Origin of the sequence: Natronorubrum amylolyticum, from assembly GCF_052040145.1 — an archaeon.
Taxonomy (GTDB): Archaea; Halobacteriota; Halobacteria; order Halobacteriales; family Natrialbaceae; genus Natronorubrum.
Genome location: NZ_JBPPFW010000002.1, coordinates 504,995 through 619,079, shown reverse-complemented (window position 1 = coordinate 619,079; position 114,085 = coordinate 504,995). Strand labels below are relative to the sequence as shown.

The following is a 114,085-nucleotide window of genomic DNA, read 5'->3' as shown; positions in this document are numbered from 1 at the left end:
AGCCGTCCAGCGACGCCCGGTCGAACCCGGGGACGTCGAGTTCGGCGTCGAGTCGTGCCACGAGCACCCGGCCGCGGGCGTCCTCGAGCGAGACGCGGTCGATACCGCCCTCGAGCGAGAGCGAGTCGATCGCCTCGCGGGCCGCCGCGGGCGAGGCGAGGTCGCGAAACTCCTTGCGTTCCATACGCGCCGTTGGCGGGCCGGGGCTAAAAACGTCGGTCGACCGTGGCCGCGGTGTGCGATCCTCACACACGGTATCGAACGGATGGGTATTCGATGAACGATAATGGTGTACTATTTCGAGAAAATGAGAGTGACTGCCGGTGTACCTTCCGATATCAAGCCCTTTACCGCCAGAACCCAAACCCGTGTTCGTGTCTTTTCGATGGAGTGTCCTCCCGAATCCGTTCCGGTGGCTGCTGCTCTCGGTCGGCTCGCTACTCGCGCGATTCGGGGTGATCGAGCCTCGACGCGTCGAGCGGACGACCGACCTCGCGTGGCCGCGGATCGTCACGGGACTCGCCCGGATGTCCAAATCCGCGGCGGACATCGCGATGGTCGGGATCGCCCTCGGGCCGGCAGCGATCGCTGGCATCGGACTCGCGGCCCCGTTCTGGGGACTGGCGTTCGGGATCGGCGGCGGTATCGCCGGCGCGACGATCGGGCTGGTCTCCCAGCGCTACACCGGTGGCACCGCCGAGCAGGTCTCGCTGGCGGTGACGACGAGCGGACTCGTCGTCGCGGCGATCATGCTCCCGCTCGCGGCCCTCTACTGGATCGCTCCTCACCAGCTGATCGCGCTCGTCGGCAACGACGCCGCGTCGATCGCCTACGGCGCGGAGTACCTCCAGGTCGTCGCGCTCGGCGTCCCGTTTGCGGCGCTGAACCTCATCGGGAGCCGAGCGCTCGTCGGCGCCGACGACGCGTGGACGCCCATGATGCTCCGAGCGGGCGGTGCCGTCGTCAACGTCGCGCTCAACGCGGTGTTCATCTTCGCGCTCGGACTGGGCGTCGCCGGCGCGGCGATGGGAACCGTCGTCGCGAACGTCGTCGTACTGGCCGCGTTCGTCGTCGGCTTCGCCGTCGGCCGACTGCCGCTGATCGGCGAGTTTCCGGTCACGCTCAGCTTCGGCCGGCCCCGCACGACGCTCGAGGACGTCCGCGACGTCCTCAGCATCGGCACGCCGCTGGTGTTCACGAACGTCGCCCGGCGGGGCGCACAGTTCCCGATGCTCGCTATCGTCGCGCTCTTCGGGCCGAACGTCCTCGCCGCCTACGTCGTCGCTCGACGGGTCCGGGATCTGATGGACACGCCCGGCTGGGGCTTCTCGCTGGCCTCGAGCAGCCTCGTCGGGCAGGAACTCGGCACCGGTGACGAACGAGCAGCGGACAGCTACGGCCGTCAAGTCCTCTGGTTCGGCGTCGGCGTCTACCTCGTCAGCGCGGCGGTCGTCTTCGTCTTCGCCGAACAGATCGGCCGCGTCTTCGTCGACGATCCGTCGATCCTCCCGCTCGTGACGACGTTCATCGCCGTTGCCTGCGTCAGCGTGATCTTCCGGGGCGTCAGCGGCGGCGCGACCGGGCCGCTGCGCGCCAGCGGCGACACTCGCTGGCCCTTCTACGGCCAACTGCTCGGGCTCTACGTCTTCGCGCTTCCCGTCGCCCTCCTCGGTGCCGTTGCGGTTCCGGTCCCGGGTCTCGAGGCCGTCACCCCGCTCGGGATCGAGGCGCTGTACGCTGCCTTGGTCCTCGAGACGCTCGTCCCCGCGGTCGTCACCTACTATCGGTTCGAGACGGGAACCTGGAAGGTCGTCAGTCGGTCCTACCGGCCCGACTCACAGCCGAGTGACTGAGTGCTCGAGCGAGGGTGAGTGTCGTCGCGTTTCGTCCGAATCCGTTTCGATCGTCCACGGAATCCCAGTTTAGTTATAAGTCGCGTCGGATGAGTGGCTTTTTCCGCTCGAATGTCGAGAGTCGTGGTATGGCCACACATGGCTTCCAACGGGATGCCGACGCGGGCGTCTCCCTTCCTGAGGCCGTCCCGTTCGATCAGTCACAGTCGTCGCGATTGAGCTGGGAACTCGGGTCGCAGGTGGTTGACGGCAACGACGTTTCCTTGTGCGGTGAATGGACACGACCGGGACGCACGTGGCGACTGTCGATCTTTCGGGTGCTGGCCAACACTGCCGTCGTCTGCGTCCGCACGCCCGTCGGCCGAGAGCGGTTCTACAGCCTTCCGAGACGGGACGTCGAATCCGCGATGGCGCGTCTCGAGTCGGCGAGTCAGTGGCACCGACTCGAGTGATCTCTCGCACGCCACCCGCGCGGTTCGACTGATCTGACTCGATTGTCCCTCACTGAGCCGCACGGACAGCAATGCCTACAAGTCTGCCGCTGGAGGATGATGGTATGTCACGACTTGCCGAATCCGATCGCGAGCGGATCGCCGCGTTGTTCGACCGTCACCTCGAGGTTGGCCTCCACCACGGCGCCCAGTTGAGCGTCTACGTCGACGGCGAGCAGGTGCTCGACCTCGCGGGCGGCGTGACGGGTCCGGACGGCGACGACGAGACGACGGACACGCGCCACGTTCTCTTTTCGTGCACGAAGCCGTACGCCGCGGTGACCCTCCATGCGCTCGTTGACGACGGCGAACTCGCCTACGACGACCGGGTCGTCGACCACTGGCCCGAGTTCGCCGACGACGAGAGCGAGAAGGCCGAAATCACCGTTCGGCAGGTGCTCAGCCACACGTCGGGGCTCAATCGCGGCGAAATCGACGACCGACCCGACCGCTGGGGAGACTGGGACGCCGTCGTCGAGCACCTCGAGTCGATGGAGCCGAACTTCCCGCCGGGCGAGCAACCGGCCTACCACGCGCTCACGTTCGGCTGGCTAGTCGGCGAACTCGTCCGCCGGGTGTCGGGGACGCCCATCGAAGATGCTGCCGCGGAGCGCGTGTTCGACCCGCTCGGCATGGCCGACACCGGTATCGGCCTTCGGGAGGACGAAGACGACGACGTCGCGACGCTGGTGGGGTTCGAGCCGTTCGACCGCTGTCGCGACCCGGGCGAGGGGCTCGGCGACCACACGGCAGTTGCCGCGCCGTTCAACACCGAGGCGATCCACCGCTCGGTGATTCCGGCGGCAAACGGAATCGGCACCGCGAGCGATATGGCCCGGTTCTACGCCTGCCTCGCCAACGACGGCGAACTCGAGGGCGCCCGGCTCCTCTCGGCCGAAACAGTCGAGAAAATGACCGCCCTCGAAGCCGAAACCGATGCGGACGGCACGCTCGGCCGCGAAGGCCGGTTCGCCCTCGGCTTCTGGAAGGGGGGGACGACGGTCGCGCCGTACGGAACACTCTCACCGAAGCGAGTGTTCGGTCACGCCGGACTGGGAAGCAGTGTCGGCTGGGCCGATCCCGAGGAGAATATCGGCTTCTCGTACGTCACGAACGGGGTTCGCGACGGCTCCTACGAGCACGTCGCTCGCGTAAACGCGCTCGCGGACGCGGTTCGACTTGCGCTCGAGTAGGCCGTCCGCTCGAGCGGACCGTCGCGACGCGAGGGGTGTCGGAACGATCCCGTGCCGCCGATCGGTTCGTCGTCACGCAATTTTTCGGAGGTCAGTTCGTCGTCGGTCTCACGAGCTCAGCGGATCCGGCGAGCTCAGACGAGCAGCCAGAAGACGTCGCTGAGCGCCACGAGCAGGATGCCCGCCGCGATAATCAACAACAGGAAGGCGAAGAAGATGATCGCCGCCTGTCGTCCGGTGAGCGATTCCCCGTCGAGGAATTCGTTCAGTTCCATACGTGCAGGGTAGCCAGACAGTGCTATTAATCATGGTGGTCGCGACTGTGCCGTTCATACGGTCTGCTGTAAGTCAGATTCCGGTGCAACCGCAGGATGATCGCGGTTGCACCGGCAAATCGGTACAGCAAACCGTATCAGCCGTTCGGCTCCCAGTCCTGGACGGCAACCGTCTCACCCGCCGGAATCCCCTCGCGCTCGTCGTCGACGACCACCCAGCCGTCGGCCAGCGCGACGCTCGAGAGCACGCCCGACCCGCTCGCTCTGGTCGGCGTCGCGGCGTATCGCGGCTCGTCGGCCTCGAGTTCGCTCGCGTCTCCCTCCAGCGATTCGAGTTGCACCCGCGCGAACGTTCGCGTCCCGGGTTCGCTCGGGATCTTGCGCTCGAGTCGGGCCAGCGTCGTGGGATGGGGGTCGGGCTCGGTGCCCTCGAGCCACCGCAGCACGGGGCGCAGGAACTGGACCGCGTTGACGATACAGGCGACGGGGTAGCCGGGTAAGGCGAGGACGGGCGTATCCTCGACGATCCCCAGACAGACGGGGTGGCCGGGTTTGAGGCCGACGCCGTGGACGAGCACCTCGCCCAGGTCGTCGATCACCTCGGGCAAGAGGTCGCGCTGACCGACGGAGGACCCACCGGTCGTGACGACGACGTCCTTCGTCAGATCCCGCTGGATCGCCACGCGCAGCGATTCGGGGTCGTCAGTGACGACGTTTCGGTAGGTCGCACGGCCGCCCCAGCGCTCGACCAGTCGGGAGACGGTGAGGCCGTTCGTCTCGACGACTTCGCCCGGCTCCGGATCGACCGCGACGAGTTCCTCCCCCGTCGGCACGACGCCGACCGTCGGCCGCTTCGCGACCGGAACCTTCGCGTAGCCCGCAGAGCGCAGGAGCCCGATATCCGACGGTCGGAGTCGATGACCCGCAGCGTAGAGCCGTTGGCCCTCCGCGACGTCCTCGCCGACCGGCGCGACGTTCTCCCCCTCCGCGACGGCGTCCTCGACCTCGAGTTCGCCCGCGGACTCGAGTGCCGTCACGCGCTCGATCATCACGACGGCGTCGGCGCCCTCGGGCAGGGCGCTGCCGGTGTGGACACGGGCGGCGGTGTCGGGTCCGACGGTGGCGTCGCCGCCGGTTCCCTCGGCGATCCGGAGCACTTCGGGCGAGCGATCGCTGGCACCGAAGGTGTCCGCGGCGCGGACGGCGTAACCGTCCATCGCGGCCCGCCGGTAGTGGGGAACGTTCCGAGCGGACGCGACTGGTGCGGCCAGCACGCGGCCGTCCGCGCGCTCGACGTCGATCCGTTCGGTGCCCGTCTGCGGCGGGCCGCCGTCGCTGGAACCGCCTCCGTCGGCCGGCCCGCCCGCCGCGACGGCATCCCTGAGTATCCGACGCGCCTCCGCCACCGGGGTCCGCACCTTGAATCCGGACTCCTTGCGCTCGCTGTCGGCTCCGTCCATACTCTGACTCGGGGTGCCGGGCGCCAAAAACGTAGGGGACCGTCCGCCGCTCCGCCGACTGGCGTTCCCCGCTCGTTCCTCTGCATAGTCCCCCCGCGTTTCACCACCTATATCGTCCGTCGCTGCCCAGGTCTCCGACAGAGATGACACCGGCCCAACTCGATCCGCTCTCGGTGGTCGTCCTCGCAATCGGCGGGGTGATCGCGCTCGGCTGTCTCTGGTACGGGATCGCGGAGCTTCGACTCGCGAACCGCGTCCTCCGATCTCGGCCGGATTCGGTCCTCGATACGCCCAACGGCGGGCGAGTCGAACTTCGCGGGACCGCCACCGCCGCCGGCCGACTCGTTCGGTCACCGTTTACCGACACGCCGTGTCTCGCCTACAGTTACGGCGTCGAGGAGCGACGCGATTCGAACAACGGCACGTCGTGGGCGACGATCGCCTCCGGCGACGACTCCGTTCCGTTTCGACTCGAGGACGAGACGGGCAGCGTCCTGATCGAGCCCCCGGGTGCGGACTTTCGTCTTCGGAACGCGACCCGGATCGACGTCGACGGCGGGACGGAGCCGCCGCCGCGAGTCGCCCGGTACATCGAAGATAGCGAGGACGTCGACTGTCAGAACAGCGTGGTCGATCTCCGGCTGTTCGAGCTCAAAACGGGCACGGACCGTCGATTTCGCGAGTGGATCCTCGAGCCCGGCGACGAGATTCACGTCCTCGGCGTCGCCCGATATGATACGACCGTCTCGCGGGACGCCGGCCAGGTCAACGCCGCGGTCGGAATCGACGAGGCGGCGCTCTCGGAGAGCCCCCTGCTCCGGTTACGCCACCACTTGTTCGGTGATCCGTTCGTCATCTCCGACAGCACCGAACGACGCCTCGGGCTGCGGGCCGGTGCGTACGGCCTCGGTGCCGTGATTCTCGCCGTCGTCTCCGTGACGGTCGCCGTTCTGCTGGCCGTCTGAACACGGCTCCCGGTCGCGCGATTTGCGGCTCATTGTTACACCCCACCATCTCCGATTTTGGTTCCGCTCGAATCGACCGCTACCGCGGGCTTTTTCGTATCGGCGTTCGAACCAGTAGCTATGTCAGCGCTTCGCGACGCACTGCGGGACCTCTCGGACGACGTCTTCTTCGATCTGCTCGAGAGCGAGGACGCCTACCTGCTCGTTCTCGACGTTCCGGGCGTCTCCGCCGACTCGCTCGAGCTGTCGGTCGAAGACGGCCGTATCTCGATCGACGCCCACCGCGAGAAAGAGCCCGAGGACGACTACCGCTACCTCGAGGAGAACCGTTCGCTGTTCCTGGACGTCGACCTCCCGATGCCCGCCGACGCCCTCGAGACGGAGGCCGAAGCGACGGTCGAACGCGGCGTCCTCGAGTTACACCTGCCCAAAACGTCCGGAGACGGAGAGACGACGATCGATGTCGTCGAGGATGCCGACTAACATGAGGTGACTGAGACTGGTCTCCCTCCGCGCCTACAAGCGGTTCGTGCTCGTCGCGTGGCAGTTCCTCCCGCTGCTCGTCGCCTTCGCCCGTGACCGCCGCCGATTCTTGCTTTTCGGCCGGTCGCGACGGGTCGATCCCGAGACCCACCGCCACCGCGCGGAGGTCCTCCTCGAGTCGCTGTTGACCCTTGGGCCGACGTTCATCAAACTCGGCCAACTGCTCTCGACGCGGCCGGACGTGTTGCCCCCGGCGTACATCGAGGTGCTCTCGGCGCTGCAGGACGACGTGCCGCCCGCGGAGTGGGACGAGGCGAAGGTCGTGCTGGAGGACGAACTCGGCGGGCCGCTCGAGGATCACTTTACGGAATTCGAGACGGACGCGATCAGCGGCGCGAGTCTGGGCCAGGTGTACCGAGCGCGCGTCGGTCGCGACGCTGTCGCGGACGACGACGCTGCCGTCGGGGGCAGCGAACGGGCGAGCGACGTCGATACCGCCGGCGACGCCGGCCGCGAGGTCGCCGTCAAGATCCGGCGACCGAACATCGAGGAACTGGTGAACGCCGATCTGCGCGTGATCAAGTGGTCGCTCCCGATCCTGCTCACCTTCGTCGACGAGTCGCGGTCGTTCTCGCTCGAGAACCTCGCCGACGAGTTCTCGAAGACGATCCGCGAGGAGATGGACTACGAGCGCGAGGCGGAGATGCTCCAGGAGATCCGCGGGAACTTCGCCGGCGACGATCGGTTCGTCATCCCCGACGTGATCGAGAGCCACTCGGGGCCGCGCGTGCTCACGATGGAGTACGTCGAGGGGACGAAGATCAACGACGTCGAGGAACTCGAGCGAAAGGGGATCGACCGAACGCGAGTCGCGGAGAACCTGGAGCGAGCGTACCTGCAGATGATCATCGAGGACGGCGTCTTTCACGCCGACCCGCACCCGGGGAACCTCGCGGTGACCGACGACGGCCAAATCGTCTTCTACGACTTCGGGATGTCCGGCCGGGTCGATTCGTTCATCCAGGAGAAGATCGTCGACTTCTACGTCGCCGTCGCCAACCAGGACATCGACGGCATCCTCGACGCCCTGATCGAGATCGGGACGCTCAGCCCCGACGCCGACCGCGGGGTGATGGCCGAGGTGATGGAGATCGCCATCCAGGACGCCCGCGGCGAGGACGTCGAGCAGTACCGGATCAACCAGATCGTCGGCCAGATCGAGGACTCGATCTACGTCTTCCCGTTCCGACTCCCGAAGAACCTCGCGCTGGTCCTCCGGGTCGCGACCGTCGTCGAGGGCGTCTGCGTCACCCTCGACTCTGACTTCGACTTCATCGACACCGCGACCGACTACCTCACCGAGCAGGGCTACCGCGAGGAGACCGCTCGCCAATACGTCCGCGAGACCGGCCAGCAACTCCGCCGCAGCGGCGAGTCGCTCACTCGGCTGGCACCCAAAACCGAGCGCACGCTCGACCGACTGGATCGCGACGACCTCTTCGTCCGCATCGGCGTCGAGGACGAGGAGAAGGTGTTCGCCACGCTCGCCAAACGACTGATTTACGGCCTGTTGCTGACCATGTCGCTGTTCTCGATGGGCGTCCTCTACGCCCTCGAGGCCCCCGAGGCCAGCGTCGTCGCCGCGGTCTTCTCGCTCGTGGTGGTGATCCAGCTCTACCGGTCGTTCCGCGAGCGCCGAACGACCCGCGTCAAGCCGCAGTTCACCCGCCAGAACCTGCGCCAGCGACGCGACGAGAAGTGAGTTGACCCCCGTTTGGGAGTCCCGTATCGTCTGTGAACCGAGACCCGATCGCCTGCAACCTTCATTTCCGTGGCCCTCGAGTGGTCCGTATGGACTACGACCGGATCGCCGATCTGTCGCTGTCGATCGACGCGGTATCGACCGAACGGCTGGAACGGGAGACCTCGAGCGGGTTCACCCGGGTCTCCACCGAGTTCGCACTGACCGGACCCGGATCGAACGCCGACGGCGGTCGCGATGATTCCATCGTCGGCCGCGGCGAGGACGTCACCTACGAGACCGACGAACACGACGCACTGGCCGAGTCGGGGCTGCCCGATCTCACCGGCGAGTACACCATCGACTCCTTTTCGGCCCGCCTTGAGTCGGTTGACCTGTTCCCGGCGGGCGCACCCGACCGCGAGGTCTTTCGGAACTACCGCCGCTGGGGTCTCGAGAGCGCCGCGCTGGACCTCGCCCTTCGACAGGCCGGCACCGACGTCGCCAGCGCGCTCGGCCGCTCGCTCGATCCCGTTCGGTTCGTCGCCAGCACGCGGCTGGGCGAACCGCCGACGACCGATCGGCTCGAGCAGTTGCGCGACCGGGTTCCCGACCTCGAGTTCAAACTCGATCCGATCCCTGAGTGGGACGACGACCTCGTGAGAGCGATCGACGACAGCGTTGGAACCGACAGCGTCCGAATTCTCGACCTCAAGGGCCAGTACGAAGGGACCGAGGTCGACGTCCCGACGGATCCGGCGCTGTACCGACGCGTTCTCGAGGCCTTCCCCCGCGCCGTGATCGAGGACCCGGCGCTGACCGACGAGACCGATCCCCTGTTCGAGGACGATTCGGCTCGAAGCCGCGTCTCCTGGGACGCGCCGATCGACGGACTCGAGGACGTCGAAGCGCTCCCGTGGGAGCCCGACTGGCTCAACATCAAACCCTCGCGGTTCGGCTCGCTCGAGTCGCTGCTCGAGACGATCGCCCACTGCGAGGAGCGCGATATTCGACTGTACGGCGGCGGCCAGTTCGAACTCGGCGTCGGTCGCGGCCACATCCAGACGCTCGCGTCGCTGTACTACCCGGACAGTCCGAACGACGTCGCGCCGCGGGCGTACAACGAGTCTATCGCCGGGACCGAACTGCCGTCGAGCCCGCTCGAGCCGCCTGCAGCGCCGGTCGGCTTTCGGTGGGATCGCGACGCGTAGCCGAGTGAGACGGTTCGGTGGGGGCAGACGACTGTCGACTCCTGTGTGCAGGCGACGCCGAACTAGTGTAACCCGTCTCGAGTGCGTATCGCCGTGTGACGAGCGGGAGTAGCACTATACCCGTCGGAGTCGAACGCCGAAGTCATGGCCGACACTGTCGCCGATCCGGTCTACTACGTGATCAGCGACCTCCACATGGGCGGCGACGAGCAACTGGGTGAGATCGATTTCCTCGAGGAGTTACTCGCGTTTCTCGAGCGCCTCGAGACGACTGACGAGGACGCGGAGCTGATCATCAACGGCGACGCGTTCGGACTGTGGGAGTACACCGAAACCGAGGGGGTGGCGAAGTTCGACCGGCTCACGGAACGCTATCCGGAGCTGTTCGAACAGTTGCGCGCGACCGGCGATTCGATACCGATAACGCTGCTGCCGGGCAATCACGACAGCGATCTCGCCGCCTACGACGAGTACGTGAGCCGGTTGGCCGACTACAACATTACCCTCGTCCAGGACCAGTCGGTCGTTCGACCGGTCGGCGACCGAACAATCCACTTCGAACACGGTCACCAGCAGGATCCAAACAACCGATTCCGGGACTTCGGCAACCCCTTCGAGACGCCGCTGGGCTACTTCTACAACGCGCTCGTCACGAGCCGAGCCGGTCAGCTCTCCGACCGGGGACGGTACAACTGGCTGAAGGACGTGCAAGCTGTCACGCCCACCGAGCGAGTCCCGAACTGGCTCCTCTCGAAGTACTTCTACCGCGAAATGAATCCCCTCCTGCGGTACGCCGTGATTCCGTTTCTGTTGCTGTTCTACGTTAGCGCCATCATCGCCGTACTGGCGGGGCTGGACGTCGCCGGCATCTGGACGATGCCGGTCGAGCGGGCGGACGCGGTTCTCGACCGGATGGGACTGGTCGGTGAGACCGTCCACTTCCTCCTCGTCGTCAATGCGGCGATCACCGGCATGATCCTTATCGTCGGCATTCCGGTCTACTTCGTCTTCCGCGACGTTGGGAAGACCGTCGATCGGTTCGGCGTGTTCGAGACGGACCTCACCGTCGACCCCGAAGCGCCGTACGTCGAGGCCGCCCGCGAGGTGTTCGCCGACCGACCGGAGACGGCGATCTTCTGTTACGGCCACACCCACCGACCGTCGGTGACCGAGATCGACGGTCGGCTGCTCGTCAACACCGGCACCTGGCTGAAACGTCTCCACCGTCGGGACGTCGTCGCCGGGCTGCTCCCGCCGGTGTTCTACCCGTCCTACCAGCTCTGTGCCGTCCGAATATCGGACGATCCCGACGGCGTGGCCGTCGAGTACGAGGAGATCGAGAAGGCAAACCCCAGCTCGGAGGAGATCACCCGCACCGAGCGCCTGCTCACGCTGGGGCGGGCACCGACGCCGAAACTGCCCGATCGAGCGGTCGTCACCGACGAGCGACCGGACTCGACGACCGACGCAGACCGAGAGGTGAACCCGCCGTGAAAACGCTGTACAGTCGAGTCGAAGTCGTAAACAGGCCGTCGTCACGCTCGTGACTCGCGACGAGAAATCGAACGAAAACGGTGGCGGGTCGGCTGCCATCGCTCGAGTCACTCGGAGTAGCCTTCCTGGAGGAACGTGCCTTCGGTCTCGTAGATCGAGACCAGTTCCTCGAGGAGTTCTTCGATGGTCTGGTCCTCCTCGCAGTGGCTGTCGAGTCGGTCCTTCAGGTCGTCGCTGATCTCGATAGTGTGAGTCATGGGTGGAACGAGGCGTCGTCGCTAGTCACGTCAGCCGTCGTCAAATACTCCGGGGGCGCGTGTGCAGCGGGTCGCGTCGGCCGGCGGAACGGTCCTCGTACCGACCGGCGGGACATCCTTCGATCCGACCGACGGGTCGGTGCTTCGCTCCGGGCCATGATGGATCTGCTCGGACTAGCACGCGAAGGTCGCCCGACCGGACTGGCATGAGACGGCCACGACGTTATCCCGGCCGTCGTGATAGCGTTCGGTGTGACAGCGACACTGACTGACGACGAAGTCGGCAAGACGGTGATCGACGCGGAAGGGAAAGAGCTCGGAATCGTCGCGCAGGTCGACGGTGGCCGCGCCGCCGTCGATCCGAACCCTTCCGTCGCGGAGCACGTACTCGCGAAGATCGGCGTGGAAGGGGAGGACGAGGAGGATTACATCGTCACGGAAGACATGCTCGAGACGGTCGGCGAGGACATCGTTCTCCGCGGCGAACTCTGAGAGGGCGTCGTCGACGATTGCGACCGTTGCTCGACGATCCGGCCGTTGACGGACCCGAGCCGTGAGACGGGTTCGCAATTCGCCGAACAGTCGTCACCAGCCGAGGCTGAGCCCCCTGCTCGTGTCAGTCGTCGAGCGACTGCTCGCGCCAGGTCGTCCAGTCGTAGAGGCGCTCGAGTTCGCCGCCTTGCTGTCGGATGGCGACGGCGGTGTTGAACAGGAAGGCGGCGACGAGCGTCGTACCGACGATCCAGGCGGCGTCAGCGAGCGCGCCGTAGCCGGCGAGATAGCCCGTCACTAGATCGACGAAGATGACGGCGACGACGACGACGATGGCCGGCAGCAGGTGGCGGGTCAGCGCAGCCAGTGTCGTCCCCTCGTGGACGCGGACTGCCTGTACGCCGTAGAGGATCGCCCAGCCGGAGGTGAGGATCCAGCCGGCCGCGACGACCGGGCGCGTCCAGTCGGTGTCGACGAGAACGGTCCCCCACCACGCGGCGACGAAGACCGCGATGACGGCGACGTCGACCCACGCGGGCAGCACTCGAGAACGCCCTTCTCCCGGCCGTTCGGCGTGGTACATCGCTCGAATACCCAGCGTGAGAAAGAGGATGAAGAACAGCACGGCACCCTCGACGAACGAGCCGGCCCAATCGGACTCGAGCAACAGCGTTCCGACACCGGCCGCGGCGTAGACGATCGCGGCACCGATACCGGCGAGTATGAACCACTGCGCCTCGCTCACGTCGGCCGCGAGAACGTCGCGGACGTAGACGGACGTGTAGTACAGCAAGACGACCGCGGCGACGGCGATCGCGAGGTAGGCGAACAGGTAGCCGATCGCGACCGTCGTTTCCGGATCGCTGGCGTCGAACGCGATCGACGGTACGGAGACGAACATCATCGGCTGCTAGGTGATCGTCAGACCGGTAAAAGTCCACCTCCGGTTACCGCCTTTCGGGAACCAACTGGTGGCGTACGGGAGGCGACATGAACGGAGCGACGCGAAAGCGAGTGGCTAACACGGCGGGCCGCGAACGAACCGTTCATGACGCCACTGGAGCTTCGCGAGACCGTTCCGGCTCTCGAGTCCGCCGCCTACCTGAACTGGGGGGCGGGCGGACCGAGTCCGTGCCGGGTCGTCGAGGCGGCCGAATCGGCCCTCGAGCACCACGAGTACGAGGCACCGACCGAGGAGGGACAGTACCCCGCCGCGTTCGACGTTTACGACGAGGCGAGAGCGTCCGTAGCCGACCTGCTCGGCGCCGACGCGGACGAAATCGCCCTCACCGAGAGCACGACGGACGGGATCAACCGGGTCGCGGGTGCCATCGACTGGGAGGCCGGCGACGTCGTCGTCCGGACCGACCTCGAGCACTCCGCGGGAATCCTCCCGTGGCAGCGACTCGAAGACGAACGCGGGATCGAGATTCGAACGCTCGAGACGGCAGGCGGCCGTCTCGACCTCGAGTCCGTGAAAGCGGTGGCGAGCGAGGCGACCTTGATCTGTGTGAGTTCGCTCACCTGGACGCACGGCACCCGGCTGCCGATTTCGGAGATCGTCGACGTCGCCCACGATGCGGGAGCGCTCGTGCTCGTCGATGCCGTTCAGGCCCCCGGACAGCTGCCGGTCGATGTCGGCCAGTGGGGTGCCGACTTCGTTGCCGCCGCGGGCCACAAGTGGCTCTGCGGGCCGTTCGGCTCCGGTTTCCTCTACATTCGGGAGGGACTCGTGCGCGAACAGGACCTCGTGCCGCCCGCGATCGGCTACCGCAGCGTCGTCGACGAGAACGCCGTCGACTACCGATACGAATCGGGGGCAAATCGGTTCGAGGTTGCAACCTCGAGTCCGGCCCCCTACGCCGGATTGACGGCGGCGATCGACTGCCTCGAGGAGATCGGCATCGAGACGATTGGCGACCGGATCGAGACGCTGACCGATCGACTCAAAGACGGCCTCTCGGACGAGCAGTTGCTGAGTCCGCGACGCTACGAGTCGGGGCTCGTGACCATCGCGGTCGACGAGCCGGAGCCGACCGTCGAGCGGCTCTCGGAACGCGGAATCGTAGTTCGGTCGCTCCCCGGCCCCGATGCGATTCGCGCGTCGGTCCACGCGTTCAACAGTCGGGAGGACGTGGACGCGTTGCTCGAGGAATTAGCATTCCCGACCGGTCGGAACGAGAGATAGCTGTAAGGCACACCGGGATGACGAGTACGTATGTTCGACCGGATCCTCGTTCCGACCGATGGCAGCGGCCCAGCGAACGCGGCGCTCGAGTACGCCGGCGAAATAGCCGCCGTCGAGCAGGTGACCGTCCACATCCTGTACGTGGTCGATCCTGACGAGACGGACGAAACGGACGACCCCCTCGCGGTGAGTCGCGACTGGGCGGGGGAGACCGGCTCGCCCATTATCGAAGAGATCGAGACCGGCGAGCCGCGGGACGCGATCCTCGAGGCAGCCGTCGAGCACGACGTCGACGCGATCGTCATGGGGACGCGTGGCAGACGCGGCGTCGGTCGACTCCTGCTCGGCAGCGTAACCGAGTCGGTCGTCCGCGATGCCGACGTTCCCGTCCTCGTGGTTCGGGGTGCACCCGAGGTCAGGCGCCCCTACCCGATCGAGACGATCGTGGTACCGACCGACGGCAGCGCGCACGCCGAGGTCGCACTCGAGCGCGCACTGACGGTCGCGGCCCACCACGACGCGACCGTTCACCTCCTCTCGATCGTCGACGTAACGCCGGCGGGAATCGAAGATCAGAACGATCTCAGACTCGATCGACTCGAGCGGTACGCCCGCCGAGTCGTCGAGGAGGGCGTCGAGCGGGCGGCAAACCTGGGCGTCGAGACGGAGGTGACGGTCACGTACGGCTCGACGCACCAAAAAATTCGGACGTACACGGACGCCGTCGATGCGGACCTCCTCGTGATGGGGACGCACGGACGCAGCGGCCTCGATCGGCTCCTCCTGGGGAGCGTCACGGAACGCGTTCTTCGGACGGCGACGACGCCGGTGTTAACGGTTCGTGCAGCGAGAGAGGAGTGAGCGGTTGGACGAGTAGGGTCGATGAGGGCGGCGAACCGTAGCGCTGGCGTCGGTCGCGGTCCGTCGGACTCGTCGTTGATCACAGTTCGTCGCCCCGGTCATTAGTCGCGGCCAGTCGCACTCGAGTTCGCCGCGGACTGGCGTCAGTCGGGGTCGGTCGCACTCGAGTTCGCCGCGGACTGGCGTCAGTCGGGGTCGGTCGCACTCGAGTCCGCCGCGGCTTCGACGAGCGTCTGTCGCTCCTCGAAGTACGCCGGGGCGTCGTGATCCGCTTCGAACTGGACGACGCGTTCCAGCGCGGCCGCCCCGTCGTCGTCGGACTCCAGATCCTCGGCGAGATCGGTGTACGCCGCCGCGAGATCCTGAAACGCCTGCATGCGCGTTTGCTTGGCCTCGACGAGGAGCTGTTTCTCCTTGACCTCGCTCTCTAACTCCTCTAAGGCGTCGATATCGACGTCACCGGGTCCGGCCGGCGTCGACGGGCCGCCGACGCCTTCGACGCCCGACGCGTGCTCCTCGAGTCGCGTCCGAAGTTCGGCCATCTCCTCGTCGATTTCGGAGAGCAGCTCGTCCGCTTCGTCGCGCATCGTCTCGACGCGGCCCGAGAGCAAGCCGGCCTGCGTGTGACAGTAGTCGACGAACTCCTCGACGACCAGTTCCGGGCCGCTGTCGTCGCTCATAGCGGTCCGTTCGTGCTTCTACCCGAAGTCAGTTTGGACTGAGCGGTTCGGCGGCTCGAGGAGTGTTGGCGACACTCGTTCGATACCGATGCAGCAACGACTTTATCGGTGGCTCCAGAACGCGGTGTTACGTGACTGCTGACGCCGTCGGTGCCGCCCCTACGTGATTGAAGGGTTTCATATCGGTAACGAGCAACTCGAGCGGGCGTTTCCAGGTGTTCGACGGTTCCGGGCAACCGGCGAGAACTCGACCGATTCCTCCGGTCCTCCCGAAAATCTATTTGCTAGCATAGCCCACGCTACGGCGTTTCCAGACCCGTTAAGTCCCTTCGGCCACTGACTCACTCACAGTGAATCGAGCAGCGAGTCGCGAATATCTGCAGTCACCAGTCACCACCCATACATGAGCAAAGACTACATCGAGGTGCGGGGGGCGGAGGAGCACAACCTCAAGGACCTCGACGTCACGATCCCCCGCGAGGAGTTCACCGTCGTCACCGGCCTCTCCGGATCGGGGAAGTCGTCGCTGGCGTTCGAGACGATCTACGCCGAAGGCCAGCGCCGGTACATCGAGAGCCTCTCGGCGTACGCCCGAAACTTCCTCGGCCAGATGGACAAACCGCAGGTCGAAACCGTCGAGGGGCTCTCCCCGGCGATTTCGATCGACCAGAAAAACGCCGCGAACAACCCACGATCGACGGTGGGAACGGTTACGGAGCTCCACGACTACCTCCGACTGCTCTACGCCCGCGTCGGCACCCCCCACTGTCCCGACTGCGGCCGCGAAGTCGGCGAGCAGTCGGCCCAGAACATGGTCGAACGCATCCTCGAGCTTCCCGAGGACACCAAGGTCAAACTCGCGGCCCCCGTCGTCCGCGACCAGAAGGGAGCCTTCGAGGACCTGTTCGAGGAACTCGTCTCGGAGGGGTACGCCCGCGTCGAGGTCGACGGCGAGGAACACGACCTCACGCTCGACAAACCCGAACTGGACGAGAACTTCGACCACACCATCGACGTGATCGTCGACCGCATCAAGGTCTCGACCGAGGCCCGTCCGCGGATCATCGACAGCGTCGAGACGGCGCTCGAGGAGGCCGAGGGCGTCCTGAAGGTCATCCTTCCCGACGCGCCGAAAGACGTCGCGAGCGACCTTGGCGACGCGGCCCGCCGGACGGGCGCGCTGGGCGACGAGACCGAGGAGGACGACCGCTTCGTCGTCGAGTTCTCGAAGGACCTCGCCTGCACCCACTGCGGGATCGACGTTCCCGAGATCGAGACCCGATCGTTCTCGTTCAACTCCCCCCACGGCGCCTGTCCCGAGTGTGAGGGGCTTGGCGAGACGAAGGAGATCGACGAGGGACTCGTCATCCAGGACGAGTCCACGTCGCTCAAGCACGTCTTCGAGCCCTGGAGCTACAACCGCTCGTACTACCAGACCCGGCTCGACGCCGTCGCCGAGCACTTCGACGTCTCGCTGTCGACGCCGTTCGAGGAGGTCGACGACGAGATTCAGCAGGCGTTCCTCTACGGCACCAGCGAGAAGGTGACGTTCGAACGGCACACGAAAAACGGCACTCGGCGCAAGCAAAAGCGCTTCGAGGGCGTTATCCCGAACCTCGAGCGGCGCTACCTCGAGACCGACTCGGACTCGACGCGCGATCACATCGAGGACTACATGTCGGCGACGGAGTGTCCGGCCTGTGACGGCACCCGGCTGAAGGCCGCGAGTCGGGCCGTGCTGGTCGACGGCACCGCGATCACGGAGATCAACGGACTGAGCATCGGCGACGCCCTCGAACACTTCGAGTCGCTCGAGGCGAGTTTCAACGAACGCGAGAAGGTGATCGCCGAGGAGATCTTAAAAGAGATCAGGGCTCGACTCGGCTTCATGTGCGAGGTCGGCCTCGAGTACCTCACGCTCGACCGCGAGGCCTCGACGCTCTCCGGCGGCGAGAGCCAGCGGATCCGACTGGCGACCCAGATCGGCTCCGGTCTCGTCGGCGTCCTCTACGTGCTGGACGAGCCCTCGATCGGGCTCCACCAGCGGGACAACGATCGACTGCTCGACACCTTAGAAGAGCTGCGCGACATCGGCAACACGTTGATCGTCGTCGAACACGACGAGGAGACGATGCGCCGGGCGGACCAGGTCATCGACATGGGTCCCGGCCCCGGCAAGCGCGGCGGCGAGGTCGTCGCGAACGGGCCCGTCGAGGAGGTCAAGGCGACCGAGGGCTCGATTACCGGCGAGTACCTCTCCGGCCAGCGACAGATTCCGGTTCCCGACGAGCGACGCGACCCTGACGGCGCGCTGACGATCCGCGGCGCTCGCCAGCACAACCTGGACGACATCGACGTCGACATTCCGCTCGGCAACTTCACCGCGATCACCGGCGTCTCCGGCTCCGGCAAGTCGACGCTGATGCACGAGGTGCTCTACAAGGGACTGGCTCGCCAGATGAACGACAACACGAGCGTGATTCCGGGCGACCACGACGCCCTCGAGGGGCTCGACGAGATCGAAACCGTGCGGCTGATCGACCAGTCGCCGATCGGTCGAACCCCCCGATCCAACCCGGCGACGTACACCAACGTCTTCGACTACATCCGCGAGCTGTTCGCCTTGACGAAGCTGGCGAAACAGCGCGGCTACGAGGTTGGACGCTTCTCGTTCAACGTCAAGGGCGGCCGCTGCGAGGAGTGTGGCGGACAGGGAACGGTCAAGATCGAGATGAACTTCCTCTCCGACGTGTACGTCCCCTGCGAAGAGTGCGACGGGGCCCGCTACAACGACGCCACGCTTGACGTCACCTACAAGGGCAAGACCATCGCCGACGTGCTCGAGATGGAAGTCGAGGAGGCATACGACTTCTTCGAGTCCTCGAGCCAGATCCGGCGTCGCCTCCAGCTCCTGAAGGACGTTGGACTGGGCTACATGACGCTCGGCCAGCCCTCGACGACGCTCTCCGGCGGGGAGGCCCAGCGCGTCAAGCTGGCGGAGGAACTCGGAAAGAAGGACTCCGGCGAGACGCTCTACCTGCTCGACGAGCCGACGACCGGGCTTCACAGCGAGGACGAGCGCAAACTCATCGACGTCCTCCACCGGCTGACCGACAACGGCAACACCATCGTCGTCATCGAACACGAACTCGACCTCGTGAAGAACGCTGACCACGTCATCGATCTCGGCCCCGAAGGCGGCGAGAACGGCGGCGAACTCGTCGCGACGGGGACACCGGAAGACGTCGCCCGACTCGAGGCTTCGCACACTGGCCGGTATCTGCGCGACCTGCTGCCGAAGATCGATCTCGAGGGACCGCGCGGCGAGCGCGTCGAACCGGTGTCGGCGCCGATGGACGACGACTGAGCCTCCAATCCGCTCTCGACCGGTTTCCCGTTGCTCTGTCGCTCCGTCCGGCGCAAATCTCGAGTCGAGACGCGAACGATCGATCGTTGCGCGGACATCTCGTGAGTCGGCCGCGATCTGGGGCGTCTATGGTCGGGTGGCCGTTTACACCGTACTCGTTCTAACCATCGGTCAATGCTCCCGCCAATCGCGAGCAACTTCGTCGCGGCGGAGGACCCTTCCGGGGCCCTTTCTCACGTCGAAACGCTCAACGGCGACGGTATCAGCGGCATTCTGAATCTACTCGGCGAACACTACGACGATCCGTCGGCGGCCGCCGCGGACGCCGACGCCTACGTTGATCTGATCGGCGCCATCGACGACGCCAACCTCGACTGCTGTGTCTCGGTCAAACCCTCCCAGATCGGACTCGATCTCGGCGAGGACGTCTTTCGGACCCACCTCGAGCGAATCGTCGACGCGGGCGTCGAGCACGACGTCTTCGTCTGGATCGACATGGAAGATTACACCACGACCGACGTGACGCTCGACGCGTTCGAACGGCACGCCCGTGAGACGGATGGGAACGTCGGCGTCTGCATACAGGCGAACCTGAAGCGAACCAGAGAGGACGTCGAACGACTGGCCGACGTCCCCGGCAAGGTGCGTTTCGTTAAGGGCGCGTACGACGAGCCGAGCAGCGTCGCGTACAAGCAAAAAGCGCGGGTGAACGAAGCGTACCGCGAGCTGCTGGCGGTCGCCTTCGAGACGTTCGACGACGGAATCGCGGTCGGCAGCCACGATCCGGAGATCATCGAGTACGTCGAGGAGCTCTCTGAGGCCCACGACACGCCGTTCGAGTTCCAGTTGCTCATGGGCGTTCGAGAGGCGGCACAACACGACCTCGCCGCGGAGTACGAGGTCTACCAGTACGTCCCCTACGGCGGGAAGTGGTTCTCGTACTTCTACCGTCGCGTCCGCGAGCGCAAGGAGAACGCCCTGTTCGCCCTTCGAGCGGTCGTCGGATCGTAAGGCGCGACTCGAGCGCAGTGTGTGGCCGGTCGCGCCATAGCAGCGATTCGCGTGGACGGCAGTTCCACGGGTGTACACCGAGCAAACGAGGCCGGAAACGGTTCTGTCAATCGATCCACAAACTATTTGATCGCCTTGTGAAAGATACTCGTATGGAACGGCGCGAGCTCTCTCGCAGGACGATCGCACTCTGTCTTGCTGGCGGGATCTTTCACGCCTTTTTCGCGCTCTGGCTGACCGGATTCGTCCGTGGGCGATCGTTCTGGGGAACGAACACGCCAGAATCGCCCGCGGGAGCGGCGCTCCTTTCGGTTACGGTCCTCGGGCTCGTTTTGCTCGGCAGTGTTCCACTCGTGCTGTTCTTCCGTTATCGACTCCTGTCACCCTTTGTCGCCCTCTTCATCCTCTTTACATGGGCGTTCTACGGCAGCTATCAATACTTCGAGGAAGTGCGCGCTACCGGTACAACGCCGATCGGTCTCTACGCCGATTCGCTGTTCGGCATCCTTTGGTTCGTTCCGCTGGCGATCGTTCTTCTCGTCGGGCTGGTCGAGTACCTCGTTCGCAGCCGTCTCGATAGCCGTCCGCTCGAGGCTCCCTCCGATTGAGACGACCGGTCGCTTCGTCGTCCGAACTTCGTCGGTCTTTGCCGCCGAGGTGTCGAACCGATCACTCACCGAGGTCTCGAGCGAGGACTCACTCGCCGCCGAGGTCGTCGGGATCCAGCAGTTTGGATTCGGCCTTTCGCAGGTGGTCGAGTAACGTGGTTTTCGAGATATCGAACTCGCTCGCAAGTTCGCGGGTCGAGACGCCGCGCGGCCACTGGTAGTAGCCCCGTTTGCGCGCGAGTTCGAACACCTCTCGCTGGGTACTGGTGAGCGCGTCCATTCGACGCTTGCGCTCGGATTCGCCCGTCGGCGTGCTCGTGACGGTTTCGACCGAGACGTCGGCGTTCCCGTCCTCGCAGATGCTCTCGATCGCGGTTTCGATCCGCTCTCGATCGCCGGCGAAACAGACCTGCCAGTGTTCCCGGCCGTTCTCGATTCGGACGGGTGCGCTGTGGACGAACCCGTGTTCTAACAGCGTCGGACAGATCATCTTCTGGGGGTCGTACTCGAGGAAGAACTCGCGGGCGACGTTTCCCGGGAGGGACGACGACTGCCGTCGGCCGAACCGCTCCTGCAGCTCGAGCACGTCGCCCGCCAGCGACGAGTCGTCGATCTCGGCCAGCAACGCCTCGACCTCCTCGGTCGTCTGGCCGAACGCGGTGAACAGCCCGTTGACCGATGCCGACTCCGTTTCCGCCGTCGGCGCGGTGTACACCGCGTGCGCCAGAATACCGCCGCCGACCCGGTCGGTCGCCTCGATCGCCCAGCAGTTCGGATGCCAGACCTCGAAGGACAGCCTCGTCCCCTGGACCGGCTGGTCCCAGTTCGTTGCCATGCTACGGTACTCCTTTGTAGTGATCACTAAGAAGGTCTCGTTTCTCGAGTCGACCCTCCCATGGACGGGTGACGTTATTCGAGACGCACGACCCAATCGGTATCCATGAGTCAGCAATCCTCAGATCAGCTGTACGGCCACCACATCGACGGTGAGTGGACCAGCGGTAACGGAACCGAGACGTTCGCGAGCGAGAACCCGGCGACGGGCGAGGAACTCGCGCGGTTCCACCGGGGGACCGACGCCGACGTCGACGCCGCCCTCGAGGCCGCCGAAGCGGCGACCGACGAGTGGCGCGAGCTGTCCTACATCGACCGCGCGGAGTACCTCTGGGACATCTACCACGAACTGCGCGAGCGAACCGACGAACTGGCCGAAATCGTCACGAAGGAGTGCGGTAAGGAGATCAGCGAGGGGCGCGCGGACGTCGTCGAGGCCTACCACATGGTCGAGTGGGCCGCGGGCAACGCTCGCCACCCACACGGTGACGTTATTCCGAGCGAAATCGGCAGCAAAGATGCCTCCATGCGCCGGAAGCCTCGCGGCGTCATCGGCTGTATCACGCCGTGGAACTTCCCCGTCGCGATTCCCTTCTGGCACATGGCGATCGCCCTCGTGGAGGGGAATACGGTCGTCTGGAAGCCTGCCGAACAGACGCCGTGGTGCGGCCAGATCATCGCCGAGATGATGGACGACGCCGGCATTCCGGACGGCGTCTTCAACATGGTCCAGGGCTACGGCGATGCCGGTGCTACCATCGTCGACGACGACCGCGTCGATACCGTCCTCTTCACCGGCTCCGCGGAGGTCGGCCACGAGATCGCCGGCAAGGTCGGCGGCCAGCCCGGCAAACTCGCCGCCTGCGAGATGGGCGGCAAGAACGGCATCGTCGTCACCGAGAAGGCAGACCTGGACATTGCCGTCCACTCCGCCGTGATGTCGAGTTTCAAGACGACGGGACAGCGCTGCGTCTCGAGCGAGCGCCTGATCGTCCACACGGACGTCTACGACGAGTTCAAGGAGCGATACGTCGAGATCGCGGAGGATATCAGCGTCGGCGATCCGCTCGAGGAGGACACCTTCATGGGGCCCGCTATCGAGCCCGAGCACGTCGAGAAGATCCACCGCGCCAACCAACTCGCTCGTGACGAGGGCGCCGAGGTGCTCGTCGACCGCGCGGACCTCGACGCGGACGAGATTCCCGAAGGCCACGACGAGGGCAACTGGGTCGGCCCGTTCGTCTACGAAATCGACTACGACACCGACCTGCGCTGTCTCAAAGAGGAGGTGTTCGGCCCGCACGTCGCCCTCCTCGAGTACGAGGGCGACATCGAAGACGCAGTCGAGATCCACAACGACACGCCGTACGGGCTCGCGGGGGCCGTCATCTCGGAGGACTACCGCCAGATCCACCACTTCCGAGATCACGCGGAACTCGGCCTCGCGTACGCGAACCTGCCGTGTATCGGCGCGGAGGTCCAGTTGCCCTTCGGCGGCGTCAAGAAGTCCGGGAACGGCTACCCGAGCGCCCGCGAGGCTATCGAAGCCGTCACGGAGCGGACCGCCTGGACGCTCAACAATTCGAAGGATATCGAGATGGCCCAGGGGTTGTCGGCGGATATTACGACGAGCGACGACTGATCGGCGAGGTCACGCGGAGTGACCGAGCTGCGGTCTCGCTCGGCTGACGGCGACGACTGACCGGCGAGGTCACGCGGAGTGACCGAGCTGCGGTCTCGCTCGGCTGACGGCGACGATTGGTCGAAGTCACATCAACGTGATCCAAACGGTTAACGCCGACGGGCTGCGAACGACGCGCGTATGAACTCGAAGAAGGCCGTCGTCCGGCACGGACTCGCCGGCGGCGGCTTCGTCACCCTGTTGCTGGCGGGGTCGCTCGTCGCCGCGCTCGGCGTTCCGACGACGGCGTCGATGCTCGGTGTGGTCTCGTGGCTCGTTTTCGTCGGCGCGACGATGCTCGTCGCCGGACGCTGGGAACGCGTCAAGATCGGCTCGAGAACGGTCGGATGGCCGCGCGTCGCCGCCGTTGCAATCGCGATGATCGCCGTCGGCTGGGGAGCGATCAGTCTCGGGAGCCTGCTCGTGGCCGACGGCATCACCGGACTCGGCCCGATCGAAGCCGTCCTCACGGTCGGGATGGTCGGCTACTTCGCGTGGTTCGCCCGCGAGTGCTGGGTCGGCGGGGCGCGAATCGACGCGGAGACGTTCGTCGTCGACTGAGCAACCGATGCCGGTTGGACGGTCCACCGAGGAAACCGTCTGCGAACGTTTCCGGCTAGCGGAGGAGCGGTGGGAGCCATCCGGGAGTACAGCCAAGGCGAATGCGGTTGAACCGACGAGTATGTCGGACGATACCACGACCGATCGGCTCGAGGAGCGGGAGCGCGAGCAGGAACGGATCGACGAGAAGCCGACGGATTCGATCGATCTCGAGCACGCAGACCGGGTGCAGGTTGGCGTCACGCGCGGCGAAACCGATCTCGAACTCGGCCCGCCGCGGGACTATCCGGACCGAGCAGACGTTTCGGTCCGGCCCGAGTCGGCCGACGGTCACCGGCTGGTTCTGAGTATCGATGCCATGGCCGGCGACCACGGAACGGGCCATGCGGACGTCGAACTGACGCCGTCGGAGGCGCGGGCGCTGTGTGAACAACTCGACGAGACGGTCCGCTGGATGACCGAAGACGACGATCCGGAAGCCGACCGCTGACCCGTTCCATCGGGTCGTCTCGATGGTCGCGAACCGACCTCGTCGGGTGGGACTCGGGACAGCTCCTCGAAGAGTGGTGCGAGTACACCGGTACCGAAACCGAACGTCGGCCGATCGGTGGCCGCTCCACCGTCGGCCCGTCCCGACGGACGAATCGACCGACTGCTCGAGGTGTGCATCGCTGGTCGGAAGCGGCAGTGACGACGGTGAAAATTGGCGGGCTGTGGACTCGTGGTCCCCAGACTCGCCAACGCCGGAATGTTTACTCCGGGCTCGGCGTCTCTTCGCGCGAGAGGTACGCTGCCAGATCGGACGTCGTGACGATGCCGATCACGCCTTCGTCCTCGTCGACGACGGGGAGGTGGTGAAAGCCGTGTTCGACCATCAGATCCGCGGCGTCGCGAATACTCTCCTGGGCCGTCGCCGTGGTGACGTTTCGACTCATGTACGTCGAGACCGGCGTCTGGTCCTTCGGCTTGCGTTCGGCGACGATCTTGACGAAGTCCGTATTCGTCAGGATCCCCTCGAGTTGGTTGTCCTCGTCGACGACGATGACCGAGCCGATCTCGTTTTCGAGCATCTGTTGTGCTGCCTCCTCGACGAGCGTGTCGGCGCGGACCGTCTCGAGCGGCGTGGACATGACCCGCGCGACGAAAATATCCTCCATACACCCGTGTACTCTTTATGCACTATAAGAATTGTCGAAGCGGATAGCGTCGTCCAGCGGGGAAGACAGCGTGGCCGGGTTCCGACTGTCCCGTACGGACGCCCTCTCGATCCCGTCCACTGCTGTGACCGACGACCACGTTCGCACTCCGCCGCACATTTAAATACCAATACGGCCATACTCCGTGACGTATCAACCGATGGCGTCTCCTCCACCAGGTCTCGACGGGACCTGCAAACTCCTCTCTGAACCCGCAGCCAGCGACGAGCTATTCGACCGCGTTGCGGCGGAGTACGCCATCCTCGCCGACGAATACGGTCCTCGAAACGTCCTGGTCCTGAAACGCCACCCTGCCGGCCTCGACTCACTCATCGATTCCCTCGCTGACATCGAGGTCACCAACGGCTCGCCCAGGTCACCACGCGTCGAGTCCCTCCCGGAACACGCCTCGAAGGTGCTCGAGGCGTCCGATCCGACGCTGGATCGACTCGAGTACGAGGAGCGTATCGAACTCATCTCGCTGGTGATCGACGGCGCCAGCCGCGACGTTCCGGACTACCTCGAGCGAGCCGCGGAACACGAAAGCTTCGCCCGCGACGTCGGGCAACTGCTGCTGGAGGCGACGCGCCAACAGCTGCGACTCGAGGACGTTGCAGACGACGACCCACACGACTCTTTAGCCTTCCTCTACGCGATGAACGATCGGTTCCACGCGGAACTCGAGTCGCGGGGGTACGTCGAGCGAGCCGACGTGATCCCGCGGACCGTCGAGTTGCTCGAGTCGGACACGGACGGCCTTCGCACGCACGTAACAGACTCGATCGACGCCGTTCTCGCCGTCGAGTTCGAGGAGTACCGCCGGCTCGACCGACGCTACCTCGCGGCGCTCACTCGAGACGCGGACCTCGTCTGTTTCGGGGAGCGCCACGCCAGCGTCGAACGCACGCGGGTCGAACCGGGCCGTATCGAGGATCTGGTCGGGGACGACCTCGACGTGGATATCGTCGACTCACGGCTCGAGCAATCCGACGAAGACCACCGCGAGACACCGCCGCACCACGCGATTACGCGGCTGTTAGCGACGGGAGAGTCGCCGGAGCTGGCAGAAACCGCGGGACGACAGTCCAGCAGCACCGACGACCGAGTCGAACCAGCGGAGCGCGGACGAGCCCGACGCATTCGGACCCGAACGGCTCGCGATCAGGTCGGTGCCGTCGCGAGCGAGATTCAGGCGCTTCGGGATCGACACGACTGGCGATTCGACGCGTTCGCCGTCGCCGTCCCGCGGATCGAGCGCGTTCCCGAAACCAGACGACAGCTCCGCGAGGCCGGGATTCCAACGGCGACGATCGGCACCCCGTCGCTCGCCGAAGACCCGGTCGTCCACGAACTCTACGCGTTCGTGACGCTCCAGTGCGAACGCGAGCGCGACCCCGGCAGAATCGATGCCGAACTCGTCGACGACGCCGTCACGGATCACGCCATTCGCGGCCGAGAGGGCCCGGAAGCGACGGAGCCGTGGGATGTCTCGCTCGAGCGCCTCTGTGCCCGTGTCGATGACGTGTCACCCGAGTTGCTCGCGTCGTGTACCGACTCGAGCGTCGCCCGATCGCTCGAGCGTTGGATCCGGCTGACGGACCTGAAGGGCCGAATCGCCCGCGAGGAGGCGTGGGTCGACGCCCGCGAGCAGTACGCGAGCGTCCGTCGAGTGCTCGAGATCGCCCGGTTCGTCGAGGAGACTGATCTCGTCGGTCCGGACTGGCAGGGGCTGCGACGGATGCTCCGCCGAACCATCCAGTACGACGCGCCGTACGTCCACGCGGTCGAGGCCCAGCCGCCGACCGGCGGCGTTACCGTCTGTGCCGTCGACGACTGCAAGTACGACTCCTGGGAGACCGTCTTCCTGCTCGATCTGCTCGACGAGAACTATCCCGGCGAGCAGTTTCTCACGCAATTGTTCCCGACGGCGTGGCTGCGCGGAATGGACAGCTACCCCGCGGTCACCGATCCGTCCGTGAGTGACATCGCGCGGACGTTCGCCACCGTCGATGTCGATTCCGGCGGCGACGATTCCGTCGGGGACCCGTTCAAAACCTACCACGCCCAGCGGTCGCGGCGACGACTCGCCCTCGGCACCCGCGCCGCGCGAACCCACCTCTACTGTTGCTCCTACGAGCGGGGATCGGGCGGTCTGCGACGGACGTACGACGAGTCGCGCTACCTGCAGCTGATCGACGCGACCGACGGACTCGACCTGCCGGACGTCGAAACCGACACCGCCGCGGCGATCCACGGCGAGACGAACGCCCTCGAGGCGCTGCTCGCCCAACCCCACGGTGAACTCGAGCGGATCCTCCGGGAGGCGAGCACCGGCGGCGAGGCCGACCTCGGCGCGACCGAGGAGCTGTTCGAGGAGATCGCGGTCGTCCTCGAGGACGGCGATATCGACCCGGAGCTGGCCGAGGCCGTCCGCTCGCAGTTCGAGTTCGCCGCGGGGGAGGTGGTCCGCGATGACTGAGAGAGACGCCGGAGCCGACTCGAGGATGCGGAGTCAGGGAACCGACAGCCTCGACGTCGACGGCCTCGCGACCTATCTGCACTGTCCCCGCCGGTACGAGTTCGCCCACGTCGACGGGCTCGAGGGGAGTGACGACGAGACGACGGTCGACGACCGGATCGCCCTCTTGCAAACGGCGATCTGTGACGCGTTGCGACGCGGCGAGACGGGCCGCGAGGCGCTCGCGGACGCCGCACGGGAGCGACTCGAGGCGCTCTGGACCGACCACGACGAGCGCTTTCACTCGCGGACCCAGCGACGACACGAACGACGGGTGCTCGAGGCGACGCTCGAGGCGTACGTCGAGACTGTCGGCGTCGACCACGCGGCGGGGGTCGAGCGGCTGGCGGCCGAGTCGACGGACGGCGAACTGGTCGGTCCGGATCTCCCGCTCTCGAGTACGGTTTCGCTGCCGGACCCCGAGACGGGAGCGAGAGCGGCCACGGAAACGAGATCGGACCCGGGAACCGAAACCGACGCCGAATCGGTCACGATCGACGCCAGCGTCGACTACGTCTACGCCGACGGCCGATCGATCGTCGGCGTCCGGTTCGTGCCGACGCTCAGGCCGCTCGGTCTCCTGCGATACCGATCCGACTGGGAGCGAGGGATCGCCGAACGCTTCACCGACCACTTCGATCCCGACGCGGACGTCTTCGACCCGCCGTTCGTCGCCTCGCTCTTCGAGACGGCCGTCGTCATCGACGGGCTTCGAACCCGCTGTCAGCAGTTGGGTCTCGAGGATCGAACCTGTCGGTACGTCCAGATCCCCCTCGCCGATCGCTCGGGGACCGCGATCAACTGGGTTCGCGAGACGGTCGAGACGACCCTCGAGACGAAGGACCTGACCGACGGCTACATCGACCACCACACCTACGGCATGACCCACGAACACCGAAATCAGACCGTCGACGACCGACTCGCGGACGTCGCGAGCGAGATTGCGGGTGGCGCGTTCGATCCGACCGATCGCTGGGACGATATCTCGAGCGACGCCTGTCCGGACTGTGGCTACACGGTCTGCTGTCAGGACTACATCGCCGAGGAGGTGCGATTCGATGGATAACCCGAACCGAGACCTGAATGTCGACACGGACGACGGGATTCGTGAGAGCGACTCGTTCGACGGGGATCGCGATAACGAGTCGCTCGAGCCCAAGGGGAACCAGCCTGCCGTCATCGACAGCGACGCGGCCTGTACCTCCGTCGACGCCGGCGCGGGCACCGGGAAGACGACGACGATGCTCATGCGGATCGAACGCGCGATCGAACGCGGCGACGCCGATCCCGAGGACGTACTCGTCCTGACGTTCGCGAACGAGGCCGCGGGGAGCATTCGGGACGCGGTCGCCGATCGACTCGACCCCGAAGCCGCCGCGGCGATCGACGTCTACACCTACCACTCGTTCTGTTACCGGCTGGTCCGGGAGTACGCCTACTACCTCGGCTACTCGCCGGAGTTCGACGTCGTCACCGAGCGCAAGCGCCGGCGGATCGTCGGCCGACTGCTCGCGACGAACGACTACGACTTCGCAACCGTCGGGCAGGGCTCGCCGGACGACCTCGCGGCCGGCGTCGATCGATTCATTCAGGCCATGAGCCAAGAGGACATCACGCCCGAGCAGCTGGAAGCGCAGCTTCCGGACGTTCGCACCCTCGAGCTCTGCAACGAGTTCGTCCTCTGGCTCGAGCGGACCGCCGGCGACGAGCTCTCCTTCGATAACGAGGCACTGCGCTACTTCAACGCGGACGACCACCTCGAGGCGTCGCGGCAGTCGCTGGTCGGCTACGGGAAGCTCATCACCTACTGTCGCGAGAAGATCGCTGAAGCCCCGGCGGAGTTCCGCGACAACGACGTCGTTCGCGACGTCGACCGCTACCTCAGGGTGCTCCAGCAGTGCGTGACGAACACGATCGAGGTGCTCTCGCTCGAGGAGCCGACGACGAAACAGCTGCCGCGAGCGCTGTTCGGCAACGAAATCTGGCGAACCGCGACGAGTCGAATCGAGCAGAGTCCGTTCGGTCGCCTCAAACACTACGTCGAGTTCATGCGCCTCGCGCGCCACTACACCGCGGTCTACGCGGACTACCACGCTGTTCTCGAGGACGAGCGGACGCTGGACTTCGACGAACTGGTTCGGACGGCGACCGAGCTACTGACGGACGACGATATCGCGACCGAGATCACGGACCAGTGGACGCAGGTCTACTGCGACGAGTTTCAGGACACCGACGAGACGCAGTTCGCGCTGATCACCGAACTCACCGACGGTCCCGACCGGCCCAACCTGCTCGCCATCGGCGACAAGGATCAGGCGATCTACGGCTGGCGAGGCACCGACCGGGAGGGACTCGACCGGCTCGCCGAGACGTACGACGATCACGAGGCGATCGAACTCGAACTTAACTTTCGCTCGCGTCAGGAGATTCTGGATCTCACCAACCACTGCGACTACGGGCCGCAGTCCTCGAAGACGCTCCGTGAAGTCGGACGGACGACGGATGCGTACGGAAGCGGAGACGAGACCGAGAACGAAGCCGCGGACAGCGAGAGAGAACGGCCGCCGGATCGCGTCGTCAAAGTCGAGAGCGACGAGATCGACCGATCGACGGCCGAGCAGGTCGCGACGACGGTCTCGCGGCTGTTGAACGACGAAGCCGAGAACGTCCCCAAACGATCGCTCGAGGATATCGCCGTCATCGTCCGGACGAACCGTCACGCGCAGGCGGTCGCCGACGAACTCCGAAACCGACAGATCCCCTACGAGATTTCGGGCTCGCCGCGAGGCAACATTTCGCCAGGAATGCAGACGCTGCTCTCCTATTTTCGGGTGCTCGTCGATCTGACTGCCGACGCCCACCTTCGGCGCGTGCTACTCTACCGGTACCGGCTTACGGAGAGCGATCTGGCGACGCTTCAACAGCGGGAGGGATCGCTGTACGATGCGGTTTTGGACTGCGAGCCGGCCGAACTCGACCATCCGGACCGCCTCGAGCGGGCGCGCGATCATCTCGCCGAACTGGAGACGCTGCAGGACGTCTATCCGCTCTCGGGCTTCGTCCGCCGGTTCCGCGAGGTGACGCGTCTCGAGTGGTTCCTCACGAGCGACGAACGCGAGGAGTTTCAGCGCATAGAGCGGTTCGTCGAGGCCTACACCGCCGATTCGGTCGTCCAGACGCTGACGCCGGCGTTCGTCGACGCGCTCGAGGGGACTCTCCGCGGGAGCGGGAGCGAACGGACCCGCGGCACCCAGTCGTCGGACTCGATCGACGTGATGACGGTCCACCAGGCGAAGGGCCTCGAGTTCGACACCGTGCTCGTCCCGTACCTCTCCGACGAGGAGTGGTGCGTCGATCGTGATTACGCCGAACGCGCGCGATACCGACTGCTCGCGGCGACGCTCGACGACGAGGTCGATTCGCCGTTGCTCGCAGACCTCGCAGCCGAGACGGTCGGCGAGGAGTGGCGCGTGCTCCACGTTGCGCTCACGCGCGCCGAGAACCACCTGTTCGTCTTCGGCTCCGAGTACGAGTACGACGGCGACGAGACCGAACTCGGCGTCTCGACCGCCGAAGCGTGTCTCTCGAGCGAGATCGAGTGGTCGGTCGCCGGTCAGCGAATGACCCTCTGGACGTCGCTGACCGAGAGCTTCCAACGGGTTCGAGAGACCTACCCCGAAACGGTCGTCGATCGGACCGAAGAAATCGGTCGTTCCGCTGGAGTCAGTCCGGGGACGATCACCTACTACGCGGGCTACGAGGACCGATTCGTCGAACCGCTCGAGACGCGAGAGGCCATCGAGACGGTGCACCGATTGGGTCGGCAGCTGCGCAGCGGGACGCTGTTGCCGGCGGCCGATGCGGTGAGTCACGGCGGATCCGTCGGTGTCGATTCCGGCCAAGGAACGAGGCGACAGGTGCCGACCGGCCGCCGACTGTCGGCGCTTTCGACCGACACCGTCCGGTTCCCCGTCGAGACGCTCTCGAACGCGACCGAGGTGCCGGCCGCGTTGCGCCACAGCTACACGGCGATGGAGACCCACGAGACCTGCGCGCGGAAGCACTACCTCGACCACGTCGTGCGGGCGGTCGACGACCCGACCGAGCCGTCCGGGGAATCCGCGGGCGAGGGTGGCGATGAAGACGGTAATTCGGGATCGCGAATCGTCGGAACGATCTTCCACGACGTCGCGGAGGAAGCGTTCTACCGCGACTATCGGACTCGCGAGGAGTGGCGTGAAGCGGCCGTTCGGCAGCTGACGGCCCGGGATCTGCTCGAGCATCGCGAGGCCGTCCTCGCCTGTGTCGATCGCTACTTCGAGGCCACCGCACCCGCGTTCGACGAACGAGTTGCCGACTGGGAACAGCTCGCCGCGGAGCTCCCGTTCGCACTCGAGGACGTCGCTGGGGTGAACGGCGAGGTCGTCGGCTTCGTCGACTCCGTTCGCCGGACGCCCGACGGCGACGTCGTGATCCTCGATTACAAGGCGACGACCGAGCGAATCGATCCCGACGAGGCGACGCAGTTGGCGCTGTACGCTCGTGCCTGCGAGCGGCGGTTCGACGAGTCGGTCGCTGCCGTCGGCTACGTCTACGTCGGGGCGGTCGACGGTCCCCGCGTCGACCTCGTGGCGCCCGGGGAACTCCCTTCCTGGTCGTCGGTGCGCGAGACGCTCGAGGCGGTCGACGATCCGTCCTTCGACGAGACGACGCCCGGCGACCACTGTCAGTACTGCCCGCATCGATCGCTGGGTTGTGGTCCCGCGGAGTACACGGCTGACGCGCCCGCCGCGTTAGGGACCGACATCGCCGACGACGATTGAGCGGCGCCGGCGAGCGCGTTACAGGGACATTAGGACCACCGCGAGCACGGCGAACACGATTCCCAACCCCTTTCTGAGCGTCAGCGACTCCTCGAGTGCGAGAATGCCGATCACCGAACTGACCGCGATGAACAGTCCGTAGATCGGGACGACGACGCTGACGGGACCGAGCGCGAGCGCTCGGTAGTACGCCAGTAAACCGACGGCGAGCAACACCCCCCAGCCGACGATATGTGGCAGTTTCGGATGCGAGAGATACTGATGGGGGGACCGTCCCTGATAGACCAGCAGACCGCCGAGGAGGACGAGCATGACCGTGTTCGACATGAAGACTGCCGTCGTGCTCGGAATCGTCTCCATCGCGACCTTCAACAGCGGTGCGACCAGGCTGTACGCGACGAACGCGACGAACGAGAGCAGCAGATACCCTCGGTTCATTGACCATCACCCGCGCTACAGACGATCGCGAGCACGGCACAGACGATTCCAGCCGCCCGGGTTGCCGACATCGTCTCGCCGAGAAAGAGAATGCCGAGTATCGAACTCCCCACGATGAACATGCCGAAGATCGGCACGACGACGCTCACGGGACCGGTCTCGAGGGCGGCCGTGTAGGCCAGAATGCCGACCGTCAGAAAGGCGCCGGCGACGTAGATGTAGCCAGCTTCGACCGATACCGCGTGATCAGGGTCGGCGGTTCCGGTCAGGACCATCACGCTGCTCGCGATCACGAGAAAGACGCACGTCGAGAGAAACAGCCCGGGCGTCGCCGGGACGTCCTGCATGATAACGCTCGTGAGGGGTGCGACGAATGAGTAGGCGAGAAGTGCTATCAGAACCCACAGCAGATACTCCATATTACGACAATACTTGCGGTGCGGCCTTAAACGCCACGAGAACGTCGCCAATCGATACTGCCACTTTATTTTCCGTCGGCCGAACGAATTCGTATGATCGAAGCGACACTGTGTTTTCCGAGACGTACTCGCGGTTCCGGCAGCGACGGAACGGAGGAAGTACTCCTCATCGAGAAACGCCGCGGGCTCGGCGAGGGCTGGTACAACGGTCCCGGCGGCAAACTCGAGGCCAACGAAACGCCCCGCGAGTGTGCCGTTCGCGAGACTCGCGAGGAAGTCGGCCTCGAGATCGATTCCGAGGCCCTCGAGAAGGCGGGCGAACTCACCTTTTTACTGGACGACGAGGAGCACACGTTCTGTCACGTCTATCGGACGCGCTCGTTTGCGGGTGAGCCGACTCCCACCGAGGAAGCCCGACCGGAGTGGGTGGCCGTCGACGACGTCCCCTACGATCAGATGTGGGAAGACGACCAGTTCTGGCTACCCGGCGTCCTCGAGGGGAAGACGGTCGTCGGCGAGTTCCGCTTCGAGGGCGGGCCGCCGCTGGACGAGGCGGCGTTCGTAGATTACGACCTCGAGTGGAACGAGCACCTCGAGTCGACGGACACGTGAGGTGACAGGCGATTTGTCACGGATATGTCGGCAGAGCGCGTATGACTCCAGTATCGGCTGATCCACTCTCCCGAGTACAGGACGAATACTCTTTTACCCCTTTCTGGTAGCCCGGGCCGAGAACATGACCGATACGACTCGTCGACGGACGCTCGTCGCTGTGGCCACCGGAACTGTCGGCGCACTCGCGGGTTGTCAGGACCTCTCGTCCGACGACAGCACCGGCGGCGAGACTGGCACTGAGGAAGAGATCTTTTCGAACGGGTCGGAAGCGGACGACGATGACGACGAGGACGGCGACGTCACAGTGTCGGAAGATACTGACGACGATATCTCGGTCGAGGGAATGGTCGAGGTCCTTGCCGACGTCACGGTTGACGGCTCGGTCGAAGCCGCCGGCGTGGTTCTCGAAGAGGACGCCGAGATCGATGGGACGATCGATACCGGCGGTACCGTCGATCTCGGTGAGGACAGCGAGGTCGGCGGCGACGTTACTGCAGGCGGTGACGTGACGACTGCCGAAGACGCCGAGATCGATGGGACGATCGATACCGACGGCGCCGTCGTTCTCGGCGACGACAGCGAGGTCGACGGTGACGTGACGGCGAGCGGATCGGTGACGACCCGCACAGATGTAGAGATCGACGGCTCGGTCGACGCCGACGGAGAGGTGTATCTCGGGAACGGCACCGAAGTCGACGGCGACGTGAGCGGCGAGTCGGTCGAGGAAGGCGACGACGTCGGAATCGGTGGCGACGAGGACGATGACGGATTGGGATGGTTCAGCTTCGGCAGCGATGACGACGAGTAAGTCGAGCGGTCTCTTCGACTAGCCGTCGGAAACGCCCCTCGAGAGAGGTTAGCGGACACACAGGATAGGGTGGATACGCCCGTAGCGGACCGTTGTTTCCACACAGTGGGAGAGTTCTTCGGCTGAGTACAGCACGAATACTCTTTTATCCCTTCGTGGTAGCCCGGCGTGAGAGTATGACCGAGACGACTCGTCGTCGGCCGGTCCTCGCAGCGATAGTCGCAACTGTCGGCGGACTCGCGGGGTGTTTAGACGAGACGTACGACGAGGACAGTGGCGACGAAGAAGGAGAGATGTTCGGGAACGACACGGAGGACGTCGGTGACGAGGCGGACAGCGACGACGATGCCGACGTGGGCGACGAAGAGAGTGACGACGACAGTGAAGAATCGGACAACGGTGATGAGGGCGGCGACGACGATAACGATGAGGACGAGGATAGCGATAACGACGACGGGGCCGACGAGGACAGCGATGGTGATGACGACGATGACAGCGATGATGGCGATGGTGACGAAGACGACGAGGGCGATGACGGAGATGATGACGAAGATGACGGGGATGCCGACGAGGACGACGGGGACGACGAGGATGACGGGGACGACGAGGACAGCGATGGTGACGAAGACGAAGACGACGACAATGACGATGAGTAAGGAGTTGGTCGACTACTGATCGACGCCACCCGAGTCTGTCCACACTCAGGGCTTCAGGACGACCTTTCCAGAACTTTTGCGATCCTCGATGTACTGGTGGGCCTCGGCAGCGTCCTCAAGCGCGAACGATTCGCCTAAAATAACCTCGAGATCGCCGCTCGTCAGCCCCTCGGTGAGATCCGGGACGGCCTTCATCACTGTGCTCGGATCGTGATAGGAGGCCTGTCCGAGGTGGAACCCTTTGATCGTCTTGTTCTCGAAGAGGAGCCGTCGGTTCTCGATTTCGCCGGGGACGCCGCTGGCGACGCCGTAGGTGACCATCCGTCCGAAGTGTTTCATGGCATCGAGGCTGTGCTCGAAGACGTCGTCGCCGACGCTCTCGAGGACGAGATCGACGCCCTCGCCGTCGGTTTCCTCGTTGACGACTTCGCGGAAGTCCGTCTCGGTGTAGTTGATCGGGTGGTCACAGCCCAGATCCTCGGCGAGATCGAGCTTTTCCTGCGTGCTCGCGGTGCCGAACACCTCCGCGCCAGCGTTCGAGGCCAGTTGGACGGCTGCGGTTCCGACCCCGCCCGCGGCGGCTTGGATCAGGACCGACTCGCCTTCCTCGAGTCCGCCCCACTCGAACAGACAGCTGTGGGCGGTGAGAAACTGAACGGGGAAGCCGGCGGCTTCCTCGAAGCTCATCCCCTCCGGAATGGGAAAGAGCATCTGGGCGTTCGCGACGGCGTACTCGGCGTAGCCGCCGGTGTTGAGCATCGCGACGACGCGGTCGCCCTCGTTCAAGCCGACGCCCTCGCCGGTCGCGTCGATCGTTCCTGCGGCTTCCATGCCGGGGGTGTATGGCGCCTCGGGACCGCCGGGATAGACCCCGCGGCGTTGCATGATGTCCGCGAAGTTGATCCCGGCCGCCTCGACCTCGATACGGACCTCGCCGGCGCCCGGTTCCGGGAGGTCGGCGTCGGTGGCCTCGAGTTGGTCGCTGTCGCCGTATGCTGCTACCTCAATAACTCGCATACGCTTCCGTTTGTAACCCAGTCGCTTAAAGGTCAGAGAACGTGGAAGAACTGGTCGGCCGTTGTCGGCGGACGACCCGACGGGAACGGCCGAGGCCGGTTCCGACGGGCGCGACTATTCGGACCAGCCCTGGTGGGTGGGGTGGACGTCGTTTTCGTCGTGGTTGCCTCCTTGCTCCCAGACGTCGCCGGTTCCGTCGCTCGAGCCGCGACGGGTCTTCCACTCGAACGCACCGGGATCGTCGATAGTGACCTCCCAGACGTTGCCCTCCGTCCAGGTCCCTTCGACGCCGCCGCCCCAGTTCGTGAGTTCGTCGGCGCTTCCGGTGAAGTAGACGGAGTCGCCGTGACCGACGTCGACCGTCATCTGTAACGTAATCTCGTCGGAGTCGCCGTCATCGCCGTCGTCACCGTCGTCCTCTCCGGGAACGTACATAACCCAGCCGTCGGACGGAATCTCGATCGTGACCTGCCCGCTGGCGTCGGTAGTGACTGTCTCACCGCCACCGGTCTCGTCGACGAGGGTCTCGTCGCCCCAGGAGGTTTCGACGGTGTGTTCTGCCGCCGCACCGCCCTTGTTGATACCGGCCAACAGATTTCCGTCCCGTTCGAAGACGTAGGTATCGTAGTCGACGTGTCGGTCGATCACGTCGCCGTGTGCGGACTCCTGTGAGACGGCGACGAGATTTCGGAACGCCTCGTCGTCGAGTTCGGTCCGATCCTCGGGCCCGGAGCGGTACACCATCGGCATCCCCGCGTACGCGAGGATGAACGCTTCCGCGAGTTCGACCGCCCGGCCCTCGGGTTCGTCTTCCTCGACACCCGGACCGACGGTATCGTGGTTCTGTGCGAAGGTGACCGCGACGCTCGGATCGTGGTGAACGACGCCGTTGGCCGCGTCCTGGCTGAGCCCCTCCATGCTGCCGCCCTCGAATGCGTCGACGATGGCGTCGTACAGCGGGAAGTCGAAGACGGTCATCCCGGTGTCGGCGAACTCGAGTAATCGATCGATGTCGTAATCCCAGATCTCGCCGACGCGCCAGAGGTCGAGATCGTCCGCGAGCGCGTTGATCTCGGACTCGAAGTACCACGGCCAGACGTGGCCAGCGGCGTCGTACCGAAGCCCGTCGGCACCCAGGTCGGCGATCCGCTGGAGATAGTCCCGATGGGCGTTCTGGACGTACGAGAGTTCGACGTCGAACGACGGTAACCCGAGGAGATCACACTCGTACTCCCCGGCCTCGCCGTCCAGTTGGCAGTCCTCGCCCAGGGTGCCGTTGTCGTGGAAGTGTTCGTCGCGGTCGAACTGCGGTAACTCGACGTAGCCGTCGGGACCGTCCGCGGCCGCCATGTGGTTCAACACGACATCGACGATGACCTCGATCCCGTGGTCGTGGCAGGTCTCGATCAGCGACTCGAGTTCGCGCTCGGTCCCGAGCGTCGAGTCGAGATCCGTCAGGTCGACGGGCTGGTAGCCGACGGGCGGGTGCGGATCGCGAAAGCCGAACGGTGAGGTCTCGTCGTAGAAGCCGTACTCGCCGTCGTACGAGAGGTCGTCCCAGTCGAGTTTTCCCCGCGCCGGCTGCTGGATCCAGATCGCGTCGACGCCGACTTCCTCGAGGCGGGAGACGTCGGCTTCGATGTCGGTCCACTCCGCGTGGAAGTACTGGTAGGCGACCGTCCCGTCCTCGGCGTCGGGCTGGTCCGGCAGCGAGTTCGCGTTGACTGCTCCCAGCGACGCGCCGCCGATTGCCAGCGTCCCGAGGGCTACACTCGTCTTCAGCAACGTTCGTCGTTCGATACCGTCCGCATGGGAATCCGTATCCTGTGTGTCGTTATCTCCCATTGCCCTCGGCGATATAATGTATGATGTAATAAAACATAATACTTTTATCCCAAATTCGAAACGGAATAGTATTGGTGAGAAATAGCCGTACAAAATTACGCCTGATAAGTTCTCTCAGCCAATCGCTGTTGGTGAGCGGGAGTAGTATCGGTAACGAGGTTCAGGGCTCGTTGCCGGGACGGAAACCCGGATCGTGAGCAGGGACAAAGCCGTCGCCAGATCCGTACGGCCCACGGTTTCCGAGATGTTTCAGTCTCGAGACATCGATCGACGGCTAGGGCTCACACCGGGTGTCGCGGGATCGGTCACCGGACCTTCGTATCGTTTAAGCGTGCGGTGGCAGTGAGTCGATGTATGAGCGACGAGAGCCAGGAACTCGGGATCACCGAGTCGAAATCGCACAAACCCGGCGAGTGGTACGCCGAAGTCGTCCAGAAGGCCAATCTCGCGGATTACGCCCCGATGGGCGGCTTCATCGTCACGAAACCGCGCGGCTACGCCCTCTGGGAGGCCATTCAGGACGCCCTCGACGGCTGGTTCAAAGAGACCGGCGTCGACAACGTCTACTTTCCGCTGTTCATCCCCGAGAGCTTCTTGGAGCGCGAGAAGGACATCGTCGAGGGCTTCGATCCCGAGGTCGCGTGGGTCACCCACGGCGGCCACGAGGAACTCGAGGAGCGACTCGCCGTCCGGCCGACCAGCGAGTCGATCATCGCGCCCTTCATGGCCGACTGGACGCGCAGCCACCGCGACCTGCCGCTGCGGCTCAACCAGTGGTGCTCGGTCGTTCGCTGGGAGGCCACCGAGACGAAGCCGTTCTTCCGCACGAAGGAGTTCATGTGGCAGGAGGGCCACACCGCCCACGCCGACAACGAGGGGGCCTGGGAGGAGGTCTGGACCCGACTGAGTCAGTACGAACGCGTCTACGAGGACGTGCTGGCGATTCCGGTGCTCCGCGGCAAAAAGCCCGAACACGACAAGTTCCCCGGGGCCGACACGACGACGACCGTCGAGGCGCTGATGCCCGACGGCAAGTCCGTCCAGGGCGCGACGAGTCACAACCTCGGTCAGAGCTTCGCCGAGGCGTTCGACATCACCTTCTCCGGCGAGGACGAGGAGGATCGAACCGCCTACACGACCTCCTGGGGGCTCTCGTGGCGGGCGATCGGGGCGCTCATCATGACTCACTCCGACGATCAGGGGCTCGTGCTCCCGCCGACGGTCGCGCCGACGCAGGTCGCCATCGTCCCGATCTGGCAGGAGGACACGAAAGAGGACGTGCTCGAGTACTCCGAGACCATCGCCGAGGAGCTCGAAGATGCCGGCTTCCGCGTCGAACTCGACGACCGAGACGAGCGCAATCCCGGCTTCAAGTTCAACGAACACGAACTCAACGGCGTCCCCCTCCGACTGGAGATCGGCCCTTACGAGGTCGAAGACGAGGAGGTCACGCTCGTTCACCGCCCGGACAACGAGGAAGCAGTCGAGGATCGCGACGAGATTGTCGACGCCGTCGACGAGCATCTGGACGAAATCTTCGACAAACTGTACGACACAGCCGAGGAAAACCTCGAGGAGAACGTTCGCGAAGCCTACAGTCCCGAGGAAATCCTCGGCACGATCGGCAAACACGGCGGCTACGTGAAAACGTCGTGGTGCGGCGACGAGGCCTGCGAAGAGGCCATCAAGGAGAAGATCGCGGCTGAGATCGTCATGCAGCCGCTCGAGGACGAGGGTGGGAAGTCGGCCGGCAAGGTTCCCGAACCCGAGCACGACGAGTGTGGCGTCTGTGGCGAACCCGCGGGCGAGATCGCGTACTTCGCGAAGTCGTACTAACGCGCGGCCTACCTCACCGGTCCGCTTCGATTTCGTCGCGAATCAGTCCGATTCGCCGTCGTTCGTCGCCGTGTACGAGTTCCGACGCGCGAACTCGATCGGTTGTTTGTGTACGTTTACCACACACAAACCTAACTCTTTAACCCAATACTGCTTACGGCTGGCGGGAAATAGCACAGATGTGGTGTTCACTCTGGTGGGTGAGCACTACGTGCCTCTGACACTTCTGCCCCGACCGGGCAGTTACTTATTCCCCGCTACTTGGCGTTCTGGAGGCTACTCGAGACGAACGGCTGGCAGCGACATCGCTCACTTTAGCGACACGCAATCCGCGGTCGCTACGGATCTGTGCACTGATAGACCTTATATCCCATTATATGTGTGTATAATACACTTAGTCATTATGGGACAGCCTCTTATAGCAGTTTTTGCTACGAGTGTGTATGCCACAGCCACAGATAGCGTCATCCACCGAGCGTTCGCAGGGGCTTGCAGACCCTACGGACGAACGGTCGAACTGCGGCGTCGGCGTCGTCATGGACCTCGATGGGGATGGGGGACACGACGTCGTCGCCGACGGATTGGAACTTCTCAAGAATCTCGAGCACCGTGGGACCACCGGCGCGGAGAAAAACACGGGCGACGGTGCGGGTATCATGCTCCAGACGCCCGATGCGTTCTTTGAAGACGTTCTCGAGGCCGACCTCCCGGACACCTACGCCGTCGGCTCGCTCTTTTTCCCACAGGAGGAGACGGCGCGCACAGAGCTCGTTTCGATCGTCGAAGACGCCCTCGAGACGTACGATCTCGAGGCACTCGAGTGGCGCGACGTGCCGACGAACAACGCGGATCTCGGCGCCACGGCCGTCGACTCCGAACCTGACGTCTGGCAGGTCGTCGTCACGCCCGAGGACGATATCGACGACGAGACGTTCGATCGACGGCTCTACGTCGCGCGACGCGCACTCGAAAACTCGGTCGAAGACGCCGATATCGACGGCGCGGAACGGTTCTACGTCTGCTCGCTCGACTCCGATACGATCGTCTACAAGGGCCTGCTCAAGGGGGTGCAGGTTCCGTCTTACTACGAAGATCTGACCGACGAACGAATCGAATCGACGTTCGCCATGGTTCACGAGCGGTTCTCCACGAACACGCTCGGCGCCTGGCACCTCGCTCACCCGTACCGAAACATCATCCACAACGGCGAGTTCAACACTATTCAGGGCAACATCAACTGGATGCGCGCCCGCGAGACGGACATCGAGAGCGAAGTTCTGGAGGATCTCGAGGCGGTCAAGCCGATCATCGATGATCCCGACCAGTCCGACACCGCGAGCGTCGACAACGCGCTCGAACTGCTCATGCAGGACGGACGCGACCTCGAGCACGCCCTCCGGATGCTCGTTCCCGAGGCCTGGCGCGGCGACGACGCGATGGATCAGGACCGCAAGGACTGGTACGACTTCCACGCCTCGCTCGTCGAACCGTGGGACGGCCCCGCACTCGTCGCGGCGACCGACGGCGAACGCGTCGGCGCCGTCCTCGACCGCAACGGCCTGCGTCCCTGCCGGTACGACGTCACCAAGGACAACCGATTGATCGTCGCCAGCGAGTCCGGCGCGCTCGAGCCCGACCCCGACGAGATCGAAGAGCGCGGTCGTCTCCAGCCCGGGCAGCTGTTCCTCGCCGATCCGAACGAGGGCCGCGTCATTCCCGACGACGAAGTCTTCGAGGACCTCACCGACGACCGCTACGGCGAGTGGGTCGAGGCAGAACAGGTCTCCCTCGACGATATCCGCACCGCCGGCGACAGTTCGCCGCGCCAGCCCGTCGACGGCCTGCGCGACCAGCAGGCCGCCTTCGGCTACACCCACGACGAACTCGAGAACATGATCGAGCCGATGACCCAGAAGGGGAAAGACCCCGTCGGCTCGATGGGCGACGACACGCCGCTGTCCGTCCTCACCGAGTTCAACCGCCCGCTGTTCTCCTACTTCAAGCAGCTGTTCGCACAGGTCACCAACCCGCCGCTGGACTACATCCGCGAGGAGCTGGTGACCTCGATGGAGAGCCGACTGGGCTACCAGCGCAACCTGCTCACCGAGTCCCCCGAGCACGCCCGCCAGCTCGTGCTGGACTCGCCGATTCTCACCGATGCCGAACTCGAGTCGATCCGCGACTGCAACGCGAACGGAATCACGGCCGCCACGATCGACATCACCTACGAGCCGACGAGCGAGGAACCCGGCGACGATCTCGAGGCGGCGATCGAACGCGTCCGAGAAGAGAGCGTCGACGCGATCGAGGGGGGTCACGAGATCCTCGTCCTCTCGGATCGCGGTGTCGACGCGGACCGAGCGGCGATCCCGAGCCTGCTCGCGACCGGCGGCGTCCACCACCACCTCGTGCGCAACGGGCTGCGCAACCACGTCGGGCTCGTCGTCGAGTCCGCCGATCCGCGCACGGTCCACCACTTCGCGACGCTGGTCGGCTACGGCGCCGGCGCGGTCAACCCGTACCTCGCCTACCAGACGATCGAGGACATCACCGCCGGCCCCGACGGTGCGGACACCGAGGTTGCCATCGACGCCTACGTCGGCGCCGTCGAAGACGGCCTCCTGAAGATCATGGCCAAGATGGGGATCTCGACGGTCGAGAGCTACCAGGGCGCCCAGATCTTCGAGGCCGTCGGTCTCGATTCGGGCCTCGTCGCGGAGTACTTCGAGGGGACCGAGAACCGCACCGAGGGAATCAGTCTCGCCGAGATCGAAGCGGACGTTCGCGAACGTCACGACGACGCCTTCGGCGAGGAGGAGTCCAAACTCGATCGACAGGGCGAGTTCGAACACCGCTCGGACGGAATCTACCACCAGTGGAACCCACAGACCGTCGGCGCGCTCCAGCAGTCCGTCCGCTCGAACGATTACGAGCGCTACCAGGAGTTCGCCGAGTTGATCAACGACCAACAGCAGAACCTCCAGACGCTTCGGGGCTTACTCGAGTTCGACTCGGACCGCGATCCGGTCCCGATCGAGGACGTCGAGCCGATCAAGGACGTCGTCCAGCGGTTCTCGACGGCCGCGATGTCGCTGGGCAGCCTGTCGCCGGAGGCCCACGAGAACAACTCGATCGCCATGAACCGCATCGGCGGCAAGAGTAATTCGGGCGAGGGTGGCGAACCGCCGGAACGGTTCGACACCGAACGCGAGTGCAACGTCAAGCAGGTCGCATCGGGCCGTTTCGGCGTCACCTCGACGTACCTCTCTTCGGCCGACGAACTGCAGATCAAGATGGCCCAGGGATCGAAGCCCGGCGAGGGTGGTCATCTGCCCGGTGAGAAGGTCAACGAAATGATCGCTCACGTCCGGAAGTCGACTCCCGGTGTGGGTCTCATCTCCCCGCCGCCGCTGCACGACATCTACTCCATCGAGGATCTCAAGCAGCTGATCTTCGACCTCAAGGCAGCGAACGAGGAGGCGGACATCAACGTCAAACTCGTCTCCGAAGCCGGTATCGGCACGGTCGCCGCCGGCGTTGCAAAAGCCAACGCCGACGTGGTCCACATCTCGGGTCACGACGGCGGAACGGGTGCCTCGCCGCGGACCTCGATCAAGAGCGCCGGCCTCCCCTGGGAGCTCGGCCTCGCCGAGGCCAACCAGATGCTCTGTCAGACCGGCCTGCGCGACCGCATTCGCGTCTCGGCTGACGGTGGCATGAAAACTGGCCGTGACGTCGCCGTCGCCGTCTTACTCGGCGCCGAGGAGTACGTCTTCGGGACCGCTTCTCTCGTCACCGGGGGCTGCGTGATGGCCCGGCAGTGTCACAAGAACACCTGTCCGGTCGGCGTCGCTACCCAGCGAGAGGACCTGCGCAAACGCTTCCCAGGCGAACCCGAACACGTCATCAACTACATGACGTTCATCGCCCAGGAACTGCGCGAGATCATGGCCGAACTCGGCTTCGAGACGATCGACGAGATGATTGGCCAGGTCGACGTGCTCGAGCAGCGGACCGACGTCGATCATCCGAAGGCACGCAACGTCGACCTCTCGGACGTCATCGCGGACCCCGGCAGCGACGTCCGCCGCAAGATCCGCGAGCAGGACCACGAACTCGAGGATCAGCTCGACCGCGACTTAATCGAGGCCGCGGCCGACGCCATCGAAGACCAGGAGCCGGTCACGCTCGCGGCCGACGTCTCGAACGTCGATCGCACGGTCGGTGCGATGCTCTCGAACCGCATCACCAGCCGCTACGGCGAGCCCGGCCTTCCCGAGGATACCATCACGGCCGACCTCGAGGGAACCGCTGGACAGAGCTTCGGTGCGTTCCTGGCGAGCGGCGTCTCGATGCACTTAGACGGCAGCGCAAACGACTACGTCGGCAAGGGGCTCTCGGGCGGGAAGATCACGATCCGCACGCCGGAGACGGCGACCTACGACCCGACCGAGAACATCTCGATCGGGAACGTCGCACTCTACGGCGCGACCGACGGCCAACTCTACGTCAACGGTGTCGCCGGCGAGCGCTTCGCCGTCCGCAACTCCGGCGCCAAGGCCGTCGTCGAGGGCGTCGGCGACCACGGCTGTGAGTACATGACCGGCGGCGTCGTCGCCGTCCTCGGCGAGACCGGCAAGAACTTCGCGGCCGGCATGTCCGGCGGCGTCGCCTACGTCTACGACCCCGACGACGAGTTCGCGGCGAAGGCCAACACCGGCATGGTGTCGCTCCACGACGAACTCGAGGAGAAAGACGAGGAGATGCTGCGTCGCCTCGTCGAGAACCACGTCGCCTACACCGGCTCCGAGCGGGGCGAACTCCTGCTCGAGAACTGGGAACGCGCGCTCGGAGCCTTCGTGAAGGTCATGCCGGAGGCCTACTACGAGGCGATCACCGAGCAGGGATCGGACGACGTCCGCAGCGAACTGCCAGGAACGCCCGAGGCAGCCGTCGAAGCCGAATCGGCGAACTACGCCGCGAGCGACGACTGATCGGCTGATTCATCCGTTTTCGACCCGGTTCGTTACTCGCGTCCCAGCGTGTGGAATTCGTCGTTCGGCCGCATCCCGGCGAACATCGCGAGTCGATTGCTCAGGTTGTAGAAAGCCGTGACGGCCGCGATATCCCACAGCGCCTCCTCGCTGAAGCCGGCCTCACGCAGGGCCTCGAGGTCGTCTTCCTCGACTTCCGTCGGCCGTTCGGTGAGTTTCACCGCGACGTCGAGCATCGTCCGGTGGGCGTCGTTGATGTCCGCGGTCCGATAGTTCGCCACGAGTTGGTCGGCCAACAGCGGATCGTCGGCGTAGATCCGAACGAGCGCCCCGTGGGCGACGTTACAATAGTAGCAGTGGTTGACCCCCGAGACGGCGACGACGATCATCTCGATCTCCTCTCGCTCGAGCGCCGTATCTTCGACGAGCGCATCGTGGTAGTCGAAGAAGGCCCGAAAGTGGGAGGGTTTGTACGCCATCGCGGCGAAGACGTTCGGCGTGAATCCCGCCCGTTCGGTCTCCTCGTCGATGCGTTCCCGGAGATCGTCGGGGAGGTTCTCGAGGTCGGGGACGGGGAATCGACCCATCGCGTCGTCGTTCAACGTCGGACCGTCGGCGGTATCGTGTTCGGCCATGGCTACCAGTTCACGATGGCGGGTCATAACTCGTGGTGGGTGGGTCATCGATTGCCGACGCCTCGTCTACTCGCTCCCGGGACGGCCACCTTCGGCCACAGCGGCGTCGCGAACCGTCTCGAGTCCGGGTGCGTCGAGCAGGTGAGCAGGACAGTCGCAATCCAAGGCGCCGAACGCGGCGACTCGCTCGCCGGGGAGTCGGTCGACCAATTCGCACTCGCGGTCGGCGTCGGGGAACGTGATCGCGGTCTCGAGGGTCGTCTCGGAGTGGCCGAGGAGGTAATCGATGTGCCAGTGTTGCGTGTTGCGGTCGCCTGCGGCGAGCGCTCGATGTCTATCGACGCGAGCGAAGCCGCCGGGACCGAACGCGCTGCCGACGTACGCGTAGGCTCCGGCGTCGAATTCGATCCGCCCCAGCGCGCCGACCTCGATGGTCGTCGCTCGAGGGAGGTTGAGGACGAGAACGTAGGTGCCGCCCATGACGGAAGGGACGGCCACAGCGACAAAAACACAGGCGGTTCGTCTCCGGGGGTGCCGCGATCACGACTCGACGCCGTCGACCGCTGGACCTTTCAGCCACAGCGACGAGGCTCAGACATGGACACGGCACTCGTTATCGGCGGCACGCGCTTTATTGGTCGGCATCTCGTCGAGGACCTGCTCGAGCACGACTACGACGTCACGATACTCAACCGCGGGAATCACGAGAACCCATTCGAGGGCAACGACCGGGTCGAACGCGTCGAGGGCGACCGGACGAACGACTCGGTGCTCGAGGCGGCCGCGAGCACGGTCGACCCCGACGCCGTCTTCGACTGCGTCGCCTATTACCCGAAGGACGTCCGGGCGGCCACCGGCATCTTCGCGGACTGCGAGGCGTACGTCTACATCTCGAGCGGCGCGGCCTACGGCTCCGAGGAGATCCCGAAACGCGAGGGCGTGACGCCGCTCGAGCCCTGTACGTCCGAGCAGGCCGTCGACGACGCCCACGAGACGTACGGCAATCGAAAAGCGGAGGGCGACCGTGCGATCGCCGCGGCCGCAGACGAGGGGGTCAGGGCGATGAGCGTCCGTCCCTGTATCGTCTACGGGCCGCACGATTACACCGAGCGACTCGACTGGTGGATCGACCGGGTGAACCGCTTCGACCGCGTCGTCGTTCCGGGTGACGGCACCAACGTCTGGCACCGCGCGTACGTCGAAGACGTCGCGAGCGCGCTGCGGATCGTCGCCGAAGGGGGGACGGCCGGCGAGGCGTACAACGTCGGCGACCGACGGCTGGTGACGCTCGAGGAGATGGTCGACCTGATCGCAGCGGAACTAGACGCGGACGTCGAGGTCGTCACCGCCGGCGCCCGCGAACTCGCGGCCGGCGACATCGAGCCCGAGGACTACCTCCTCTACCGGGAGTATCCACACGTGCTCTCGACGGCGAAACTCGCCGCGCTGGGCTGGGAATCGACGCCGCTCGAGGAGGCAATGGCCCGGTCGGTCGACTCCCACCTCGAGAGCGACCGCGACGGCAGCGAGCACGGGCCGGACCGGGAGGCCGAAGAGCGGGTGTTGGGGATTCTGGACACCTTTTGAATCGCGGCGCTCGAGGACGCGTCGGACTCGACCGACTCGGTCCCTCAGTTCCGTCGGGCGATGGCGAGTCCGGCGACGGCGGCCACGAGGTTCAACGCGCCGATGAGGACGAACGCCAGCGTGTACTCCCCCGTCACGTCGCGAACGTGGCCGGTGATCGCCGGCAGGGAGAGCGCGGCGACGTTCCCGACGGCGACGACGAACGCGACCGCCGTCCCGTCGCGACTCGAGGCCGTCGACGCCGTCTTGAATATCGCCCCGAACGGCAGCGAGACGGCCGCGAGCGCCACGATCGGGAGGACGACGAGAACGAGTCCGTCGCCGACGAGCAGGGCGAACAGGCTCGCCGCACCGACGGTCGCTGCGCCGGCGATTACCCGACCGTCCGGGAGGTCGGGGCGGAGCACCGCGATGCCGCCGCCTAACCGACCGAGCGAGGCGATGCCGAGCGCGACCGCGCTTATCGGCCCGGCGATTCCGAGATCGCCGAAGTACGCGGCCACGAACGTCGAGAGGGTGACGTACGCACCCAACGTCGCGAAGTTACAGGCGGCCGCCAGGAGGACGATCGGTGAGCGCAGGATCTGGAGGGTAGATACCGGCTCCCCGCCGTCGGAGCGCTGCTGTGTACCCGTGGACTTCGAATCGGGGCGGGTTCGATCGGCACGATTCCGGTCTATCCAGAGCACTAACAGGGCGGGAAGTGCGACGACAGCGCCCGCGGCGTGGACGCCGACCCAGCCGGTGACCCCGACGAGCGTCGGCGTCACGAGGAATCCGACCGCGCCGCCGCCGGTGAACATGCCGCCGTTGAGCCCTTGGTGCCACGTCGCCTGCGGTCCCTCGTAGACTCGAGAGATGTGGGTCGCACACACGGTCACCCCGAGTCCGCCGGCCAGGCCCCAGAGGCCGCGAAGCGCGAGCAGCGTCGAAAACGAGGACGTGAGATCCATGACCAGCGCGAGCCCGATGTTGGCCGAGACGACCGCGAGGAGGACGGAAACCGTTTCCCGTCCGTCGACGAGGCGACCGCCCAACGGCTGGACGATCACGAACGCGGCGAGCGCCGCGCTCATCAGCAGTCCGACCGCGGTGTAGCCGACGCCGAATCGATCGACGACCGCGCCGGGAACCGACGCGTACGAGAAGAGGACGTAGCCGACGCTGAACGCCGCGAGGTGCGGTCCGTACTTGATGCCGGTGCCCTGAATCGCCATCCGAGTTACCGTTCGCTCGGACGAACAGGCCACCCAAATACGTCACTATTCCCGACGGATCGGTCCTTCCGGACCGGCTGTCCGGATCGACGAGAACGATTTTATGTGTTCCCTTCCGTGGTCAGCAATATGTTCGAGAAATCGACGTGGATTCGCCTGCCGCGAAACGTCGTCGTCGGCCACGGCGTCATCGATCAGGTGGTCGACGTCATCGACGACCTGCACCTCCAGGGTCGGCCGCTGTTCGTAACCAGTCCGACGCCGCGCGAGGTCGCCGCAGACCCGATCGCCGCCGATTTCGAGGCCGCGGGGATCGATCCCGCGATCGTCACCATCGAGGAGGCGACGTTCGACGCCGTCGAGGACGTCATCGAGATTGCCGAGGCCGAGGAGGTCTCCTACCTCGTCGGCATCGGCGGCGGAAAGGCCATCGACATCGCCAAGATGGCGAGTCACCACCTCGAGATGGGCTTTCTCTCGGTTCCGACGGCGGCCAGCCACGACGGCGTCATCAGCAACCGCGGCTCCGTTCCGGACGGCGACACCCGCCACAGCGTCGCGGCCGAACCGCCGCTCGCGGTCGTCGCCGACACCGAAGTGCTCGCACAAGCGCCCTGGGAACTGACGACCGCCGGCTGTGCCGACATCATCTCGAACTACACCGCGGTGATGGACTGGCGGCTCGCGAACCGGCTCAAAAACGTCGAGTACTCCGAGTACGCCGCCGCGCTCTCGGAGATGACCGCCGAGATTCTGGTCGACAATGCGGATCTCGTCCGCCCGGGTCTCGAGGAGTCGGCCTGGATCGTCAGCAAGGCGCTCATGTCCTCGGGCGTCGCGATGAGCATCGCGGACTCCTCGCGACCCGCGAGCGGTGCCGAACACCTCTTCTCGCACCAACTCGATCGACTGGCACCCGGCGCGGCGCTCCACGGCCACCAGGTCGGCGTCGGCTCGATCATGACGGCCTACCTCCACGGCGGCGAGAAGGGGATCTGGCGCGACATCAGGGATGCGCTCGACAGCATCGACGCGCCGACGACCGCCGACGAACTTGGCATCGACGACGAGACCGTCCTCGAGTCGCTGACGACCTGCCACGCGATCCGCGACCGCTACACGATTCTGGGCGACGGGATGGACGAGCGGGCCGCCCGCGAGGTCGCGACGGTGACGGGCGTCATCGACTGATCCTGACAGTCGGAGCAGTCGGCCACAGCTACGTTCTCACACCCAGGCGCGTTCCGTCCCCGTAACCGTGAGGTAGACGGCCCCGATGCCCCCGACGCCGAGGTGCAGCCAGTAGGTCGTCAGCCGGTAGAGGATCGCTCCCGCGGTGGCGGCGTCGCCCGCGATTCCCGCGGTCGCGACGAGCAGACTCGCGAGCACGACTTCGATACCGCCGGTGCCGCCGGGGAGCGGGATGATCCCGCCGAAGGAGGCGAGCGGCGCACACAACAGTGCTAGTGCGAGCGGCGCGTCGACGCCGAGGGCAAGCAGGCAGAAGTAGAGGGGAAGTGCGTTGGCGACCCAGCCCGCGACCGCGATACCGGCCGCGGCCGCGAGCGTCCGCCGGGAGGCCTGAATCGTCTCGAGCGTCCCAAAGAAGCCGTCGATCCGTCCCGTGAGGGTCCCGTCGATGTTCGGCACTCGAGGAAGTTTCCCGACGACGGCTTCGACTCGAACGGCGAACTCGAGGGAGGCGGTTCGCGCCAGTCCGCGGTTGAAGACGACGGCGAGCGCGCCCGCCGCGAGGAGTCCGCTGCCGCCGACGATGGCGACGGTCGTGTCGATTGTATCGATCGCCCCGGCAGCAATCGTGAGCGCGAGGAGTCCGACGGCGGCGACGACGAGGCTGGCGACGAGGTTGAACCCTTCCGCGACGGCGACGACGGCGAGGTTGTCTTCGAACTCCGAGTCGGCGTTCGCCGCGAGCAGGTAGGCCATGATCGGCGTTCCGGTTGACCGACCCCACGGCAGCGCACTCCGGGCGAAATAGCCGGCGAGAAACGCCGTGAGGAACCCGCCGCCGCGTGCGGCGCCGTCGACGGGGTGGAGGAGCCGCTTGACGAGCGCGCCCCGAAGAGCCAACATGGCGAGTCCGGTGCCGGCAGCCGCGGCGATCATCGCGGGGTGTGCGCCTCGAGCGTGTTCGAGGACGTCCTCCCAGCCGACGCCGTAGACGAACAGTGCGACTACGGCGACGGCGATGACGAGTCCGGCCACCGCTCGCAGGCGGCGCATACGGGCCGTACAGTGAGCGGACGGGTTAACGACTCTGAATCGGTAAGGCTGGCCGTTTGTTGAATTGTATATCTGTTGGTTGCAGAAATATAATAATTGTTCGGCGTTCGATCAAAATCTCGTGACCGCTTCTGCCGGTTGAACACGGACTCCTCGTCGGCTGAACGCGAACTTCTCGACGGCCGAATGTAGACCCTTCGTTGGTCGAACGCGGATTTCAGGCCCTCCTCGTTTTTGTTACGTCTCGAGGCTCGCAAGTCGACCGGCCGTCCTGCAGCGACCCAAACAGTTATCGCCGACATCGTGCCCAGTGTTTTGTGGTAGCAATGTTCAACGATCTCGCCGAGGTACTCGAGGATGCACCAAGAGACTGGTGCAGATGGGAAGCGGATGAGCTAGGCGCGTTCAACGACCCGATCGAGGAGGAAGTACTTCAGCGCGACCGAGGCGTGACGGTCGACGAGATCGACAGGCTAGACGAACTCGCCGACGACTGCGCTGAGGACGGGAAGTACGACTGTTGCTACGTCGGTACACCGCCGGAAACCGTCCACGGAAGCGGCTCGCCGGTCAACCCCATCGTGATCAAGTAATTCAGAACAATGCCCGAAACACCACGACTCGACGCGTACCACTTCGACGAGACCGAGTGGGACGACTACGATCACCTGCGCGAGGAGTTCGAGTGGGAGGTACCGAACCGGTTCAACATGGCGGCGTACGTCTGCGATCGGTGGGCGACAACGGACCCCGTCGACGGCGGCGAGAGCGGCGACGAACGTGTCGCCCTCTACACCGAAACGGCGGCCGGCGAGCGCGAACAGTACACCTACGAGGAGTTCCACGAGGTAACGAACCGACTGGCGAACTACTTCGCCGACGCCGGCATCGAGCGCGGCGACCGAATCGGCGTCAACGCACCGCAGACGGCAGAGACGGTGTTCACACACGTCGCCGCCTGGAAACTCGGCGCCGTCTCGATCCCGCTGTCGACTCTGTTCGGCCCCGACGCGATCAGCTACCGACTCGACGACAGCGAGTCGCGCGTCTGCGTCGTCGACGAATCGAACGTCGGAGCGGTTCGCGAAGCCGCCGGTGAGGTCCCCTCGCTCGAGCGAATCTTGACGGTCGGCGGCGTCGATACTGCGGGAGGTGCCGATGAGACCGTCGATGCGGAGACCGATTTTTGGGGCGCAATTGAGGGCTGCTCGAGCGAGTTCGACACCGTCGACACCGAGGCCGAAGACGACGCGATCATCATGTACACCAGCGGGACGACGGGCGAGCCGAAGGGCGTTCGTCACGCCCACCGGATGCTGCTCGGCCACCTGCCGCTGTTTCTGACGACGTTCTGTAACCTCGAGTTGGGCGACGATGACGTCTACTACACCCCCGCGGAGTGGGCGTGGATCGCCTCCCTGTTCGACGTCGTCGTGCCGGGGCTGTACTACGGAAAGCCGGTCGTCGCCTACGACGGCGGCCAGTTCGATCCGGAAACGGCGTTCGAGATCCTCGAGCGCTACGACGTGACGAATTTCTTCGCGCCGCCGACGGCACTGCGGATGATGATGCAGACCGCAGATCCGGGCGAGCGGTACGATATCGACTCGGTTCGCGTGATTCCCAGCGGCGGCGAATCACTCGGACAGAGTATCGTCGACTGGGCCGAGGAGACGTTCGACGGCGCGGCGGTTCACGAGGGGTACGGCCAGACCGAGGCGAACCTCCTCGTCGGCGACTGTACGGCCCTCGCCGAGTTCCGGGAGGGGAAGATGGGGCTCGCTGCCCCGGGTCACGACGTTCGGATCGTCGATACCGAGACGGCGGAGCCGACCGTCGAGACAGGTGAGATCGGTGAGATCGCCGTCAGATACGAAGGAAACCCGGTCTGTTTCAAGGAGTATCTCAACAAACCCGAGCGCACAGAGCGGAAGGTTCGCAACGGCTGGCTGCTCACGGAGGACCTCGGAACGGTCGACGAGGACGGCTACTTCACGTTCAAAAGCCGCAAGGACGACGTGATAATTAGCGCGGGCTACCGCATCGGTCCCGAGGAGATCGAGGAGAGCCTGGCGGGCCACGAAGCGGTCGCCGACGCCGCCGTAATCGGCGTCCCGGACGACGAACGCGGTGAGGTGCCGAAGGCGTACGTCGTCACCGCGGCCGGAACCGATCTCGCGGACGGCGAGGGTGACGACGGAACCGACTCGGCTACGCTCGAGAACACCTTACAGGAGCACGTCAGAACCCGACTCGCCCAGTACGAATACCCCCGCGAGATCGAGTTCGTCGAGGAACTGCCGAAGACGGCGACCGGGAAGGTTCGGCGGGCCGACCTTCGCGAGGCGGAGGATTGAAACTGGACTCCGAAGCGATGGCCGCGACGATCAGACGTGCTCGTCGAGGAACTCCGCGATCGCGGAGTAAGCCTCGATGCGGTTCTCGAGCTTCGAGAAGCCGTGGCCCTCGTCGTCGAAGATCAGCTTCCGGACCGGAACCCCCTGTTCGGCCGCCTTCTCGGCGATCTGTTCGGCTTCGCCGACCGGGACGCGGGGATCGTTCGCACCGTGGAGGACGAACAGCGGCGCGTCGATGTGCTCGATGTTGTTCGTCGGCGAGATTTTCTCGAGGAACTCCCGATCCTCGGCGAGGCTGCCGTACTCGGCTTCGCGGAGTTCGCGCCGCCAGTCGCCGGTGTTCTCGAGGAACGTGACGAAGTTGGCGATGCCGACGATGTCGATGCCAGCGGCCCAGAGGTCGGGGTACTCCGTCAGCGCAGCGAGCACCATGAAGCCGCCGTAGGAGCCGCCTTTGGCGACGATTCGGTCGGGGTCGACGGCCGGGTGATCCTGCAGCCACTCCACGCAGGCCTCGATATCCGCGACCGAATCCATGCGTTTCTCGACGTCGTCCAGCGCAGCGTAGTCGGCTCCGTAGCCCGCCGAGCCGCGGACGTTGGGTTCGAAGTAGGCGTAGCCGCGGTCCGTGAAGTACTGCTTGACGCTCGAGAACGACGGCCGACGCTGGCTCTCGGGGCCGCCGTGGATGTCGACGATGACGGGGACGCCGTCGTCGTTCGCTTCGCCGTCACCCGCCTCGTGGCCGTCGGGGAGGGTGAAGAAGCCAGGGACCTCGAGTTCGTCGAAGCTCTCGACGTGAACCAGTTCGGACTCGTCGAACGTTTCGGTCGGGATACCCGCCGTCGGCGCGCTCGTCCACCGCTCGGTCTCGCCGGTCTCGAGGTCGACCACGAAGACGTTCGTGTTGACCGTATCGCCGGTGGTCGACAGCGCGAAGCGCTCGGCGTCGGGATCGAAGCTCACGCCGCCGGAGATGCCGCCCGGTAAGTCGGGTTCGGGGAAGGTCTCGAACGCGGTGGGATCGTGCTCGTCGAACTCGCCGACGGTGAGTTCCGTGTACCCCTCGACGTTTCGGGAGAAGACGAACCGGGCGGTTTCGTCGTCCAGCGCGATGCCGCCGACGTTCCATCCGTTCCCGTCCGCTACGGTGTCGAGGTCTCCGGTGTCGAGGTCGAGGTAGCCCAGATAGAGCGTGTCCGCGCTCCCCTCGTCCGTCGCGAGGTAGATCCCCTCGCCGTCCGGCGCCCAACTGGCGCTCTGGTAGCGAACGTCGCCCTCGTGGGGCGTGAGGTGCTCGAGTCCGGGGTCGTCGGCTGCGAGGTCGAGCACGTAGAGGTCCTGGTCGAAGTTGGAGTACGCCTGCGAGACCAGCAACCGGGAGTCGTCGGGACTCCAGCCCGACAGCGAGAGCCAGCCGTCGCCCTCGTAGACGAGCGTCGCGTCGTCTCCGCTCTCGTCGCGCTGTTGTACGTAGAGGTCGAAAACCGACTCGTCGCGGCGGTTCGAGGCGAACGCGAACCGCTCGCCGTCGTGGCTCCAGCCGCCCCAGCGGTGTTTGGCGTCAGGCTTCGCGGTCAGATTCACGATTTCGCCGGTCTCGGCGTCGAGTTTGAAGAGTTGGGCGCGCTCGTTGCCGCCCTCGTCCATCCCGAAGATCAGCTCCGGTCGCTCCGGCGACCAGGAGGCAAACGACACCTGTTCGTCGTAGAACGTCCGCTGTTCGGGCCAGGATTGGGCCTCCTCGAGCGTCCAGAGCTGTGCGGTGCCGGTCGTGTTCATCAGAAACGAGAGCCGGTCGCCGTCGGGGCCAAACGACGTGCCGTACGCGCTTCGGATGTTGAGATAGCGTTCGATCTCGTAGCTGTCCATACCACAGCCTCTCGACTCGGCGCGGTAGTGGTTTTGGTTGCGGAACGTCCATCGCCACCGCAAAAGACAGAATAGATAGATAGTCTCTCCCAGCCAACACTCAACATGACAGAACTATTATGGTCGGAATACCAGCCTAATCCACCCTTACACCGTCTCTCGATTACGGCGGCTGAATCCGGTATTCTGGATTGTCAGGCCATATTTGACGCGCTCGAGCCTCCAACCTGTGTGTCAGTGTGTGTCACGAGATGGTTTGCTACGCGTAACAAAACACCTCGGGACGAGTAGTTTCGGGCAATGCAAGACACGGGTGAAGACGGCGATGACGGACATAGCGTCGCCTCGAGCGCGGCCGTCCTCGTGACGGTGCTGGTCGTGCTCGTTGCGTTCGGCGTAACCTTGGCCGTCGTCGGCACCGGACTCTCGCCTGGAGAGACGACGCCAGCTAACGACACCGAGACGCCGACGAATCTCACCGAAGAGCACAACGAGCCGGTCGATCTCGGTGAGGAACTCGGCGGTAACGAATCGAACGAAAGCGACGATCCGGACGACTTCGGCGACGAGGGCAACGCCACGGACGAGGACGAGAACGGCGACGACGCAGACGATGGTGACGAAGCCGAGGACGACGAGGGAAATGAGAGCGAGGGGGTGGACGATGACGCAACGGACGACGAGGGAAATGAGAGCGACGATACCGAGTCGGAGGACGATGCAGACGATGGCACAGACGAGGGGAACGATGCGGACGGCACGAACGAGAGCGACGACGATATCGGAGCCGGGAACGATACGAATGACGACGACGAAGGCGACACCGAAGCTGATGACGACGATGGCATCGTCGATCGGATTACCGGCTTTTTCAGCGATATGCTCACCTTCGGGGACGATAACTAACTGATCGACGACGACCGACGCTTTCGGTGACGCTCGTCGATTCACAAATCCTACCGATGCGGTACCTTCTACGCCGTCGAGCGTCTTTCTTGGATTCGGGGACGCGGGTAATACGAAATGTGTCGCCAGTGCAACAATAGAAACAGCCTGATCACCGCTCGAACACCTGTTGCCCCTTCTATGGACCGAATTCGACGTTTGAACGGTTCAAAATACAGGTCTCGGAACCTCGTTCGCGACGTAACAGTTCGAAACCGAAGGTTGTCGACAATTCATTTCCGAGATAGAGTCATAATATGAGTGTGTCCTACTTAGAGACAAACACTCCCTGAACAGCTTGCTGTCTGCTTGTCATAACAAAGGTGGGCTCTCGCATGTGTTCTCACCGTACGAAGTCATGAGAGACACGAGTACGAAACAGAACGGACGGATAGCGGGGCCGAAATCGACACAAATCTTGGGCGTTATCTTGCTCACCTTTTTGGTCGCGGTCGGTCTGACGGTCGCGAGCGTAGGCGGTGTCGCGACCGCACAGGAATCGACACACGACTCACTGGCCATCGAGGGCGAGTGCGTGGACGACGCGGGCGTCGTGACGATTACGAATCCGAACGATGAACCAGTCGAAACGACCGTCACCTGGGACGGGGCACAGTCCACGATTCAGGTGACCTCCGAAAGCGGAACACAAACCGGCGACGCGGTCGACCGAGTGCTCGCGACTCAACTCGAGCCCGAGTCGCTGAATGTGACGCTTCCGGCGGACGAAACCGTCACGGTTAGCGGACTCGCGGACGGCACCTACGAGTTCTCGGCGGTCATCGACGGGAAGGAGCTGACTCTCGACGAGAGCGAGTTGACGCTCGAGTGTGTCACTGATCACGCCGACAAGTCGACGACTGATACGACCACGGACGGTGCGGCGACGACTGATACGACCACGGACGGTGCGGCGACGACTGTCACGACGACCGAGAAAACTGACGACGACCGAGACGACAAACGTGACGAGCTAACAGACGAGCAAGACGACAAGGTTTATGATGACAAGCAGGACGACGAAGTAGCTGACAAAGACGACGATAAGAAGGACGACAAGACGGACGATAAGAAAGACGACGACAAGCAGGACGACGAAGTAGCTGACAAAGACGACGACAAGAAGGACGACAAGACGGACGACGACAAGCAGGACGACGAAGTAGCTGACAAAGACGACGACAAGAAGAACGGCGAAGAAGCCGACAAGACGGACGATAAGAAGGACGACGACAAGAAGAACGGCGAAGAAGCCGACAAGACGGACGATAAGAAGGACGACGACAAGAAGAACGGCGAAGAAGCCGACAAGACGGACGATAAGAAGGACGACGACAAGAAGGACGGCGAGGAAGCTGACAAGAAGGACGACAAGAAGGACGGCGAGGAAGCTGACAAGAAGGACGACAAAAAGGACGGCGAGGAAGCCGACAAAACGGACGACAAGAAGGACGACGACAAGAAGGACGACGAGGAAGCTGACAAGAAGGACGACAAAAAGGACGGCGAGGAAGCCGACAAAACGGACGACAAGAAGGACGACCAGGAAGCTGACAAGAAGGACGACCAGGAAGCTGACAAGAAGGACGACCAGGAAGCCGACAAGACGGACGATAAGAAGGACGACCAGGAAGCTGACAAGACGGACGATAAGAAGGACGACCAGGAAGCTGACAAGAAGGACGACAACGGTAACGACGGCGACACTGACAACGACGGCGATGGCAAGTAAACGTCGACTGACTACGCACTAAGACCTCGAGTCCAACGCTGCGCCCGTAGTTCCGGGCGTCAGTTTCCCACCGAAGCTCGGTCCGAACGCCAACTGGCCGAAAGAAGTGACTTTTTATCCCGGCGCTACGTTCCGCGCCACATGCGCATCGCGTTCGTCTCGATCGACACGGTACACCACCGCGAAACCGAGACGAACCAGCGGTTCCAGACGATTCTCGAGGTGCTTCGGGATCACGGTCACGATGTCCACTGCTTTTGTGCCAGATTCTGGGACGACGAGTCGCCGACGCTCGAGCGAGACGAGATTACGTATCACGCGGTGACGGATGACGTCGACGCACGCCGGTCGTTCTGTCTGCGGCTGCCGTTCGATCTGGCGGCCGCGGGAGCCGATATCGTTCACGCCAACGCCCAGCCCCCGGCGGCGGTGCTCGCGGCTAATTGGGGTGCGACGCTCGCTCGGGCACCACTGCTCGTCGAGTGGTACGGCGACGGCGGGGTCGCCGACGATCGGTGGACGCGACTGGCGACGACACGCGGCGATCGGCTCGTCACCCCGTCGGAACTCGTCGCTACGTGGGTCCGCGAGCGCGGGGCCGACGGCGACGACGTCGAGACCGTCCCGAATCCGATCGACGTCGACCGAATCCAGTCGGTGACGCCAGGGGATCGAGTCGACGTGGTCTACGCCCGCCGACTCGACGAGGGGGCGAATCTCGAGAGTCTACTGCTCGGACTGGCGGAGCTTCGCGGCCGGGACTGGTCCACGACCGTCATCGGCGACGGGCCCGAACGAGCGGCGTACGAACGCCTCGCGAGCGACCTCCGGATCGAAGACCGGATCACGTTCGTCGGCGACCTGTCGCTCGAGGAGCGAATCGCGGCCTACCGCGGCGCGCACGTCTTCGCCCAGACGGCCGAACACTGCGTGTTCCCCACCGAGATGTGCTGGGCGCTGGCATCGGGCTGTGTCGGCATCGTCGAGTACCACGCCGACTCGAGCGCCCACGAACTCGTCGAGGGCTGGGACCGGGGGTTCCGGACGACGAGCGAGGAGGAACTGGCCGACGCGATACTCGAGGCCGGCGACCTCGAGTTCCGGGAGTTCGACGACCGGTTCGCCGACTACGACGAGTCGGTGGTCGCCGATCGATATCTCGAGCAGTATCGCACGCTACAGGACGAGCACGGACTGTTGTAGGCCGATCTCTTCAGTACGTTCTGCATCGGATCGCCGTTCGTACAGAGATACCTATATGTTCGTTCGCGAGCAGAACCGGGTATGGACGACGAGTGTGAGTTCTGCCGGATCGCCGCCGGCGACCGACCGGCGCACGTACTCTACGAGGACGACCGAACGATTGCGTTTCTCGACGCCAATCCGGCCGTGCGGGGCCACAGTCTCGCCGTTCCCCGCGTCCACGAACCGGAGTTGCTGGCGGTCGACGACGCAACGTCGACGGCCGTCTTCGAGTCGGTCCGAACCGTTGCGAACGCGCTCGAGGCGGTGCTCGACCCCGACGGCTTCAGCGTCTTCCACACCAGCGGTCCGCTGGTCGGGACCGTCGATCACGCGCACGTTCACCTCCTGCCGCGGACCGGAGACGACGACGTGTCGCTCTCGTTGTCGCGAGATCGACTCGAGTCTAACGACGCCTCGTCGCTGGCGACTCGCGTGCGAGAGTCGGTGTGACGGCGGCGTCCGTTCTGGAGTGCCGTTTCTGGGGAGGACGACGGCGGTCGGCTAATTAGAGATCGAACTTCGACGCCGCGGTCTCCATGTCCTTGTCGCCGCGCCCGGAGAGGTTCACGAGGATCGTGTCGTGGTCGCCGTCCTCGGCGAGTTGAATCGCCCGCGCGATGGCGTGGCTGGACTCGAGAGCCGGAATGATGCCTTCCGTCTCGCTCAACTCGCGGAACGCGGCGAGGGCCTCCTCGTCCGTAATACCGGTGTACTCACAGCGACCGACAGCCCGGAACATGGCGTGTTCGGGGCCGACGCCGGGGTAGTCGAGGCCGGCGGAGACGGAGTGAACCTCGACGTCGTCGTCGATTACTCGCGTACGCATCCCGTGGATGACGTCGTCTCGTCCCTTCGCGAGCGGGGCCGCGTGGCGACTCGAGTCGCTTCCCTCGCCGCCGCCTTCGGCGCCGTAGAAGTCCACCGGGTCGTCCCGGAAGGCGTGGAAGAGCCCGATGGCGTTCGAGCCGCCGCCGACGCAGGCGACCGCGGCGTCGGGCAGGTCGCCCGTGCGCTCCTGGAACTGCTCGCGGGCCTCGCGGCCGATGACGCTCTGGAAGTCCCGAACCATCCGCGGGAACGGGTCCGGCCCAACGACGCTCCCCACGAGATAGTGGGTGTCGTCGACGTTCTGTGCGAAGTCCTCGAGGGCCGCATCGACGGCGTCTGCCAGACCCTCCTTGCCACGGGTGACTTCGTTGACTTCAGCGCCCATCAGGCGCATCCGGAAGACGTTCATCTCCTGGCGGGCGACGTCTTTCGCCCCCATGTAGATCTCCGTCTCGAGCCCCAGCAGCGCACCGACCATCGCCGTCGCGGTCCCGTGCTGGCCGGCGCCCGTCTCGGCGATGAGCCGCTCCCGGCCGGCGTGTTTCGCGAGCAGCGCCTGCCCGAGACAGTTGTTGATCTTGTGCGCGCCGCCGTGGAGCAGATCCTCGCGCTTGAGGTAGATCTCGGCGCCGTAGCGCTCGCTCAGATTTCCAGCGTGGTACAGCGGAGTCGGTCGACCGGCGAACTCCTCGAGCAAATCTTGTAGCTCGGTCTGGAACGTGTCGCTCTCGGCGACGTCGTCGTAGGCCGCCGCGAGCTGTGTAAGCGGTTCCAGCAGTGGTTCCGGGACGTGTCGCCCACCGTAGCCCTCGAATGCGCCGTCAGACATACGTCGAGAGTGGAACGCCGGTGACAAATACGTTCTGTACGATCGGGGCGACAATCGGCGTCTCCTGCCGGCTGCAGCCTTATCCGACCGTTCGTGGAAAGAGCGACCTGAACCAGCCATGTCTCCAACGAGCCCCGACGCGAGTCGACGAGCGAGCGAGGTGTCGGCAGCGTGAGAATCTCGAGCCTGCTCGCGGGCGAGCGCTCGACGCCGCCCGCGCTGCCGAACTTCGATTCGACGACGGTGTTCGTCCGGGCCGCGGCCAGGTATCTTCGGGGCGAGGAGTTCCCGGGACTCGGGATGATCCACCCCAAACTGACGCCGGTCGGGGCGCAGTTGAACCACCTGCCACGGAGCGCGCGAACCGGGATCTACACCCGGGGCGGCGCGAACGAGGGCGTCTCGCCCGACGACCTCGGCGACGTCGACGTCGAGACGTTTCGGGAGTGGGTCGTCGACCAGTACCCCGAGAAGGGCTACCCCGCGGTCGTCGTCGGCTCGAGCAACGGCGCGGCGGTCTATCTGGCAGCCATGCTCGGCGTCCCGTACTTGCCCCAGACGTTCCTCGTCCCCGTTCGACGGGACGTGGATCCCGACGCGATCCGCGAGGACGTTCAGTGGGGAGTCGAGCACGTCGACCCGTTCCTCGAGAACAACCCCGACGTCTCCGTCCACCAGATGCACGATCCGAACCAGGATCGGCTGATGGTCCAGAAGCTGGCCTACTTCCGGACGAAATCTCGCACGCTGGGCGACGCCTACGAAGACTTCATCGACACCGTGCTCTCTTCGGACGGGACGATCATCTCCCTCGAGTGCGAGTACGACTGGCCGAAGATTGAACTGGGCGACCGTCACAGCTTTCAGGTCGGCGGCCTCGGTGGTCTCAGCCCCGAAGAGTACTACGAAGGCAGCGACAAGGTCGTAAACTTCCTCGCGCGACAGGATGCCGGCATCCGCGAATGGGACGTCCCCGAAACCGACGGCCGACTGCCCGAAGCGGAGTGGGGATTCGAGACGGCGCTTCGGGCGGACCTCGAGCGAGTCGCGGACGAACGGGGGTACGACCTGCGTCGGCTCTCGTTCGACGACCCGCGGGACCTGAGTCCGTTCGTCGCGGACTGGTACCGAGAGCGCTACGCCGAGCGGGATCGGCCGGTCGAACGCCTGTTGGTCCAGTCGTTCGCGTTAGTCGAGCCGTGGTGGACCATCCGAACCGGTTCGATCCCCTACTGGGCCGCGTTCAACACCGAGTCCGATGCCGACTTTCTGGAGGACTACCTCCACGACACCGACCCCTACGACGAGGTCCGAGCGACGCTGTTCGGCCACGGCGTCGAGTCGGCCGGGCTGGCCTCGACGGATCGCTGGCTGGAGGTCCTTGCGAACGCGCGGAAGGACTACGGTTTCGTCGGGGTCGACACCGACGAGTTCCCATACGACATCGAGACGCACGTTCGCTACCACCGCGATCTGCCCACAGAGATCGAGGAGAGACATCCCCACTTGCCGCCGCTGTCGTTCGATCGGTTCGACTCGATCACGAGCGATATCGCCGACGAGTACGCGATCGAGTGGGACGAGAAATCGGCGTTCTGAGAAGCGGGCGCGCTATCGGTCGGCCGTCGCGGATTCTGTCGTCGCGGATTCCGTCGTTGACTTTCCGTCGGATTCGGTGTACTCGACGGCGGTGTGACCCTTGACGAACTCCCGTGTTCGCTCGTGTTGTGGGTTCTCGAAGAACGATCGGGTGTCGTTCGCCTCGACGAGTTCGCCGAGATAGAGGAAGACGACCTCGTCGGCGAGCCGTTTGGCCTGGTCCATACTGTGAGTGACCATGATGATCGTGTACTCCTCCTTGAGCGACTCGAGGGTCTCCTCGACCGACTCGGCCGAGATGGGGTCGAGTGCGGAGGTAACCTCGTCACAGAGGAGGACATCCGGCTCGACGGCCAGCGAGCGAGCGAGACAGAGCCGCTGGATCTGGCCGGTCGATAACTCCGCTCCGGGGGTATCGAGGCGGTCCTCGACCTCCTCCCAGAGGTTCACTTTCCGCAAGTAGGTCTCGACGAGGTCGTCGAGTTCCTCCTTGGAGTCGTACTCGCCGTGGATCTTCACCCCGTAGGCGACGTTCTCGTAGATCGACAGCGGCAACGCCGTCGGCGTCTGTGGCACGTAGCCGATCCGTTTGCGGATCTCCGGTACCGGATCGTCGGTGTTGTAGACCGACTGTTCGCCCAGGTACACGTCACCGGAGACCTCGGCGTGGGGCTGGATCTCGTGAAGCCGGTTCAGCGACTTCAACAGCGTCGATTTCCCACAGCCCGAGGGGCCGATGATGGCCGTCAGCTGGTTCATCGGAAACTCGAGAGAGACGCCCTTTAGCGCGTCTACTTCGCGGTCTCCGACGTACGTTACGGCGAGGTTCTCCGTGGTGAGTGCAGCGTTCGTGGTCATGAGTGGCGACCTCCCGGGGCGTACCGTGCGTATCGCCCGGCGAGCAGTTTCGAGACGATGATCAGGCCCAACACGGCGACGATGAGCACGAACGACGCCGCGTAGGCGTGCGACCGAACCTCGGCGTTGAACGACATCGCCTGATCGAAGATGAGAACCGGCAGCGTCGTCGCCCCCTGGAATGGGCCGCCCGGCATGTTCGTACTGCGACCGGCGGTGAACAGCACCGTCGCGGCGTCGCCGATGCCACGGGCGAAGCCCATGATGATCCCGGCGATGACGCCCGGTAGTGCCGCACGGACGGTCATGAGTGCGGTCTCGAACCGCGTCGCACCGAGCCCGTACGTCGTTTCCCGGACGGCGTCCGGTGCAGATCGCAACGCCTCGTCCGTGTACCGGGTCATGATTGGGTACTGGAAGATCGCGATGGCGATGATCCCGAAGAACAGGCTCGTTCGGGCGCCGATCGCGATGATCACCGTCAGGACGAACACCCCGTAGACGATCGGTGGCGTCCCCCAGAGCACGTTCAGGAACATGTTCACCGCGTCCGAAAAGCGCTCGCTCGAGTAGTCGCTCTGAAGATACATCGCCGTCGAAACGGCGAGCACCGCCGAGACGACCGTCGCCGGGCCGACGATGAAGATGCTCCCGAGGACCGCGTGGAGGAATCCGCCGTCACCCTCGAGCATGTATCGAGAGCCCGGCGGCGTGATCGCGATCGCCGGATCCGTGAGGAGGACGCGGCCGCCCCTGAAGATCGTCACGGCGACGACCAGTATCATCACGGCGACGACGAGTGCGGCGGCTCCGCGGGCGAGCGCACTGAAGAGCCGTTGTTCGGTGTAGCGATCCATTAGAACTGCCACCTCTGTTGGAGTCGTTGCCGGAGAAGCATTGCGCCGAAGTTGAACAGCCAGACGACGATAACCAGCATGAGACCGACGAAGATCAGTGCCGACTGGGTGAGCGGCAGCGACATCAGCTCACCGAAGTCGTTGACGATCAGCGTCGGGAGCGTCTGGCCCGTCGCAAACGGCGAACTCGGCAACTGGGTCTGCCCGCCGATGAGCATCGCCGGAACGATGGTCGCACCGAAGACCCGGCCGAAACCCAACAGGATGGCCGAGAAGATACCGGGACCCGCGGCCCGCAGCAGGACGATTCTGATCGTCTCCCACTGCGTCGCGCCGACGCCAAGCGAGGACTCCCGGAGTTCGTCCGGCAGCGCCTCGAGCGACTCGACCGACAGTGAGATCATAAACGGCGTGACGACGATTGCCATCACGAGACTGACGGTGAAGATGCCGAGTCCGGTCGCGTTCGAGCCGACGGTCGGTGCGAGGTAGTCGCCGACGAAGGGGACGACCACGATCAGTGCGACCAGTCCGAAGATGACGCTGGGGATCGCCGCGAGGACATCGATGAACGACGAGACGAGCGTCTTCGCCCGTCCCTCCGCGTATTCGGCGATGTAGATCGCTGCGAGGATCGCGATCGGCGTTCCCATGACCATCGTGAAGACGGTCACGTATATCGTGCCGACGATCGCCGGCAGGAAGCCGAACTCGTTCTGTGCGGGGTCCCAGTTCGACGACGTCAGCATCTGAACCAGCGAGTACTCCGAGAGCAACGGCAGCGACTGGTAGAGCAGCGTCAGGACGATCAGGGCGAACAGTCCGATAGCAAAGTATCCCGCACCCCGGAGCCAGTGGCTACTCAGTCGCTCCGTGAGGAGCCGTCGACCGAGGCGACCGTCGCTGCGTGATTCCGTCGTCTCCGCCATGGTTTAGCTTACGGCCCCTCGTCCAGGTCGTCTTGTGCCTCTTCGAGCCTGTCGTCCTCGAGCGGGACGTAGCCGTTGTCTCGAACGTACTCCTGTCCGTCCGAGAGGACCCACTCGACGAACTCGCGGGCGTCCTCGTCGAAGTCGCCGTTCGACGCGAGGAACATCTCACGGGCCGGCGGTGCCGGATACTGTCCCGCTTCGACGGCGGCGAGGAACTCGTCGCGGGTCTCGTAGAAGTCCTCCTCCTCGGAGAGCTCCCCGTCGCCGTCGCGGTCCAGCGGGATCGGACGGACGTCGCCCTCGAGTTCGCCGCTCTCGAGGTCGTAGACGTAGTTGATGTTGTTCAGCGAGATCGCGTTCTCGTTGCCGGCGATGGCCTCGGCGACCTGCTGGTCGCCGTTGTGGTTTCCGTCCGAAAGGTTCTCGAGTTCGTTTTCGGTGTAGGCGTCGTCTTCGCCGCCGAGGAAATCGCCCCACTGCTTGTACGCGGCTGACGCATCGGAGCGACCGTAGACGGTGATCTCTTCGTCGACGTCGGCGTCGACGACCTCGCCCCAGTTATCCACCTCCTTGGTGAAGATGGCCTCCATATCCGCTCGGCTGAGCCCGTTCTCCTGCAGTTCGTCGATGACCGGGTTGTCGACGTTGACCGTCCCGACGACGGTGTCGATGAGCATCGGGACGGCGAACAGTCCCTGGTCGACCTCTTCCTCTTCGGGCTCGCGCCCCATCATCGCGATGTCGACCTGATCGTTGAAAACGTCTGAGACCCCGACACCGGTCCCGCCGCCGGAGATATCGAACGACGTGTCCGTTTCGTCCCCGTAGATGTCCGCCCACACTTCGACCATCGGTAGTGGCCCGACCCCGCCGGAGATACGGACGGTATCGCCCCCGTCGAAGACCGACGTACAGCCAGCGAGCGACGCCACCGAGCCTGCCCCTGCGAGTTGCAATACAGAACGACGTGAATGTTCCACAGTTACTCCGCCTAGCCACTAGGGTCTTGTATGCCCTCGTTAGCCAGCAATTCTTCGGATCATCTCGCGAAGCCGGCAAAGCTCTCGATATCGTGGGTGTGCAACTCACACAATCGAAATCACCGCTTACCTCGAACAGCAAATAGGGAGTATAGGCGTGTTATCTGCCGAGTTGTGGGGCATCGTGCAGAGATCCAACCGATGCACGAATGACTCCTCGAGGAAGTGATCGGCGAACGGTAGCCGGAGGTTCGGTGAGTCATCGCTCTCGCCATCGTCGGCTCGATACAGCTGGTGTGGCAAATATTCCCGGTACCTTCGACACGATAGAACTAGTTCTGGAGTCACAGGATAACGATCACCGGTCGTCGCCCGAGACGGGAGTCCGTCCCTCGCACGACACCGGTTTGCCACCTCGTAGTCGTTCCGAACAGCCGTCGATCGCCCCGTTAGAACAGTATCAGCAACACCGCAAGCGAGAGAGAACTGGTGGCGATCAACGCGAGCAGAACGACGAGAGCGGGAGTCATGCCGGTGTTCCGGAGATCGGCGAGTCGAATCTCGGTTCCGAGGCCGACGAACGCGAGCATAAACAGCCAGTGGTAGGCGTTCTCGATCGAGGCCTGTTGTGCCGACGAGAGAACGCCCGCACTCGCGACGAGCGCCAGCGCGAGAAAGCCGAGGACGAACTTCGGAAACTCGTCCCAGAGCGTTCGGAGGGACGGGCGACCGCCGCCGCCGCGACGAGCGTAGTAACTCGCGTACGCCAGAACGACGACGCCGATCAACGCGTTTCGCGAGAGCTTCGTCACCGTCGCCCACTGCCCCGCTAGGTCGGAGTGTGCGAAACCGACGGCGACGACCGGACCCGTCGAGAACATACTGATACCGGCCCAGATCCCGAACACCGTTCCGGACAGCCCCAACAGATCGCCCAGGAACGGATAGACGACGATCGTGACCGCGTCGAACAGCAACACCGTCCCCGCCGCGTACGCGATCTGTTCCTCCTGGGCGCGGATCGCACCGGCAACTCCGACGACCGCCGAGACGCCGCAGATGCTCGCACCGGCCGCGAGCAGCGAACCGAGCCGTTCGGACAGCCCGAAGACGTTCCGTGCGAGCAGTTCGACGGCGACGAGCGAGCCCCCGACCGCGGCGAGCAACAGGACGAGGACGGGCGCACCGACCTCGAGGACGGTTTCGATCGAGATCGACGCCCCCATGAGAACGATGCCGGCACCGAGCCACAGGTTGTGCGTCGCGATTCCCGCCTCGAGTCGCGCGGGAATACCGACGACGTTCGCCGCGAGAACACCGAGCGCGATCGCGAGGAGCAGGTGGTTGACGCCCAGCGCCGTCGCGAGCGTTCGCGCCACCAGCGCGCCCAGACAGAGCGCAAACAGTCCCGGAAGGAGTCGTCGCACGGCCATTTCGTCACCAGGGGACCTGTAGCTCGAGTGCGCCGATCAGCGCGACGATCACGCCACCGACGACGACACTTTTCCAGTCGCGCTCGAGTGTCCACCAGCGCGCTGTAAGCGAGTCGACGGACGACCGACGGTCATCGCTCGACATGTATTCGACCTGCACGGGCCGTCGCAGTTAACGGTTGTCTATCTCGTCGAAGATAGGAACAAGTATTTCCACAATCTATGACGCAGATCCTCGAACGCTGGTGAGAACGGCTGACAGGCACCCAACAGCGCGACGATTTTTAGTTGCAAGGGGTGAGTTCGGGCTCGAGGCTATTCGGTCCAGCGTCGAACCCGGTAGCGAACGGACCGGCGGCGTCTCAGTCGCTCTCCGAGTGATACTCCGTCCACAGCGCGGCAGCGACGGTGAAATCCTCGGCGCTCGCGTAGCCGCGCTTGACGTAGGGCTCGCCCTCGAGCGTACAGACCTCCAGGAAGTTCCCGTAGGGCTCGAGCAGCGCCTCGACGCGCTCGATTTCCCGTCGAGCGCGGTCGTCGTAGCCGTACCGGCGGAGCCCGACCGCGTACATGAGGCTGTTCCAGGGCCAGACGTGGTAGTGGTAATCCCGATGGAGGAGAAAGAAGGGGTGGACCGCCGCGTGCGAGAACGGCTCGGCGCGCATCACGAGCCCGAAGGGCGTCTCGAGGCGGTCGAGCGAGGAGACGATCGCGGCCGCGCGGTCGTCGTCGACGACGCCGAGATAGAGCGGGACGACGTTGGCGTCGCAGGCGAGGACCGACCGATCGTCGTCGCGGTTACGCCGGTCGCCGGAGCCGTGAGCCGCGCCACGGCGTTCGTCGAAATAGCGGCCGTTCCAGAGCTGCGAGTACAGCGCCGCTCGGATGGCGTCCGACTCGCCCGTAAACGCCGTCTCGATGGATCGCTCCTCGAGTCGCTCGACTGCGGCGAGCAACATTGCGGTGTTGTACGCCTCCCTGGGGCCGGCGACCGAATCCCACCAGGAGCTTCCCGACCCGACGACGAGTCCACCGGTGACGAACCGCTTGCGGTGGACGGCTGCGAGGTCGGCGACGGCGTCGGCGTGCTCGCGAAGGCAGCCACACTCCGCGAGCAGCAAGACGAGCGCGGGAAAGGTGTCGACGCCCTCCGCCGGCGACGCCGCGTGGAACCGATCGTGAAAGTCGGTGTAGAATACCGAGCTGTCGGAGAGCTGGTCGACGAGCCACCGTCCGGTTTCGGCGACGGCCTCCTCGTATCCCGCCGCGGAGAGCCCGCGCGCGCTGAACGCGAGGTCTCGTGGCCAGACGCCACGGAAGTGGCCGCCGGCCTCGAACCCTCGCTCGGCCCGGGTCGCGAGGATCGTCTCGGCCGCGCGCTCGAGCGACCCGTGATCCCGAAACCCGTATCGGCGCTTCTCGACGTAGTGGGCGAGCCGTCGGTGGAGTTCTCGAGCGTAGTACCGGCCGGTCCGAACGGTCTCCATGATCCGTCAAAGGACACGCGTTCGGAAGTGCCGTCCGGCTGTACAGGACGCCGACCCGGGAGTTCAGTTCCCGCCGTGAGCGGTGTCGGTCACGGTACGTACCGGCCGAAAGCGGCGTCCGCTCGGCCATCAACACGCGTCGGCAAGCCGTTCCCGCAACCGAATCCCCTATCAACACGGCGAGCAATACCTCGGGGTATGACAAAGCGGTACGTCTCGCTTCCCGACGAGGCGGAGACGGGAATGCGGGAGTTCATCGACGAGGTCGACCAACGGCTGTCGAGCGACGAGGACACCTGCGCCGTCGTCGAGGACGTCCTGATCGACCTCTCGGGGGATCGCGAGGCCTACGAACGCTGGCAGGCCGGCGAGTCGGTCTCGCCGGCCGAGCGCGTCCGCCTGCAGAGCTACGACCCCTGTAACACCACCCTCGAGAGCGAGTACTACGCCGAGAAGGACGAAGAGCGATTCCGTCGGTCGAAACACCTCCAGTGGCTCTGGCGGCAGTTCGACAGCCTGCCGATCGCGGACAACGTCGAGTTCGCGCTGCGGTTCCGTCGAATGCTCGCGAACCACCTCTTCGAGGAGTGCGGTGACGACTGCCGGTTCTTCAAGGGGATCTCGTTCACGTACGGCCACAACATTACGATCGGGGACAACACCGTCGTCCACGACGACGTCCACCTCGACGACCGCGGGAAACTCACCATCGGCGACCGCGTCTCGGTTTCGGACGGCGTTCACGTCTACAGCCACGATCACGACGTCGTCGACCAGACCGCGGTTCGTAACTATCACACGGTGGTCGAGGACGATGTCCGACTCACGTACGACGCGATGATCCGCGCGGGCTGCAAAGTCGGCGAGAACGCCATCGTCGGCGCGCGCGCCATCGTCCAGCACGACGTTCCCGCCCACCACATCGCCATCGGCATGCCGGCCAAGAGCGTCAAGATCAAACCGGGCTGGGAGGACGCCGCGGTCCCCATCGAGGACGCCGGCGTCAACCGACAGGAACAGCGACGTATCGAGTACGATCTCCCCGACGATCTCGAGGTCTTCGACGAGTTCGGCCGCGATCTCTAATCGGGATCAGCGTTTGCCGACTACAAACGGTCCTCCTGTCACCTCCTGGTGGCATCGTTTTGTATCCACCAACGAACGGTATAGTCGTCCCAGCACGACTCTCTCCCTTCGGTGATGCAGGGAATATCCAAGTGCCTTGAGAACCTATGACATGCCGATGGAGCTCTGGGGCTGGCTCATCGGCTACGTGGTGCTGTTCACCCTCTTACACCTGCTACTGTACTACGTGTATGTGAAGGGGGAGGACGGCGAGAACGCCAGCACACCCAGCGAGGGCACCGGATCGCCGTCGTTTGCCGACCCCGACCGCGCGAGTCCCCACAGTTCGCCCGGCCCCGACCGCTACCCCACCGCGGCGGACGACGTCGACGACCCCGAGGAGTTCGAGGAGAGACAGGAACTCGAGTTCGACGGCGAGACGATTCGGTGTCCACACTGCGGCGCGCGCAACGAGGCCGATCAGACGTTCACCTACTGCTGGAACTGCATCTCGACGCTTCGGCGATGAGGCCGTCGGGGTTAGTCGTCGCGTTCGGACGGCACTGCTTCGATTCGCCGGCAGCTGACGTACGAACGGTCACTATTCGAGAGAGTATATTCAATAGGAACCGGTTTCAGATCGGATCCACTACGTTCAGCTGGTAATGAACGATTACGCTTTTAGTCTCTGAACGCAGAGAGTGACGCGACGACGAACAGGTATGTACAGACAGAACTCCCCGCACGTCTCGCAGTCTCGCTCTCCACCGGTGTATCGCGCGATGCACGACCCGTCCGGTCCGGCGACGCTCAGTACGACAGTCGTTCACGCGCTCTCCGACTGTCTCGACGTCGACGTCACCGACAGCCGACTCTCGCTCTACGACAGCGTCGATCCGGACGCGCTCGACGCCCTCTTTCGACCGCGCCACGACGGCCGCCCGCGACACGGCGGCACGCTCTCGTTTTCCGTTCGCGGTCACTCCGTCACGGTCGACAGCGATGGCGAAATTCTGATCGAACCGCCCGTCCGACGGTAGCGTTCGTCGATTCGACTTTTCGCACTCGTAGGCAGCAGAGATCGTGATGATCGCCGAGGGAGCCGCGGCCGCGATCAGTTTTCGAGTTCGTCCGCGAGTCGCTCGAGGTGGTCCACGCCGACGACGGCGACGACGTCGCCATCGGTGGTCGATCGAAGCTCCTCGAGGCGGTCGATCATACACCGTTCACGGGTCTCGTCGCGGTAAGCGAGCGCGCTGTCGTCGGTCTGGACGCTGTTGAGCAGCGCCTGCACGCCGGCGACGTGCGAGCGCTCGTGGTCGGCCTGGCGTTCCGGCGGATCGTCGTGATCGCAGTCGTACTCGATCGGATCGTCGCAGGTGACGGTCATCGACGTCGCGTGGGTCAGCGACGCGGCGACCCGGCAGGTCAGCGCCTCTCGCGTCGCGCCGCCGAGACTCGAGATGACGCGTTTGGCCGTCGACGTCGAAACGCGGTCGGCGATCAGCCGCGTCACGAGCTGGCGCAGGAACGACCAGTTCGGCGCGTCGATGCCGACGACGTCGGCGTCCGGCGCGGCGCGGATCGCCGCGCTCATTTCGCCGCCGAACCGCGGCGGCGCGTCGTCCGAGCCGTCGCGAGCGTAGGCGCGGTAGAGGGGAAGGGCGGCCGTCGGTAACTCGAGAGCGAGCGTGTCGGGTGCGACGGACTCGAGGACGCGCTCGACGCGAGCGATGCTTGCGGGGTGGTCGTGGACGACGCCGAGGAGGAGACAGTTACCCGACGACCCGGCCACCCGCCGACAGAACTGGGCGGTGATCCGGGGGTCGTCGAACGACGCGGCGAAGGAGGGAGATTCGTCCATTGATCGACTGGTAATACGTGACTACCGGCATAACCCTTCTGTTGTCGTCGACTCCTGTCGTCCCCTTTAGACTGGCGTTTTCGGGGGTATGGGGCGCATACTCGCGTGAAAGTGGTGTGTTCGACCGTAACTGTTGGATGGTCTATGGGAACGATTTTGCCGGTTTATTGCTCGCCCGTCCCAGTGGTCGGTACCCGGTCCGAACCGACCCGTCGATCCACGACGAACTGCCCAGCTTCGAATCGGTTCGGCGCGTGGACGGACCGCCGGCTCACCAATGACCGAGGAGACGCTCACCAAAGCCGACGAGGGAAAACGAGTACTGAACGCAGACGGGACCGAAGTCGGCCGACTCGTAGACGTCCACGACAACCGCGGCTACGTCGAACCCGATCCGAGCATCATGGTGATCATCAAAGCGAAACTCGGCTGGGCGACGAAGAGCGAGGACGCCCACCCGCTCGACGAGGGCAGTATCGAATCGATCACCGACGACGCGGTCTACCTTCGGGGCACGCTCACCCACTGAGGCGGTCTGCTGTACCGATTTGCCGAGCAACCGGCGGTGGATCGCTGTCGTTCCGTAACTGACGTACAACAGTCCGTCTGAGAGGTGCTCGCGAATCGGCTCGAGGAGTGATCGCGGAGAATTACTCGTACTCGACGGTCGAATCGCGGAATCGCCAGCCAGGAGATGACGGCTGCGTTCAGACGCCCGTACTGTACCGCAGGATGCCGGCGAAGCCGCCGAAGGCGTTGTAGAGCTGTTCGCCCTTCTCGAAGTCCGTCGAGATGAACTTGGTCTCGGTACCGCGCTGTTCGGCGATCTCGATGAGGTGGTCGATGGCGTCCTCGCGGTCGTCCTCGGACGCCTCGACGTCGGCGCCGCAGTCGGTGCAGCTGTGTGACGGCGTGTTCTTCCGTCGGTCGACGACTTGGCGGTCGGTGTTGCCACACTCGCCGCAGTCGTAGGTGATGACGTCCTTCCGGAGGTCCTCGCTGATCAGGAGCCGATCGACGGCCCCCATCACGAGATTTCGTCGGGTCTGCTCGAAGCCGTAAGTCGCGAGGTCGCCCGCGTTGAGTTGCTTGAAGAACTCCTCCATCTGCTGTTTGTCCTTCATCACCTCGGCGTCGGCCAGCGCCTCCTCGGCGTTGTCGACCAGATCCTTCAGGCCGGACTCGTCGGTGTAGGCGACGTCGAACTTCCCCAAGACCTTGTCCTGGATCTCGTGGTGGAGGTAGTCGCCGTCTAAGAACTCGTCTTTGGTGGGCGAGGGACCGCCGACGAGGATGCCGTCGAGTTCGTGGCGCTTGGCGACGAACAGGTCGTTTGCCATCCCGGCGACCTCCTGGTAGAAGTTGTCGATGGCCTCGAGGCGCAGCCGAGCGAAACGCTGGGCGGACTGGCCACCCTTTCGCTGCTTGCCGGGGACCAGCGAGGAGGCGGACTTGACGGGCTCGATGCGTTTGCCCTTCAGCCAGCCGACGTTCGCCTCGCGTCGGTCGAGGACGATCAGGCCGTAGAGGCCCTTGTCCGCGAGCATGTTCTCGAGGGGCTCCGTCAGGAAGTCCGAGTCGCAGTGATAGCGGAAGGACTCGACGGGCTGTGGCGGGCTCTCGAGGACTCTGGTGACCATCTCGGTTCGGCCGCCGCTGGAGTCGACCGCACCGGAGAACAGGACGAGTCCGTTCTCCGGGGGGAAGGTATCGTAGTACCGGAGTCGATCCTTGATACTCGTCAGCGCGTCCTGGACGGCTGTCCGGGTCTGCTTGGACTTGATGTTGGCCGCCTCGCTGTGCTCCTGGGTGACGTGCTGGACGACGTCACTGATCTGTCTATCGTCGGGCACGTAGATCGTTACGAGCTGTGTCCCGGAGCCGTCGAAGTCCTTGAGATCCTCGATAACCTTCCGGAACTCGTATTTTTTCCGGTCGGATTGCTCCTGCTCGCCCTCCTGGCTCATTGTCCGTACAAAACGGTGCTGTGGGTAAGAATCCTTTGACACACCTGTCGACGTGGTACCGCGTGTCGGGAGAACACGTGGTTGCCAGCTCCAGTCGGATGCGTGTCAGTATCCGTTCGACTGCGAGACACAACTCGCGTGCTGACGTGACGATTTAAGGTGCTCCCGTTCTACAGTCCGCACAGTACTTGAGTATGTCTCACGAGACGGTCTATGCTATTGCGAGCGGGAAAGGTGGCGTCGGCAAAACGACGACGACGGTGAACCTCGGTACGGCCCTCGCGGAGGCCGGCGAGCGCGTCGCTGTCGTCGACGCCGACCTCGGAATGGCGAACCTCGCCGGGTTCGTCAGCCTGTCCCCCGACTCGACGACGCTTCACGACGTGTTGTCCGATGGTGCATCGATCGACGACGCCACCTATCGAATCACAGAGAACATCGTCGCGGTTCCGAGCGGTACCAGCCTCGACGAGTACGCCGACACCTCCCCCGAAGGGCTCAGCGACGTCGTCGCGGAGCTCAGAGACCAGTTCGACTACGTCTTTCTCGACGTCGGCGCGGGTGTCAGCCACGAAACCGTCCTCCCGCTCGGGCTGGCCGACGCGGTCATCCTCGTCTCGACGCCCGAGCCCGCGGCCGTCCACGACTCGAAGAAGACCCTCGAGCTCACGGAACGCGCCGGCGGAAAGGTCGCCGGACTCGTCCTCACGCGAACCCGGCCCGAGAGCGACGTCTCCTACGACGAAATCGCCGCTCGATTGGAGACGCCTCTGCTCGGCACGATTCCCGAGGATCCGGGGGCCCGTGAGAGCGTCTACGCCGGCACACCGCTGGTCGTCTACCGTCCCGACGGGCCGGCCGCCACCGCCTACAAACGGCTTGCAGCCGACCTGGCGGGTATCGAGATCCCGACCACGTCGAACGAATCGAGTGCGACGCCCGACGGCGATCAGCCGACCGACAGTATCAGCCAGTCCGACGACACCGATCCCGACACCGGCGGCTCGAGCGCGAGTTCGACGACCGACGGCGACGAGTCCGGCGGCCGAGAGGCCGCTCACGACGACGTCTCGAGTGCGATCACCGAGGCGGAGTCGGATACCTGAGTGCGGAATCCGGACGTTTCGCTCGGTTTCACGCTCGCGACCGGTCTCGATCATCCAGTAAGGGGTTCCTGTCCGATCGTATCGCCGGGAAGACTGTTAGGAGACAGGCGTCGATGACTATCTCGAGATCACGACATTCCGTACAGTTAGTCTGTACCGAACGGAGTAACGACCGCCATCCGAAGCCGCGTATCACTGATTCGACGCCGACAGCGCGTCGCTCCCGCCGCCTCACCGTTTCTCGTCAGTAGGATCCCATCATCACGCGCCACAGACTGTAACGAACTGATTACTAATCATATCCGTTATCGATGGCTCGACCATGGAGCGACGAAAAATCCTCCTCGGCAGTGGCGCAGCGCTCGCAACCGCACTGGCTGGTTGTTCCGGCAGCGAAACAAGTGACGGATCGGACGACGATGACGACGGCTCCGATCCGGACCCCAACGGAAACGACAAGGAAAACGGTGACGACAACGGCGACCACGACACCGACGGAACCCACACGGACGACGTGCCCGGGTTCGATGGCAAGAAACTGGACGTCGACAGCGACGCGATCTCGGTCAAAGCGATCGACAAGAAAGGCGACAAGCTCGAGATCCTCGTGGAGACGGACATCACCGACCACGAGAAACTGTACGCCGAACTGAAGTCCCTCGCGGACGACCACGACGACGCGATCGTGGATATCGAGGCGTTCATCGCCGAGATCAAGACCGTCGAGTGGATCGTCGAACACAGCGGCACGACGGTCGCCTCGTTCTACGTCAACGTCGACTGGATCGTCAGCTACCTCCAGAACGAACTCTCGAAAGACGAGTTCTACGACAAGGTCAAACAGACGGCCGAGTGACGGAACGCTCGAGCGAACGTCCACGCGGCCCGATACGGCGACTCGACTTTTTCGGACGATGATTCGGCTAGCGACGAGTACCGAACGAACCGGAAGCTGCTGCTACATCGAGCGCGGCGGTTCGACGCCGAGGATCGATAGCGCGTTCGCGACCGTGTGTTTCGAAGCCGCCACGAGCGCGAGTCGCGCCTCGCGAACCTCGGGATCGACGTCGTCGGCCAGCACGGGACACTCCCGGTAGAAGGCGTTGAATCGGTCGGCGAACGTGCGCGTGTAGGTCGCGATCTGGTGGGGTTCGAGATCGTCGGCCGCCTCGTCGACGACCGCCGGGAACCGGGCGATCGTCTCGAGCAGATCACGCTCGGCCTCGGTCGCGAGCAAGTCGGCCTCGAGCGACTCGAGTTCGATATCCTGCGTCGCGAGGCCGGTGTCCGGATCCAGCCCGGCCTCCTCCAGAATCCCACAACAGCGTGCGTGGACGTACTGGACGTACGGCGCGGACTGGGCCTCGAAGTCGAGGGCCTGCTCCCACTCGAAGGTGATCGCCTTCGTCGGCTGTTTGGAGACGATATCGTAGCGGACCGCACCGATGCCGACCTGGTGGGCGATTCGCTCGATATCATCCTCGTCTAAGTCGTCGTCGCGGATGCGGTCGTCCAGTCGGTCCTCGACCTCTTGGCGGGCGCGGTCGATGGCCTCGTCGAGCAGGTCGTCGAGGTCGACGCCGGTGCCGCGACGCGTGCTCATCTTCCCCTCGGGGAGGTTGACGTAGGAGTAAAGCACCTGCTGGAGCCCCGTGGTGTCGTTTCCGAGCAACTCGAGGGCGGACCGGACCTGTTTAGCCTGCAGTTTGTGGTCCTCGCCGAGTACCGTCACTGCGCGGTCGTAGTTGTCGAACTTCCACTCGTGGTGGGCCAGGTCGCGGGTCGCGTAGAGGGAGGTCCCGTCCGAGCGCAGGAAGACGAGGTTCTTGTCGATGCCGTGCTCCTCGAGCTCGAGCTGCCAGGCCTCGTCCTCGTAGACGGCTTCGTCGAGCTCTTTCAGGCGGGCGACGAGATCCTCGGTGTCGCCGTTGCGCATGAACCGCGTCTCCTTGACGAACTCGTCGAACTCCGCGGGCAGGCGTGCGAGACAGCCCTTCATCCCCGAGAGAACCTGATCCACGACCTCGCTGACGCGTTCGTAGGCCGACTCGTCACCGGCCTCGAGCCCCTGCATGATCGACTCGATCTCGGCTTCGGCGGCCTCGCGGTCGGCCTCCGAGGCGTTCTCGAGGTAGGCGTTGCCCTTCCGGTAGTAGCGCACGAGGTCGTACTCGATGCGGTCGCGTTCCGGCTCGCCGTCGAGGTCCGCCTCGTCGAAGGTCTGGTAGGCCCAGGTGAAGACGGCCATCTGCCGACCCGCGTCGTTGACGTAGTAGTGGCGGTCGACGTCGTAGCCGGCGATATCGAGCAGGTTCGCGACGGCGTCGCCGATAATCGGGTTCCGCGCGCGGCCAACGTGGACTGGCCCCGTCGGATTCGCGCTGGTGTGTTCGACGACGACGCGCTCCTCGCGGTCCTCGAGCGCGCCGTAGGATTCGTTCGTACCGGCCGTCAGCGTCTCGGCGAAGTAAGCGTCGCTCGGCAAGAAGTTGAGGTACGGCCCCTGTGTCTGGATCTCGGCGACGTAGGTCAGATCGTCGGCGTCGATCGCGTCGGCGAGCTGTCCGGCGACCTGCGGCGGCGGCGCGCCGGCCTCGCTCGCGAGTCGGAACGCGACGCTCGAGGCGAGCACGCTCTCGACGTCTTCCGGCGGTTCTTCGATCCCGAGGTCGTCCGTCGGGAACTCGAGTTCGGAGAGCGCCCCCTCGAGGGCGGCCTCGACCTCTGCGCGTAAAGAGAGGAACATACCGCCTCGTATTCAGGGCTCGAGTAAAGGAATGTCGGGTTTCGTCTCGCGTCGCCGAGTCAACCGCCCCTGTCTCGAGGTTTCCCGTCACTCAGCAGCGGGATCGTCGGTTATTCCGACCTCGGACCGTCGAACGACAGTTCGGCGGGGAGTTCGGGGTCGGGTTCGGCCCCGTCGGTCGCGAGTTCGGCCTGTACCTTCTCGATTAGCAGGTCGACCGCCATCCGATTCGCGCCTTCGGGGATGATGACGTCCGCGTTCTTCTTCGTCGGTTCGACGAACTGCTCGTGCATCGGTTTGACCGTCCCGAGGTACTGGTCGATCACGCCCTCCAAATCGCGCCCACGGTCGATGACGTCGCGCTCGATCCGGCGCAGGATTCGGACGTCCGCGTCGGTCATCACGTACACCCGCAGATCGAGCATCTCGAGGACGTCGTCATCGTACAGCGAGAGGATGCCCTCGAGCACGATCACATCCGTCGGCTCGACGGTCACGCGCTCGTCCTTGCGGTTGTGGATCTCGAAGTCGTACTGTGGCATCTCGACCGCCTGGCCCATGAGTAGGCTGTTGAGATGTTCCTGCAGAAGCTCCCACTCGAAGGCTGAAGGATGATCGTAGTTGACGTCCGCCCGCTCTTCGAACGCGAGGTGCGAGAGGTCCTGATAGTAGTTGTCGAGCGGGATACGGGTGACCGCTTCGCCAACCGTTTCGGCGACGGTCCGCGAGACGGTCGTCTTTCCGGCCCCCGTCCCGCCGGCGATCCCGATAACGAACGACGGTATGCTCATCGTCCGATGCTGGGTCGGATGGCTATTGAATCCCTTGATCTCGGCTCGATCCGACGGAGACGGTGTAGGTCAGATGACACACTGCACCCTCGCCGAACTATCGCTTGAACCACACCGCAGCCTCGCGGAACCGCTCCTCGTGAATCGGCCGGAACGTCTCGCCAGACGCGTCGAACTCGTCGGGCGACCAGAACCGGGCCGCACTCGCGTCGCTGCCGGCCGTCGGATCGCCCGACGCATCGGCCCGATCCGCGACGTAGTGAACCGTCAGCACGTGTTTGCCCTCCCGCGGCGGCATCGTCGTTGCGTCGAGTAACTCGAGCGCGCCAGGATCGACGACGACGCCGGTCTCCTCCTCGAGTTCGCGGACCGCAGCGGTCTCGGGAGACTCGCCGACCTCCATGTGGCCGCCGGGGATCGTCCACTCGCCGACGCCCGGCGGCACGGCTCGTTCGACACAGAGCACCGCAGGGACTTCGGCCGATCGGTCGACGACCGCGACGCTCGCACAGGGGACCGGGTTGTGCCAGACTACGTCTCCGCAGGTCGGACAGCGCTCTCGCTCGCGGCCGTCGAACGCGGTCGTCTCGAGAGACGTACCACAGTGGGGACAGAACTCGGCTGGACGGCTGACCATCTACCGTGGTTTCCGCACCGGGGGTATCAAAGCGTTTTCAATCCGGGACCGATCAACGAGCCGAGAGTTAGAGCGTTTTGAGTCCGCTGCCGGTCAGCGGCACGACGACGTCCGCGTCGTCCTCGAGGACGCCCAGCTCTCGGTACTCCTCCAGCGCTGCGGGGGCGACCGCACAGGTGGGTTCGACGTAGAAGCCGCCCCGATGGAGTCGATCGAGCGCGCTCTCGACGGGATCCGAGCCGAGCGCGATGGCGTCGCCGTCGGTCGCCTCGATGGCGGCGAGAATTTCGTCCTTTCGGGCGGGCTTTTCGATCCTGATGCCGTCAGCGATGTCGGCGCCGTCGGCACCGTCGGCGTCCCCCTCGGTCTGCCGTCCGTCGAGTTCGTCGACGATGGGGGTGTATCCCGTCGCTTGTGCGCCCAGCAGCCGGGGCATGCCGTCGACGATACCGGCCTCGTTGAGCAGGGAGAAACCGCGGTACGCGCCGAGAAAGAGCGTCCCGTGGCCGACCGGGAGCACGACCGCGTCCGGGACGGTCCAGCCCTGCTGGGCGGCGATTTCGAACGCGAACGTCATCGTGCCCGCGTAGAAGGCCGGGTTCCAGGCGTGGCTTGCGTACCAGCCTTCGCCGGACTCGACGGCGTCGATACAGGCATCGGTCACGTCTTGGCGGTTCCCGTCGATCCGAACCGGGCGTGCGTCGGCCCGCTGAATCGTCATCAGCTTCGACTGCTTGACGTCCGCCGGGACGTAGATGTCCGCCTCGATGCCGGCGCGAGCCGCGTAGGTCGCGATGGCGGCTCCGGCGTTCCCCGAGGAGTCCTCGATGACCTTGTCGACGCCGAGTTCGACCGCTCGAGAGAGCGTCGTCGTCGCCCCGCGGTCCTTGAACGAGCCCGTCGGGAAGACGTACTCGAGTTTGAACTGAGCGTCCCACTCGGGAGCCTCAACGAGCGGCGTAAAGCCCTCGTGGAAGGTCACGTGTTTCTCGATGGGCAGGAACTCGAAAAACGTCCAGAGCCCCTCGGTGGTATCCAGGCTGTGCAGTGGAAGCGGGTCGCCCTGTGGATGTGGCCGCTCGGTGAACTCGAGGGCGTGGCCGCAGTTACAGCGCCACGGCTCGTTCGGTCCCGCTTCGTAGACGATGTCGCAGTTCGGACAGGTGAGATCTGCAGGCATGTTAGTAGTCGTCGATGTCGGTGGCGACGGAGCAGACGTACTCGCCCGTCGCGACCTGCGGCAGTCGTCGCGTGCGCCAGAGAATACCGGCGCTGTCGGCCGTCACCTCGGCTTTCGGTTCGCCGAAGGGGGTCGTCACCTCGAACAGTGTCTCGCCGCCGCGGACCCGGTCGCCCAGCTCCTTCCGGAACGAGACGAGTCCACCGCTCGGTGCACCGTACTGTTCGAACCCGCGAGCGCGGGTCTGCTCTTCGATGTCGACGCTCCCGTCGAGAAAGCCGTAGTGAGTGAGGACGTTGAAGACGCCGTCGACCCCCTTCTGGATGCTCGCCTCGTCCCAGCCGACGGCTCCGCCGAGTTCGGGATCGACGGTCGGGACCCCCTCGTCCGGTGCCGCACGGGCGAGTTGGCCGTCCGGCCCCTTCTGATCTAAAATGTGCCCACAACCGAACACCTTCGCCAGTTCGAGACAGTCCTTGTGGAGTCGGTGGCGTTTGCCACAGCGAACGCGAACCTCGTCGATCATTCGGCTGGTCGATCCCTGGTGGAGGTCGAGAATCAGGTCGGCTCGCGTCGCCGCCTCGTACGTCGCGGCCGCGATCCGCTCGCTCGAGGTGCCGGTCTCGTTGCCGGGATAGGCCCGGTTCATCTTCGTGTCGTCGATTGGGTTGCGGTGTTCGGCGATCTGAAACGCGTGATAGTTGACGATCCCGGTGATCAGGATCGTTCCCGCGAGCTCCGACGGATCGAGTTTCGGAACGACGCGCTGGATCACGCCGATCCCGTTGAGTTCGTCACCGTCGCTCGCCGCCTGCATGTACAGCGTCTTTCCCGGCCGTTCGCCGTTGATTACGGCGACCGGCAGACCGAACGGTGACCCATCCCGGGTCTCCCCCACCTCGAGACGGCCCGTATCGATCTCGCCGGGATCAGCGCTCGCCGTTCCGAGCGTCGTCGTCATGTGCCTGCAGACGGACCCGTTCGTCTTTATTGGTTCGGTGTCCACCAGCAAGCACTGGGTTCGAACGGCCGTCGTTCTCCAAAAATAGCTGTCACTTCGTCTCGGCTCGGCCGACGACGAGAGCGGGCGGTCTGCGAGGAGACGCGTTCGACACCCTAGAGGAACAACCGGAAGTAGTACGGACTCAGGAAGCCCTCGATGACCGCCGCGATCGCGAGCAGGATGCCGACGCCGACGAGTACCCAGAACGCGCGCTCGAGCGCGTCCGCGAACTCGGCTCGCGTCGCCCGCCCTCGGTACGCCCGCCAGCTGATCCGGCCCAGCCAGATGCCGACCGCCGTCGCGATGAAGATCGCCGGAATCTCGAAGATGCCGTGGGGGATCACGAACGCGAGAAGCTCCATCGGTTCCGCTTCGGTCCGACCGTAGACGCCCATGAACACGCCGTTGAACAGCAGCGAGGCGACCGCCGGGAGGACGAGCGCGACGCCCGAGAAGGCCGTCGTCAGCGCGACCATCCAGTTGTTCCCGAAGAACTCGAGCGCCGCCGCCGGCGGAATGTGGCCCTCGAGACGGGCCGAAATCGACGTCTCGACGGTCCCGGCCAGCGGTTCGGCGGCCTCCCAGCCGACCCAGAAGCTGGCGAACGCGAGGACGACGACGAGCGCGTGCGTTCCGGGCGTCGCGCGGACGAACGCGACCATCTCGTCCCAGCCGCGCCGAGCGCCCGCCCGGAACTGCCCGAGAACCGATCGCTCGGGCTTCGCCGGCGGTCGCAGGCGTCCGCGGTAGTCGTTGTAGAGGGCCGTCTTCAGGAGGTCGAGGAAGGGGAAGACGAGCAACGCGGTGACGAGCGACGTGAACGCCATCACGTCGACGAGCAACAACACGCCCGAGACGGCCGAGATCGCGAGCATCGTTCCGAGCGAGACGGCGTAGTAGAACCCCGCCCCGACCGGCCGAGCGCGGACGAACGCGAGAGTGTTGGAGAGCGAGCCGAGCGCCGTCGCGTCGTCGACGACGACGGCGACCGGTGCGAACGCGAACACCGCTCGAACGGCCGCGAGCGCGACGAACAGGACGAGCACCGCCACGAGCGCGATCAGCCCAGCGACCACCCCCGCACCGGTCGCCGCCAGCGCGATCACGGCGACGATGGATACCATCGTCCCGATCGTGAGTAACACCGCGATCCACGCCAGGAACTCGAGTACGTACAGGCCGAGAAATCGCAGCCAGTAGCGGCGCGCGCCGGCGATACCGGCCGTCAGGCCCCGCTTGTCGATCAGCCGGGCGCTACAGGCGGTGAGCTGTCCGGCGCTGACGATCGGGAGGAGGACGAGAAACAGCAGGACCGACAGTCCGATCGTCACGAGGATGAGCACGGCTATTCCGGGCGTGAACACCTGCTCGAAGACGGGTTCGAAGCCGCTCACCCACTCGTCGAACGCCTCCTGGTCAGCGTCCGGATCCGGCGGCTGGCTGTCGATTCCGTGCAGTTGGTCCTGAATCGTCGCGAGTCGGCCGGTGGTCTCGAGGTAGACGAATCCGACGGCGATCGCGAGAAACGGAACGAGACGGACGATGGCGGGGACGGCAGCCCCGAGCAGGTACCACGGGAGAAGATCCGACGGCCGGCGACGGAGCGCGGCGATAGCGGCAGTGACCGAGTCAGAGAGGGACATACGGAGACATTGTTCGTCTATCAGATAAATGAACCTCTATCGGTCGGGGGTGGAGGACAGTCGCGTTACGACACCGTCGAGAGGCCAGTCGTCGATCCGCGGCTCAGTTGAACGTCCGGTCGTCGAACGTATCGCTCGAATCATCGTCCGAACTCCCGCCCGAGAGTCGCGGGGTGAATCCGCCGGTGAGGATGACCGAGACGACGACCAGCGCGGCCGAAAGGACGACGAAATCCGCGCTCGGATCGTAGCCCGCGAGACCGGCACCGGTCGAGACGACGAAGATGGCGACAGTGAAGACGATGGTCGCGAGGAGTCCGATAACGACGATTCCGACGACGCTAGCCAATAGCCCCCTCAGTATGCGGCGAATCGATGACATTCGTTGGAGGTCGATTGTCCTCGAGCGAACGTAATTTTTGTGACATCGATCTCGAGTCGGAAACACCGCCACTCGACCGCTTACGGCGTCGAAAACCCACTGTGAGGAGGGACGCCGTCAGCTGAAAACGGGAGCAGTAGCTGAGAACGAGGGGAGACGGGGAGAAATGTGACGGTGGGCGAGGCGGATCACGATCAGCCGAGGAGATACCGCAGTTGCGGTACCCGCTCGACGATCGGGTGCTGTTCGATGTAGCGGTCCACGCCGAGGATCCGACCGGCCGCCAGCGCGCCCAGGGTCAGGAAGACCGCGGCGTAGACGAGTTGGTCGTTGACCAGCCCGCCGGCGACGTCCCAGCTGCCGAAGTAGAACAGGACCATCTGGGTCGCTGCTCCGAGCGCGGCCAGCCGAACGAAGACGCCGGCGATCAGCGCGAGGCCAATGAGCACCTGCGTGACCGGGACGATCACGTCGATCGCTCCCATCAGCGCGGCGCTCTCGGCCATCGTCCCGAAGAGTCCGCTCGCCGGACTCGCCGGATCGACGTTCGCGAGGTAGCCGTGGGCGCTGAACTCACCGGTTACCTTTCCCCAGCCCGCCGACAGCATCACCCAGCCCATCAGCAGTCGGAGACCCAGAATCGCCCACGCGCTGAGGTGGTGCGGTCGCCCCTCGAGCGTCACGCCACCGAGGCGGCTTTCCAACCGATTAACCGCAGTCGTTGTCATTGTCGGTCACCTCTTACAGCTAAAGAGAGGCTGGCTAGTTACTTGAATCCGAATTACAATTCCTGTTATATGGGGATGGCGCCAATACATACCACTATATAGAGGGTCTATATACGGTTGCCACGGTTCCGCTGTGCCGAAGCTTACGTCGCGCGACGGCGTACGGGCGGATATGGTCACGACGCTCTCTGCGGATCGACTCGCGGAACTCATTGACAACGGCGCGGCGTTCACCCTCGTCGATACCCGTCCCGAAGACAGCTACGAGGCCTGGCACATCTCCGGGGCGCTACACTTCCCGTTCGGTCCCGAGGAGGAACTGGACGGCCGCCTCGAGGAGTTCGAGGACCTGGTTGGCGACGCCGACCGGGTGATCACCACCTGCGCGAAGGGGATCTCCTCGGGGAATCTGGCAACCCAACTCGAGTCGGCCACCGACGCCTACGACCTCCAGACCGTCGAGGGCGGGATGAAGGGCTGGAGCGGGGTCTACGATCACGTGACGATCGACACCCGCGACGACGAGCTGACGATCGTCCAGATCCAACGACGCGCGAAGGGCTGTCTGGGCTACGTCGTCGGCTGTGATGCGACGGGCGAGGCCGTCGTCGTCGATCCGACCGGTGACGTCGACGAGTTCGAGGTCGCCGCCGAGGAGGCCGGACTCTCGATTACGGGGGTGATCGACACGCATGTCCACGCCGATCACGTCTCCGGCGGCCGTGACCTCGCGGATCGCCTCGAGGCTCCCTACTACCTCGGTGCCCGCGCCGCCGAGCGCGGCGTCGAGGTCGAGTTCACGCCCCTCGAGCGAAACGAGGTACTGGACGTCGGCGACCTCGCGGTCAAGGCCGTGGTCGCGCCGGGCCACACCAGCGAGATGATCAACGTTCTCGTCGACGACGCGGCGCTGCTGACCGCCGACACCCTGCACGTCGATTCCGTGGGCCGGACGGAACTCGAGTTCAGCGACGACCAAGGGGAGCGCGGAGCCCGGATGCTCTACGAGACGCTGCACCGCACCCTGCTGGCCGAACCGGAGGGGATCACCGTCCTGCCGGGACACGTCACCGTCACGGCAGAGGGCGAGTTCGAACACGGGTCGCCGGGTGAACCGATCGCGACCACTGTTCGCGACGCGCGGACGGGGATCGACCTGCTCGGACTCGAGGAGGACGCCTTCGTCCAGCGAATGGCCGACGCTGGCGAGAAGCCCGCGAACTACGAGGAGATTATCGACCTGAATCGCGGGGTAACGGAGCGTCCGCCCGAAGAGCGGGTCGAACTCGAGTTAGGGCCGAACAACTGCTCGGCCTGAGTCGAGGGGCGACACTAATTACGCGAGCGAGTGTCGCCATGGTCGGGCGCGTCTCTGTCCGAGAGACGACTCGAGCGGACCGTATCCGGAATAGCCAACGCGCCTGAGAATTGGTTATGTAGTATCGTGTCATAGAGACCCACGGTGAACCGCAATGCAAACAACAGCGATACACCAGGTCGAGTGCCCGGAGTGTGCGACCCGTTCAAGTATTTCACTCCCCAGTGACGACGTCGAACCGAAACCCAGTCGCTCCGTCGCAGCGTTCGGCGAACAGACGAAAGTGACGTGCTCGAACGGACACACCTACTGGGTACAGTTCTGCTAGTCTTCCCTTTTTGAAGCTCCGTTCAGACGACGCGTAGAGCGCCGCCGCGTCACCGCGAGTAGGTCTCGAGTTCGGTGATCCGACCGTCCTCGAGATCGAAGAAGTCCGCGAACTCGAACAGCACTCGCTCGCCGTCGCGGACGCGTCCGCGGGCCGCGGCCCGTTCACCGTCGGCGACCACCGCCTCGAGTTCGTGACTGGTGTCGGGATTCGGTCGGTCCTCGCGCATGAACCGGACGAACGACTCCCGGTCCTCGAACGTCCGGTCGGGCCGTCGCTGGACGAACTCGGGCGCGAGGACGTCCTCGAGGACGTCGTACTCGTGGCGATCGAGCGCGTCGTAGTACTGCCGAACGAGGGGTTCCGGGTCCATACAGCGACCGTTTCGGTGCGACAGGCAAAAGGGTACAGTTCGATCGACTGCTCGCGGGCGGGTTCGAGACGATCGGTTCGGGAAGCTATCAACTGCGTTACTGTAAGCCGTTTCAGCGAACGCTTACAGGCGCGTGTGTCGACGACTCATACATGGCAACGACGGACGACTTTCGGGCGGCCGTGTCTGTGGCCGACCTCGAGGAAACCGGACGCGAACTGGTGAGCATCGACGGGACGCCGCTGGCCGTGTTCCATCACGAAGGCGAGATCCGCGCCGTGAACAACCGCTGTCCCCACATGGGGTTCCCGCTGGTCGAGGGTACCGTCGACGACGGGATCCTCACCTGCCACTGGCACCACGCGCGGTTCGAACTCTCCTGTGGCGACACGTTCGATCCGTGGGCCGACGACGTGCAGACTTACCCCGTCGAGATTCGGGACGACACCGTCTACGTGAATCCGAACCCGCCCCGCGAGCTGCCGCCGGCCGAACACTGGACCGAGCGCCTCGAGACCGGCCTCGAGGAGAACCTCCGACTCGTCGTCGCGAAGTCGACGATCGGCCTGCTCGACGCCGGCGTCGACTATCGGGAGCCGATGGCGACGACGCTCGAGTTCGGAACCCGATATCGGGAGTCGGGCTGGGGCTCCGGGCTGACGATTCTGGGCTGCATGGCGAACGTGATCGACGACCTCGCACCCGAGGACCGAAAGCGAGCGCTGTACACCGGCGTCCGGCACGTCGCAAGCGACTGCGCTGGCGAACCGCCGCACTTCGACCAGCCGTCGTTCTCGACCGAAGACGTCGCCTTCGACCGACTGAAGTCGTGGTTCCGCGACTGCGTCGAGGTTCGGGACCGCGACGGGGCGGAACGCTGTCTCCGTACCGCGGTCGCGTCGGGCCGGTCCGACGCCGAACTCGCCGAACTCCTCGTCGCCGGCGCGACCGATCACCCCTACCTCTCGACCGGCCACGTCCTCGACTTCGCCAACACGGCCTTCGAGAGCCTCGACCACGCCGGTTGGGACCACGCCGACCAGGCGCTTGCGAGCCTCGTCGAACCGCTCGTCACCGCCAGCCGCAGCGACGAGCGATCGTCCTGGCGACAGCCGGTGGATCTCGTCGCGCTGCTCGAGGACGTCTACGGCGGCGACGTGAGCGAGACGAGCGGTCTCGAGGAACTCGTGCGGGAAGGGGCGGACGAAACGTGGACCGTTCCGGACGACTTTCAGGACACCCTGCTCGGGGACGAGCCCGAAGCCGTCGTCGACGCGCTCGCCGACGCCGTTCGGGAGGGAGCGACGGGCGAGGCGCTCGCCGCCGAAGTCGCCCACGCCGCGGCCACGCGCGTCGCCCAGTTCGGCACCGCGAACGAGTTCAGCGACTGGAACACCGTCCACCACACGTTCACGTACGCGAACGCGGTCCACCAGTTCGCCCAACGGACGGACGCCGTCGAGTGCTACCGCGGCGTCTTCGACGCCGCGATCAACGTCTACCTCGATCGGTTCCTCAACACCCCGCCCGCGCCGATTCCGGCGGCCGGGGACAACGAGACCGGCCGCGAACCGGACGCGATACTCGAGGACCTGTTGGCGACGTTCGACACCGAAGGCGAGGTGAACGAGGCCGGCCGACTCGTCGCCGAGTTCTTCGACTGCGACGGCGATGCCGCGGCGCTGAAACGGACGCTTGGCCACGGACTACTGCGCGAAGATTCGGGCTTTCACACGCTACAGAACCTCGAGGCGGCGTTCCGACAGTTCGATCTGGCGGACGCAGGCGAGCGCGACGAAGGGACCGAGGGCGTCGAGTCGACCGTCGACCGCGAGCGACGACGGCGCGTGCCGATGATCGCAACCGCTCGCTACATGGCGGCACACTTCCCGACGCGTCGGGAGGCCGAGCAGACGTTTACCATCGCCTCGCGGCTCAACCGCGGCGAGGCGATTCACGAAGAAAACGAGTAGGTGGTCGAAGCCTCAGTCGCTGCTGATCGTCCCACCGCCGTCGGGACCGTAGCGCGAGTCGTCGTCGTACCGAACGCACTTCGCGGTCTGGTCCGGCTCCACCTGATAGGTCTCGATCGTTCCGCGCTCGCAGGGGGTGGCGAACTCGGTCTCGAGACGGTCTCGAGCCGCTTCGCGGTCGCCTGCGGTCGCCGTCTCGAGCACGTCCGCGAGCACGCGTTCGGCGTCGGCATCCGTTAGCCGGGCCGGGATGTCGTAGGAGTCGCGGATCGCTTCGGGGGTTTTGTCCGCCGTGTCGTCGACGAACGTCACGTCGTCGCCCAACAGGTCGTAGCGGAAGTTCGCGACCGCCCGCCAGTGGTCTTGCTCCATCTCGTAGCCGTCCGGCTGGACGAGTTTCGGACAGCGCGGGTGGAATCGGCAGCCGCTCGGGACGTCGATTGGGTCCGGAACCTCGCCGACGAGTTCGATTCGCTCGCGCTCTTCGGTGGGGTCGATCCGCGGCACCGAGGAGACCAGTGCCTGCGTGTAGGGGTGTTTCGGATCGTTGATGATTTGGTCCGCCGGCCCGACCTCGACCAGTTCGCCGAGGTACATGATGCCGATCCGGTCGCACATGTGCTTGAGCAGGGAGAGGTCGTGACTGATGTAGACCGCCGTCAGCCCCAGCTCCGTCTGCAGCCGCTTGAACAGATCGAGGATGCTCGCCCTGATCGAGACGTCGAGCATGCTCGCCGGCTCGTCGGCCAGCAGGAACGACGGCTCGAGGGCCAGCGCGCGAGCGATGCCGACGCGCTGGCGTTCGCCGCCGCTCAGCTCGCTCGGATACTCGTGTGCGTAGGCCTCGGCCGGTCGCAGCCCCGCCTGCTCGATGGTCTCGTAGACCCGCGCGTCGCGCTCTTCGGCCGTGCCGATATCGTGGACGTCGAGCGGCTCCTTGACCCACTTGTAGACCGTAAACCGCGGATTGATCGACTGGTAGGGGTCCTGGTGGATGATCTGTGCTTCCCGACGGAACTGGTTCAGTTCGCTGCCGCTCGCGTCGGTGATCTCCTTGTCGTCGAAGTAGATTTTTCCACCCGTGGGCTCGATCAACCTGATTGCACTCTTGCCGAGCGTCGTTTTTCCACAGCCGGACTCGCCGGCGAGGCCGAACGCTTCTCCCTCGCGAATCCCCAGCGAGACGCCGTCGACAGCCTTGACTGCCTTGTTGCTCTCGCCGTGGAGGAGCCGCGAGACGATGCCGCTGTTGACGGGGAAGTGTTTCTCGAGGTTCTCCACCTCGAGTTTGTACGTTTCGTCCGTCTCGGTCGCCGAGTCGTACTCGAGGGCGTCAGTCATCGGACTCCACCTCGGCTGTCGCTCGATCCGCGTTGGGATCGTCGGGCCGACCGATATCCTGCTCGAGCCAGGTTTCTTTCTTTCCAGCTTCCGTCTGTAGGAGCTCGACTTCGTCAGCGCGGTGACATTCGACCTCGTGACCGTCGCCGTACGATTCGGGTTCCGGCGTCACCTCCCAGCAGGCCTCTTCGGCGAACGGACAGCGCGGAGCGAATCGACAGCCTTCACCCGGATCGACGAGTTCAGGTGGCGTACCCGGGATGGAGATCAGTTCCTGATCGTCGTCGTTGATGTCCGGAAACGCGTTCCGGAGACCGAGCGTGTACGGATGGCGCGGGTTCGTGATAATCGTCTCGGCGTCGGCGATTTCGATGATGCGACCGCCGTAAACCACGGCGATGCGGTCGCAGGTCTCGCTGACGACCGACATGTCGTGGGTGATCATGATCATCGCGCTGTTCAGCTCTGTTTGCATCTCTTTGATCGTCTCGAGGATGCGGTCCTGGATCACGACGTCAAGGGCCGTCGTCGGCTCGTCTGCGAGCACGAGCGACGGCGAGAGCGCGAGTGCGAGCGCGATCATCGCCCGCTGGGCCATCCCGCCGGAGAACTGGTGCGGGTAGTCGTCGACGCGGTCGGGTTCGATTCCGAGTTCGTCGAACAGCGATCGTGCCCGTTCTCGAGCCTCGGCTTTCGAAGTGCCGTCCTCGTGATACCGGATGACCTGCACGATCTGCTGGCCGACGGTATAGACGGGGTCGAAGCCGTTCATCGCGTTCTGGGGAATCATCGAGATTTCCGACCAGCGGATCTGTTTGCGCAGCTCCGAGTCGGTGAGCTCCGTGATTTCGGTGCCGTCGAACGCGACGGAGCCGTCGACGATTTCGGCGTTGTCGGGCAGCAGGCGGATGATCGACTTGGCGAGCGTCGTCTTTCCGCTGCCGCTCTCGCCGACCAGTCCGACGGTCTCACCCCTTTCGATCGAGAGCGACACGTCGTCCGTCGCACGGACCCAGCCGTCCTCGGCCCGATAGTACGTCTTCAGATTGGTGATATCGAGTAGCGTCATTCTTGGTGTCTAAGTTCGGGGTTGACCACTTCTTCGAGCGTGCGACCGATGAAGAACACCGACATCACGAACAGCATGATGCAGATGCCGGGTGGGAAGACCCACCACCAGGCCTCGCGGATGGCATTTGCGGTGTACACGTTGTAGATCATCTCACCCCACGAGAGCATGTTCGGATCGCCGAAGCCGAGGAACGAAAGGCTCGCCTCGGCGATGACCGCCCAGCCGACCGCGAACGCCGCGTACAGGAATGTCAGCGGCAACACGTTGGGGAGGATGTGTCGATACATGATTCGCAGGTGACCGGCACCGATGGCCTGTGCGCTCTCGACGTAGGGCCGTTGCTTGTGACTCAACACCTGCGAGCGGATCACGCGGGCCGTCGATCGCCACAGAATCAACACGATCGCAACGATGATGTTGACGAGACTGTTGCCGAGAATCGCCACGAGAACGATCGCGAACGGCAGGAACGGAACGCCGTAAACGATGTCGGTAATCCGCATCAGGACGTCGTCGACCCAGCCGCCGAAGTAGGCGCTGACGAGGCCGACGTTGGTTCCGATGAAGACGGCCATAAACGCCGCGAGGCTCCCGACGAGGAGCGTCACGCGAGTGCCGGCGATCACCTGTGAGAGGACGTCGCGGCCCATGTCGGTCGTCCCCAGCGGGTGGGCGGCCGACGGAGACTCGAGACGGCCGCCGACGGCTCGCTCACCCGGATCGTGCGGTGCAATCCCCGGGATCGTCAGATTGAGGAACTCGATCGTGGTCGGCCGAGCGAAGATGCCGATCACGAGGAACACGAACAGCGTGGCCAATCCGATCTGGCCGAGCCTGTCGCCTTCGAACACCTCGAGTTTGGTTCGGACGTAGTCGATCCCGTTGCCGATGGTGCTTGCCGCGTTGTCGATTGGAGACGTCGTGCCAGTGCTCATTCGTACTCAACCCTCGGATCGAGGTAGACGTAGGCCAGGTCGGCGACGAAGTTCATGAGGATCACGACCGATCCCATGAGGAAGAACGCCGCCATCGCGACCGGGTAGTCGTTGTTGTTCACCGCACGAACCATCTCGCGTCCCATGCCGGGCCAGTTGAACACCGTCTCGATGACGACCGAACCGCCCATCGCAGCGCCGGTAGCGATCGCCGCCACGGTCACGATCGGGAGGATCGAGTTCCGTGCGGCGTGCTTGTACAGCACGGTCCGCTCCGGAAGCCCCTCCGCCTTCTTGATCTCGATGAAATCGGCGTTGAGGACGTCGAGCATCGTACTCCGCATCAACAGGGTCGGCGTCGCCAGATAGACGATCGCCCCCGTCAGTGCCGGGAGGAAGAGGTGTCTGAGGAAGTCGAGCGAACCGTACCTGGCGACGAAGCCGCCACCGAGTTCGCCGCCGGTCGTCCGCATCCCACTCGAGGGGAACCAGCCGAGCCAGAAGACGAACACCGAGAGGAGCACGATGCCGACCCAGAACTCCGGCGATGAACGGGCCATCAGCGTCACGATGATCCCGCCGCGTTCGAACCGCGAGTTGCGCCACCAGCCCATAAGGGCGCCGAACGTAACCCCGATGAGGTATGCGAAGACCAGTGCTGTCCCCATCAGTACGATCGTGTTCATAAACCGGATGAGGATGATATCGGTCACCGGCTCACGGTAGATGAACGACTGGCCGAAGTCGCCGGTGAGCAGTTGTCTAATGTACTCGACGTACTGGACGTACAGCGGCTGATCCAGCCCGAGTTCTGCGATCCGCTGCTCGCGCTGTTCCGGGGTCATCCCGTCGAGGATGAACATCGAGGTCGGATCGCCGGGCATCATCCGGAAGAGAACGAACAGGAGCGTAAAGAACGCCCAGAAGGTGACGATAAGCTGGAGAAACCGTCGGACGACGTACTCCCTCAGTCCCATCGCACCTTCTCCCCCTTGGTTGTCAAATATGTCATAGTATTGCAGTCAAATACGCTTGTAACGGTCGATCTGTACTGGTTACTGATCTGCGCCGTAGTGGAGTCGTCCGTCGTCGTCCCAGCCGTAGCCACCTTCGGCCAGTTCCTCTCTGGCAGCGGTGAGGTCCTCGTAAAACTCCTCGACGTCGGGGTTGTGCCAGAACTCGTTGTGTTCGGAGATCGTCGAGTGTGTCACCGTCCCCATGCCGTCGCGAACGAACTCGACGTACTCCTCTTTCGGCACGCCGTACGACAGTGCACGTCGAAGGTGACGGTCGTCGAACGGCTCACGACGCATGTTGTAGGCGATCTTGACGTAGCCGATGTCTTCGAACTCCGCGAGATCGAGATCGTCGTCGTCCCTGACGCGGTCGACGGCCGTCGGTTGCGGGACCGTTCCGACCATATCCAGCTGTCCCGATTCGAGGTCGCCGATGAGCTGTGCGGTGTTCGAGCCGGGGATCCGAATGAAGTTGTCGGCATTCGGCGTCTCGAAGTGATCGTCGAACGCCTCGAGCTGCAGTTCCGACTGGCGCTCCCAGTCGACGAACTGGAACGGTCCGCTGCCGATCCAGTTTTCGTCCTCGAAGTCGGCGAGATCATCCGGATCGACGTCGCCCCAGATGTGTTCCGGGAAGATGTACACCTGGCCGAGGACGTTGGCCGTAAACGGTGCGTACTGTTCGTTCAGGTGGAACGTGATCTCGTTTCCGGAGGTTTCGATCTCCTCGATGTTGTCGACGAGCGAGCCGTAAGTCGGCGAGTCGGCGTACAGCTCGTACGTGAACTCGACGTCGTCGATCGTGAGGTCCACTCCGTCGTGGAAGGTCACGTCGTCGCGGATCTCGACGGTGTAGGTCATACCGTCGTCTTCGATCTCGGGATCGTCCGCCGCGAGCCACGGCGTTGGGAGCCCGTCCTCACCGATCCGGAACAGCTGGTCGTAGATGAGGCGGACGAACTGGCGGTCCGGCGTCGCCAGGTCAAGCATCGGGTTCAGCGAGTTGATCGCTGCGGGATAGCCAAAGCGGACCGTATCACTGCCGACCGGCGTCGCCGAAATCATGTTCCAGAACGAGTTGAGCCCTTCACCCAGCGTCGGTTCGATGTCGGTGACTCGAGCGCTCGCGTACGGGTGGTAGCCGCCTTCGTTCGCGATGTACGTTCGGGGTTGATCCCGAGCGATAATCTCTTGGGCTTCGTAGACGGTTTGCTGGCGTTCGTCTTCGTCCGGCTGTGTCACTTGCAGCTCCGCCAGTTCGTCGTACTCGTCGTTTGCGTACCCCGGCGTGTTTCGACCACCCTCTTGCGTGTTCGCGGAGTGGTGCATGTCGTATATAAACGTGTGAGGGTCGATCCGTTCCGGCGTCCCACCCCACCCGAGGAGTGACGCGTCGAAGTCCTGCTGTACGACTGCCTGATCGACGTGAGCACCGAACTCGAGTTCGTCGAGGTCGACCTCGAAACCGATCTCTTCCCAGTTTTCAGCGATCATCGAGGCGAGTTCGTTTCGGAACGGGTTGACGCCTGCAGTCGGTGCAAGCAAGTGAATCTCCGGAACTTCGTCGGCGAGCTCCTCTGCACCTTCGACGTCCGTTCCGTCGTCCGTGCCGAGACAGCCGGAAATGCCCATCGTGAGTCCGACGACTCCCCCAATCCCCGCACCTTTCAATAACGTTCTCCGTGATGTGTTGTTCGCTGCCATTCTACCCCAATAGGTCTTTACCGATACTATATAAATCTCTCGTAGAAGATATACAATTGGAATCATTACAGCAGATATTTTGAACAGGCAGCCAACAATTAGGTGCACAACTCGTCATTGCGTTATCACATCATAAATCACGTACGACGGCTGTCTCGAGGAAAACCGCTTTTATAGTGGGGCGTCACTGAAACCGTGTGGAGTGTCACGTCTACTACGAAGGCGACGACGATCCGAAGAAGTGCACCGCGCGTCGCCTCGAGAAGTTCGATAAGGCCACCCTCTACCGACGGATGGAACAGGTGCCCTACGGCGTCGTCCTCAACCCCCACGCCGACCAGGCGCTCTCGCCGGCCGACGTTGCGGACGGACTCGGAACGGTCGTCGCGCTCGACTGCTCGTGGGAGTCCGCCGAAGCCGCCTCGTTCCGAATGAACGGCGTTCACCGGGCACTTCCCTTCCTCGTCGCCGCGAATCCGGTCAACTACGGCCGGCCGTTCCGGCTCACCACCGTTGAGGCGCTGGCCGCCGCCTGCTGTATCTTCGACGCGTACGACCGCGCCGAGGACCTCCTCGAGCCGTTCCGCTGGGGCGAGACCTTCCTCACGCTCAACGAGGAACCCTTGCGACGTTACAGCGAGTGCGCTGACTCGAGCGAGATCGTCGCGGTACAGGACGACTATCTGGCCGACGAGGAGCCGAGCGACGAGCTGCCAGACGAGGACGCGACGGACGAGTAGAACGCGGCGGACGGCGAACAGGCACTCCCGTTCTCACACCGATCTCGAAGGTACCCAGTCGCAGGACCACAGCGGTTATATGTGCGACCGGTCAACGATCGGTATGGCCAGTTTCGACGCCGCGGAAAAACGAACGCTCGAGAAGATGATCTGCATGCGCTGTAACGCCCGCAACTCACAGAAGGCCAAACGCTGCCGCAAGTGTGGCTACGCGAAGCTTCGACCGAAAGCGAAAGAGGCCCGCGCGGCATAATCGACCCGGTCGCAAACGCCTTTTCAATTCTATCCATTTCGCCCAGCGAGAGCGCTCAGTCGGTGGTAAACGGTGTCTCTTCCAGTTCGGCACAGCTGTCGAGCAGCGTCGTCAGACGGGCTGACGGCTGTCGATACCGAACCGTCCCGCTTCGGCGGTCGTACTCGACGATATCCCTCGCCGTGAGCTTCGGCAGGTCGACGTGTTTCAAGGCGAGTTTCGTCTCTTCGATCCGTGCGTCGATATCCGCCGACTCTGCGGTGGACCCGGGTTTCTCTGTGACGAGCCTCGCCACCTCGTCGACCGTCGCGACCTCGAGTTCGCGCAGATAGTAGAGTGCGTGCCGGCGGCGGTGCGTAGCGAGGAGGTCCAGTAGTTGATCCACCCCGTCCCGGTCGCGGTCGTCACTGGCACCGCCATCGGTTCGGATTCTGCAGTCGGCTGTATCGCTCCCGTGTGCGATATCCGGAACGACCCCCACGTCGTTAGACATACGACTAGACAATTACTATAGCAAATTAGTTGTTATGGCCAGCAGGCGACCACCCTATAGTCATATGAAATCAAACATAACGGCACTCGAACGAATGGATATCGTTCGCGTTGCTACTTGTCGGGATACTTCGGTTCCCGTTTCTCGGCCCGACTGAGCGCCGTCTCGACCACGTCACGCACGTCGCCGTGGAAGACGCCGCCGTGGCCCGCGTACAGGTGTTCGATACCGTCGGGCATGGCCTCGAGCAACTCCCGAATGCTCTCGATGAGTCGCTCGCGGGACTGGCCGGCCATGTCGGTCCGCCCGAAGCTTCCGTAGTCGAACGCACCGTCGTCGTGGACGACGACGTCGCCCGAGAACAGCGACGACTCGGAGACGAACGAGACGTGGTCGTCGGCGTGACCGGGCGTGTAGACCACGTCGAACGACTCGTCACCGATCGTCACCGTATCGCCGTCCGCGATCTCGTGGGTGCGCGTGGGGTGGTCGTCGTAGGCGTACACCTCGGGATCGAACGCGTCGACGACGGCCTCGAGTTGGGCGACGTGGTCTCCGTGTTGGTGAGTCATGACGACGGTGTCGACGTCGTCGGTGTGGGACCGAATCTCGTCGACGACGCCGTCCCAGGCGCCGGCGTCGACCAGCGTGGTTTCCTCGCCGACTACCAGAAACGCGTTGCAGGTGAACGTTTCCGCGGCCTCCGTGACGTGATGGACCTCCATAGACGACGACTCGAGGGCCGACCCCAAAATGGTGCCGTCCGAGAGAGACCGCGACACCATCCGGACCTCGTGGGAGTCACCACAGAACTCGTCTCGATGCGGTTTCGATCCGCTCGAGTGACCGCACTCACTCGGATCGTCGCGAGAACTGAGCAACCACGAGATTTTTTAGCCGGAAGACCGTACGACATCCCGTATGGGATTCGGGAGCTACGACGAATCCGAGCAACAGGAAGTCGACGCTGATTTTGACGACGACACGGTACAATCCGGCGAGAACAGCCACGACGGATCGATCGAGTTCGAGAACGGCGCCTCCAGCGGCGAGCTGCTCGATCGACTCCAGGAGATCAAAGACGAGGACTGATGAAGCCCGGGGTGCGGGCGCTGGGCATCGCCGAATCGGTTCGCGGTGACGCGAATCGCGACCGAAGCACGCTTGCCGGCGCCGTCGTCCGGGCCGACCGCGTCACGGACGGGTTCGCGTACCGTTCGTGCACTGTCGGCGGTACCGACGCGACCGACGCCGTGGTGGCCCTGCTCGAGGACCTCGAGCGGCCCGACGTACGGTACGTGCTGCTCGGCGCCATCGCCCCTGCCTGGTACAATCTCTTCGATCTCTCTCGAATCGAGGCGGCAGCCGACCGGCCGGTGATCGCCGTCACGTTCGAAGCGAGCGACGGTCTCGAGTCCGGTCTCCGCGACGCCTTCTCGGACGCTGCCCTCGAGCAGCGTCTCGAAACCTATCGGTCCCTCCCCGAGCGACGAGCGCTGTCGATCCACGGCGAGACCGTCTACGTTCGACACGTCGGTTGTGACGCCGAGACGGCCGCGGAAGTCGTTCGGGCGTTCACGCCCGAAGGCGGCCGTCCGGAGCCGATCCGGGTCGCGAAGGTCGCGGCTCGAGCGGGAGAGGCGTATCTCGACTCGCTCGAATAGCGCCGTGCCCGGAGAACCTCGTAGATCGAGACCAGCAACTGCGACCCGAAAGAGGTAGTAGTCGGCCGTCTGTCTCACCGGTATGGGAACGATGGACGAGTCAGGGCTCTGTGTTAGCGAGTGTTCGCGCTGTCCGGCGCTCGTGGACTCTCGAAGCCGGATCGTCAACGGAACCGGACCCGAGGACGCCGACATGCTGTTCGTCGGCGAAGGGCCGGGGGCACAGGAGGACAGCGAGGGCGAACCGTTCGTCGGTCGCAGCGGCTCCGTTCTCGACGACGGACTCCGGAGCGTCGGCCTGCTGCGCGAGGACGTTCGCATCACCAACTGCGTCCGCTGTCGACCGCCGGAGAATCGCGATCCTGCCACCGAGGAACTCGAGAACTGTCGGGGCTACCTCGAGCGGGAGATCGACCTGCTGGACCCGGAGATCATCGTCACGCTGGGGAAAGTGCCCAGCGAGCACCTGCTGGGGCGGTCGGTTGCGGTGACCAAAGAGGCGGGCTCGATCGAGGAGGTTCGGATCGACGGAATGCCGCGTCGCGTGTTGCTTTGCGTCCACCCGGCGGCGACGCTGTACGACCGAAGTCAGGAGGATACGTTCGCCGAGGCGCTCGACCGAGCCGCGTCCCTCGCCGGCATCGGCGCGGGCGACGGCGGAAGCGGGCAAACCAGACTTGACGGCTTTTGAGAATTTGTTCGCCTAGTAGCCGCCGTTCCTCATTACTATTTCAGACAGTACCGTTCAGTGGTGTGGGTTTCTGAGGAAAAATCAGCCACATGTGTTCATACAGACTATTATGGCACGTATCGATGGACGACTACGTAGGTAACATAGAAACTACTAAATAAATTCATGCATAGTCCCTGTTATGTCCGATACCGATCGGTGGGCGGCGGATCGACGAACGGTTTTGAAAAGTGCCGGTGCGGTGGGGATGGCGGGTCTCGCCGGCTGTACAGGTGGCAGCGACGACTCGAACACGATTTCGTGGGTCATGAACCCCGCGGAGGAGAGCGTCGACATCGAAACGCAGTACCAGCCACTGTTCGAGTATCTCGAATCGGAAGCCGACGTCGAGATCGACGGCATCCAGACGTCCGACTACAGCTCCACCGTACTGGAGATGCAGCGGGGAAGCGGCGACTTCGCCGACACGTCCCCGGGCGCCGTCGCTCAGGTTCCCGACGACATCGACGTCGTCGGGATGCGCCTCGCGTTCGGTGCCGAGCAGTACTTCTCGCTCATCACGACGACTCCCGACAGCGACATCGATGAGCTCGCGGACCTCGAGGGCGAAGAGATCGCGACCGCGGCCTCGACGTCGGTCTCCGGGACGCTCGTCCCGATGTTGATGCTCGAGCAGGCCGGTCTCGACACCGGCGGCGCCCCCGACGGCACCCCCGTCGACTTCGATCTGGGAACGCACGATCACGACGGCGCTCGCGAACAGCTCATCAACAACCCGGACGTCGTCGCTGCAGGGACCGGTGCGTTCTCGACGGGGCCGCACGTCCCCCAGGAACAGTTCGACGAGATGTCCGAGGACTACGTCGACATCTCGGTCGAGTACGACGACGCCGGCTCTCGAGAGCCGGAGCTGCAGCTGCTGGCGGTCTCCGATCCGATCCCCCGTGCACCGATCGTGGCCCGTGCGGACTGGGACGACCCGATCCGCGAGGAGCTCGAGGAGCTGATGCTCGAGGCCGACGAGGAGGTCTTCCGACACGACGAGGACGAGCTCGCGGACCAGCTTGGCATCGATCCGGAGATCCTCGACAAGGACGAAGACGAGCTCACGGAGGAAGAGGAGGACGACCTCCAACAGTTCGAGGACCACGAACTCTGGTTCGACGGCATCGAGCCGGCGACGGAAGACGACTACGAACCGATCGTCGACCTCCTCGATGAGCTCGGGCTCAGCCCCGAGGACGTCGAGTAAAGCGTTGACCGAAACGTCTCAACATAGTATGAGCAAGGTTGTAGTCGACGGACTCACCAAGCGGTATGGAGATGTCCTCGCATTAGACGATGTCTCGTTCGAAGTACCGGCCGGTGAGTTCGTCATCATTCTCGGTGTGTCGGGGTCGGGGAAGTCGACGCTCTTGCGGTGTATGTCTGCGTTGACGCAACCGACGGCAGGCGAAGTGCGGATCGACGGTGAGCCAATGATCGCCCCGCGTCCGGAGGTGGCGATGATTTTTCAACAGCACAACATTATCGGTGACATGTCGGCGTACTCGAATGCGCTGTCCGGTAGTATGAATCGCAGTTCGTTCCTCGAGAGTCTGTTGCAGCTCCAGCCCGACGAGGAGAAGTATCGGGCGCTCGACGCGCTCGATACCGTCGGTCTCTTAGACGAGGCAGAGCAGAAGGCGCGCCGAATGAGCGGCGGCCAGCAACAGCGGGTGGGAATTGCCCGTGCGCTGGTTCAGGAGCCACAGGTGTTGCTCGCCGACGAACCCGTTGCGAGTCTCGACCCCGGAAGCGCACAGGAAGTGATGCGCTACCTCCAGTCGAGTGCGACCGAACGGGAGCTGTCGACGTTCATCAGCCTCCATCAGGTCAACATCGCTCGCAAGTTCGGCGAGCGGTTCATCGGCCTTCGCGACGGTGAGAAGGTGTTCGACGGCTACCGCGACGAGTTGACGATCGACGCTATCGACGAAATCTACGGCGACATCGACACCGAAGGCATGTTCGTCGGCGTCGACTCGTCCGACGAGAGCGGGTCGGAGGTGGCACCGTGAGCCGACCCACCTCATCCGACGACAACGAGGCCGAGACACCCGGCGAAAGCGACGACGCGGCCGTTTCGACCGACGGCGGGACCCCCACGGGTGACGCCGCAGGCGGACTGCAAACCGACGAGCGACTCACCGAGAAGTTCGAGAGCATCCGACAGGCGAGGCGACGCCGGGCGATCGGTGGCGGTGTGGTTTTGGCCTTCGTCGGGTTCATCTTCGTACAGGGGCTCAACGCGATCGAGATCTTCACCGAGTACCTGAACTGGGGCTTCTTCGGCGAATCCCTGCGGAACTTCTTCCCGATGCGGGAGTACTTCGGCGCCATTCCGTTCGTCGACGTTGGACGGTATTTCTCCTACATTCGGGAGGAGAACCTCCTGTTCAATCCCGAATTCGGCGGGCTGATCGACGGGCTCGGCATCTTCGCGATCTTCGGTGAGGCCGGTATCACGCTCGCGATGGGCGTCGTCGGAACCATCCTCGGGCTGCCGTTCGCGCTGCTGTTCGGCGTCCTCGGCTCGGAGCGAGTGACACCGTTCCCGTTTAACTTCATCTTCCGCGGGACGATGTCGTTTATCCGCTCGATTCCGGCGCTCGTCTGGACGCTGATCTTCATCCCGCTCGCCGGTCTCGGCCCCGTCGCCGCGACGCTGGCGATTATGGTCGACACCATCGGGAACCTCGGTCGGCTGTTCGTCGACGAACTCGAGGAGATCTCGGACGGGCCGATCGAGGCGATGGAGACGACCGGCGCGAGCAGACCCCAGACCATCGTCTTCGGGATGTTGAGCCAGGTCAAAACATCGTTTATCGCCTGGACCCTGTACATCCTCGAGATCAACGTCCGAATCGCGGTCACCGTCGGCGTCTACGGCGCCGGCGGACTCGGACAGGTCGTCGAGGTCCAACAGAACCTGCTCAACTGGGCGAACATGATGGCGACGCTGCTGTGTATCTTCCTGCTCATCATCACCGTCGAACTGTTCAGCCAACGCCTGCGCGCCCGGCTTCGCTCCGACGAGGAGAAGATGGGCTGGCGGGAGCTGATCTTCGGCTTCCCCAACCGGATGGCCGAATCGGCGATGAAGTAGCGACGGTCGGCCGTCCCCACCGTTCTGGAACTCGTTTTTTCGGTACTGTTCCCCTCTCTGCACGTGAGTCGGTAATTCGGTTTTCGGTACTGTTCCCCTCTCTGCACGTGAGTCGGTAATTCGGTCTCACGTCGGATTCGCCGGCTATCGCGAACACTGCACGGATGGAAACCCACTTGCCGCTCGACTCCCCATCTGCAGCTATGAATGCGACCCAGCAATCTCTCGCGTCCGTGGTCATCGTCGACTACGGACTGGGGAACTTACGCAGCGTCACCCGCGGTCTCGAGCGTGCGGGTGCCGACGTCGAGATCACCGACGATGTCGAGGCTTTCGCCGCGGCTGATGGCGTCGTCCTCCCCGGCGTCGGCGCGTTCCGCGAAGGCGTCGAAAACGCCGATCCGCTTCGGGAGGACCTCCTCGAGGTCGCCGAGTCCGGCACCCCGCTGTTCGGTATCTGTCTCGGCATGCAGATGCTGCTGACGACCAGCGAGGAGGGCGAGAACGACGGCGAGTCGGCCGTGCAAGGGCTGGACCTGATTCCGGGCACCAACGTCCGATTTGCGGAGGGCCAGAAAGTGCCCCATATGGGCTGGAACGAACTGAACGTGGAACGCGACCATCCGCTGGTCGACGGCGTCGACGGAGACCACGCTTACTTTGTCCACTCCTACTACGCCATGCCCGACGACGACGATGCGACGGTAGCGACGACCGACTACGAACTCGAGTTCCCGTCGATCGTCGCCAACGAGGCGGGGAACGTCTTCGGCACTCAGTTCCACCCCGAAAAGAGCGGCGAGACGGGGCTGCAGATTCTGCGGAATTTCGTCGAGATCTGCGCCCAAGAGTGATTTTCAGCGTTTGGTTTCGAGCCTCGGACGGTTCGGACGTGAGGGACGTGTCTTCTCGAGGGTGATTGTGACGAGAGGGGAGCTCGTCGGTGGGTTCCCCGAGGGTGGCTCGTCGGTGCGGCAAGAGATCGGTTTGTCGGTGCAGCAAGAGATTGGCTCGTCGGTTCGTCAATCCCTCGAGAGCACGATTCGTCGGGACGGATCTTGGCTGGAGACACACCCCACAATGCCGCTGTATAGGTGCGGGAGGTCGCTCCTTCTTCGCGTATTCGCCGGGATCGGTGGAAATTGCCGGAACAGTTCACAGACGTATATTGTTCTCAGAACGTCACTACTAAATACTAGTCCTGTGTCACCGACCACTGAGAGTATTGCACGCGGAGCGACGGCGTCGGTTTTGAACGCGGGTTCGCCGCTCGAGTCGAACTGAACCGCTCTCAGGTCCCGTTTGTATCCCGTCGTGACGAACGCTCCTCCCAATTTTCCACGTTCCAACAAGAAGTTCAACAACCCACAGTCCTCCACACTGATACAGCGGCACTCCGGGGTGTGTGTCCGACCATACAGCGGCACCGAGGGGTGTGGAACTATCGGTTCGGCTGCTATCAAACCCCGTTCGCGCTCATACAGCGGAATTGGGGTTTCGCCTCGAGCGGTCCCGACGTTCCTCGTCTATCCCTCGTGGAGGCTGCCCGGGAGTCGGCTGACGTTGTAACTCAGCAGTACTCCGGAGTCGAACAACCACGATACAGCGGCACTCCGGGGTCGTTCCTCCCACAACTTCGCCGCACCGCGACTGCTATCGCCACGATACAGCGGCACTCCGGGGTTGTCGTCGACCCGATACAGCGGAATCGTGGAGTCCGATACGGTCACTGGCAGTCGGCTGCTATACAGCGGAATTGTGGGGTTCGATAGCACTGTTACAGCGGAACTGCGGGGTTCGATAGCACTGATACAGCGGAAACGAGGGGTTCTACAGAACGAATACAGCGGCATCGAGGGGTGTGCTTTACCGTTCTGAGCAGGGTGAGGGCACTAATAGCATGCTATACAGCGGCAACTAGGTTCCGAACAGTTAAGTCGCGACTGTGTGATGTGCGTGATAGCTGAATGTCGGATTCGATGGACTACTTCGGAAGCGAGAACGAGATCTTTCAGAACAAGGAACTGCTGCAGGTCTCACACCTTCCCGACGGCGATCGCATTATCGGCCGCGAGGACGAACTAACGAACCTCGCGAACGCGATCAAACCGGCGACGCGGGGTAACACGCCCAACAACGTCCTCGTCTACGGCAAGACGGGCACCGGAAAATCGTTGTGCTCGAAGTTCATCACGAACCAGGCCGTCGAACGCGCGAAACGGGACGACGTGACCATCGGCGTCGCCTACGTCGACTGCCTCCAGGAGTCGACGGAGACGCAGGCCGTCCAGTCCGCCGGCCACCAGCTCAACGAACAGGACGCGACGGGAATTTCAATCCCCCACTCGGGGCTGAGCACGGCCGAGTATTACCGTCGTCTCTGGCAGATCGTCGACAGCCGGTACGACGTCGCGCTCATCATCTTAGACGAGGTCGACAAGATCGAAGACGACGATATCCTGATGCAGCTCTCGAGAGCGGTCGAGTCCGGGAAACTCACCGAGAGCACGGTCGGCGTCATCGGCATCTCGAACAAGGTTCGGTACAAGGACTCCCTCGATGAACGCATCAAATCGAGTCTCTGCGAACGCGAGTACGTCTTCTCGCCGTACGACGCGACCCAGATTCGAGAGATTCTACGCTCGCGCGCCGACGCGTTTCACGAGGATGTCCTCAAGGACGGCGTCGTCCCCCGCGTTGCCGCGCTGGCCGCTCGCGAGCACGGCGACGCGCGGAAGGCGATCGACATCCTCCGCTTCGCGGGCGAGATCGCCGAGGAGAACGACCTCGAGCGTGTCACGGAAGCCTGCGTCGATCAGGCTCACGAACGCGAGGAGACCAGCCGCCTCGCCGAACTCATCTCCAAGAGTCCGAGCCACGCGAAACTCGTCCTCGAGGCTATGGCGTTGCTCACCCAGCAGACGGGAAACGACGACGCGCCGGTGACGACCAACGAGGTGTACGACCTCTACAAGCGGCTCTGCGAGCGCGACCAGTCCGATCACCTGAAACTCCGCCGCGTCAGGGATATCCTCTCGGAACTCGAGTTCCTCTCGATTATCGACCAGGAGCGCAAGTGGGCCGGGAAGGGGAAGGGCAACTACATGGAGAACCGACTGATTGACGATCCGGAGGTCATCATCGCCGCGTGTAACGAATCGGACTAACGATCCTCGTTCATCTATTTTCGATTCTGATTTCGGTAGGAGATTCTGGCTTCGGTAGGTGGCACTCTCGCCAATCCCACGTCCCATCAATAGCTTGAACAGTTATTCGACGACTTCCGACAGAGCCGAGTCCGGTCGGTTAGCCGCTCCACTCTTCGCCAATGTCGCTCGCAACATTTTCACGCCACTGCTCGAATCGTTGACGACAGGTTGCGTGCTCGTTATTTTCCACGTGGTCAATGAATCCTGGACCACCGTCCGAGAGTTCGTGACCGCAGAATGGACAGAAATCTGGATTATCCCACTCCGACGACTCCCGAAGCGGGTGCTGGTAATCGTTCATGCATGTTGTTCGCTAGTGAAGAATATCAATCTAAGGGTGGCAGCTGACTTCCGAATGGTAGGTTCATGTAACTGTAGGCGAAACATTTGATACGGTATAGCGCCTCTATGTGTTCGATGAGTACAAAAGAACAGAGAATAACGATCAGTGACAGCGTGGCAACGGGTCTCGTAAGCGCTGCACGTACTAGCCTCGGTGACACACTCCGAAGCATCGTGTATTTTACGCCGTCGGAGTTCGACGTGCTCTATCTACGTCAGGGGCTCTACGAGTCGATGGAAGCCGCCCGGCCAGCGAAGGAACAACTGGTCGAACTCGAGCGGGTCGGATTCGCGGAGGTACCGGTCAGGGGGACAATCACTCGGCGGGAAGACGGTGTGGGAATTGGTCCGTACGAGTTTACCGTCCGGTTCCACGAGGACGGATTCGTCGTCAGGGTGCTCGAAGGCGATATCGGAGCGATCATGACGACCGATAGTATGGATCTGAATGGATTCGAAGACGCCGCAACTGCCGTCCGACGGCTGCTCGCAGACGCATCGTTTGACGGAGAGTGAAGACGATTTTCATAAGCTATTAGTAGTCAGCCATCTCTCAAAACAGATCTATTGATTGGCTCATTCGCTGACAGCTACCCGCAGCAACCGAAGTCGGTTTACTGTATCTATCCTTTATATTCAGCACTCCGTTTCTGACAGCTATCCGGGAAGCAGATGGGGGGCTCCAGTAACCCCTTGCCCGTACTGTACGTGTCCCTTACGAGAGAATTGCGAACAGTATGCTGGCCTCAGAGCAGTTCCCTGACCTCGGAGTACCACATATCGTGGTAGTCGACGTGGCCGACCCGGCGTGCGATGGCGACGGCGAGGGCGTGCCAGCACTGCTCGGTCGGATCGTCGACGTCGAGATTGTACTCGCTGTCCTTGCAGGTACAGCCGCCGTCCTCGACGATGTACTCGTCGTCGTAACCGACGACGATCGTGAAATCGCGATAGGCCTTGACACGATTCTCGCCGACGGCCTCGATCGCACGGACCCCGCGGTCACCGTGGATGCGGGAGATCTGTCCGACGATCTCGGGCGTGAGTTCGCCCGCCTCCTCGAGTGCGGCCTGCCATCGGTCGACCGGGGTCCGTTCGCTCACGTCGGTGACTCTGTACCGGACTCTCAAATCGGTTTGGTTTGCTCGAGTAACAGGGATCGTGACTAATCGATGCATGGGGGAGTTGCGGCTTCGAATCCTGCGGTACGGTGACGGGAACGAGAGGCAGACGAACGGTCGATACGATACAATTCAGGACGAGGTGCTCGAGTCGACCGGCGACTCGAGACGCTCCGTCGCAGTCTCGGTACTCGCAACGGCATCAGCCCTAGCAACGGCATCGGGACTGGCGCCGGCGTCGGCACCGCTGGGCCTATCAGCCTCGGCCTCGAGCCGAACGGCACGCTGCTCGCGGACGAACTCGGTAAAGTTGTCGAACAGCCGTTTTGCGTCGCAGGCAGCCTCGTACGTCTCGGGGTCGATGCCTTCGAGTACGGTCCGAATCCGGTCCGCCTCGAGTTCGCCTTCCTTCCCCTCCGTGACCCGTTTCGCCGTCGTCGTGTCGTACTCGGGGTGAAACTGAACGCCGAAGACGCGGTCCCGCTGGAAGCCGTGGATGCCGTACTCGTTTCTGGCGAACACCGTCGCCCCTGGCGGAGCCTCGGCCACCCGATCGGAGTGCGTCGTAAAGACGGTAAAGCGCTCGTCGACGCCGGTCAACAGCCGATTCGATCCGTCCTGTTCGACGGTTCGGTAGCCGATCTCGTACTCGCCCATCCCCTCGACGCGGCCGCCGAGGACGTCCGCGAGCAGCTGATGGCCGTAACAGACGCCCAGAAACGGAAGTCCCGCGTCGACGGCCTCGCCGACCCACTCCTTCAGCGCGCCGATCCACGGCTCGTCCCAGTAGACGGAGGCGCTCGAGCCGGTGACGACGCAGGCGTCGAACGCGAACGTTTCGGGGAGGTCGCCCGACGGGCAGTGAAATTCGACGAGATTGGCGTCGAGTTCGCGTTCGAAGTTTTGCTGGGTCGTCCCGCGTTTGTGTGCGGCGTTCAGCAGGGCGATTCGCAATCGCCCGGTTCGTTCGTTCGAATCGGTTGGTCCGTCGGACGACGGATCGGTCACGTCCGACTCCGCTCCGTGGAACCGGGCGTGTTCGAGGAACCGAGCGTTCGTAGGCCGGGGTGTGTCAACAAGTCACAAGACATCGATATACGAACGGAAGGGCCGCCGGGTACAAAGGAGTTTCTAACGAGTAGTACAATTAGGGGAAGATTTCGCCCACTTTCTAAACATCGTTCCGGCGTTTGCTGGACGGATGATCTCTCCTATTCGGTCGGATGAATACCGTCGAACTGCTGGTGTGTTGCCGTAAGCGACGACTACTCCATTCGAAATACCGTTCGGATCGGGTGGTGATAGTGGAAAAATGGTTCGCGATCGAGAGCGTCGGTCTCTCGGAGCGTTATGGAGAGAACAGGCGCAAAACCTCGCGCTTCAGCGCGGGGAGGATGTCAATCGTCTTCGCTGTCTTCGTCGTCGTCCGCCGTATCGGGCGTCGCACCGTCGAGAACGACCGTGACCGTCTCGTCGTCCTCGTCCAGCGTGACCGTCTCTTCGACGGTTTCGAACTCGTCGTCGATGCTCTCGAAGGAAATCGTGTACTCGCCTTCGTACATGAGGGTTGCCATGAGCTGACCGTCCTGAATGTCGTCGCGGTAGTTCGAGGTGTAATCTTCCTCCTCGCTTTCCATCGTTACCTCGACGCCGGAGGAGACGGGATCGCCGTCCTCGTTTTCCAACTCGAGCGTGAGAGCACCGGGATCTTCCGGTTCGAACAGTTCCGAATCGTCGTCCGCTGAATCGTCGTCGGAACAACCTGCAAGACCGATCGTCACTGCACCTGTGAGAGCGACACCAAATCGACGGCGGCTAAGCGATTGTCGGACCATATCACCTCCGAGCCATCAGGCACTGATAAATGTTCAGATATCCTGAACTATCGGGTATTGGTATCACGAATCGGGCGAGGAGTTACCATACGGAAGGAGGTCCGCAGGCCACTCGCTCGAGCGATCGGTTTCGGTCCACGGTCGCGCGGAGACCACACCGTTTTTCGCAGTCGGCCGCCGACAGCCGGTATGCGCGTCACCGAGGGCGGGGTCGAACTCGAGGTCCCCGGCGAGCAGACGGCAGGCGTCGAGGAGTCGGTGTTCTACAACCCGCGACAGGAGTTGAACCGGGATCTGACGATCGCGACGCTGCGGGCCTTCCGCGAGCGCGAGAACCGCGCCGAGTCGTATCTCGACGCGATGACCGCGAGCGGCATCCGCGGCGTTCGAGCGGCCGACGACGGCTGGCGAGTCACCTGCTGTGATATCGAGGAAGACGCCGTCGACCTCGCGCAAGCGAACCTCGAGCGAAACGGGCTCGAAAACGGATCGCGGGTCGAACATCGCAACGTCAACGCCCTCATGCACGAAGCGAAGTTCGATGTGATCGATCTCGACCCCTACGGGACGCCGATGCCCTTCGCCGACGCGGCATTCGCGCGCTGTCGCGATCTGGTTTGCGTGACGGCGACCGACACCGCGCCGCTGTGTGGCGCACACTTCAACAGCGGCGTCCGCTCTTACTCCGCCGTTCCCAGAAACACCGACTACCACACCGAGATGGGCGTGCGGATCCTCCTCTCCGCGCTCGCCCGCAGCGCCGCCCGCTTCGACGTCGGCGTCGAACCGATCTTCACCCACGCGACGAGCCACTACGTCCGTACCTACCTCGAACTCGATCGCAAGGCGACGGCGGCCGACGCCGCCCTCGAAGAACTCGGCCACCTCTCGCACTGCGAGGACTGTCTCCACCGCGAGGCCGAGTACGGCATGACCGCGAACCCCCTCGAGTCCTGTCCCAACTGCGGGAGCGAGCGCATCCTCGTCGCCGGCCCGATCTGGCTCGGCCCGTACCGCGACCGCGAGTTTACCGCCGAAATCCGCGAACAGATTCCCGACGCGTTCGGGACCGCCGAAACGGCCCGCGAACTCTGCGAGACGCTCGAGGCGGAACTCGACGCGCCGACCTACTACGACCAGCACAAGCTGTGTAAGAGCTGGGGGCTGCCGGCCAACGCGATGGACGAGTTTCTGGCCGATCTCCGGGACGCGGGATACGAGGCCTCGTTCACCCACTACGGCGGCACGACGTTCAAGTCGAACGCGAGCGTCGCCGAGATCTTCGAGGCGACCGAAGCCAACCTCGAGTAGCTCACTCGAGGTCGGCGTACGGCTAACGCGTCCACACTCGGGACGGCGGATGTCTCGAGGCGCACGGACACGGTTTCCATCGTCGCGCCGCAGTCAAGACGGCCAAAGCGTTCCGCGTCTTTCGAGGCTTTAGTCGCCGACGCTCTAGACAGCGTTGTTGTCCCAGCTGACCTGGTCGACGTGACCGCAAAAATGATGGCGGTTCTCGGAACGTCTCGACGACGTCAGTCCGTTCGATCGATGATCTCGTCGGCGTCGTCGAGGCCGAGCGAGTTCAGCAGCGACTTCGTCGCGTCGTAGATGTACCGCACCGTGTAGCCCTGGTCGTCGAGATGGACTTCGCCGTCCTTGATATGGACGTCGTAGCCGACGCGACGGCCGGGTTCGCCCAGGAACTGGACGTCCGCGTCGGAGAGGTCCGTGATCTCCGTCTCGTCGACCGGTCCGTAGAACAGGTACGCGGCACCGGCGTCGGCGCCGGCGATGCGGCTGTCCGGAACCCCGATCAGCAGATCCTGCGTTCCGTTCCCATTACAGTCGCCGTAGTCGACGACCCAGCCCTGCCGGTCTGCCGGCTTCAGTTTCTTCTGCTTCACCCGGTCCGGAAGCGGTTGGACGGGTTCCGCGAAGTCGTCTTCGTCCTCGCCGACGCGGAAGATACCCCAGGCGCCCGACTCGAGGCGCCGCGGCGTCTTCGTCTCGTTGTAGAGATGATCACCGACGCTGTCGACGAGACCGCCGGCACCGCCGAGCACGTCGTAGCGGTAGGCCTTCCCGGTGTTGAACCGGTCCTCGACGCCGATAATCTCGGACTCGGGGTCGTTGCGGTTTCGCAGCCACTGGTGACTGGCGAGGTGGAAGTCGAGTCCGCGGGCCTTGTCCGCGACCTGGTGGACGCGGAACCTGACCGGATCGTCGAGGAACGCGTTCAATACGGGCGTGGCCGGATCGCCGTGTTCCTCGGAGCTGAAGACGAGGTGTTGCTCGTCGGAGCCGGTCTGGAACCGCCTGATGAACGGCTCCGCGCGGTTGTTGATCGCCATGTAGCCCTGATCCTCGGGATCGTCGGGGACCTGGTTACACGGGGCGTTCGGATCGTCGTCCTCTCCCGGCGGAACCACGCAGTCCTGCGGGTTCTCGCGGTTGATGATGTACCGGCCGTCGCTGAACGACAGCGGGAACTCGCGGAACGCCGGCCTCTCCGGCGGAACGATGATACTCTGAGTCGTCGTCGCCGGCGCGAACCGGTCGCCGTGGTCGGCCAGCGGTTCGGCGGTCCACGGATCCAGCCACGTTGCCCCTTCCGCCTCGATGATGAGCCGACCGAACGCGCCGTGGTGTCGGTGGCCGCGGATGTCGGCGAAGTCCCACAGCACGGCCGTGTCGAGCTGTTCGTCGGCGAACCAGCGGTAGGTCGTCGTCTCGCCCGGCGCGATCGTCTGGTCGAAGTTGAACCCGACGGTCGCACCGTCGGAGCCTTGTACGTCGTACTCGAGTCGCTGCGGGTGCAGCGAGGAGCGGTTCGACTCCTCCCACTCGATGCCCAGGTCCTCCTCGCGGGTTCGCATCTCCGGGTGGGCGTGGTCCGGAGCGAAATCCGCGGGGAGTTCGTTTGTGAGGTTGATCTCGATGCAATCGCCCTCATTCGCCCGCAGGACGAGCGTCTCGGGTGGCCGCTCGCCGGCCCGGATCTCCTCGACGTGTTCGTCGAGGGCGAAGACGATCCCGTGGGGATCGTGGTCAGTGTACTCGTTGAACTCGATCTCCGTCTGGAAGACCGTCACGTTGTACTCCCGAACCACGGTGTCGTCCGGACACGGATCGCCCGGGTCCGGCGCCTGCGGCGGAATCTCGCCGACGTTCGGGTTTTGCCGGGCGGGCTGATCTGGCGGGAACGGCGGTTTCCGGACGCGACCGAGTCCGTCGAACTGCTCGAGACGCCGCTGCAACTCGTTCGGATCGATTCCGAGCTCCTCTTTGGCTTCTTTGCGACTGAGTCCGAGCTTTTCGAGGATGTCCTCGAGCGTGAGTTCGCCGCTCCAGAACTTCGCTCGGAGGCTGTCGTCCTTCTTTTGTCGCCTCTCGAGGGCCTCGATCAGCTTTCGCTGCCAGTCCTCGAATCTGTCTTTCCCGAGACCGTACTCCCGCTGTACCTCGTCGGGGTAGGTGAGCCACGCTCTCCGACCGAGTTCTTCCCAGTCGAGGAACGGAGCCGGGTGACCCATCTCCGCCAGTTGCGCTTCGGTGATCTCGCCGTCGGGCGCGCCGCGGTCCGGCAGCGGCTGCAGGTGGTCGACCTCCGCGTCGAAGACGCGGTTGATGCCCCACATGCCGTCCCAGAGGTCGTCGACGATGCCCGAACTGTAGAGGTGGTCGTACACCGGCAGCCCGTCCGGGTTCGGGAGGTCGTCGGCGTCCGCCTCGAGGAAGTACGTGAACGCCTCGGAGACGTGGATCGACTGGGCGACGGTGTCCTCCGGATCCGCGCCGGCGGGCGTCGCGCGAACGCCGTTGATCTGGAGGTTGTGGCCCTCCTCGTAGGGCCCCATCAGGTGGTGGATGCGGATGGGATCGCCGTGGTAGGCCTCGAACGTCGGCGTCGGCGGGTCGCCGTGGACGTACGAGCTGTGGACGTACGCCGGGTCCGGATCGGGTCCGCGACGGTAGTACGGCGCGTTCCGGTAGTTCATCGCCATCACGCCGGCGTTCTGGTTGTGCTCTTCCTGCGGATTGACGAACTCGCCGTCCCGCTCGCGCAGCGGCGCGAAGTCGTGGTAGAGCAGCGCGAACTCGCGGAAGTCCTCGCCGTCGGGCTGGGAGACGATCGCCTGCGTGCCGGCGTCGATCGGCTCGCCGGTGTGTGGATCGTACCACTCCGAATCCTCGGGTTCGACGATCAACATGGCGAAGTGGCCGTGCATGATCTGGTCGATCCCGTTGATGTGGTCGTGGAAGAAGATCGTCCCCTCCTCGTCGGCGTACCACCGATAGTTCATGAAGCCGCCGGGGTCGGCCGTCTGATCGTAGTTGTACCCGTTGTGCAGCGCGTCCGATCCCAGGATGTCGTAGGAGACGAAGTGGATGTGGTTCGATCGGCCCTCCGGCATCAGGTTGGTCAGTTTGATGTCGACGCAGTCGCCGACGTTGGCGCGGATCACCAGCGGCTCGGGGTTCATCTTCCCCGTCAGCACGTCCGCCAGGTCCTCCTCTAAGACGAACACCTGCCCTTCGGGGTCGTAGTCGCCGGCGTCGTTGTAGACGAGTTCGGCTGGCACCGCGTAGATGTGGTAGTCTCGAGTCGGGGCGTCCGCCCCCGCTGCGGGACCGCCGAACTCCTCCGGTGAGACGTCCGGGTCGCACGGATCGGTGTACGGCGCGCCGGGAACGATATCGCCCAGCGCCGCGGCCTCTTCCGGCGTCGGATCGCGGACGAAGTCGTAGGGCGGCTTCGGCGGAATCTGGCCCTGTTCACCGGGAACGAAGTCAGGGAAGCCCGGCGTCTCGTCGTCGATGTCCAGCGGGGGTGCGTTGTCGTCGAGCAGTTGGAGATCTTCCTGCTCCTTGTCGTAGACGCGCATGCTCGCCCACATCCCTTCGGCGTAGTGGGGAAACAGGTGACAGTGGAACAGGTAATCACCGGTGCTGTGATGGGCGCCGCCGGCCCCGACCTCGAACGCTTCCTCCCAACTCATCTGCGGGCGGGTGGTCGTGAGCGGATCCGCGATCCCGTCGTCTACGTCGTCCGGAAGACTCTCCCCGAGCTGGAGTTCGTCTTCGACGAGGTCGAGGCCGCCCTCGAGTCGGTCCGGAACCTCGCCGGGGCCGAACCCGAGCGGACGCACGTCGAAGAAGCCGACGCCGCCGTGGGCCGTGACCAGCCGCGTCTCGTGGGTCGCTCCCATTCCGACGTTGATCGCGTCGATAGTGTCGACGTCCTCCCGCTCCTGAACCTCCTTCCAGCGGTGGCCGTGGAGGTGGTGTGAGTGGCGCTCCTCGTGAGACGCGCCGACGGCGACCATCTTCACCGGGTCGCCGAGGTACGTCCGGTAGACGTTGTCGCCGCCGCCGGGGTCGCCGAACAGCCAGGAGTTGTAGAAGAACTCCGCGACGTCCTCGAGTTCGAGGCCCTCCTGTAGCAATGCGAGCGCCTCTTCACCCAACCGACTGCCGGTGGGATCGGCCCGGTAGTTGACCGCGTGGACGGTCTGTGGCTCGTCGTGACCGGGCCAGGTTAGTTCGTCGCCGTCGGCGGTGTAGACCCCCTCCGGCGTGTGGTAGTGGATGATGAACTCGCGGTGGCTCACGCCCTCCGGATTGTGAATGTCGGCCTTGACGCCGCTGCGAAGTTCCTCGCCGGTTTCGGGATGCGTCCACGTCGCCCCCGGCGGCTCGACGACCATCGAGCCGAACAGGCCGCGCGCGATGAGGTGCGCTTCCTCGGGCGGCTCGTCGGCACTGTCGAATGCCGGATTCGCGCCGTCGTGGAAGAAGTGCGTCCCCTCGTGGGTCGCGTACCACTCGTAGTTGGCGGTCTCCCCGGGTGCCGCGGTCGTATCGGGGTTGACGCCGACGCTCATCCCGTCGGAGTCCGTGACCTGGTAGGGGAGCGCCGTCTGGTGGATCGACGCGTGTCGATCGAGATGGTTGACGAACTCGATCTCGATCACGTCGCCCACGTTCGCGCGAATCGTCAGCGGTTCCAGGACCGACGTGTCGACGTCGCCCAGCTTTCGTTTCGCTCTGGCTTTCTTCTTTCGCGCCCGATGGAGCTTCTTTCGCGCTTTCTTGCGCTCCTTGGGGTTTTCCGCCTTTTCCTTCCGCTTTTTGGCCTTTTCAATCTCCGCCTCCGCGTCCTCGCGTTTCCGCCGCGCTTTCTCCTCGTCTTTCTTGTGCTTTGGCTCGTCGTCGAGCCGTTTCCGTACGTCGGCGGGAATGTCCTCGCGTGCGTGTTCCGGCAAGTCGTCGAACGCCCCGTCGGGTGTGACCCCGGACGCGACGAGCGCCTCCTCGAGGTTCTCCTCGAGAACGTAGATCGCGGCGTTGGGCTGGTGGAGCCCGAACGCGTTGTAGACGACGTCGGCTTCGATGGCGTGGACGGTGTACTGTCGGACCTGTCCGTCGGGTGCGGGTTCGCCGTCCGTGATATCCACCGTGTCGTCGTCGCTCGCAGAATCCTGCCCGAGACAGCCCGCTGCAGCCATCAATCCGGACGTCCCCGCGAGCGCGGAGCCCTTGAGGAACGACCGGCGTGAAGGCGGTTGGATTCCCGCCCGCGATTCGACCGTAGGATCGTGCTGAGAGTCATTTTCGTCTGACATTAGTAATTCCTGTCATCAGCTATCAGCTGATATGGTCGTCTGAACCAGATATTCAATTATTGTAATGAACCATCTCACGTTCGTAAGTCATTCCCGAACAACGGATGGTAAAATTGTAGAAACGTTCTATCTACAGTGACTCTCGGACGAGATAAACGGTCGACGCAAACGGACCCGCTTCGATTCGCGAGAACCTCCGCTACGGCAGTCGATTTCGTCGATAATACTCACGAACAGCGAGAAGTCCTCCACACTAATACGAACCGAACGTCGGGACGGA

At 64.3% G+C, this 114,085-nt stretch carries 103 protein-coding genes (1 of these 103 only partly in view); 55 read left to right on the top strand and 48 right to left on the bottom strand.

The features are described from left to right. Positions 1 to 184 carry the start of a molybdopterin biosynthesis protein gene (locus tag ACSFDB_RS09320; RefSeq protein ID WP_440770720.1) on the bottom strand. The gene continues 1,700 nt to the left of window position 1, outside the view, so only the first 184 of its 1,884 coding nucleotides appear in the window; its start codon is at positions 182 to 184; its stop codon lies off the left edge, out of view. Between the two features lie 190 nt (positions 185 to 374). Here ACSFDB_RS09320 and ACSFDB_RS09315 point away from each other — a divergent pair, with 190 nt between their 5' ends. From ACSFDB_RS09315 to ACSFDB_RS09305, 3 genes are all read left to right on the top strand, one after another. Beyond that, entirely contained in the window at positions 375 to 1,853 is a 1,479-nt protein-coding gene (locus ACSFDB_RS09315; RefSeq protein WP_440770719.1) for an MATE family efflux transporter, read from the top strand. A 128-nt stretch (positions 1,854 to 1,981) separates the two neighbouring features. Continuing rightward, a complete protein-coding gene (locus ACSFDB_RS09310) occupies positions 1,982 to 2,305 on the top strand; it encodes a hypothetical protein (protein ID WP_440770718.1) in 324 nt (107 codons plus the stop codon). Between the two features lie 104 nt (positions 2,306 to 2,409). Beyond that, a complete protein-coding gene (locus tag ACSFDB_RS09305) occupies positions 2,410 to 3,537 on the top strand; it encodes a serine hydrolase domain-containing protein (RefSeq protein ID WP_440770717.1) in 1,128 nt (375 codons plus the stop codon). Positions 3,538 to 3,671: 134 nt separating this feature from the next. Here the strand turns inward: ACSFDB_RS09305 and ACSFDB_RS09300 are convergent, their stop codons facing one another. Together ACSFDB_RS09300 and ACSFDB_RS09295 are read right to left on the bottom strand one after the other, a co-directional pair. Then, positions 3,672 to 3,812, bottom strand: a complete 141-nt coding sequence (locus ACSFDB_RS09300) for a hypothetical protein (RefSeq protein ID WP_440770716.1) — start codon at positions 3,810 to 3,812, stop codon at positions 3,672 to 3,674. Positions 3,813 to 3,949: 137 nt separating this feature from the next. Further along, the gene (locus ACSFDB_RS09295; protein ID WP_440770715.1) at positions 3,950 to 5,272 is read right to left on the bottom strand and encodes a molybdopterin molybdotransferase MoeA; all 1,323 of its coding nucleotides are present in this window, start codon (positions 5,270 to 5,272) and stop codon (positions 3,950 to 3,952) included. Between the two features lie 143 nt (positions 5,273 to 5,415). Between ACSFDB_RS09295 and ACSFDB_RS09290 the strand changes: the two genes are divergently transcribed. The 5 genes from ACSFDB_RS09290 (at position 5,416) to ACSFDB_RS09270 (ending at position 11,166) form a co-directional block, all read left to right on the top strand. Continuing rightward, positions 5,416 to 6,237, top strand: a complete 822-nt coding sequence (locus ACSFDB_RS09290) for a GIDE domain-containing protein (RefSeq protein ID WP_440770714.1) — start codon at positions 5,416 to 5,418, stop codon at positions 6,235 to 6,237. 120 nt (positions 6,238 to 6,357) lie between these two features. Continuing rightward, positions 6,358 to 6,720, top strand: a complete 363-nt coding sequence (locus ACSFDB_RS09285; RefSeq protein WP_440770713.1) for an Hsp20/alpha crystallin family protein — start codon at positions 6,358 to 6,360, stop codon at positions 6,718 to 6,720. A 46-nt stretch (positions 6,721 to 6,766) separates the two neighbouring features. After that, positions 6,767 to 8,482, top strand: a complete 1,716-nt coding sequence (locus ACSFDB_RS09280; protein WP_440770712.1) for an ABC1 kinase family protein — start codon at positions 6,767 to 6,769, stop codon at positions 8,480 to 8,482. Positions 8,483 to 8,571: 89 nt separating this feature from the next. Then, complete coding sequence (locus ACSFDB_RS09275) at positions 8,572 to 9,672, top strand: hypothetical protein (protein WP_440770711.1); 1,101 nt, start codon at positions 8,572 to 8,574, stop codon at positions 9,670 to 9,672. A 144-nt stretch (positions 9,673 to 9,816) separates the two neighbouring features. After that, complete coding sequence (locus ACSFDB_RS09270; RefSeq protein ID WP_440770710.1) at positions 9,817 to 11,166, top strand: metallophosphoesterase; 1,350 nt, start codon at positions 9,817 to 9,819, stop codon at positions 11,164 to 11,166. 107 nt (positions 11,167 to 11,273) lie between these two features. Here ACSFDB_RS09270 and ACSFDB_RS09265 read toward each other — a convergent pair whose 3' ends face one another. Continuing rightward, positions 11,274 to 11,423 carry a DUF7557 family protein gene (locus tag ACSFDB_RS09265; RefSeq protein WP_175529202.1) on the bottom strand — a complete coding sequence of 50 codons (150 nt, stop codon included), beginning with the start codon at positions 11,421 to 11,423 and terminating at the stop codon, positions 11,274 to 11,276. Positions 11,424 to 11,675: 252 nt separating this feature from the next. Here ACSFDB_RS09265 and ACSFDB_RS09260 point away from each other — a divergent pair, with 252 nt between their 5' ends. Then, positions 11,676 to 11,915 (top strand): DUF8593 domain-containing protein, encoded by a 240-nt coding sequence (locus ACSFDB_RS09260; RefSeq protein WP_440770709.1) that lies wholly within the window; start codon positions 11,676 to 11,678, stop codon positions 11,913 to 11,915. A gap of 124 nt (positions 11,916 to 12,039) precedes the next feature. Here the strand turns inward: ACSFDB_RS09260 and ACSFDB_RS09255 are convergent, their stop codons facing one another. Then, complete coding sequence (locus ACSFDB_RS09255) at positions 12,040 to 12,819, bottom strand: hypothetical protein (RefSeq protein WP_440770708.1); 780 nt, start codon at positions 12,817 to 12,819, stop codon at positions 12,040 to 12,042. A 144-nt stretch (positions 12,820 to 12,963) separates the two neighbouring features. On the opposite strand from ACSFDB_RS09255, the gene ACSFDB_RS09250 reads away from it, so the two are divergent. Both ACSFDB_RS09250 and ACSFDB_RS09245 read left to right on the top strand, forming a co-directional pair. Beyond that, positions 12,964 to 14,103 carry an aminotransferase class V-fold PLP-dependent enzyme gene (locus ACSFDB_RS09250; protein ID WP_440770707.1) on the top strand — a complete coding sequence of 380 codons (1,140 nt, stop codon included), beginning with the start codon at positions 12,964 to 12,966 and terminating at the stop codon, positions 14,101 to 14,103. 30 nt (positions 14,104 to 14,133) lie between these two features. Then, positions 14,134 to 14,964, top strand: coding sequence for a universal stress protein (locus ACSFDB_RS09245; protein WP_440770706.1), 831 nt, complete (start codon positions 14,134 to 14,136; stop codon positions 14,962 to 14,964). Between the two features lie 185 nt (positions 14,965 to 15,149). Here the strand turns inward: ACSFDB_RS09245 and ACSFDB_RS09240 are convergent, their stop codons facing one another. Further along, on the bottom strand, positions 15,150 to 15,644 hold the full coding sequence (locus tag ACSFDB_RS09240) for a hypothetical protein (protein ID WP_440770705.1): 495 nt from the start codon (positions 15,642 to 15,644) through the stop codon (positions 15,150 to 15,152). 403 nt (positions 15,645 to 16,047) lie between these two features. Between ACSFDB_RS09240 and uvrA the strand changes: the two genes are divergently transcribed. The 3 genes from uvrA (at position 16,048) to ACSFDB_RS09225 (ending at position 20,630) form a co-directional block, all read left to right on the top strand. Continuing rightward, positions 16,048 to 19,011 carry an excinuclease ABC subunit UvrA gene (gene uvrA, locus ACSFDB_RS09235; protein ID WP_440770704.1) on the top strand — a complete coding sequence of 988 codons (2,964 nt, stop codon included), beginning with the start codon at positions 16,048 to 16,050 and terminating at the stop codon, positions 19,009 to 19,011. Positions 19,012 to 19,185: 174 nt separating this feature from the next. Beyond that, the gene (locus ACSFDB_RS09230) at positions 19,186 to 20,022 is read left to right on the top strand and encodes a proline dehydrogenase family protein (protein WP_440770703.1); all 837 of its coding nucleotides are present in this window, start codon (positions 19,186 to 19,188) and stop codon (positions 20,020 to 20,022) included. Between the two features lie 152 nt (positions 20,023 to 20,174). Beyond that, on the top strand, positions 20,175 to 20,630 hold the full coding sequence (locus ACSFDB_RS09225) for a hypothetical protein (RefSeq protein WP_440770702.1): 456 nt from the start codon (positions 20,175 to 20,177) through the stop codon (positions 20,628 to 20,630). 88 nt (positions 20,631 to 20,718) lie between these two features. On the opposite strand, the gene ACSFDB_RS09220 is transcribed toward ACSFDB_RS09225, so the two are convergent. Further along, positions 20,719 to 21,465, bottom strand: coding sequence for a helix-turn-helix domain-containing protein (locus ACSFDB_RS09220; RefSeq protein ID WP_440770701.1), 747 nt, complete (start codon positions 21,463 to 21,465; stop codon positions 20,719 to 20,721). A 105-nt stretch (positions 21,466 to 21,570) separates the two neighbouring features. Between ACSFDB_RS09220 and ACSFDB_RS09215 the strand changes: the two genes are divergently transcribed. From ACSFDB_RS09215 to ACSFDB_RS09205, 3 genes are all read left to right on the top strand, one after another. Further along, complete coding sequence (locus ACSFDB_RS09215) at positions 21,571 to 23,106, top strand: aldehyde dehydrogenase family protein (protein ID WP_440770700.1); 1,536 nt, start codon at positions 21,571 to 21,573, stop codon at positions 23,104 to 23,106. Between the two features lie 180 nt (positions 23,107 to 23,286). Then, the gene (locus ACSFDB_RS09210) at positions 23,287 to 23,706 is read left to right on the top strand and encodes a DUF7994 family protein (RefSeq protein ID WP_440770699.1); all 420 of its coding nucleotides are present in this window, start codon (positions 23,287 to 23,289) and stop codon (positions 23,704 to 23,706) included. Positions 23,707 to 23,827: 121 nt separating this feature from the next. Beyond that, complete coding sequence (locus ACSFDB_RS09205; protein ID WP_440770698.1) at positions 23,828 to 24,196, top strand: hypothetical protein; 369 nt, start codon at positions 23,828 to 23,830, stop codon at positions 24,194 to 24,196. Between the two features lie 262 nt (positions 24,197 to 24,458). On the opposite strand, the gene ACSFDB_RS09200 is transcribed toward ACSFDB_RS09205, so the two are convergent. Next, positions 24,459 to 24,863, bottom strand: a complete 405-nt coding sequence (locus tag ACSFDB_RS09200) for a CBS domain-containing protein (RefSeq protein ID WP_440763639.1) — start codon at positions 24,861 to 24,863, stop codon at positions 24,459 to 24,461. 199 nt (positions 24,864 to 25,062) lie between these two features. Between ACSFDB_RS09200 and ACSFDB_RS09195 the strand changes: the two genes are divergently transcribed. From ACSFDB_RS09195 to ACSFDB_RS09185, 3 genes are read left to right on the top strand one after another with little or no spacing between them, the layout of a single operon-like run. After that, positions 25,063 to 27,381 carry a PD-(D/E)XK nuclease family protein gene (locus ACSFDB_RS09195; RefSeq protein ID WP_440770697.1) on the top strand — a complete coding sequence of 773 codons (2,319 nt, stop codon included), beginning with the start codon at positions 25,063 to 25,065 and terminating at the stop codon, positions 27,379 to 27,381. Next, entirely contained in the window at positions 27,374 to 28,486 is a 1,113-nt protein-coding gene (locus ACSFDB_RS09190) for a PD-(D/E)XK nuclease family protein (protein ID WP_440770696.1), read from the top strand. The genes ACSFDB_RS09195 and ACSFDB_RS09190 overlap by 8 nt, the downstream gene beginning before the upstream one ends. After that, entirely contained in the window at positions 28,479 to 32,243 is a 3,765-nt protein-coding gene (locus ACSFDB_RS09185; protein WP_440770695.1) for a UvrD-helicase domain-containing protein, read from the top strand. Before ACSFDB_RS09190 ends, ACSFDB_RS09185 begins: the two co-directional genes overlap by 8 nt. 18 nt (positions 32,244 to 32,261) lie before the next feature. Here the strand turns inward: ACSFDB_RS09185 and ACSFDB_RS09180 are convergent, their stop codons facing one another. Further along, a complete protein-coding gene (locus ACSFDB_RS09180; RefSeq protein ID WP_090302869.1) occupies positions 32,262 to 32,681 on the bottom strand; it encodes an EamA family transporter in 420 nt (139 codons plus the stop codon). Then, positions 32,678 to 33,100 (bottom strand): EamA family transporter, encoded by a 423-nt coding sequence (locus ACSFDB_RS09175; protein ID WP_440770694.1) that lies wholly within the window; start codon positions 33,098 to 33,100, stop codon positions 32,678 to 32,680. The genes ACSFDB_RS09180 and ACSFDB_RS09175 overlap by 4 nt, the downstream gene beginning before the upstream one ends. Positions 33,101 to 33,193: 93 nt before the next feature. Between ACSFDB_RS09175 and ACSFDB_RS09170 the strand changes: the two genes are divergently transcribed. The 3 genes from ACSFDB_RS09170 (at position 33,194) to ACSFDB_RS09160 (ending at position 35,179) form a co-directional block, all read left to right on the top strand. Further along, entirely contained in the window at positions 33,194 to 33,712 is a 519-nt protein-coding gene (locus ACSFDB_RS09170; protein ID WP_440770693.1) for an 8-oxo-dGTP diphosphatase, read from the top strand. A gap of 124 nt (positions 33,713 to 33,836) precedes the next feature. Beyond that, positions 33,837 to 34,523, top strand: a complete 687-nt coding sequence (locus ACSFDB_RS09165) for a polymer-forming cytoskeletal protein (RefSeq protein WP_440770692.1) — start codon at positions 33,837 to 33,839, stop codon at positions 34,521 to 34,523. A gap of 176 nt (positions 34,524 to 34,699) precedes the next feature. Continuing rightward, positions 34,700 to 35,179, top strand: a complete 480-nt coding sequence (locus tag ACSFDB_RS09160; RefSeq protein WP_440770691.1) for a hypothetical protein — start codon at positions 34,700 to 34,702, stop codon at positions 35,177 to 35,179. 45 nt (positions 35,180 to 35,224) lie between these two features. Here the strand turns inward: ACSFDB_RS09160 and ACSFDB_RS09155 are convergent, their stop codons facing one another. Both ACSFDB_RS09155 and ACSFDB_RS09150 read right to left on the bottom strand, forming a co-directional pair. Then, a complete protein-coding gene (locus ACSFDB_RS09155) occupies positions 35,225 to 36,196 on the bottom strand; it encodes a quinone oxidoreductase family protein (RefSeq protein ID WP_440770690.1) in 972 nt (323 codons plus the stop codon). Between the two features lie 114 nt (positions 36,197 to 36,310). Continuing rightward, entirely contained in the window at positions 36,311 to 38,041 is a 1,731-nt protein-coding gene (locus ACSFDB_RS09150; protein WP_440770689.1) for an alpha-amylase domain-containing protein, read from the bottom strand. Positions 38,042 to 38,395: 354 nt separating this feature from the next. On the opposite strand from ACSFDB_RS09150, the gene proS reads away from it, so the two are divergent. Beyond that, positions 38,396 to 39,877, top strand: coding sequence for a proline--tRNA ligase (gene proS, locus ACSFDB_RS09145; protein ID WP_440770688.1), 1,482 nt, complete (start codon positions 38,396 to 38,398; stop codon positions 39,875 to 39,877). Between the two features lie 443 nt (positions 39,878 to 40,320). Next, entirely contained in the window at positions 40,321 to 44,871 is a 4,551-nt protein-coding gene (gene gltB / locus ACSFDB_RS09140; RefSeq protein ID WP_440770687.1) for a glutamate synthase large subunit, read from the top strand. 32 nt (positions 44,872 to 44,903) lie between these two features. Here the strand turns inward: gltB and ACSFDB_RS09135 are convergent, their stop codons facing one another. Then, entirely contained in the window at positions 44,904 to 45,506 is a 603-nt protein-coding gene (locus ACSFDB_RS09135; protein ID WP_440770686.1) for a peroxidase-related enzyme, read from the bottom strand. A 66-nt stretch (positions 45,507 to 45,572) separates the two neighbouring features. After that, a complete protein-coding gene (locus ACSFDB_RS09130) occupies positions 45,573 to 45,986 on the bottom strand; it encodes a GIY-YIG nuclease family protein (protein WP_440770685.1) in 414 nt (137 codons plus the stop codon). Between the two features lie 117 nt (positions 45,987 to 46,103). On the opposite strand from ACSFDB_RS09130, the gene ACSFDB_RS09125 reads away from it, so the two are divergent. Then, positions 46,104 to 47,093, top strand: a complete 990-nt coding sequence (locus ACSFDB_RS09125; protein ID WP_440770684.1) for an NAD-dependent epimerase/dehydratase family protein — start codon at positions 46,104 to 46,106, stop codon at positions 47,091 to 47,093. 44 nt (positions 47,094 to 47,137) lie between these two features. Here the strand turns inward: ACSFDB_RS09125 and ACSFDB_RS09120 are convergent, their stop codons facing one another. Continuing rightward, positions 47,138 to 48,343, bottom strand: coding sequence for an MFS transporter (locus ACSFDB_RS09120; protein ID WP_440770683.1), 1,206 nt, complete (start codon positions 48,341 to 48,343; stop codon positions 47,138 to 47,140). 96 nt (positions 48,344 to 48,439) lie between these two features. Here ACSFDB_RS09120 and ACSFDB_RS09115 point away from each other — a divergent pair, with 96 nt between their 5' ends. Continuing rightward, the gene (locus ACSFDB_RS09115; protein ID WP_440770682.1) at positions 48,440 to 49,501 is read left to right on the top strand and encodes an NAD(P)-dependent glycerol-1-phosphate dehydrogenase; all 1,062 of its coding nucleotides are present in this window, start codon (positions 48,440 to 48,442) and stop codon (positions 49,499 to 49,501) included. Positions 49,502 to 49,537: 36 nt separating this feature from the next. Here ACSFDB_RS09115 and ACSFDB_RS09110 read toward each other — a convergent pair whose 3' ends face one another. After that, positions 49,538 to 50,554 (bottom strand): lysylphosphatidylglycerol synthase transmembrane domain-containing protein, encoded by a 1,017-nt coding sequence (locus tag ACSFDB_RS09110; RefSeq protein WP_440770681.1) that lies wholly within the window; start codon positions 50,552 to 50,554, stop codon positions 49,538 to 49,540. A gap of 317 nt (positions 50,555 to 50,871) precedes the next feature. Between ACSFDB_RS09110 and ACSFDB_RS09105 the strand changes: the two genes are divergently transcribed. Continuing rightward, entirely contained in the window at positions 50,872 to 51,147 is a 276-nt protein-coding gene (locus tag ACSFDB_RS09105; protein ID WP_440770680.1) for a hypothetical protein, read from the top strand. 9 nt (positions 51,148 to 51,156) lie between these two features. Continuing rightward, on the top strand, positions 51,157 to 52,911 hold the full coding sequence (locus ACSFDB_RS09100; RefSeq protein ID WP_440770679.1) for an acetate--CoA ligase: 1,755 nt from the start codon (positions 51,157 to 51,159) through the stop codon (positions 52,909 to 52,911). Positions 52,912 to 52,941: 30 nt separating this feature from the next. On the opposite strand, the gene ACSFDB_RS09095 is transcribed toward ACSFDB_RS09100, so the two are convergent. Beyond that, the gene (locus ACSFDB_RS09095; RefSeq protein WP_440770678.1) at positions 52,942 to 54,783 is read right to left on the bottom strand and encodes a S9 family peptidase; all 1,842 of its coding nucleotides are present in this window, start codon (positions 54,781 to 54,783) and stop codon (positions 52,942 to 52,944) included. Positions 54,784 to 55,083: 300 nt separating this feature from the next. Here ACSFDB_RS09095 and ACSFDB_RS09090 point away from each other — a divergent pair, with 300 nt between their 5' ends. The 4 genes from ACSFDB_RS09090 to ACSFDB_RS09075 all read left to right on the top strand — a co-directional run bounded on the left by ACSFDB_RS09090 (position 55,084) and on the right by ACSFDB_RS09075 (position 59,155). Further along, the gene (locus ACSFDB_RS09090; RefSeq protein WP_440770677.1) at positions 55,084 to 55,689 is read left to right on the top strand and encodes a hypothetical protein; all 606 of its coding nucleotides are present in this window, start codon (positions 55,084 to 55,086) and stop codon (positions 55,687 to 55,689) included. Between the two features lie 397 nt (positions 55,690 to 56,086). Next, positions 56,087 to 57,460 (top strand): hypothetical protein, encoded by a 1,374-nt coding sequence (locus ACSFDB_RS09085; RefSeq protein ID WP_440770676.1) that lies wholly within the window; start codon positions 56,087 to 56,089, stop codon positions 57,458 to 57,460. Between the two features lie 141 nt (positions 57,461 to 57,601). After that, on the top strand, positions 57,602 to 58,663 hold the full coding sequence (locus ACSFDB_RS09080) for a glycosyltransferase family 4 protein (protein WP_440770675.1): 1,062 nt from the start codon (positions 57,602 to 57,604) through the stop codon (positions 58,661 to 58,663). Positions 58,664 to 58,744: 81 nt separating this feature from the next. Beyond that, positions 58,745 to 59,155: an HIT family protein gene (locus ACSFDB_RS09075; protein ID WP_440770674.1), complete on the top strand. Its 411-nt coding sequence runs from the start codon at positions 58,745 to 58,747 to the stop codon at positions 59,153 to 59,155. Between the two features lie 55 nt (positions 59,156 to 59,210). On the opposite strand, the gene trpB is transcribed toward ACSFDB_RS09075, so the two are convergent. Continuing rightward, a complete protein-coding gene (gene trpB / locus ACSFDB_RS09070; RefSeq protein ID WP_440770673.1) occupies positions 59,211 to 60,362 on the bottom strand; it encodes a tryptophan synthase subunit beta in 1,152 nt (383 codons plus the stop codon). Positions 60,363 to 60,533: 171 nt separating this feature from the next. On the opposite strand from trpB, the gene ACSFDB_RS09065 reads away from it, so the two are divergent. After that, positions 60,534 to 61,961, top strand: a complete 1,428-nt coding sequence (locus ACSFDB_RS09065) for a hypothetical protein (RefSeq protein WP_440770672.1) — start codon at positions 60,534 to 60,536, stop codon at positions 61,959 to 61,961. A 12-nt stretch (positions 61,962 to 61,973) separates the two neighbouring features. Here the strand turns inward: ACSFDB_RS09065 and ACSFDB_RS09060 are convergent, their stop codons facing one another. The 7 genes from ACSFDB_RS09060 to ACSFDB_RS09030 all read right to left on the bottom strand — a co-directional run bounded on the left by ACSFDB_RS09060 (position 61,974) and on the right by ACSFDB_RS09030 (position 68,508). Further along, a complete protein-coding gene (locus ACSFDB_RS09060) occupies positions 61,974 to 62,819 on the bottom strand; it encodes a phosphate ABC transporter ATP-binding protein (RefSeq protein WP_440770671.1) in 846 nt (281 codons plus the stop codon). Then, positions 62,816 to 63,676, bottom strand: coding sequence for a PstA family ABC transporter permease (locus tag ACSFDB_RS09055; RefSeq protein WP_440770670.1), 861 nt, complete (start codon positions 63,674 to 63,676; stop codon positions 62,816 to 62,818). The genes ACSFDB_RS09060 and ACSFDB_RS09055 overlap by 4 nt, the downstream gene beginning before the upstream one ends. Further along, positions 63,676 to 64,605, bottom strand: coding sequence for a phosphate ABC transporter permease subunit PstC (gene pstC / locus ACSFDB_RS09050; protein ID WP_440770669.1), 930 nt, complete (start codon positions 64,603 to 64,605; stop codon positions 63,676 to 63,678). Before pstC ends, ACSFDB_RS09055 begins: the two co-directional genes overlap by 1 nt. 8 nt (positions 64,606 to 64,613) lie before the next feature. Then, a complete protein-coding gene (locus ACSFDB_RS09045; protein WP_440770668.1) occupies positions 64,614 to 65,564 on the bottom strand; it encodes a PstS family phosphate ABC transporter substrate-binding protein in 951 nt (316 codons plus the stop codon). A gap of 473 nt (positions 65,565 to 66,037) precedes the next feature. Further along, positions 66,038 to 67,021 (bottom strand): YeiH family protein, encoded by a 984-nt coding sequence (locus tag ACSFDB_RS09040; protein ID WP_440770667.1) that lies wholly within the window; start codon positions 67,019 to 67,021, stop codon positions 66,038 to 66,040. Between the two features lie 4 nt (positions 67,022 to 67,025). Beyond that, complete coding sequence (locus ACSFDB_RS09035; protein ID WP_440770666.1) at positions 67,026 to 67,166, bottom strand: hypothetical protein; 141 nt, start codon at positions 67,164 to 67,166, stop codon at positions 67,026 to 67,028. A 217-nt stretch (positions 67,167 to 67,383) separates the two neighbouring features. Beyond that, positions 67,384 to 68,508 carry an MGH1-like glycoside hydrolase domain-containing protein gene (locus tag ACSFDB_RS09030; RefSeq protein WP_440770665.1) on the bottom strand — a complete coding sequence of 375 codons (1,125 nt, stop codon included), beginning with the start codon at positions 68,506 to 68,508 and terminating at the stop codon, positions 67,384 to 67,386. A gap of 198 nt (positions 68,509 to 68,706) precedes the next feature. On the opposite strand from ACSFDB_RS09030, the gene ACSFDB_RS09025 reads away from it, so the two are divergent. The 3 genes from ACSFDB_RS09025 (at position 68,707) to ACSFDB_RS09015 (ending at position 70,613) form a co-directional block, all read left to right on the top strand. Next, positions 68,707 to 69,594, top strand: coding sequence for an acyltransferase (locus ACSFDB_RS09025; protein ID WP_440770664.1), 888 nt, complete (start codon positions 68,707 to 68,709; stop codon positions 69,592 to 69,594). A gap of 157 nt (positions 69,595 to 69,751) precedes the next feature. After that, on the top strand, positions 69,752 to 70,102 hold the full coding sequence (locus ACSFDB_RS09020) for a DUF7577 domain-containing protein (RefSeq protein ID WP_440771099.1): 351 nt from the start codon (positions 69,752 to 69,754) through the stop codon (positions 70,100 to 70,102). A 193-nt stretch (positions 70,103 to 70,295) separates the two neighbouring features. Continuing rightward, a complete protein-coding gene (locus ACSFDB_RS09015) occupies positions 70,296 to 70,613 on the top strand; it encodes a HalOD1 output domain-containing protein (protein WP_440770663.1) in 318 nt (105 codons plus the stop codon). 74 nt (positions 70,614 to 70,687) lie between these two features. Here the strand turns inward: ACSFDB_RS09015 and ACSFDB_RS09010 are convergent, their stop codons facing one another. Continuing rightward, complete coding sequence (locus ACSFDB_RS09010) at positions 70,688 to 71,437, bottom strand: TraB/GumN family protein (protein ID WP_440770662.1); 750 nt, start codon at positions 71,435 to 71,437, stop codon at positions 70,688 to 70,690. Positions 71,438 to 71,714: 277 nt separating this feature from the next. Here ACSFDB_RS09010 and ACSFDB_RS09005 point away from each other — a divergent pair, with 277 nt between their 5' ends. Further along, a complete protein-coding gene (locus tag ACSFDB_RS09005) occupies positions 71,715 to 71,966 on the top strand; it encodes a DUF8593 domain-containing protein (RefSeq protein ID WP_440770661.1) in 252 nt (83 codons plus the stop codon). 178 nt (positions 71,967 to 72,144) lie between these two features. On the opposite strand, the gene prf1 is transcribed toward ACSFDB_RS09005, so the two are convergent. Next, the gene (prf1, locus tag ACSFDB_RS09000) at positions 72,145 to 73,404 is read right to left on the bottom strand and encodes a peptide chain release factor aRF-1 (protein WP_440770660.1); all 1,260 of its coding nucleotides are present in this window, start codon (positions 73,402 to 73,404) and stop codon (positions 72,145 to 72,147) included. A 194-nt stretch (positions 73,405 to 73,598) separates the two neighbouring features. Here prf1 and minD point away from each other — a divergent pair, with 194 nt between their 5' ends. Beyond that, the gene (gene minD / locus ACSFDB_RS08995) at positions 73,599 to 74,510 is read left to right on the top strand and encodes a cell division ATPase MinD (RefSeq protein ID WP_440770659.1); all 912 of its coding nucleotides are present in this window, start codon (positions 73,599 to 73,601) and stop codon (positions 74,508 to 74,510) included. Positions 74,511 to 74,832: 322 nt separating this feature from the next. Continuing rightward, on the top strand, positions 74,833 to 75,366 hold the full coding sequence (locus tag ACSFDB_RS08990; RefSeq protein ID WP_440770658.1) for a DUF8159 domain-containing protein: 534 nt from the start codon (positions 74,833 to 74,835) through the stop codon (positions 75,364 to 75,366). A 102-nt stretch (positions 75,367 to 75,468) separates the two neighbouring features. Here the strand turns inward: ACSFDB_RS08990 and argS are convergent, their stop codons facing one another. The 8 genes from argS to ACSFDB_RS08950 form a co-directional block, all read right to left on the bottom strand. Then, complete coding sequence (gene argS, locus ACSFDB_RS08985; RefSeq protein ID WP_440770657.1) at positions 75,469 to 77,256, bottom strand: arginine--tRNA ligase; 1,788 nt, start codon at positions 77,254 to 77,256, stop codon at positions 75,469 to 75,471. A gap of 110 nt (positions 77,257 to 77,366) precedes the next feature. Next, complete coding sequence (udk, locus tag ACSFDB_RS08980; RefSeq protein ID WP_440770656.1) at positions 77,367 to 78,047, bottom strand: uridine kinase; 681 nt, start codon at positions 78,045 to 78,047, stop codon at positions 77,367 to 77,369. A gap of 97 nt (positions 78,048 to 78,144) precedes the next feature. After that, a complete protein-coding gene (locus tag ACSFDB_RS08975; RefSeq protein ID WP_440770655.1) occupies positions 78,145 to 78,684 on the bottom strand; it encodes an NUDIX domain-containing protein in 540 nt (179 codons plus the stop codon). A gap of 67 nt (positions 78,685 to 78,751) precedes the next feature. Then, positions 78,752 to 79,864, bottom strand: a complete 1,113-nt coding sequence (locus ACSFDB_RS08970; RefSeq protein ID WP_440770654.1) for a pyridoxal-phosphate dependent enzyme — start codon at positions 79,862 to 79,864, stop codon at positions 78,752 to 78,754. A 1-nt stretch (position 79,865) separates the two neighbouring features. Next, positions 79,866 to 80,825: a succinylglutamate desuccinylase/aspartoacylase family protein gene (locus tag ACSFDB_RS08965; protein ID WP_440770653.1), complete on the bottom strand. Its 960-nt coding sequence runs from the start codon at positions 80,823 to 80,825 to the stop codon at positions 79,866 to 79,868. Positions 80,826 to 80,980: 155 nt separating this feature from the next. Then, positions 80,981 to 82,510, bottom strand: coding sequence for a stage II sporulation protein M (locus tag ACSFDB_RS08960; protein ID WP_440770652.1), 1,530 nt, complete (start codon positions 82,508 to 82,510; stop codon positions 80,981 to 80,983). Between the two features lie 103 nt (positions 82,511 to 82,613). Then, a complete protein-coding gene (locus ACSFDB_RS08955) occupies positions 82,614 to 82,892 on the bottom strand; it encodes a hypothetical protein (protein WP_440770651.1) in 279 nt (92 codons plus the stop codon). A gap of 194 nt (positions 82,893 to 83,086) precedes the next feature. After that, on the bottom strand, positions 83,087 to 83,620 hold the full coding sequence (locus tag ACSFDB_RS08950) for a DoxX family protein (protein ID WP_440770650.1): 534 nt from the start codon (positions 83,618 to 83,620) through the stop codon (positions 83,087 to 83,089). Positions 83,621 to 83,792: 172 nt separating this feature from the next. On the opposite strand from ACSFDB_RS08950, the gene ACSFDB_RS08945 reads away from it, so the two are divergent. Both ACSFDB_RS08945 and ACSFDB_RS08940 read left to right on the top strand, forming a co-directional pair. Further along, complete coding sequence (locus tag ACSFDB_RS08945) at positions 83,793 to 84,938, top strand: MBL fold metallo-hydrolase (protein ID WP_440770649.1); 1,146 nt, start codon at positions 83,793 to 83,795, stop codon at positions 84,936 to 84,938. 154 nt (positions 84,939 to 85,092) lie between these two features. Next, the gene (locus ACSFDB_RS08940) at positions 85,093 to 85,266 is read left to right on the top strand and encodes a hypothetical protein (RefSeq protein ID WP_440770648.1); all 174 of its coding nucleotides are present in this window, start codon (positions 85,093 to 85,095) and stop codon (positions 85,264 to 85,266) included. A gap of 49 nt (positions 85,267 to 85,315) precedes the next feature. Here ACSFDB_RS08940 and ACSFDB_RS08935 read toward each other — a convergent pair whose 3' ends face one another. Then, on the bottom strand, positions 85,316 to 85,639 hold the full coding sequence (locus tag ACSFDB_RS08935) for a nuclear transport factor 2 family protein (protein WP_440770647.1): 324 nt from the start codon (positions 85,637 to 85,639) through the stop codon (positions 85,316 to 85,318). Positions 85,640 to 85,791: 152 nt separating this feature from the next. On the opposite strand from ACSFDB_RS08935, the gene ACSFDB_RS08930 reads away from it, so the two are divergent. Continuing rightward, the gene (locus ACSFDB_RS08930) at positions 85,792 to 87,612 is read left to right on the top strand and encodes a Rieske (2Fe-2S) protein (protein WP_440770646.1); all 1,821 of its coding nucleotides are present in this window, start codon (positions 85,792 to 85,794) and stop codon (positions 87,610 to 87,612) included. Positions 87,613 to 87,624: 12 nt separating this feature from the next. Here ACSFDB_RS08930 and ACSFDB_RS08925 read toward each other — a convergent pair whose 3' ends face one another. The 5 genes from ACSFDB_RS08925 to ACSFDB_RS08905 form a co-directional block, all read right to left on the bottom strand. Further along, on the bottom strand, positions 87,625 to 88,953 hold the full coding sequence (locus ACSFDB_RS08925; protein WP_440770645.1) for an ABC transporter ATP-binding protein: 1,329 nt from the start codon (positions 88,951 to 88,953) through the stop codon (positions 87,625 to 87,627). Further along, entirely contained in the window at positions 88,946 to 90,022 is a 1,077-nt protein-coding gene (locus ACSFDB_RS08920; protein ID WP_440770644.1) for an ABC transporter ATP-binding protein, read from the bottom strand. Before ACSFDB_RS08920 ends, ACSFDB_RS08925 begins: the two co-directional genes overlap by 8 nt. After that, positions 90,019 to 90,960 carry an ABC transporter permease gene (locus ACSFDB_RS08915; RefSeq protein WP_440770643.1) on the bottom strand — a complete coding sequence of 314 codons (942 nt, stop codon included), beginning with the start codon at positions 90,958 to 90,960 and terminating at the stop codon, positions 90,019 to 90,021. Before ACSFDB_RS08915 ends, ACSFDB_RS08920 begins: the two co-directional genes overlap by 4 nt. Then, positions 90,957 to 91,937: an ABC transporter permease gene (locus ACSFDB_RS08910; RefSeq protein ID WP_440770642.1), complete on the bottom strand. Its 981-nt coding sequence runs from the start codon at positions 91,935 to 91,937 to the stop codon at positions 90,957 to 90,959. Before ACSFDB_RS08910 ends, ACSFDB_RS08915 begins: the two co-directional genes overlap by 4 nt. A 78-nt stretch (positions 91,938 to 92,015) precedes the next feature. After that, positions 92,016 to 93,608 (bottom strand): ABC transporter substrate-binding protein, encoded by a 1,593-nt coding sequence (locus ACSFDB_RS08905; protein WP_440771098.1) that lies wholly within the window; start codon positions 93,606 to 93,608, stop codon positions 92,016 to 92,018. Between the two features lie 269 nt (positions 93,609 to 93,877). Between ACSFDB_RS08905 and ACSFDB_RS08900 the strand changes: the two genes are divergently transcribed. Both ACSFDB_RS08900 and ACSFDB_RS08895 read left to right on the top strand, forming a co-directional pair. Then, on the top strand, positions 93,878 to 94,420 hold the full coding sequence (locus tag ACSFDB_RS08900) for a DUF367 family protein (protein WP_440770641.1): 543 nt from the start codon (positions 93,878 to 93,880) through the stop codon (positions 94,418 to 94,420). A gap of 103 nt (positions 94,421 to 94,523) precedes the next feature. Continuing rightward, positions 94,524 to 94,673 (top strand): 50S ribosomal protein L40e, encoded by a 150-nt coding sequence (locus ACSFDB_RS08895; RefSeq protein ID WP_019991865.1) that lies wholly within the window; start codon positions 94,524 to 94,526, stop codon positions 94,671 to 94,673. Positions 94,674 to 94,728: 55 nt separating this feature from the next. On the opposite strand, the gene ACSFDB_RS08890 is transcribed toward ACSFDB_RS08895, so the two are convergent. Beyond that, on the bottom strand, positions 94,729 to 95,166 hold the full coding sequence (locus ACSFDB_RS08890; RefSeq protein WP_440770640.1) for a DUF7344 domain-containing protein: 438 nt from the start codon (positions 95,164 to 95,166) through the stop codon (positions 94,729 to 94,731). Between the two features lie 113 nt (positions 95,167 to 95,279). After that, positions 95,280 to 95,891 carry an MBL fold metallo-hydrolase gene (locus ACSFDB_RS08885; protein WP_440770639.1) on the bottom strand — a complete coding sequence of 204 codons (612 nt, stop codon included), beginning with the start codon at positions 95,889 to 95,891 and terminating at the stop codon, positions 95,280 to 95,282. A 196-nt stretch (positions 95,892 to 96,087) separates the two neighbouring features. Here ACSFDB_RS08885 and ACSFDB_RS08880 point away from each other — a divergent pair, with 196 nt between their 5' ends. The 8 genes from ACSFDB_RS08880 to ACSFDB_RS08845 all read left to right on the top strand — a co-directional run bounded on the left by ACSFDB_RS08880 (position 96,088) and on the right by ACSFDB_RS08845 (position 103,836). Beyond that, positions 96,088 to 96,258 (top strand): DUF5786 family protein, encoded by a 171-nt coding sequence (locus ACSFDB_RS08880; protein ID WP_440770638.1) that lies wholly within the window; start codon positions 96,088 to 96,090, stop codon positions 96,256 to 96,258. Then, positions 96,258 to 96,830, top strand: a complete 573-nt coding sequence (locus ACSFDB_RS08875) for an endonuclease dU (protein ID WP_440770637.1) — start codon at positions 96,258 to 96,260, stop codon at positions 96,828 to 96,830. The genes ACSFDB_RS08880 and ACSFDB_RS08875 overlap by 1 nt, the downstream gene beginning before the upstream one ends. Before the next feature lie 91 nt (positions 96,831 to 96,921). After that, the gene (locus tag ACSFDB_RS08870; RefSeq protein ID WP_440771097.1) at positions 96,922 to 97,521 is read left to right on the top strand and encodes a uracil-DNA glycosylase; all 600 of its coding nucleotides are present in this window, start codon (positions 96,922 to 96,924) and stop codon (positions 97,519 to 97,521) included. A gap of 181 nt (positions 97,522 to 97,702) precedes the next feature. Further along, positions 97,703 to 98,773: a PhnD/SsuA/transferrin family substrate-binding protein gene (locus ACSFDB_RS08865; RefSeq protein ID WP_440770636.1), complete on the top strand. Its 1,071-nt coding sequence runs from the start codon at positions 97,703 to 97,705 to the stop codon at positions 98,771 to 98,773. 28 nt (positions 98,774 to 98,801) lie between these two features. Beyond that, positions 98,802 to 99,581, top strand: a complete 780-nt coding sequence (locus ACSFDB_RS08860; RefSeq protein WP_440770635.1) for a phosphonate ABC transporter ATP-binding protein — start codon at positions 98,802 to 98,804, stop codon at positions 99,579 to 99,581. Beyond that, a complete protein-coding gene (gene phnE / locus ACSFDB_RS08855; protein ID WP_440770634.1) occupies positions 99,578 to 100,669 on the top strand; it encodes a phosphonate ABC transporter, permease protein PhnE in 1,092 nt (363 codons plus the stop codon). The genes ACSFDB_RS08860 and phnE overlap by 4 nt, the downstream gene beginning before the upstream one ends. A gap of 203 nt (positions 100,670 to 100,872) precedes the next feature. Beyond that, positions 100,873 to 101,523 (top strand): imidazole glycerol phosphate synthase subunit HisH, encoded by a 651-nt coding sequence (gene hisH, locus ACSFDB_RS08850; RefSeq protein WP_440770633.1) that lies wholly within the window; start codon positions 100,873 to 100,875, stop codon positions 101,521 to 101,523. 1,113 nt (positions 101,524 to 102,636) lie between these two features. Next, entirely contained in the window at positions 102,637 to 103,836 is a 1,200-nt protein-coding gene (locus ACSFDB_RS08845; protein ID WP_440770632.1) for a Cdc6/Cdc18 family protein, read from the top strand. A 139-nt stretch (positions 103,837 to 103,975) separates the two neighbouring features. On the opposite strand, the gene ACSFDB_RS08840 is transcribed toward ACSFDB_RS08845, so the two are convergent. After that, positions 103,976 to 104,179: a DUF7501 family protein gene (locus ACSFDB_RS08840; RefSeq protein WP_440770631.1), complete on the bottom strand. Its 204-nt coding sequence runs from the start codon at positions 104,177 to 104,179 to the stop codon at positions 103,976 to 103,978. 116 nt (positions 104,180 to 104,295) lie between these two features. On the opposite strand from ACSFDB_RS08840, the gene ACSFDB_RS08835 reads away from it, so the two are divergent. Continuing rightward, entirely contained in the window at positions 104,296 to 104,736 is a 441-nt protein-coding gene (locus ACSFDB_RS08835) for a DUF7522 family protein (RefSeq protein WP_440771096.1), read from the top strand. 230 nt (positions 104,737 to 104,966) lie between these two features. Here ACSFDB_RS08835 and ACSFDB_RS08830 read toward each other — a convergent pair whose 3' ends face one another. From ACSFDB_RS08830 to ACSFDB_RS08820, 3 genes are all read right to left on the bottom strand, one after another. Further along, positions 104,967 to 105,323 carry a hypothetical protein gene (locus ACSFDB_RS08830; RefSeq protein WP_440770630.1) on the bottom strand — a complete coding sequence of 119 codons (357 nt, stop codon included), beginning with the start codon at positions 105,321 to 105,323 and terminating at the stop codon, positions 104,967 to 104,969. 150 nt (positions 105,324 to 105,473) lie between these two features. Continuing rightward, on the bottom strand, positions 105,474 to 106,349 hold the full coding sequence (locus ACSFDB_RS08825; protein WP_440770629.1) for a type 1 glutamine amidotransferase: 876 nt from the start codon (positions 106,347 to 106,349) through the stop codon (positions 105,474 to 105,476). Between the two features lie 389 nt (positions 106,350 to 106,738). Then, a complete protein-coding gene (locus ACSFDB_RS08820; RefSeq protein ID WP_440770628.1) occupies positions 106,739 to 107,176 on the bottom strand; it encodes an S-layer protein in 438 nt (145 codons plus the stop codon). Positions 107,177 to 107,365: 189 nt separating this feature from the next. Between ACSFDB_RS08820 and ACSFDB_RS08815 the strand changes: the two genes are divergently transcribed. Further along, positions 107,366 to 108,487 (top strand): tRNA (guanine(26)-N(2))-dimethyltransferase, encoded by a 1,122-nt coding sequence (locus tag ACSFDB_RS08815; protein WP_440770627.1) that lies wholly within the window; start codon positions 107,366 to 107,368, stop codon positions 108,485 to 108,487. Between the two features lie 224 nt (positions 108,488 to 108,711). Here the strand turns inward: ACSFDB_RS08815 and ACSFDB_RS08810 are convergent, their stop codons facing one another. Further along, positions 108,712 to 113,805 (bottom strand): multicopper oxidase domain-containing protein, encoded by a 5,094-nt coding sequence (locus ACSFDB_RS08810; RefSeq protein ID WP_440770626.1) that lies wholly within the window; start codon positions 113,803 to 113,805, stop codon positions 108,712 to 108,714. Between the last annotated feature and the right edge of the window lie 280 nt (positions 113,806 to 114,085).

Coding starts and splice junctions, on each gene's coding strand:
- ACSFDB_RS09310 (WP_440770718.1), top strand. CDS start 1,982: ATGGCCACACATGGCTTCCAACGGGATGCCGACGCGGGCGTCTCCCTT.
- ACSFDB_RS09305 (WP_440770717.1), top strand. CDS start 2,410: ATGTCACGACTTGCCGAATCCGATCGCGAGCGGATCGCCGCGTTGTTC.
- ACSFDB_RS09300 (WP_440770716.1), bottom strand. CDS start 3,812: ATGGAACTGAACGAATTCCTCGACGGGGAATCGCTCACCGGACGACAG.
- ACSFDB_RS09295 (WP_440770715.1), bottom strand. CDS start 5,272: ATGGACGGAGCCGACAGCGAGCGCAAGGAGTCCGGATTCAAGGTGCGG.
- ACSFDB_RS09290 (WP_440770714.1), top strand. CDS start 5,416: ATGACACCGGCCCAACTCGATCCGCTCTCGGTGGTCGTCCTCGCAATC.
- ACSFDB_RS09285 (WP_440770713.1), top strand. CDS start 6,358: ATGTCAGCGCTTCGCGACGCACTGCGGGACCTCTCGGACGACGTCTTC.
- ACSFDB_RS09275 (WP_440770711.1), top strand. CDS start 8,572: ATGGACTACGACCGGATCGCCGATCTGTCGCTGTCGATCGACGCGGTA.
- ACSFDB_RS09270 (WP_440770710.1), top strand. CDS start 9,817: ATGGCCGACACTGTCGCCGATCCGGTCTACTACGTGATCAGCGACCTC.
- ACSFDB_RS09265 (WP_175529202.1), bottom strand. CDS start 11,423: ATGACTCACACTATCGAGATCAGCGACGACCTGAAGGACCGACTCGAC.
- ACSFDB_RS09255 (WP_440770708.1), bottom strand. CDS start 12,819: ATGATGTTCGTCTCCGTACCGTCGATCGCGTTCGACGCCAGCGATCCG.
- ACSFDB_RS09250 (WP_440770707.1), top strand. CDS start 12,964: ATGACGCCACTGGAGCTTCGCGAGACCGTTCCGGCTCTCGAGTCCGCC.
- ACSFDB_RS09245 (WP_440770706.1), top strand. CDS start 14,134: ATGTTCGACCGGATCCTCGTTCCGACCGATGGCAGCGGCCCAGCGAAC.
- ACSFDB_RS09240 (WP_440770705.1), bottom strand. CDS start 15,644: ATGAGCGACGACAGCGGCCCGGAACTGGTCGTCGAGGAGTTCGTCGAC.
- uvrA (WP_440770704.1), top strand. CDS start 16,048: ATGAGCAAAGACTACATCGAGGTGCGGGGGGCGGAGGAGCACAACCTC.
- ACSFDB_RS09230 (WP_440770703.1), top strand. CDS start 19,186: ATGCTCCCGCCAATCGCGAGCAACTTCGTCGCGGCGGAGGACCCTTCC.
- ACSFDB_RS09225 (WP_440770702.1), top strand. CDS start 20,175: ATGGAACGGCGCGAGCTCTCTCGCAGGACGATCGCACTCTGTCTTGCT.
- ACSFDB_RS09220 (WP_440770701.1), bottom strand. CDS start 21,465: ATGGCAACGAACTGGGACCAGCCGGTCCAGGGGACGAGGCTGTCCTTC.
- ACSFDB_RS09215 (WP_440770700.1), top strand. CDS start 21,571: ATGAGTCAGCAATCCTCAGATCAGCTGTACGGCCACCACATCGACGGT.
- ACSFDB_RS09210 (WP_440770699.1), top strand. CDS start 23,287: ATGAACTCGAAGAAGGCCGTCGTCCGGCACGGACTCGCCGGCGGCGGC.
- ACSFDB_RS09205 (WP_440770698.1), top strand. CDS start 23,828: ATGTCGGACGATACCACGACCGATCGGCTCGAGGAGCGGGAGCGCGAG.
- ACSFDB_RS09200 (WP_440763639.1), bottom strand. CDS start 24,863: ATGGAGGATATTTTCGTCGCGCGGGTCATGTCCACGCCGCTCGAGACG.
- ACSFDB_RS09195 (WP_440770697.1), top strand. CDS start 25,063: ATGGCGTCTCCTCCACCAGGTCTCGACGGGACCTGCAAACTCCTCTCT.
- ACSFDB_RS09190 (WP_440770696.1), top strand. CDS start 27,374: ATGACTGAGAGAGACGCCGGAGCCGACTCGAGGATGCGGAGTCAGGGA.
- ACSFDB_RS09185 (WP_440770695.1), top strand. CDS start 28,479: ATGGATAACCCGAACCGAGACCTGAATGTCGACACGGACGACGGGATT.
- ACSFDB_RS09180 (WP_090302869.1), bottom strand. CDS start 32,681: ATGAACCGAGGGTATCTGCTGCTCTCGTTCGTCGCGTTCGTCGCGTAC.
- ACSFDB_RS09175 (WP_440770694.1), bottom strand. CDS start 33,100: ATGGAGTATCTGCTGTGGGTTCTGATAGCACTTCTCGCCTACTCATTC.
- ACSFDB_RS09170 (WP_440770693.1), top strand. CDS start 33,194: ATGATCGAAGCGACACTGTGTTTTCCGAGACGTACTCGCGGTTCCGGC.
- ACSFDB_RS09165 (WP_440770692.1), top strand. CDS start 33,837: ATGACCGATACGACTCGTCGACGGACGCTCGTCGCTGTGGCCACCGGA.
- ACSFDB_RS09160 (WP_440770691.1), top strand. CDS start 34,700: ATGACCGAGACGACTCGTCGTCGGCCGGTCCTCGCAGCGATAGTCGCA.
- ACSFDB_RS09155 (WP_440770690.1), bottom strand. CDS start 36,196: ATGCGAGTTATTGAGGTAGCAGCATACGGCGACAGCGACCAACTCGAG.
- ACSFDB_RS09150 (WP_440770689.1), bottom strand. CDS start 38,041: ATGGGAGATAACGACACACAGGATACGGATTCCCATGCGGACGGTATC.
- proS (WP_440770688.1), top strand. CDS start 38,396: ATGAGCGACGAGAGCCAGGAACTCGGGATCACCGAGTCGAAATCGCAC.
- gltB (WP_440770687.1), top strand. CDS start 40,321: ATGCCACAGCCACAGATAGCGTCATCCACCGAGCGTTCGCAGGGGCTT.
- ACSFDB_RS09135 (WP_440770686.1), bottom strand. CDS start 45,506: ATGGCCGAACACGATACCGCCGACGGTCCGACGTTGAACGACGACGCG.
- ACSFDB_RS09130 (WP_440770685.1), bottom strand. CDS start 45,986: ATGGGCGGCACCTACGTTCTCGTCCTCAACCTCCCTCGAGCGACGACC.
- ACSFDB_RS09125 (WP_440770684.1), top strand. CDS start 46,104: ATGGACACGGCACTCGTTATCGGCGGCACGCGCTTTATTGGTCGGCAT.
- ACSFDB_RS09115 (WP_440770682.1), top strand. CDS start 48,440: ATGTTCGAGAAATCGACGTGGATTCGCCTGCCGCGAAACGTCGTCGTC.
- ACSFDB_RS09110 (WP_440770681.1), bottom strand. CDS start 50,554: ATGCGCCGCCTGCGAGCGGTGGCCGGACTCGTCATCGCCGTCGCCGTA.
- ACSFDB_RS09100 (WP_440770679.1), top strand. CDS start 51,157: ATGCCCGAAACACCACGACTCGACGCGTACCACTTCGACGAGACCGAG.
- ACSFDB_RS09095 (WP_440770678.1), bottom strand. CDS start 54,783: ATGGACAGCTACGAGATCGAACGCTATCTCAACATCCGAAGCGCGTAC.
- ACSFDB_RS09090 (WP_440770677.1), top strand. CDS start 55,084: ATGCAAGACACGGGTGAAGACGGCGATGACGGACATAGCGTCGCCTCG.
- ACSFDB_RS09085 (WP_440770676.1), top strand. CDS start 56,087: ATGAGAGACACGAGTACGAAACAGAACGGACGGATAGCGGGGCCGAAA.
- ACSFDB_RS09080 (WP_440770675.1), top strand. CDS start 57,602: ATGCGCATCGCGTTCGTCTCGATCGACACGGTACACCACCGCGAAACC.
- ACSFDB_RS09075 (WP_440770674.1), top strand. CDS start 58,745: ATGGACGACGAGTGTGAGTTCTGCCGGATCGCCGCCGGCGACCGACCG.
- trpB (WP_440770673.1), bottom strand. CDS start 60,362: ATGTCTGACGGCGCATTCGAGGGCTACGGTGGGCGACACGTCCCGGAA.
- ACSFDB_RS09060 (WP_440770671.1), bottom strand. CDS start 62,819: ATGACCACGAACGCTGCACTCACCACGGAGAACCTCGCCGTAACGTAC.
- ACSFDB_RS09055 (WP_440770670.1), bottom strand. CDS start 63,676: ATGGATCGCTACACCGAACAACGGCTCTTCAGTGCGCTCGCCCGCGGA.
- pstC (WP_440770669.1), bottom strand. CDS start 64,605: ATGGCGGAGACGACGGAATCACGCAGCGACGGTCGCCTCGGTCGACGG.
- ACSFDB_RS09040 (WP_440770667.1), bottom strand. CDS start 67,021: ATGGCCGTGCGACGACTCCTTCCGGGACTGTTTGCGCTCTGTCTGGGC.
- ACSFDB_RS09035 (WP_440770666.1), bottom strand. CDS start 67,166: ATGTCGAGCGATGACCGTCGGTCGTCCGTCGACTCGCTTACAGCGCGC.
- ACSFDB_RS09030 (WP_440770665.1), bottom strand. CDS start 68,508: ATGGAGACCGTTCGGACCGGCCGGTACTACGCTCGAGAACTCCACCGA.
- ACSFDB_RS09025 (WP_440770664.1), top strand. CDS start 68,707: ATGACAAAGCGGTACGTCTCGCTTCCCGACGAGGCGGAGACGGGAATG.
- ACSFDB_RS09020 (WP_440771099.1), top strand. CDS start 69,752: ATGGAGCTCTGGGGCTGGCTCATCGGCTACGTGGTGCTGTTCACCCTC.
- ACSFDB_RS09015 (WP_440770663.1), top strand. CDS start 70,296: ATGTACAGACAGAACTCCCCGCACGTCTCGCAGTCTCGCTCTCCACCG.
- ACSFDB_RS09010 (WP_440770662.1), bottom strand. CDS start 71,437: ATGGACGAATCTCCCTCCTTCGCCGCGTCGTTCGACGACCCCCGGATC.
- ACSFDB_RS09005 (WP_440770661.1), top strand. CDS start 71,715: ATGACCGAGGAGACGCTCACCAAAGCCGACGAGGGAAAACGAGTACTG.
- prf1 (WP_440770660.1), bottom strand. CDS start 73,404: ATGAGCCAGGAGGGCGAGCAGGAGCAATCCGACCGGAAAAAATACGAG.
- minD (WP_440770659.1), top strand. CDS start 73,599: ATGTCTCACGAGACGGTCTATGCTATTGCGAGCGGGAAAGGTGGCGTC.
- ACSFDB_RS08990 (WP_440770658.1), top strand. CDS start 74,833: ATGGAGCGACGAAAAATCCTCCTCGGCAGTGGCGCAGCGCTCGCAACC.
- argS (WP_440770657.1), bottom strand. CDS start 77,256: ATGTTCCTCTCTTTACGCGCAGAGGTCGAGGCCGCCCTCGAGGGGGCG.
- udk (WP_440770656.1), bottom strand. CDS start 78,047: ATGAGCATACCGTCGTTCGTTATCGGGATCGCCGGCGGGACGGGGGCC.
- ACSFDB_RS08975 (WP_440770655.1), bottom strand. CDS start 78,684: ATGGTCAGCCGTCCAGCCGAGTTCTGTCCCCACTGTGGTACGTCTCTC.
- ACSFDB_RS08970 (WP_440770654.1), bottom strand. CDS start 79,864: ATGCCTGCAGATCTCACCTGTCCGAACTGCGACATCGTCTACGAAGCG.
- ACSFDB_RS08965 (WP_440770653.1), bottom strand. CDS start 80,825: ATGACGACGACGCTCGGAACGGCGAGCGCTGATCCCGGCGAGATCGAT.
- ACSFDB_RS08960 (WP_440770652.1), bottom strand. CDS start 82,510: ATGTCCCTCTCTGACTCGGTCACTGCCGCTATCGCCGCGCTCCGTCGC.
- ACSFDB_RS08955 (WP_440770651.1), bottom strand. CDS start 82,892: ATGTCATCGATTCGCCGCATACTGAGGGGGCTATTGGCTAGCGTCGTC.
- ACSFDB_RS08950 (WP_440770650.1), bottom strand. CDS start 83,620: ATGACAACGACTGCGGTTAATCGGTTGGAAAGCCGCCTCGGTGGCGTG.
- ACSFDB_RS08945 (WP_440770649.1), top strand. CDS start 83,793: ATGGTCACGACGCTCTCTGCGGATCGACTCGCGGAACTCATTGACAAC.
- ACSFDB_RS08940 (WP_440770648.1), top strand. CDS start 85,093: ATGCAAACAACAGCGATACACCAGGTCGAGTGCCCGGAGTGTGCGACC.
- ACSFDB_RS08935 (WP_440770647.1), bottom strand. CDS start 85,639: ATGGACCCGGAACCCCTCGTTCGGCAGTACTACGACGCGCTCGATCGC.
- ACSFDB_RS08930 (WP_440770646.1), top strand. CDS start 85,792: ATGGCAACGACGGACGACTTTCGGGCGGCCGTGTCTGTGGCCGACCTC.
- ACSFDB_RS08925 (WP_440770645.1), bottom strand. CDS start 88,953: ATGACTGACGCCCTCGAGTACGACTCGGCGACCGAGACGGACGAAACG.
- ACSFDB_RS08920 (WP_440770644.1), bottom strand. CDS start 90,022: ATGACGCTACTCGATATCACCAATCTGAAGACGTACTATCGGGCCGAG.
- ACSFDB_RS08915 (WP_440770643.1), bottom strand. CDS start 90,960: ATGAGCACTGGCACGACGTCTCCAATCGACAACGCGGCAAGCACCATC.
- ACSFDB_RS08910 (WP_440770642.1), bottom strand. CDS start 91,937: ATGGGACTGAGGGAGTACGTCGTCCGACGGTTTCTCCAGCTTATCGTC.
- ACSFDB_RS08905 (WP_440771098.1), bottom strand. CDS start 93,608: ATGGGCATTTCCGGCTGTCTCGGCACGGACGACGGAACGGACGTCGAA.
- ACSFDB_RS08895 (WP_019991865.1), top strand. CDS start 94,524: ATGGCCAGTTTCGACGCCGCGGAAAAACGAACGCTCGAGAAGATGATC.
- ACSFDB_RS08890 (WP_440770640.1), bottom strand. CDS start 95,166: ATGTCTAACGACGTGGGGGTCGTTCCGGATATCGCACACGGGAGCGAT.
- ACSFDB_RS08885 (WP_440770639.1), bottom strand. CDS start 95,891: ATGGAGGTCCATCACGTCACGGAGGCCGCGGAAACGTTCACCTGCAAC.
- ACSFDB_RS08880 (WP_440770638.1), top strand. CDS start 96,088: ATGGGATTCGGGAGCTACGACGAATCCGAGCAACAGGAAGTCGACGCT.
- ACSFDB_RS08875 (WP_440770637.1), top strand. CDS start 96,258: ATGAAGCCCGGGGTGCGGGCGCTGGGCATCGCCGAATCGGTTCGCGGT.
- ACSFDB_RS08870 (WP_440771097.1), top strand. CDS start 96,922: ATGGACGAGTCAGGGCTCTGTGTTAGCGAGTGTTCGCGCTGTCCGGCG.
- ACSFDB_RS08865 (WP_440770636.1), top strand. CDS start 97,703: ATGTCCGATACCGATCGGTGGGCGGCGGATCGACGAACGGTTTTGAAA.
- ACSFDB_RS08860 (WP_440770635.1), top strand. CDS start 98,802: ATGAGCAAGGTTGTAGTCGACGGACTCACCAAGCGGTATGGAGATGTC.
- hisH (WP_440770633.1), top strand. CDS start 100,873: ATGAATGCGACCCAGCAATCTCTCGCGTCCGTGGTCATCGTCGACTAC.
- ACSFDB_RS08845 (WP_440770632.1), top strand. CDS start 102,637: ATGTCGGATTCGATGGACTACTTCGGAAGCGAGAACGAGATCTTTCAG.
- ACSFDB_RS08840 (WP_440770631.1), bottom strand. CDS start 104,179: ATGAACGATTACCAGCACCCGCTTCGGGAGTCGTCGGAGTGGGATAAT.
- ACSFDB_RS08835 (WP_440771096.1), top strand. CDS start 104,296: ATGAGTACAAAAGAACAGAGAATAACGATCAGTGACAGCGTGGCAACG.
- ACSFDB_RS08820 (WP_440770628.1), bottom strand. CDS start 107,176: ATGGTCCGACAATCGCTTAGCCGCCGTCGATTTGGTGTCGCTCTCACA.
- ACSFDB_RS08815 (WP_440770627.1), top strand. CDS start 107,366: ATGCGCGTCACCGAGGGCGGGGTCGAACTCGAGGTCCCCGGCGAGCAG.
- ACSFDB_RS08810 (WP_440770626.1), bottom strand. CDS start 113,805: ATGTCAGACGAAAATGACTCTCAGCACGATCCTACGGTCGAATCGCGG.